104 protein-coding genes, 2 tRNA genes and 1 pseudogene (2 of these 107 only partly in view) are annotated in these 114,095 nt (G+C 69.2%); 46 read left to right on the forward strand and 61 right to left on the reverse strand.

Annotated features, from left to right (window positions below):
* From AC3ERS_RS07175 to AC3ERS_RS07185, 3 genes and pseudogenes are all read right to left on the reverse strand, one after another.
* Positions 1-11 carry the 5' end (the start) of a DsbA family oxidoreductase gene (locus AC3ERS_RS07175; protein WP_431964752.1) on the reverse strand. Its footprint begins 703 nt before the window's first position, so only the first 11 of its 714 coding nucleotides appear in the window; its start codon is at positions 9-11; its stop codon lies off the left edge, out of view.
* A gap of 189 nt (positions 12-200) precedes the next feature.
* Positions 201-1,355, reverse strand: coding sequence for a serine hydrolase domain-containing protein (locus AC3ERS_RS07180; protein WP_431964754.1), 1,155 nt, complete (start codon positions 1,353-1,355; stop codon positions 201-203).
* Between the two features lie 328 nt (positions 1,356-1,683).
* Positions 1,684-2,226 (reverse strand): annotated as a pseudogene (locus AC3ERS_RS07185) (alpha/beta hydrolase); the annotation flags it as partial.
* 241 nt (positions 2,227-2,467) lie between these two features.
* Here AC3ERS_RS07185 and AC3ERS_RS07190 point away from each other — a divergent pair.
* Positions 2,468-2,698 carry a ribbon-helix-helix domain-containing protein gene (locus tag AC3ERS_RS07190; protein WP_431964756.1) on the forward strand — a complete coding sequence of 77 codons (231 nt, stop codon included), beginning with the start codon at positions 2,468-2,470 and terminating at the stop codon, positions 2,696-2,698.
* On the forward strand, positions 2,686-3,111 hold the full coding sequence (locus AC3ERS_RS07195) for a type II toxin-antitoxin system VapC family toxin (RefSeq protein WP_431964758.1): 426 nt from the start codon (positions 2,686-2,688) through the stop codon (positions 3,109-3,111). The genes AC3ERS_RS07190 and AC3ERS_RS07195 overlap by 13 nt, the downstream gene beginning before the upstream one ends.
* A 280-nt stretch (positions 3,112-3,391) precedes the next feature.
* Here AC3ERS_RS07195 and AC3ERS_RS07200 read toward each other — a convergent pair.
* The 3 genes from AC3ERS_RS07200 to AC3ERS_RS07210 form a co-directional block, all read right to left on the reverse strand.
* Positions 3,392-3,465 (reverse strand) — tRNA-Leu (locus tag AC3ERS_RS07200).
* Between the two features lie 129 nt (positions 3,466-3,594).
* A complete protein-coding gene (locus AC3ERS_RS07205; protein WP_431964760.1) occupies positions 3,595-5,073 on the reverse strand; it encodes an amino acid permease in 1,479 nt (492 codons plus the stop codon).
* Between the two features lie 58 nt (positions 5,074-5,131).
* Complete coding sequence (locus AC3ERS_RS07210; RefSeq protein ID WP_431964762.1) at positions 5,132-6,598, reverse strand: peptide MFS transporter; 1,467 nt, start codon at positions 6,596-6,598, stop codon at positions 5,132-5,134.
* Between the two features lie 194 nt (positions 6,599-6,792).
* Here AC3ERS_RS07210 and AC3ERS_RS07215 point away from each other — a divergent pair, with 194 nt between their 5' ends.
* Complete coding sequence (locus AC3ERS_RS07215) at positions 6,793-7,260, forward strand: SRPBCC family protein (protein ID WP_431964764.1); 468 nt, start codon at positions 6,793-6,795, stop codon at positions 7,258-7,260.
* On the opposite strand, the gene AC3ERS_RS07220 is transcribed toward AC3ERS_RS07215, so the two are convergent.
* The gene (locus AC3ERS_RS07220; RefSeq protein ID WP_431964766.1) at positions 7,236-8,162 is read right to left on the reverse strand and encodes an esterase/lipase family protein; all 927 of its coding nucleotides are present in this window, start codon (positions 8,160-8,162) and stop codon (positions 7,236-7,238) included. The two genes, AC3ERS_RS07215 and AC3ERS_RS07220, sit on opposite strands and share 25 nt — an antisense overlap.
* A gap of 105 nt (positions 8,163-8,267) precedes the next feature.
* Between AC3ERS_RS07220 and AC3ERS_RS07225 the strand changes: the two genes are divergently transcribed.
* The gene (locus tag AC3ERS_RS07225) at positions 8,268-8,816 is read left to right on the forward strand and encodes a TetR/AcrR family transcriptional regulator (protein WP_431964768.1); all 549 of its coding nucleotides are present in this window, start codon (positions 8,268-8,270) and stop codon (positions 8,814-8,816) included.
* A 65-nt stretch (positions 8,817-8,881) separates the two neighbouring features.
* Here AC3ERS_RS07225 and AC3ERS_RS07230 read toward each other — a convergent pair whose 3' ends face one another.
* The 8 genes from AC3ERS_RS07230 to AC3ERS_RS07265 form a co-directional block, all read right to left on the reverse strand.
* Positions 8,882-9,829 (reverse strand): Ppx/GppA phosphatase family protein, encoded by a 948-nt coding sequence (locus AC3ERS_RS07230; protein ID WP_431964770.1) that lies wholly within the window; start codon positions 9,827-9,829, stop codon positions 8,882-8,884.
* Complete coding sequence (locus tag AC3ERS_RS07235; RefSeq protein WP_431964772.1) at positions 9,822-10,349, reverse strand: DUF501 domain-containing protein; 528 nt, start codon at positions 10,347-10,349, stop codon at positions 9,822-9,824. The genes AC3ERS_RS07230 and AC3ERS_RS07235 overlap by 8 nt, the downstream gene beginning before the upstream one ends.
* Positions 10,346-11,002, reverse strand: a complete 657-nt coding sequence (locus AC3ERS_RS07240) for an FtsB family cell division protein (protein ID WP_431964774.1) — start codon at positions 11,000-11,002, stop codon at positions 10,346-10,348. The genes AC3ERS_RS07235 and AC3ERS_RS07240 overlap by 4 nt, the downstream gene beginning before the upstream one ends.
* A 91-nt stretch (positions 11,003-11,093) precedes the next feature.
* A complete protein-coding gene (eno, locus tag AC3ERS_RS07245) occupies positions 11,094-12,380 on the reverse strand; it encodes a phosphopyruvate hydratase (protein WP_357452379.1) in 1,287 nt (428 codons plus the stop codon).
* Positions 12,381-12,503: 123 nt separating this feature from the next.
* The gene (locus tag AC3ERS_RS07250; RefSeq protein WP_431964777.1) at positions 12,504-13,232 is read right to left on the reverse strand and encodes a lytic transglycosylase domain-containing protein; all 729 of its coding nucleotides are present in this window, start codon (positions 13,230-13,232) and stop codon (positions 12,504-12,506) included.
* A 70-nt stretch (positions 13,233-13,302) separates the two neighbouring features.
* Entirely contained in the window at positions 13,303-16,320 is a 3,018-nt protein-coding gene (locus AC3ERS_RS07255) for an ATP-binding cassette domain-containing protein (protein ID WP_431964779.1), read from the reverse strand.
* A gap of 82 nt (positions 16,321-16,402) precedes the next feature.
* The gene (locus AC3ERS_RS07260; protein ID WP_431964781.1) at positions 16,403-17,332 is read right to left on the reverse strand and encodes an ABC transporter permease; all 930 of its coding nucleotides are present in this window, start codon (positions 17,330-17,332) and stop codon (positions 16,403-16,405) included.
* The gene (locus AC3ERS_RS07265) at positions 17,329-18,858 is read right to left on the reverse strand and encodes an ABC transporter substrate-binding protein (RefSeq protein WP_431964783.1); all 1,530 of its coding nucleotides are present in this window, start codon (positions 18,856-18,858) and stop codon (positions 17,329-17,331) included. The genes AC3ERS_RS07260 and AC3ERS_RS07265 overlap by 4 nt, the downstream gene beginning before the upstream one ends.
* A 309-nt stretch (positions 18,859-19,167) precedes the next feature.
* On the opposite strand from AC3ERS_RS07265, the gene AC3ERS_RS07270 reads away from it, so the two are divergent.
* The 5 genes from AC3ERS_RS07270 (at position 19,168) to AC3ERS_RS07290 (ending at position 25,987) form a co-directional block, all read left to right on the forward strand.
* The gene (locus AC3ERS_RS07270) at positions 19,168-20,322 is read left to right on the forward strand and encodes a TauD/TfdA family dioxygenase (protein WP_431964785.1); all 1,155 of its coding nucleotides are present in this window, start codon (positions 19,168-19,170) and stop codon (positions 20,320-20,322) included.
* Positions 20,294-21,304: an ornithine cyclodeaminase family protein gene (locus tag AC3ERS_RS07275; RefSeq protein ID WP_431964787.1), complete on the forward strand. Its 1,011-nt coding sequence runs from the start codon at positions 20,294-20,296 to the stop codon at positions 21,302-21,304. The genes AC3ERS_RS07270 and AC3ERS_RS07275 overlap by 29 nt, the downstream gene beginning before the upstream one ends.
* Positions 21,295-23,454, forward strand: coding sequence for a type III PLP-dependent enzyme domain-containing protein (locus AC3ERS_RS07280; protein WP_431964789.1), 2,160 nt, complete (start codon positions 21,295-21,297; stop codon positions 23,452-23,454). The genes AC3ERS_RS07275 and AC3ERS_RS07280 overlap by 10 nt, the downstream gene beginning before the upstream one ends.
* Before the next feature lie 101 nt (positions 23,455-23,555).
* Positions 23,556-24,587 (forward strand): PLP-dependent cysteine synthase family protein, encoded by a 1,032-nt coding sequence (locus AC3ERS_RS07285; protein WP_431964791.1) that lies wholly within the window; start codon positions 23,556-23,558, stop codon positions 24,585-24,587.
* Positions 24,584-25,987, forward strand: a complete 1,404-nt coding sequence (locus AC3ERS_RS07290; RefSeq protein WP_431964793.1) for an MATE family efflux transporter — start codon at positions 24,584-24,586, stop codon at positions 25,985-25,987. Before AC3ERS_RS07285 ends, AC3ERS_RS07290 begins: the two co-directional genes overlap by 4 nt.
* An 18-nt stretch (positions 25,988-26,005) precedes the next feature.
* Here the strand turns inward: AC3ERS_RS07290 and AC3ERS_RS07295 are convergent, their stop codons facing one another.
* From AC3ERS_RS07295 to AC3ERS_RS07305, 3 genes are all read right to left on the reverse strand, one after another.
* Positions 26,006-26,581 carry a TerD family protein gene (locus tag AC3ERS_RS07295; RefSeq protein WP_431964795.1) on the reverse strand — a complete coding sequence of 192 codons (576 nt, stop codon included), beginning with the start codon at positions 26,579-26,581 and terminating at the stop codon, positions 26,006-26,008.
* A gap of 49 nt (positions 26,582-26,630) precedes the next feature.
* On the reverse strand, positions 26,631-27,113 hold the full coding sequence (locus AC3ERS_RS07300) for a hypothetical protein (RefSeq protein ID WP_431964797.1): 483 nt from the start codon (positions 27,111-27,113) through the stop codon (positions 26,631-26,633).
* Positions 27,114-27,296: 183 nt separating this feature from the next.
* Positions 27,297-27,752, reverse strand: coding sequence for a flavodoxin domain-containing protein (locus AC3ERS_RS07305; protein WP_431964799.1), 456 nt, complete (start codon positions 27,750-27,752; stop codon positions 27,297-27,299).
* A 561-nt stretch (positions 27,753-28,313) separates the two neighbouring features.
* Here AC3ERS_RS07305 and AC3ERS_RS07310 point away from each other — a divergent pair.
* The gene (locus tag AC3ERS_RS07310) at positions 28,314-29,747 is read left to right on the forward strand and encodes a stealth family protein (RefSeq protein WP_431965379.1); all 1,434 of its coding nucleotides are present in this window, start codon (positions 28,314-28,316) and stop codon (positions 29,745-29,747) included.
* On the opposite strand, the gene AC3ERS_RS07315 is transcribed toward AC3ERS_RS07310, so the two are convergent.
* The 7 genes from AC3ERS_RS07315 to AC3ERS_RS07345 all read right to left on the reverse strand — a co-directional run bounded on the left by AC3ERS_RS07315 (position 29,695) and on the right by AC3ERS_RS07345 (position 39,760).
* Positions 29,695-30,648: a phosphodiesterase gene (locus tag AC3ERS_RS07315; protein WP_431964801.1), complete on the reverse strand. Its 954-nt coding sequence runs from the start codon at positions 30,646-30,648 to the stop codon at positions 29,695-29,697. The genes AC3ERS_RS07310 and AC3ERS_RS07315 overlap by 53 nt on opposite strands.
* A gap of 767 nt (positions 30,649-31,415) precedes the next feature.
* Positions 31,416-32,507, reverse strand: a complete 1,092-nt coding sequence (locus AC3ERS_RS07320) for a glycerol dehydrogenase (RefSeq protein ID WP_431964803.1) — start codon at positions 32,505-32,507, stop codon at positions 31,416-31,418.
* 172 nt (positions 32,508-32,679) lie between these two features.
* The gene (locus AC3ERS_RS07325) at positions 32,680-33,231 is read right to left on the reverse strand and encodes a Uma2 family endonuclease (protein ID WP_431964805.1); all 552 of its coding nucleotides are present in this window, start codon (positions 33,229-33,231) and stop codon (positions 32,680-32,682) included.
* Positions 33,232-33,370: 139 nt separating this feature from the next.
* Complete coding sequence (locus AC3ERS_RS07330) at positions 33,371-34,144, reverse strand: nucleoside triphosphate pyrophosphohydrolase (protein WP_431964807.1); 774 nt, start codon at positions 34,142-34,144, stop codon at positions 33,371-33,373.
* Entirely contained in the window at positions 34,141-37,809 is a 3,669-nt protein-coding gene (mfd, locus tag AC3ERS_RS07335) for a transcription-repair coupling factor (RefSeq protein WP_431964809.1), read from the reverse strand. Before mfd ends, AC3ERS_RS07330 begins: the two co-directional genes overlap by 4 nt.
* A gap of 507 nt (positions 37,810-38,316) precedes the next feature.
* Complete coding sequence (locus AC3ERS_RS07340; RefSeq protein ID WP_431964811.1) at positions 38,317-38,964, reverse strand: TetR family transcriptional regulator; 648 nt, start codon at positions 38,962-38,964, stop codon at positions 38,317-38,319.
* Positions 38,965-39,145: 181 nt separating this feature from the next.
* A complete protein-coding gene (locus AC3ERS_RS07345; protein ID WP_431964813.1) occupies positions 39,146-39,760 on the reverse strand; it encodes a TetR/AcrR family transcriptional regulator in 615 nt (204 codons plus the stop codon).
* A gap of 367 nt (positions 39,761-40,127) precedes the next feature.
* Here AC3ERS_RS07345 and AC3ERS_RS07350 point away from each other — a divergent pair.
* From AC3ERS_RS07350 to AC3ERS_RS07380, 7 genes are all read left to right on the forward strand, one after another.
* A tRNA-Gln gene (locus AC3ERS_RS07350) sits at positions 40,128-40,198 on the forward strand.
* Between the two features lie 89 nt (positions 40,199-40,287).
* Positions 40,288-41,778: a bifunctional UDP-N-acetylglucosamine diphosphorylase/glucosamine-1-phosphate N-acetyltransferase GlmU gene (gene glmU, locus AC3ERS_RS07355; RefSeq protein ID WP_431964815.1), complete on the forward strand. Its 1,491-nt coding sequence runs from the start codon at positions 40,288-40,290 to the stop codon at positions 41,776-41,778.
* On the forward strand, positions 41,775-42,755 hold the full coding sequence (locus AC3ERS_RS07360) for a ribose-phosphate diphosphokinase (RefSeq protein ID WP_431964817.1): 981 nt from the start codon (positions 41,775-41,777) through the stop codon (positions 42,753-42,755). The genes glmU and AC3ERS_RS07360 overlap by 4 nt, the downstream gene beginning before the upstream one ends.
* Before the next feature lie 138 nt (positions 42,756-42,893).
* Positions 42,894-43,694 (forward strand): hypothetical protein, encoded by an 801-nt coding sequence (locus tag AC3ERS_RS07365; RefSeq protein ID WP_431964819.1) that lies wholly within the window; start codon positions 42,894-42,896, stop codon positions 43,692-43,694.
* Positions 43,695-43,770: 76 nt separating this feature from the next.
* Positions 43,771-44,055, forward strand: a complete 285-nt coding sequence (locus AC3ERS_RS07370) for a hypothetical protein (protein WP_431964821.1) — start codon at positions 43,771-43,773, stop codon at positions 44,053-44,055.
* A 136-nt stretch (positions 44,056-44,191) separates the two neighbouring features.
* Positions 44,192-44,974: a hypothetical protein gene (locus AC3ERS_RS07375; RefSeq protein ID WP_431964823.1), complete on the forward strand. Its 783-nt coding sequence runs from the start codon at positions 44,192-44,194 to the stop codon at positions 44,972-44,974.
* 28 nt (positions 44,975-45,002) lie between these two features.
* Entirely contained in the window at positions 45,003-45,647 is a 645-nt protein-coding gene (locus AC3ERS_RS07380) for a DUF2461 domain-containing protein (protein WP_431964825.1), read from the forward strand.
* A 3-nt stretch (positions 45,648-45,650) separates the two neighbouring features.
* On the opposite strand, the gene egtD is transcribed toward AC3ERS_RS07380, so the two are convergent.
* The 4 genes from egtD to egtA all read right to left on the reverse strand — a co-directional run bounded on the left by egtD (position 45,651) and on the right by egtA (position 50,283).
* Entirely contained in the window at positions 45,651-46,622 is a 972-nt protein-coding gene (gene egtD / locus AC3ERS_RS07385) for an L-histidine N(alpha)-methyltransferase (protein ID WP_431964827.1), read from the reverse strand.
* An 82-nt stretch (positions 46,623-46,704) separates the two neighbouring features.
* A complete protein-coding gene (gene egtC / locus AC3ERS_RS07390) occupies positions 46,705-47,532 on the reverse strand; it encodes an ergothioneine biosynthesis protein EgtC (protein WP_431964829.1) in 828 nt (275 codons plus the stop codon).
* Positions 47,532-48,872, reverse strand: a complete 1,341-nt coding sequence (egtB, locus tag AC3ERS_RS07395; RefSeq protein ID WP_431964831.1) for an ergothioneine biosynthesis protein EgtB — start codon at positions 48,870-48,872, stop codon at positions 47,532-47,534. The genes egtC and egtB overlap by 1 nt, the downstream gene beginning before the upstream one ends.
* A 100-nt stretch (positions 48,873-48,972) precedes the next feature.
* Entirely contained in the window at positions 48,973-50,283 is a 1,311-nt protein-coding gene (gene egtA, locus AC3ERS_RS07400; protein ID WP_431964833.1) for an ergothioneine biosynthesis glutamate--cysteine ligase EgtA, read from the reverse strand.
* 240 nt (positions 50,284-50,523) lie between these two features.
* Between egtA and AC3ERS_RS07405 the strand changes: the two genes are divergently transcribed.
* Positions 50,524-51,702: an aminotransferase class V-fold PLP-dependent enzyme gene (locus AC3ERS_RS07405; RefSeq protein ID WP_431964835.1), complete on the forward strand. Its 1,179-nt coding sequence runs from the start codon at positions 50,524-50,526 to the stop codon at positions 51,700-51,702.
* Positions 51,702-52,619, forward strand: coding sequence for a ribonuclease Z (locus AC3ERS_RS07410; protein WP_431964837.1), 918 nt, complete (start codon positions 51,702-51,704; stop codon positions 52,617-52,619). The genes AC3ERS_RS07405 and AC3ERS_RS07410 overlap by 1 nt, the downstream gene beginning before the upstream one ends.
* Here the strand turns inward: AC3ERS_RS07410 and AC3ERS_RS07415 are convergent.
* From AC3ERS_RS07415 to AC3ERS_RS07425, 3 genes are all read right to left on the reverse strand, one after another.
* Positions 52,616-52,879, reverse strand: a complete 264-nt coding sequence (locus AC3ERS_RS07415) for a hypothetical protein (RefSeq protein ID WP_431964839.1) — start codon at positions 52,877-52,879, stop codon at positions 52,616-52,618. The two genes, AC3ERS_RS07410 and AC3ERS_RS07415, sit on opposite strands and share 4 nt — an antisense overlap.
* A gap of 96 nt (positions 52,880-52,975) precedes the next feature.
* Positions 52,976-53,857, reverse strand: a complete 882-nt coding sequence (locus AC3ERS_RS07420; protein WP_431964841.1) for a hypothetical protein — start codon at positions 53,855-53,857, stop codon at positions 52,976-52,978.
* 85 nt (positions 53,858-53,942) lie between these two features.
* Positions 53,943-54,506 (reverse strand): TetR/AcrR family transcriptional regulator, encoded by a 564-nt coding sequence (locus AC3ERS_RS07425; protein ID WP_431964843.1) that lies wholly within the window; start codon positions 54,504-54,506, stop codon positions 53,943-53,945.
* A 98-nt stretch (positions 54,507-54,604) separates the two neighbouring features.
* Between AC3ERS_RS07425 and AC3ERS_RS07430 the strand changes: the two genes are divergently transcribed.
* From AC3ERS_RS07430 to AC3ERS_RS07440, 3 genes are all read left to right on the forward strand, one after another.
* Positions 54,605-55,309: a lysophospholipid acyltransferase family protein gene (locus AC3ERS_RS07430; RefSeq protein ID WP_431964845.1), complete on the forward strand. Its 705-nt coding sequence runs from the start codon at positions 54,605-54,607 to the stop codon at positions 55,307-55,309.
* A gap of 135 nt (positions 55,310-55,444) precedes the next feature.
* Complete coding sequence (locus AC3ERS_RS07435; protein ID WP_431964847.1) at positions 55,445-57,091, forward strand: fatty acyl-AMP ligase; 1,647 nt, start codon at positions 55,445-55,447, stop codon at positions 57,089-57,091.
* 99 nt (positions 57,092-57,190) lie between these two features.
* On the forward strand, positions 57,191-57,697 hold the full coding sequence (locus tag AC3ERS_RS07440) for a pyridoxamine 5'-phosphate oxidase family protein (protein ID WP_431964849.1): 507 nt from the start codon (positions 57,191-57,193) through the stop codon (positions 57,695-57,697).
* Positions 57,698-57,751: 54 nt separating this feature from the next.
* On the opposite strand, the gene pth is transcribed toward AC3ERS_RS07440, so the two are convergent.
* Both pth and AC3ERS_RS07450 read right to left on the reverse strand, forming a co-directional pair.
* The gene (gene pth / locus AC3ERS_RS07445) at positions 57,752-58,333 is read right to left on the reverse strand and encodes an aminoacyl-tRNA hydrolase (protein WP_431964851.1); all 582 of its coding nucleotides are present in this window, start codon (positions 58,331-58,333) and stop codon (positions 57,752-57,754) included.
* 22 nt (positions 58,334-58,355) lie between these two features.
* Positions 58,356-58,946 (reverse strand): 50S ribosomal protein L25/general stress protein Ctc, encoded by a 591-nt coding sequence (locus AC3ERS_RS07450; protein WP_431964853.1) that lies wholly within the window; start codon positions 58,944-58,946, stop codon positions 58,356-58,358.
* Positions 58,947-59,255: 309 nt separating this feature from the next.
* Here AC3ERS_RS07450 and AC3ERS_RS07455 point away from each other — a divergent pair, with 309 nt between their 5' ends.
* A complete protein-coding gene (locus tag AC3ERS_RS07455; protein WP_431964855.1) occupies positions 59,256-60,899 on the forward strand; it encodes a peptide chain release factor 3 in 1,644 nt (547 codons plus the stop codon).
* Positions 60,900-60,963: 64 nt separating this feature from the next.
* Here the strand turns inward: AC3ERS_RS07455 and AC3ERS_RS07460 are convergent, their stop codons facing one another.
* The 4 genes from AC3ERS_RS07460 to AC3ERS_RS07475 form a co-directional block, all read right to left on the reverse strand.
* The gene (locus AC3ERS_RS07460; RefSeq protein ID WP_431965381.1) at positions 60,964-61,407 is read right to left on the reverse strand and encodes a YybH family protein; all 444 of its coding nucleotides are present in this window, start codon (positions 61,405-61,407) and stop codon (positions 60,964-60,966) included.
* 122 nt (positions 61,408-61,529) lie between these two features.
* A complete protein-coding gene (locus AC3ERS_RS07465) occupies positions 61,530-62,489 on the reverse strand; it encodes a sigma-70 family RNA polymerase sigma factor (RefSeq protein ID WP_431964857.1) in 960 nt (319 codons plus the stop codon).
* On the reverse strand, positions 62,486-63,013 hold the full coding sequence (locus AC3ERS_RS07470) for a nuclear transport factor 2 family protein (protein WP_431965383.1): 528 nt from the start codon (positions 63,011-63,013) through the stop codon (positions 62,486-62,488). Before AC3ERS_RS07470 ends, AC3ERS_RS07465 begins: the two co-directional genes overlap by 4 nt.
* A gap of 313 nt (positions 63,014-63,326) precedes the next feature.
* Positions 63,327-64,202, reverse strand: a complete 876-nt coding sequence (locus AC3ERS_RS07475; protein WP_431964859.1) for an Abi-alpha family protein — start codon at positions 64,200-64,202, stop codon at positions 63,327-63,329.
* Between the two features lie 417 nt (positions 64,203-64,619).
* Between AC3ERS_RS07475 and AC3ERS_RS07480 the strand changes: the two genes are divergently transcribed.
* Together AC3ERS_RS07480 and AC3ERS_RS07485 are read left to right on the forward strand one after the other, a co-directional pair.
* The gene (locus AC3ERS_RS07480) at positions 64,620-65,894 is read left to right on the forward strand and encodes a DUF445 domain-containing protein (protein WP_431964861.1); all 1,275 of its coding nucleotides are present in this window, start codon (positions 64,620-64,622) and stop codon (positions 65,892-65,894) included.
* A complete protein-coding gene (locus AC3ERS_RS07485) occupies positions 65,885-66,805 on the forward strand; it encodes an Abi-alpha family protein (protein WP_431964863.1) in 921 nt (306 codons plus the stop codon). The genes AC3ERS_RS07480 and AC3ERS_RS07485 overlap by 10 nt, the downstream gene beginning before the upstream one ends.
* A 143-nt stretch (positions 66,806-66,948) precedes the next feature.
* On the opposite strand, the gene AC3ERS_RS07490 is transcribed toward AC3ERS_RS07485, so the two are convergent.
* From AC3ERS_RS07490 to AC3ERS_RS07500, 3 genes are all read right to left on the reverse strand, one after another.
* Positions 66,949-68,739 carry an ABC-F family ATP-binding cassette domain-containing protein gene (locus AC3ERS_RS07490; RefSeq protein WP_431964865.1) on the reverse strand — a complete coding sequence of 597 codons (1,791 nt, stop codon included), beginning with the start codon at positions 68,737-68,739 and terminating at the stop codon, positions 66,949-66,951.
* Between the two features lie 95 nt (positions 68,740-68,834).
* Positions 68,835-69,770, reverse strand: coding sequence for a 4-(cytidine 5'-diphospho)-2-C-methyl-D-erythritol kinase (locus AC3ERS_RS07495; protein ID WP_431964867.1), 936 nt, complete (start codon positions 69,768-69,770; stop codon positions 68,835-68,837).
* A gap of 76 nt (positions 69,771-69,846) precedes the next feature.
* Entirely contained in the window at positions 69,847-70,599 is a 753-nt protein-coding gene (locus tag AC3ERS_RS07500) for an SDR family oxidoreductase (RefSeq protein ID WP_431964869.1), read from the reverse strand.
* A 79-nt stretch (positions 70,600-70,678) separates the two neighbouring features.
* On the opposite strand from AC3ERS_RS07500, the gene AC3ERS_RS07505 reads away from it, so the two are divergent.
* The 4 genes from AC3ERS_RS07505 to AC3ERS_RS07520 all read left to right on the forward strand — a co-directional run bounded on the left by AC3ERS_RS07505 (position 70,679) and on the right by AC3ERS_RS07520 (position 74,742).
* Positions 70,679-71,275: a TetR/AcrR family transcriptional regulator gene (locus AC3ERS_RS07505; protein WP_431964871.1), complete on the forward strand. Its 597-nt coding sequence runs from the start codon at positions 70,679-70,681 to the stop codon at positions 71,273-71,275.
* A 106-nt stretch (positions 71,276-71,381) separates the two neighbouring features.
* Positions 71,382-71,588 (forward strand): heavy-metal-associated domain-containing protein, encoded by a 207-nt coding sequence (locus AC3ERS_RS07510; RefSeq protein WP_431964873.1) that lies wholly within the window; start codon positions 71,382-71,384, stop codon positions 71,586-71,588.
* Entirely contained in the window at positions 71,588-72,484 is an 897-nt protein-coding gene (locus tag AC3ERS_RS07515) for a hypothetical protein (RefSeq protein ID WP_431964875.1), read from the forward strand. The genes AC3ERS_RS07510 and AC3ERS_RS07515 overlap by 1 nt, the downstream gene beginning before the upstream one ends.
* On the forward strand, positions 72,481-74,742 hold the full coding sequence (locus tag AC3ERS_RS07520) for a heavy metal translocating P-type ATPase (RefSeq protein ID WP_431964877.1): 2,262 nt from the start codon (positions 72,481-72,483) through the stop codon (positions 74,740-74,742). The genes AC3ERS_RS07515 and AC3ERS_RS07520 overlap by 4 nt, the downstream gene beginning before the upstream one ends.
* A gap of 179 nt (positions 74,743-74,921) precedes the next feature.
* Here the strand turns inward: AC3ERS_RS07520 and rsmA are convergent, their stop codons facing one another.
* The 4 genes from rsmA to AC3ERS_RS07540 form a co-directional block, all read right to left on the reverse strand.
* A complete protein-coding gene (gene rsmA, locus AC3ERS_RS07525) occupies positions 74,922-75,803 on the reverse strand; it encodes a 16S rRNA (adenine(1518)-N(6)/adenine(1519)-N(6))-dimethyltransferase RsmA (RefSeq protein ID WP_431964879.1) in 882 nt (293 codons plus the stop codon).
* 189 nt (positions 75,804-75,992) lie between these two features.
* Complete coding sequence (locus AC3ERS_RS07530) at positions 75,993-77,159, reverse strand: alpha/beta fold hydrolase (RefSeq protein ID WP_431964881.1); 1,167 nt, start codon at positions 77,157-77,159, stop codon at positions 75,993-75,995.
* Between the two features lie 145 nt (positions 77,160-77,304).
* The gene (locus tag AC3ERS_RS07535) at positions 77,305-78,432 is read right to left on the reverse strand and encodes a resuscitation-promoting factor (RefSeq protein WP_431964883.1); all 1,128 of its coding nucleotides are present in this window, start codon (positions 78,430-78,432) and stop codon (positions 77,305-77,307) included.
* 181 nt (positions 78,433-78,613) lie between these two features.
* A complete protein-coding gene (locus AC3ERS_RS07540) occupies positions 78,614-79,444 on the reverse strand; it encodes a TatD family hydrolase (protein WP_431964885.1) in 831 nt (276 codons plus the stop codon).
* Positions 79,445-79,506: 62 nt separating this feature from the next.
* Between AC3ERS_RS07540 and metG the strand changes: the two genes are divergently transcribed.
* A complete protein-coding gene (metG, locus tag AC3ERS_RS07545; protein ID WP_431964887.1) occupies positions 79,507-81,105 on the forward strand; it encodes a methionine--tRNA ligase in 1,599 nt (532 codons plus the stop codon).
* Positions 81,106-81,310: 205 nt separating this feature from the next.
* Here metG and AC3ERS_RS07550 read toward each other — a convergent pair whose 3' ends face one another.
* Positions 81,311-82,063 carry an isocitrate lyase/PEP mutase family protein gene (locus AC3ERS_RS07550; RefSeq protein ID WP_431964889.1) on the reverse strand — a complete coding sequence of 251 codons (753 nt, stop codon included), beginning with the start codon at positions 82,061-82,063 and terminating at the stop codon, positions 81,311-81,313.
* Between the two features lie 151 nt (positions 82,064-82,214).
* Here AC3ERS_RS07550 and AC3ERS_RS07555 point away from each other — a divergent pair, with 151 nt between their 5' ends.
* A complete protein-coding gene (locus AC3ERS_RS07555; protein ID WP_431964891.1) occupies positions 82,215-83,105 on the forward strand; it encodes an SDR family oxidoreductase in 891 nt (296 codons plus the stop codon).
* Here the strand turns inward: AC3ERS_RS07555 and soxR are convergent.
* Positions 83,074-83,559: a redox-sensitive transcriptional activator SoxR gene (soxR, locus tag AC3ERS_RS07560; RefSeq protein ID WP_431964893.1), complete on the reverse strand. Its 486-nt coding sequence runs from the start codon at positions 83,557-83,559 to the stop codon at positions 83,074-83,076. The two genes, AC3ERS_RS07555 and soxR, sit on opposite strands and share 32 nt — an antisense overlap.
* Before the next feature lie 125 nt (positions 83,560-83,684).
* Between soxR and arcA the strand changes: the two genes are divergently transcribed.
* Both arcA and AC3ERS_RS07570 read left to right on the forward strand, forming a co-directional pair.
* A complete protein-coding gene (gene arcA, locus AC3ERS_RS07565) occupies positions 83,685-84,980 on the forward strand; it encodes an arginine deiminase (protein ID WP_431964895.1) in 1,296 nt (431 codons plus the stop codon).
* A gap of 7 nt (positions 84,981-84,987) precedes the next feature.
* Positions 84,988-85,353, forward strand: a complete 366-nt coding sequence (locus AC3ERS_RS07570; protein ID WP_431964897.1) for a GntR family transcriptional regulator — start codon at positions 84,988-84,990, stop codon at positions 85,351-85,353.
* 40 nt (positions 85,354-85,393) lie between these two features.
* Here AC3ERS_RS07570 and AC3ERS_RS07575 read toward each other — a convergent pair whose 3' ends face one another.
* Positions 85,394-86,992 carry a dolichyl-phosphate-mannose--protein mannosyltransferase gene (locus AC3ERS_RS07575; RefSeq protein ID WP_431964899.1) on the reverse strand — a complete coding sequence of 533 codons (1,599 nt, stop codon included), beginning with the start codon at positions 86,990-86,992 and terminating at the stop codon, positions 85,394-85,396.
* Positions 86,993-87,560: 568 nt separating this feature from the next.
* Between AC3ERS_RS07575 and rsmI the strand changes: the two genes are divergently transcribed.
* Complete coding sequence (gene rsmI, locus AC3ERS_RS07580) at positions 87,561-88,391, forward strand: 16S rRNA (cytidine(1402)-2'-O)-methyltransferase (protein ID WP_431965385.1); 831 nt, start codon at positions 87,561-87,563, stop codon at positions 88,389-88,391.
* 280 nt (positions 88,392-88,671) lie between these two features.
* Here rsmI and AC3ERS_RS07585 read toward each other — a convergent pair whose 3' ends face one another.
* From AC3ERS_RS07585 to AC3ERS_RS07620, 8 genes are all read right to left on the reverse strand, one after another.
* The gene (locus AC3ERS_RS07585; RefSeq protein WP_431964901.1) at positions 88,672-89,796 is read right to left on the reverse strand and encodes a glycosyltransferase; all 1,125 of its coding nucleotides are present in this window, start codon (positions 89,794-89,796) and stop codon (positions 88,672-88,674) included.
* An 81-nt stretch (positions 89,797-89,877) separates the two neighbouring features.
* Positions 89,878-91,719 carry a putative bifunctional diguanylate cyclase/phosphodiesterase gene (locus AC3ERS_RS07590; protein WP_431964903.1) on the reverse strand — a complete coding sequence of 614 codons (1,842 nt, stop codon included), beginning with the start codon at positions 91,717-91,719 and terminating at the stop codon, positions 89,878-89,880.
* 43 nt (positions 91,720-91,762) lie between these two features.
* Positions 91,763-93,910, reverse strand: a complete 2,148-nt coding sequence (locus tag AC3ERS_RS07595; RefSeq protein ID WP_431964905.1) for an Rv1355c family protein — start codon at positions 93,908-93,910, stop codon at positions 91,763-91,765.
* Positions 93,907-94,677 (reverse strand): hypothetical protein, encoded by a 771-nt coding sequence (locus AC3ERS_RS07600; protein WP_431964907.1) that lies wholly within the window; start codon positions 94,675-94,677, stop codon positions 93,907-93,909. Before AC3ERS_RS07600 ends, AC3ERS_RS07595 begins: the two co-directional genes overlap by 4 nt.
* 253 nt (positions 94,678-94,930) lie before the next feature.
* Complete coding sequence (locus AC3ERS_RS07605) at positions 94,931-95,365, reverse strand: effector binding domain-containing protein (protein WP_431964909.1); 435 nt, start codon at positions 95,363-95,365, stop codon at positions 94,931-94,933.
* Complete coding sequence (locus AC3ERS_RS07610; protein WP_431964911.1) at positions 95,362-95,805, reverse strand: GyrI-like domain-containing protein; 444 nt, start codon at positions 95,803-95,805, stop codon at positions 95,362-95,364. Before AC3ERS_RS07610 ends, AC3ERS_RS07605 begins: the two co-directional genes overlap by 4 nt.
* Before the next feature lie 338 nt (positions 95,806-96,143).
* Positions 96,144-97,160, reverse strand: coding sequence for a GAF domain-containing protein (locus tag AC3ERS_RS07615; protein ID WP_431964913.1), 1,017 nt, complete (start codon positions 97,158-97,160; stop codon positions 96,144-96,146).
* Between the two features lie 161 nt (positions 97,161-97,321).
* The gene (locus tag AC3ERS_RS07620) at positions 97,322-97,696 is read right to left on the reverse strand and encodes a DoxX family protein (protein ID WP_431964915.1); all 375 of its coding nucleotides are present in this window, start codon (positions 97,694-97,696) and stop codon (positions 97,322-97,324) included.
* A 173-nt stretch (positions 97,697-97,869) separates the two neighbouring features.
* On the opposite strand from AC3ERS_RS07620, the gene AC3ERS_RS07625 reads away from it, so the two are divergent.
* From AC3ERS_RS07625 to AC3ERS_RS07640, 4 genes are all read left to right on the forward strand, one after another.
* Positions 97,870-98,871: a poly(ethylene terephthalate) hydrolase family protein gene (locus AC3ERS_RS07625; protein WP_431964917.1), complete on the forward strand. Its 1,002-nt coding sequence runs from the start codon at positions 97,870-97,872 to the stop codon at positions 98,869-98,871.
* 34 nt (positions 98,872-98,905) lie between these two features.
* Entirely contained in the window at positions 98,906-100,300 is a 1,395-nt protein-coding gene (locus AC3ERS_RS07630) for a serine hydrolase domain-containing protein (protein WP_431964919.1), read from the forward strand.
* A 301-nt stretch (positions 100,301-100,601) separates the two neighbouring features.
* Positions 100,602-100,985: an RNHCP domain-containing protein gene (locus AC3ERS_RS07635; RefSeq protein WP_431964921.1), complete on the forward strand. Its 384-nt coding sequence runs from the start codon at positions 100,602-100,604 to the stop codon at positions 100,983-100,985.
* Between the two features lie 11 nt (positions 100,986-100,996).
* Positions 100,997-101,407, forward strand: coding sequence for an RNHCP domain-containing protein (locus AC3ERS_RS07640; RefSeq protein ID WP_431964923.1), 411 nt, complete (start codon positions 100,997-100,999; stop codon positions 101,405-101,407).
* A 29-nt stretch (positions 101,408-101,436) separates the two neighbouring features.
* Here the strand turns inward: AC3ERS_RS07640 and AC3ERS_RS07645 are convergent, their stop codons facing one another.
* A complete protein-coding gene (locus AC3ERS_RS07645) occupies positions 101,437-103,809 on the reverse strand; it encodes an acyltransferase family protein (RefSeq protein WP_431964925.1) in 2,373 nt (790 codons plus the stop codon).
* 208 nt (positions 103,810-104,017) lie between these two features.
* On the opposite strand from AC3ERS_RS07645, the gene AC3ERS_RS07650 reads away from it, so the two are divergent.
* Both AC3ERS_RS07650 and AC3ERS_RS07655 read left to right on the forward strand, forming a co-directional pair.
* Positions 104,018-106,234 (forward strand): hypothetical protein, encoded by a 2,217-nt coding sequence (locus AC3ERS_RS07650; protein WP_431965387.1) that lies wholly within the window; start codon positions 104,018-104,020, stop codon positions 106,232-106,234.
* A gap of 130 nt (positions 106,235-106,364) precedes the next feature.
* Complete coding sequence (locus AC3ERS_RS07655; RefSeq protein ID WP_431964927.1) at positions 106,365-107,156, forward strand: hypothetical protein; 792 nt, start codon at positions 106,365-106,367, stop codon at positions 107,154-107,156.
* Positions 107,157-107,312: 156 nt separating this feature from the next.
* On the opposite strand, the gene AC3ERS_RS07660 is transcribed toward AC3ERS_RS07655, so the two are convergent.
* The 3 genes from AC3ERS_RS07660 to AC3ERS_RS07670 all read right to left on the reverse strand — a co-directional run bounded on the left by AC3ERS_RS07660 (position 107,313) and on the right by AC3ERS_RS07670 (position 108,738).
* Positions 107,313-107,615 (reverse strand): hypothetical protein, encoded by a 303-nt coding sequence (locus AC3ERS_RS07660; RefSeq protein WP_431964929.1) that lies wholly within the window; start codon positions 107,613-107,615, stop codon positions 107,313-107,315.
* Positions 107,616-107,738: 123 nt separating this feature from the next.
* On the reverse strand, positions 107,739-108,188 hold the full coding sequence (locus AC3ERS_RS07665) for a hypothetical protein (RefSeq protein WP_431964931.1): 450 nt from the start codon (positions 108,186-108,188) through the stop codon (positions 107,739-107,741).
* Positions 108,189-108,288: 100 nt separating this feature from the next.
* Positions 108,289-108,738, reverse strand: a complete 450-nt coding sequence (locus tag AC3ERS_RS07670; RefSeq protein WP_431964933.1) for a MarR family winged helix-turn-helix transcriptional regulator — start codon at positions 108,736-108,738, stop codon at positions 108,289-108,291.
* Between the two features lie 106 nt (positions 108,739-108,844).
* On the opposite strand from AC3ERS_RS07670, the gene AC3ERS_RS07675 reads away from it, so the two are divergent.
* From AC3ERS_RS07675 to AC3ERS_RS07695, 5 genes are all read left to right on the forward strand, one after another.
* Positions 108,845-110,155 carry a Dyp-type peroxidase gene (locus AC3ERS_RS07675; protein ID WP_431964935.1) on the forward strand — a complete coding sequence of 437 codons (1,311 nt, stop codon included), beginning with the start codon at positions 108,845-108,847 and terminating at the stop codon, positions 110,153-110,155.
* A 187-nt stretch (positions 110,156-110,342) separates the two neighbouring features.
* The gene (locus AC3ERS_RS07680) at positions 110,343-110,768 is read left to right on the forward strand and encodes a hypothetical protein (protein ID WP_431964937.1); all 426 of its coding nucleotides are present in this window, start codon (positions 110,343-110,345) and stop codon (positions 110,766-110,768) included.
* A complete protein-coding gene (locus AC3ERS_RS07685) occupies positions 110,765-111,067 on the forward strand; it encodes an SH3-like domain-containing protein (protein ID WP_357401260.1) in 303 nt (100 codons plus the stop codon). Before AC3ERS_RS07680 ends, AC3ERS_RS07685 begins: the two co-directional genes overlap by 4 nt.
* Positions 111,064-111,774: a thiocyanate hydrolase subunit gamma gene (scnC, locus tag AC3ERS_RS07690; protein WP_431964940.1), complete on the forward strand. Its 711-nt coding sequence runs from the start codon at positions 111,064-111,066 to the stop codon at positions 111,772-111,774. The genes AC3ERS_RS07685 and scnC overlap by 4 nt, the downstream gene beginning before the upstream one ends.
* Positions 111,771-112,100: a ScnB gene (locus AC3ERS_RS07695; protein WP_431964942.1), complete on the forward strand. Its 330-nt coding sequence runs from the start codon at positions 111,771-111,773 to the stop codon at positions 112,098-112,100. The genes scnC and AC3ERS_RS07695 overlap by 4 nt, the downstream gene beginning before the upstream one ends.
* Before the next feature lie 70 nt (positions 112,101-112,170).
* On the opposite strand, the gene AC3ERS_RS07700 is transcribed toward AC3ERS_RS07695, so the two are convergent.
* Positions 112,171-112,617: a hypothetical protein gene (locus AC3ERS_RS07700; protein WP_431964944.1), complete on the reverse strand. Its 447-nt coding sequence runs from the start codon at positions 112,615-112,617 to the stop codon at positions 112,171-112,173.
* 415 nt (positions 112,618-113,032) lie between these two features.
* On the opposite strand from AC3ERS_RS07700, the gene AC3ERS_RS07705 reads away from it, so the two are divergent.
* Positions 113,033-114,095, forward strand: partial view of an MFS transporter gene (locus AC3ERS_RS07705; RefSeq protein WP_431964946.1) — the 5' portion only. It continues 125 nt past the right edge of the window; the window shows 1,063 of its 1,188 coding nt (coding positions 1-1,063); it begins with the start codon at positions 113,033-113,035; its stop codon lies beyond the right edge, outside the window.

The following is a 114,095-nucleotide window of genomic DNA, read 5'->3' on the forward strand; positions in this document are numbered from 1 at the left end:
TCGACCCGCACGGTCGTCCTCGCTTTCGTCTTCGCCCCGGTTGGTGGCAACGTCGCGGCAATCGAGGGTGTTCCCCGGCGGCCGAGTGCCGATGATCACGACACGGCTCGCCCGCCGCTACGCCTCGATTCGACATCGGTACCGACCTCGGTAGTGGCGGACTCGAAGCTGCGTCGACCCGACAGCGACAGCGACAGCACCTACCGCCGCCCGGGCGTAGGCGTCGAGCATCCCACGACAAAGCAACCCACCGGCCAGTCCGCGAACGGCGGCGGCAACGGCTTGCCGAGGCAGGTGATCGGATCGCAGCCCGGATAGGCGAAGGGCCCGAGTCCGAGCGCGGCGAGAGTGGCGTCGGGGTTGGTCATCATCGGGTCGGTGATGCTGACGTCGGGCAGCGGGACGAACGGCCCCGGGTCCGGCAGCGCCGGTTCGCGGAACGCGCCGACGAGGGGGCGCAGCACCTGGTACGCGAAGCCGACATCACCGGGCACGGTGAACCCGGTCCAGCTGACCAGCAGGTTCAGGCTCGGGACGATGTAGTTGTCCTGGCGCATCATGCCGCTCATCTTCAGCGCGTCGGCGGGTAGACCGTGAAATTCCGGACCGCAACCGGGACCGTTGACCACGAACAGGAAGCCGTAGCACTCGTTTCCGGGCGAGGATTCGGCGGCGTGCGTCAGGTACTCCGCGGAAATGACCTGAGCCTCTCCCCAGAGTCCTCGATTGGCCACCAGCAGACCGAGCTTCGCGAAATCGTCCGGCGCCATCACCAGATGCGCGTAGCCATAGGTGTTTCCGCTGCGATCACGCGCCCAGTAGTAGTGGTCGGCCCGGATACCCAACGGATCGAACAACTTTCGCTGCGCATAATCCTGAAAATCCTCGCCGACCGCCTGCTGCACCACATAGGCGATGAGATCCACGGCGCGCTGGCTGTACCGAAACGTCGTGCCTTGCGGATACTCGATCGGCATCGCCAAAGCCTGGGCGACCACATTGGGATCGAGCTGCCCCAACCCGGTCACCCCTTCGGACACCACCGCGACCTCGATACCGGAGGACTCGGTGAGCAGATTGCGCACGCGAATCGCCCGGTGCTCCGCGTCGCCGAGGCCGGTCGGCAGATAGTCGCCGATCGGATCGTCGAGCCCGAGCAACCCTTCGTCGACCGCGATACCGGCCACCAGCGAGACCACGCTCTTGGTCGCGCTCCACAGATTCCACGGCAATCCGCCGGTCCGCTCGTTCTGCGGCCCCGCGGCGATCAGGCAATTGTTGCGAAACACCTTGAAGTTCAGCCGGGTCGGCGACGCAGCCGCCGCGATCGCGTCGCGCAGCGCCGCCGAATCCACCCCGACCTCCTCGGGAGTCGCCGTCGGAAACTGCCGCCCCTGCCGCACTTCACAGTGCTTCAGCCCGCCGGGTTCCGCCACCGCAGTGCCACCCAAACCACCGGCTATCGTCCACAAACCAAATGTGATAACCAGCGCCACAACACTTTTCAGGGAAATCCGCATGGCCCGCCTTCCGTTTCCCGAGATTCGGTTGTGAAATCGGCGGACGCGACCCCCTGTTACGAAAAAACGCCCGTGACCAGCGCCCCGAATTCCTTGGGCGCAAATTTCACGGGCGGTCCTCGCCGCTTCGACGGCAGCCTGCTGGTATCGGATAGGTCGGGCCTTACTCGGGAAGCCCGAGCCCTTCGGCCAACATAGGCCACGAGCGATGAAAAGCGTCCTGCCAGTAACCCCACGAGTGGGTACCGGTGGGCTCGAAGTCGAACGTGGCGGGGATCTGCAGATGACTCAGCCGATCCTGCAGATTATGGGTGCACCAGTTCGTCGCGGCCTCGATGACGCCGCCGATGAGGAGTTGATTGGCCAAACCGTAGGGCGTCTTGTTCAGCGTGAACTGGCTGTCCATCGTGTCGTGCGGTCCCGGCAGGCCGCTGCCGGTCGAAATGAACAGTTGCGTTCCACGCAGACGTTCGGCGTTGACCACAGGGTCGTTTTCGACCCATGCCGGATCGTCGTCGGGGCCATACATGTTCACCGTGTCGCCCCCGCCGTAGGTCTCGACGACCAGCTTGACGAACCGCTGACCCGTCGGATCGGAGATCTGAGCGCAACCGCTGTAGCTGGCCACGGTCGTGAAGAGTCCCGGCTTCATCTCCACCATCTGCAATGCCGCGGTGGCGGTCATGGAGTTCGCGGCGATTGCGTTGACACCGTTCGGTGTTCTTCTTCATCGCGACCGAGAACACCTGCAGAGTGATATTGCGGCCCTCGATCGTTCCGGAGACGATCTTCGAGCCGTCCGACGAAACCAGTTCGGCGAGCAGTGTTTTGGAGTCGATGACCGGTTCGGCCGGAACGTCTTCCGCAACCGCGTTACCGGCACCGGGCGGAGTGGAAAAACGACAGAGATCACACGCTGCCGAAGCAGCAGGGTATGCTGGCATACCATGAAGCGTACTACCGTGAAGCTACCCGACGAACTCGACGAGCGCCTACGCCACGAGGCGCAGCGGCGAGGCATCACTGTCGCCGAGGTGACTCGCGAAGCGATCACGCAGTACCTGTCCATGCCGAGCGGCGGGCGGCGACAGTTCGGCGCCGCAAGCGCGGGGCACAGCGGGCATTCGGACGTGTCCAGCCGGATCGATGAGATCCTGAGCCAGGAGTGGGACCGATAAGCGCCCTCGTCATCGACGCCGGGCCGCTGTACGCCTACGTCGACGCAGACGATGCCCACCACCAAGCCTGCCTGGAACTCCTGCAGACTCACCGCGGACCACTCGTCATACCGACCCTGGTCATCACCGAGGCCGTCTACCTCATCGGCACCCGCCTCGGCACCGATGCCGAAGTGCGCTTCCTCGGCGACCTGGCCGAGGGCCTGTTCAGTATCGAGCCCGTGCATGCAGCAGACTGGCTTCGCATCGCCGAGCTTGTCGCCAAGTATCGCGACCTACCATTGGGGACCGCCGATGCTTCGGTGATCGCCACAGCCGAGCGGCGAAATCTGACGCAGATCGCCACCACGGATCGACGTCACTTCTCCATAGTTCGCCCTCTGCATACGAGCAATTTCACGCTGCTGCCGTAGGTCGCCGACATCACCGAGCTGTGTGGAACAGGCCTCGCAAATCGCGCTTATGGCAAGAAGTCATGTGCCTCCTCGGCAGAGAAGAGTCCGACGAACGGCATCTGTGGTACGACTTCGGACTCCAGCAGGAGGAAACCGTTGCGGCGGTTCGCATTCCCACGCGCTGTCGGTTCGAGCCCGGAGCCGCCGCAACTCAACCGCCGACATCGAGACATAGAGCCCGCAGTACATCACTCCGGCGCGCAATCGTTGGCGCGCCTGCTCCTCGCCGTTCGTCTCGTGCCCCCAGTCGGACTCGAACCGACACTGAATGGATTTTAAGTCCACTGCCTCTGCCAATTGGGCTATAGGGGCCGTTCGGTCAGCCTACCGACTCGTACGGCTGTACCGGAATTGTGGCGCGGCCGGTCTCGGGTTGTGGGATGGACGGGTTGTTCAGGATACGCCGTGCCCCGCTCGTGGGCAGGGCACGGCGAGCAGCGGCTATTCGGCGAGCGCCTTGCCGAGCAGCGAGTTCCTGCGGCTGTAGGCGAAGTAGACCACCATGCCGATGAGCATCCAGACGAGGAATCGCAACCAGGTCTCGACCGAGAGGTTGAGCATCAACCACAGGCAGGACAGGACGCCCAGGATCGGGATGAGCGGGACCAGCGGGACGCGGAAGCCGCGCGGCAGGTCGGGCCGGGTGCGGCGCAGCACGAGCACGCCGAGCGAGACCAGCACGAAGGCGAACAGGGTGCCGATGTTGACCATTTCCTCCAGGGTGCCGAAGTCGACGAAACCGGCGAGCAACGCGCAGCCCACGCCGACGATGACGGTGAGACGGACGGGCGTTCCTTTGGCGCCGGTGTGCGCGAGACGCTTGGGCAGCAGTCCGTCGCGCGCCATGGCGAACAGCACGCGGGTCTGCCCCAGGTACATCACCATGACCACGGTGGTGAGACCTGCTAGCGCGCCGATGGAGATGATGTTCTTTGCCCAGTCCGCGCCGTGCAGCGCGAAAGCCGTTGCGAGCGTGGCGTCGTCGCCGGACAGCTCGGTGTAGGAGACCATGCCGGTGAGCACGAGGGAGACGGCGACGTAGAGCACCGTGACGATCAGCAGCGAGCCGAGGATGCCGCGCGGCACGTTGCGCTGCGGGTCCTTGGTCTCCTCCGCGGTGGTGGCCACGACGTCGAATCCGATGAACGCGAAGAACACCAGGCTGGCCGCGGCGAGCAGGCCGTACCAGCCGAAGTTGCTGTTCCCGGCGCCGGTGAGGAAGGAGAACAGCGACTGGTGGATGCCCTGACCGCCCTCGCCCGCCTCGGAAGGCGGGATGTAGGGCGAGAGGTTCGACTTGTCGAAGTACGTCGCGCCGACGACGAGCACCACCGCGATCACGGCGAGCTTGATCGCGACCGCGATCGCCGACACCCGGGACGAGAGCTTGGTGCCGACGGCGAGCAGCACACCGAGCACCGTGATGAGCGTGACCGCGCCCCAGTCGAAGGTGACCGGCCCGAGGTCGACGACTGCGGCCCCGGTGCCCATCACCTGCCCGAGGTACTGCGACCAGCCCTTGGCCACCACCGACACGGCGAGCGCGAATTCGAGGATCAGGTCCCAGCCGATGATCCACGCGGCCAGCTCACCGAAGGTGGCGTAGGAGTAGGTGTAGGCGCTGCCCGCCACCGGCACGGTGGAGGCGAACTCCGCGTAGCACAGCGCGGTCAGGCCACAGGCGACGGCGGCGAACACGAAGGCCAGCGAAACCGACGGTCCGGCAACGTTTCCCGCGGTGCGGGCGGTGAGTGTGAAGATACCGGCGCCGACCACGACGGCGACGCCGAAGACGGTCAGATCCCAGGCGGTCAGATCTTTGCGTAGTTTCGAGTCGGGCTCGTCGGTATCGCGAATCGATTGCTCGACGGATTTGGTGCGGAACAAGCCATTTCGCCGAGAGGAGCTCGAAATCGCCACGTGTTCTCCTTAAACATGCTCAGGCAGGACGCCGGGATTGCCGGGTGCCGCCGGTTTGCTAGTGGACGCCGGCCATGTAGCGACTGATCCACGGTCCCAGTGCCGCGACGATCAGTCCCACCGCGATCGCCACGGCACCGGTGATGCCAAAGTAGGCGACTTCATGCCCAGGGGCGTAAAAACGAGCAAGAACGCCCGACATCGACGTACCAATACCGACGGAAAAGAAGTACAACGCCATCATTTGCGCTCGAAACGCTTCCGGGGCGAGCTGGGTGGTCACCGCCAGCCCGATCGGGGAGAGCAGCAGTTCCGAGACCGCGAACCCGGCCATGATCATCAGCACCGCCAGCGCGGGCACGGACTTGTCGTCGAATCCGGCGAGCGGCACGAACAGCAGGAACGCCGCGCCCATGCCGATGACGCCGAGCGCGAACTTGTGCGGCGTGCTCGGCGCGCGGTTGCCGAGCTTGGTCCACAGCAGCGCAAACAGCGGCGAGAGCGTGATGATCCAGACGGGCTCCACCGAGCCGATCCAGCTGGCGGGCGCGGTCCAACCGAAGATGCTCCAGTTCATCCGCTCGTCGGAGTACACGGCCAGCACGGTGAAGATCTGCTGGAACAGCGACCAGAACACCGCGTTGGCGAGGAACAACGGGATGAACGCCCGCACCCTGCTGCGTTCGATCGGCGCGACCTTCGCGCTGGTGAGCATGACCGCGAAATACCCGAGCGAGGCCAGGGCAATCACGACCGTCGTCGCCTCGGGCAGATTGTCCAGCGTGACCAACCGGGTCGCGAAAGCCACCGCGACCGCCGCCGCGGCGCCGAGCGCCACACCGGCCATCCGCCCGATCGCGCTGCGCGGCAACGGGTTCGGCACCTCGCGACCGGCGGTGCCGAGGTTGCGCCGGAAGATCACGTACTGGGTGAGGCCGAGCGCCATGCCGATGGCGGCGGCGCCGAAGCCGTAGTGGAAGCCCAGGCGAGTCTGGAGCAGGCCGGTGAGCAGCGGGCCCGTGAACGCGCCGATGTTGATGCCCAGGTAGAAGAGCGTGAAACCACCGTCGATGCGCGCGTCGTCCTTCGGATAGAGCGTGCCGAGCAGCGAGGAGGCGTTCGCCTTCAGCGCCCCGCTGCCGAGCGCCACCAAGACCAAGCCTGCCGCGACGCCTGCCAGTCCCGGCACCACGGCGAGGGCGATGTGCCCGGCCATGACCACCACGCCGCCGTAGAAAACGGTCCGCTCCATCCCGAGCAGCCGGTCGGCGATCCAACCGCCCAGCACGGTGGACAGGTACACCAAACCGCCGTAGGCCCCGACGATGCCGACCGCGGTGCTCTGCGGCAGACCGAGACCCCCGTCCGCCACCGAGTAGTACAGGTAGTACCCGAGGATCGTGACCATGCCGTAGAAGGAGAACCGCTCCCACAGCTCCACGCCGAACAGGTTGGCCAATCCGATCGGATGGCCGAACAGAGTCCGAGCCGGGATCGGCAGCTCGGATTCCACTACTTGGGACATGCCCAGCACCTTGTCACAAACCGCAACTGTGCAGCAACTCACCTCACCTTCGGCGTTGGGGCCGCGTTTACGCACGGCAGGGATAGCACGCACGCATTGTCGGGCGGCCCGAGCGGTTCGCACCTACGCTAAAGAGGCGGACGAGCGAGAACCCAGCAACGTGACAATCGGAGCCGGAAGGAAGTGAGGCGCATATGTTGGATGCCGAACTGACCGTGCCGGTCGACCCCGAACAGGCATTCGCGACCCTGGCCGACGGCTGGTTGTATTCCAGCTGGGTGGTCGGAGCATCGCACATCCGGCAAGTCGATCCCGGCTGGCCCGATGTGGGCACCCGAATCCACCACAGCGTCGGCCTGTGGCCGCTGAACGCGCGGGACGTGACCACCGTCCGCGATGTCGATCCGCCGCGGATGATCGAGCTGGAGGCCCGGCTGTGGCCGTTCGGCTCGGCCCGAATCATGCTGGAGCTCACCGAGATCCAGCCCCACACCACACACATCAGGATGACCGAGTACGCCAGGAGCGGGCCCGCGACGCTGCTGCCGAGTCAATTGCAGCGGGTGGCGCTGAAACCGCGCAACCACGAATCGCTGTCCCGTTTGGCCGCCCTCATCATGGGGCGCGCCGACGAGCGCTATCGACCCAAGGGCCCGACGTAGGGCAGCACCACCGCGCAGTCGGCGGGCCCGGCGTTGGCCGGGTCGAGGGCGTTCAGGACTTCGCGCACGGTCACCGGGTCGGCCGTGAGTTCGTAGTGTTCGGTGTAGTCCGTCGGGCACAGGTCCTGGAGGACGATGTTGCGCACGTTGGGGCCGTCGAGCAGGCCGGTGGTGTAGGGCGTCGCGATCTGGTCGTATCTGCTGACGATGGTCGTGAAGTCGATCTCGGGCGCGATCGCGGGGTCCGGGTTGATGATGCCGAGCATCGGCGATCCCGGCGACACCTGACAGGGGCCGCACCGCTCGGCGACCGCGTCGCGCACCCCGAGCGCGTCCAGCACCGAGGAGAACAGCGCGTCGGTGCCGCTGAGCGTCGATCCGTGCAGCGGCGCGGCCAGCGCGATGTAGTCGTCGACATTCGGCACGCCGCCGAGGTGGTTGAGGTAGTAGAACGGGATCGCGCCGCCCATCGAATGGCCGACGAGATCGACCTTCGCGACGCCGGTCGCGGCGCGTACCCGATCGATGAAGTCCGCGATCTGCCGCGCGCTCTCCGGTACGGGCGCGATGGCGCCGATCGGGCCGAGCGGGCCGGTGCCGTAGGTCGTGGAGAACACACAGTAGCCCGCGGCGGAGAGCACGGGCGAGAGAGTGTTCCAGGTGATGGTGTCGTTACTAAGGCCGTGCAGCAGCACCACCGGATTCGGGTGCGCCTCGGTCGGACGGCAGGACCAGTCGTTGGCGCCCGGCGGCGGTTGACTCGGACCGGTGAGCTGGGCGGCGAGCCCGGACAGATAGCTGTAGGTCGGCGATTCCTCGGCCGTGGCAGAACCGGCGGGCCAGCAGGCCGCCATGGCCACGGCGGTCGCCAGTGCCGCGATCCACCGTCGGGATATTCGCATGGTCGATCTCCTCGTGGGGTACCGTCGATCCGTCGTGACCGACCGGTCGGTCACACCGTAGCGGGTCGGTAGGATCTGCGAAAGAGGCAACAGGAAGGATCCCCCATGCCACGTCCGGCCGAGCCAGGTCGCACCGCCCTGCTGACCGCGGGGGCGCGCGTCGCCGAGGACAAGGGACTGCGGGGGCTATCGATCAACGCGGTGGTCGAGCTCGCCGGAATGGCGAAAGGCACCTTCTACCACCATTTTTCGGATCGGCGCAGTTACGTCGTCGCACTGCACCGCCGCTACCACGACGAGCTGGCGCAGACCGTCGCCGCCGCGATCGCCGACCTGCCGCCCGGGCCGGAGCGGCTGCGCGCGGGCGTTGCCGCCTATCTGGACGCGTGCCTTGCCACCCGGGGCACGAAAGCCTTTCTCGCCCAGTCGCGCACCGACACCGACCTGCTCGACGAGGTGCACGCCCGCAACCAGCTCGCCGCGGCGGCGATCGAGCCCGACCTCGGCGCCCTCGGCTGGCCGGACCCCGCGGCGATCGCCCACCTGCTGGTCGCGATGATCGCCGAGATCGCCCTCACCGAGTTGTACGGCGAAGGGCCGCGCGCCGACCTGCGGGCGGCCGCGCTGCTGATGATCGAGTCACCGCCCGCCTGATCGAGCGGCATCGCACGTCACCGATATCGCTTCCGCCGAACACCTTTCGCGCCGTGCGCGGGCGCTCAGGCGATGGACAGTGCGATGCCGTCCAGGATGTCGTGCTCGCTGACGATCAGTTCGGTGATGTTCGCGCGACGGGCGAGTTCGTAGGCGAGCACCTCGGTGATGACGGCGCCGCCGCCGATCACGTCGACCCGGCCGGGGTGCATCGGGCCGAGCGCGGCGCGTTCGTCGTGGTTCATTCCGATCAGCCGGTCGCAGACCTCGCGGACCTGGTCCAGCGTGAGCGCGGTCAGATGTACCCGGTCCGAGTCGTATTCGGGCAGGTCGAGGGCGACCGCGGCCAGCGTGGTCATGGTGCCCGCGACGCCGACCCAGGTGTGCGCGTTCTCGACGGGCACCTTGGCGAAGGCCTCGTCGAGTCGCTCGGCGGCGAATTCGCGGGCCGCGGCGACCTGATCGGCGGTGGGCGGGTCGCCGGGCAGGCAGCGCTCGGTGATGCGCACGCAGCCGATGTCGGCGGAGAACGCGGCGTGCACGCCGTCGCTGTCGCCGAAGACCAGCTCGGTGGAGCCGCCGCCGAGATCGACGACGACGAACGGACCTGCCGCGCTGGACAATTCGCCGATAGCGCCGGTGAACGAGAGGCGTGCCTCTTCGTCGCCGGTGATCACCTCGGCCTCCGCGCCCGGCACCACGGTGCCGAGTTCGGCGCGGGCCATGGCGAAGAAGTCCTCGCGGTTGGACGCGTCACGGGTCGCCGAGGTGGCGACCATCCGCACCCGCGAGACGCCGGCCTCGCGCATGAGCCCGGTGTACTCGGCGAGCGCGACCCTGGTGCGCTCGATCGCCTCGGGCGCCAGCGAGCCCGTGGCGTCGACGCCCTGGCCGAGCCGCACGATCCGCATCTCGCGGTGCACGTCGGCGAGGCGACCGTCCTCGAGCACGTCGGCGACCAATAGTCGGATGGAGTTCGTTCCGCAATCGACTGCGGCGACCCGGTCACTCATGCTGTGCTCCGTCCTTCGGCGGGTACTTCGGCCAATCGGCCGGGATGGCGGTGCCGCGCAGTCCGTGCTCGGCGGCCAGCGCCACGGCTTCGTCGCCGAACGGGTTGACGCCCGGCCCCTTGGCCAGACTGTGCGCGATGAGCACGTGCAGGCACTTCACCCGCTCGGGCATCCCGCCGCCGGTGAAATCGGTGCCGAGGGATTCGATGGCGTTCCGCTCGGCCAGGTAGCTCTCGTGCGCGGCGCGGTAGGCCGCGGCCAGTTCCGGATCGGCGGCGAGGCGCTCGGTCATCTCGCGCATCACGCCCGCCGACTCCTGCCTGCTCGCCTCGGCGGTCAGCCGGGGGTCGGTCAGGTAGTACAAGGTCGGGAAAGGGGTGCCGTCCGGCAGCCGCGGCGCGGTCTTGACCACCGCGGGCAGCCCGTCCGGGGTGCGGTAGGCGACGGCGAGCACGCCGCGCGGCGCACGGCCGAGCTGTTCGGCGATGATCTCGAGATCGCGGTCTGTCGGTGCGGTCACCTGGGTCCTTCCTGGTGCGGGACGGCGGGCGGCAAGCCCGCGGCCGGCGGCTCGAGGCCGGGCGTCGGCTGCGGTTCGGAGAGAGTGCGCCACAGATCCGTGTACCACGGGTCGGGCGCCTTGGATCGCGGCGGCGCGGCGGGGCGCGGCGGGGCTTCGATGCCCGGCACCTGCACGATGTAGGGCGTCTCCCCCGGCATCACCAGCCGCAACCGATCCCTGGCCTCCGACCGAATGTAGGCCGGATCCTGTTGCTGCGCACGGCGATCCCGCAACCTGGCCACATCGGCCTCCAGCTGCCTGCGCTCCTGCGCCAGCTGCGCGGCCTCGGCGCGCTGGCTGAAGTAGGTGCGCATCGGCACGGACAGCGTCAGCGCCAACGCGCACACCACGCCGGCCAGAATCACGGCCTTGCCGGTGGACAGGCCGAGAATGGTGCGCTCGTGCTTGTCCACGCCGCCCGCGCGCGGGGCTATCTTGCGCGGTTGCGCCTTCTCGGCGGTCTCGCTGCGTCTGCGCGTGCGTTTGGCCGCGGCGGGACGGGCAGCGGTCTCGGTGTCCGCGCCCGCCCTCGGGCGCGATCGAGCGGCACGCGACGTGCGGCGGTCCCCGCGTCCGGCCGGACTGGTCCCGCGCGCACGTCGCTCCGTCATCTCGTCCCCTGTATCTAATTTGCGGTGCTCTCGGGGCCCTTCGTGGTTACGCCGGCTGCCGCCTCCGGGCCCGTCGTTCGCACCGCGGCTATCAGCCCTCGAACGCGAAGCGCGGGAACGCCACGTCACCCGCGTAGCGGGCGGAGTCGCCCAGCGCGTCCTCGATGCGCAGCAGCTGGTTGTACTTGGCGACCCGCTCGCTGCGCGCGGGGGCGCCGGTCTTGATCTGGCCGCTGCCGACCGCGACGGCGAGGTCGGCGATGGTGGTGTCCTCGGTCTCGCCGGACCGGTGCGACATCATCGTCTTGTAGCCGTTGCGGTGCGCCAGCTCGACCGCGTCCAGGGTCTCGGTCAGGGTGCCGATCTGGTTGACCTTCACCAGCAGCGCGTTGGCCGCGCCCTTGGCGATGCCCTCTTCCAGACGCTCCGGGTTGGTGACGAACAGGTCGTCGCCGACCAGCTGGATCTTGTCGCCGATCTGGTCGGTCAGCGCGACCCAGCCGTCCCAGTCGTCCTCCGACAGCGGGTCCTCGATGGAGACCAGCGGGTAGGCGGTGAGCAGCTCGGCGTAGAACTGCGCCATCTCGGCGGCGGTGCGGTCGGAGCCCTCGAACTTGTAACCGGTACCCGCGGTGTAGAACTCGGTGGCCGCGACGTCCAGCGCCAGCGCCACGTCGGTGCCGAGCTTCAGGCCGGTCTTCGCGATCGCGACGCTGATCAGGTCGAGCGCCTCACGGGTGCCCGCCACGTCGGGGGCGAAGCCGCCCTCGTCACCGAGGCCGGTGGACAGGCCCTTGGACTTCAGCACCGACTTCAGCGCGTGGTAGACCTCCGCGCCCCAGCGCAGCGACTCCTTGAAGGTCGGCGCGCCGATCGGGGCGACCATGAACTCCTGGACGTCGACGCCGGTGTCGGCGTGCGCGCCACCGTTGAGGATGTTCATCATCGGCACGGGAAGCACATGCGCGTTCGGCCCGCCCAGGTAGCGGAACAGCTCCAGGCCCGAGGACTCGGCGGCGGCGCGGGCCACCGCGAGCGAGACGCCGAGCAGCGCGTTCGCGCCGAGGCGGGACTTGTCCGGGGTGCCGTCCAGATCCAGCAGCGTCTGGTCGACGGTGCGCTGCTCGACCGCGTCCAAGCCGATGACGGCCGGCGCGATCTCGTCGAGGACGCCCTCGACGGCCTTCTGCACGCCCTTGCCGAGGTAGCGGTCGCCGCCGTCACGCAGCTCGACGGCTTCGTGCTCACCGGTGGAGGCGCCGGAGGGCACCGCGGCGCGGGTCAGCGTGCCGTCGTCGAGGGCGATCTCGACCTCGACGGTGGGGTTTCCGCGCGAATCCAGGATCTCGCGAGCTCCGACCTGTTCGATGATGGCCACGAAAACGACACTCCTTCGGCTGCGGGCACGGTAGGTCTCACGGATGGGCCCGTGCGCTGCCGAGCCTAGCGTCCTCACCGCCTCCGAGGTAACCGGCACTCCGAGCGATGGCTCGCGCGACGCTCAGACGCGGCGGCCGACGCTGTAGGCGGCGGCGCGATCGCGGACGGTGAGCAGGTAGCGGGTGGACTGGTTGTAGGTCATCAGCGCCTGTTGCCAGCCGCGTTCGGAGGTGAGGTCGCCGCCGCTGGCGCACAGGTAGCGCGCCGCGGTGAGGGCGGCGTCGTCGATGTTCTGCGGGTCGATCACGCCGTCGCCGTTGGCGTCCACGCCCCAGCGCTTCCAGGTTTCCGGAATGAACTGCAACGGGCCGACGGCACGGTCGTATACCGAGTCGCCGTCGAGTCTTCCGCCGTCGGTGTCGCGGATCAGCGCGACGCCGGGCGCGCCGTCCAGCGGGATGCCGATGATCGGCGGAACGACGGTGCCGTGGTCGTCGACGCCGGAACCGCGGTGGGTGCCGTGCTTGCTCTCGACGCTGGCGATGCCTGCGAGCGTGGTCCATGCGATGCCGCAACCGGGCCGCGAACTGGCCATCACCGCGGCGGCGTAGCCGTACGCCTCCAGCGCGACCGGCGGGATGCCGAGCGTGCCTGCCTGCTCACCGGCCCAGCCGCGCAGTTGCAGCGCGGTGCGTCCCGGTCCGTCGACATCGATCAGCGGCAGCGGGGCGCCGGGGCCTGGCGGGATGCCTTCCGGGATGGGCGGCAGGTCGGGGCCGATGCCGCAACCGGCGAGCGCCAGGACCACCAAGGCGACGGCCATGATGCCGGTCTTCTTCGGGAGCACCATTCCATCATCCAGATCCGGCGGAGTCCTCCCCGGCGGTTGCGCGCCGCCGCGTGTCGGACGTCACTGTCGTCTAGACCAGCAGATCGTGGGTGGCCTGTTCGGCGGGATTCGCAAGAACCTCGGCGGTGCGACCGGATTCGACGATCCGGCCGTGATCCAGCACGACGAGTTCGGCGCAGTGCCCGGCGACCAGCGCCATGTCGTGCGTGATCACCAGCACTGCGGTGCCGCGTTCGGCGCGAATCCGGTCCAGCAGGGCCATGATCGAGGCCGCTGTCGCGTGATCGAGGGCCGAGGTGATCTCGTCGCAGATCAGGACCGAGGGCTCGGCTGCCAGGGCGCGGGCCAGCGCCACCCGCTGGCGTTGGCCGCCGGACAGTTCGTGCGGGTACCTGGCCGCCAGCGCTGTCGGCAGTTCCACGGCGTCGAGTAGCTCGGTGATCCGCTGCGGTGCCGCGCTTTTCGAGACCCGCGCGATACGGCGCAGTGGTCTGTCGAGAGCCTGAGCGACCGTTCGGCGCGGGTTGAGCGCCGACATCGGGTTCTGCGGAACGAGCTGAATCCCGTCGCCGCCGCGCCCGATCCGGCGTTTCCCGCCGAGTTCGATCGATGTGCCTGCGAGCGCCAGCGCGCCGCCCTCGGCCGCGCGGAGACCGGCGATCACCCTGGCGAGGGTGGTCTTGCCTGCCCCGGAGGCGCCGACGACGGCGAGCGCGGAGCCCGCGGTGAGCGCGAGGTCGATGTCGGTGAGGGCGCGATGCCTGCCGATGGTCGCGCTGATGCCGCTGGCGCGCAGGGCGATCTGGGGTTGTGGATTGTCGATGGCGGGGCTGACAGGGCGCTCGGATACCCGATGTTCGCCGTCCGCGGCGGCGCGGACGGCGTACCCGAAAGCGCCCCCACCGTGGTCGTCGCGGTCCGCAGCAGCGCCAACGTCGCGAGCCGAGGAGTCGGCGTGGTTCCCTTTCTCGGCAACATCCTCGCGCGGCGCACCGTCGGGTGACTGCGGTGTGCCCGTGGCCGACCCTCCGTCTGTGGGGCCCACGACGGCGCGTGCGGACCGCCCACCGTCGCCGGTGTCGTGGCCAGGAGCCTCGGGCGTGCGTTCGCCCGCCGACGGGAACACGGCAGCCGCGTTCGGGCCTGGTGCGGTGGAGGCCAGCGACGAGCGAGACGCTGCCGGATGCGTGCCGACCTCGATCACCTGATCGGCGATGGCGTGGATGGCGGCGGTGTCATGGCCGGACAGCAGGATGGTGGTCCCGCGGTTCGCGAGATCGACCAGCAGACTGCCGATTTCGGTGCGCAGCGCGCCGTGCAGACCGGCCAGCGGCTCGTCGAGCACCAGGACGTCGGTGCCACGGACCAAGGCTCTGGCCAAGGCGACCCGGCGTTGCTGACCACCCGAGAGTTCGCCGGGGCGGCGGCGCAGGTGCTCGACGGAGAGACCGACCGCGTGCACGGCTTCGAGGAGAGCGGGCTCGGAGCGGTCGCGTGCGACTTCGGCGAGCAGGGTCCGCACCCGCATGAGCGGGTTCAGTGCGGAGCCGGGGTCCTGGCCGACGTAGGTGATGTCCGTCCGCCGAAAACGCCGCAGCGCACCGGAATCCAGTGTGAACACCTCGTGTCCTGCCACCGTGACCGTGCCCGCCGCGCGAATCGCCCCGGACGGCAACTGTCCGAGCAGCGCTCGCATCACGGTCGTCTTCCCCGAACCCGACGGGCCGGTGAGCGCCGTGATCGTGCCCGGCGGCATCCGAAACGAGAGGGCCCCGACCAACTCTTGTCCGGTCGGTCCCCGGACGAGCAGTCCGTCCACGACCACGATGGGGTGCGGCTCTCGGATACCGGCACCCCGCGCCGGCCGCGCACCGTTGCTCGAGGCAGGGATGACAGGCGGTTCGACTCCACCGCGGGGTGTCATGGACAGCCGAGCCGCTACCGCAGCCGACGAATTCGCGTCAGTGCCGACGCCGCCCAGCACCGACGATTCGGCCGCCGACAGCGACGCCGCGGAACCCGCCTCGCAACCAACATCACCGGGATGGGCTGCGACCGCCGCGGATTCGGAGCTCGAACTCGTATCCCATGCCGGATGTGCGCCGTTGCCGTCGCCTCCATCGCCGGGTGCCGCGGTCAGCCGAGCCGACGCCGTGGTCAACCGAGCCGATGCTTCGGACGACGAATTCGCCACAGCACCAACGCTGCCCGGCATCGAGCTCGGTGCCGGGCCGGAGCCTGTATCAGGGCCGCCCTCGAGATCCGTGCCCGATCGAACGCTCACCGCGTACACCGGCGCCGATCCCCGTGTGCCCCGGCCGAATTCGGTGACCGCCAGGTTCACGCTGACCGCCACGATGGCGATGGCGAGGCTGGGAGCCAACACCGACCACGGGTTGAGTAACATGCCAGAGGCGTTGTCGCGGACCATGACCGCCCAGTTGCTTGCGCCGAGGGTGGTGGGCAGGTGCAGGAAGGACGCGGTGCTGACCAGGTAGACGGCGGCGACGAAACGCAGTCCGAGTTGGGCGGCGAGCACCTCGCGCAGGTTCGGCAGGACCTCGCGGAATACCAGGTGGGCCAGGGTTTCTCCGCTCGCTCGCGCAGCCTCGACGTAGCCGCTCGCCGCGACGCCCGCCGCGCCTGCGGCGAAAACCCGTGCGCAGTAGGGCACTCCGAACAGGACGGCCACCACGATCAGCCCGTACATGCCCGCGTCCGGCCAGGTCGTGAGAACGAGCAGGATGCCGAGCACCGCGGGAACAAGCATCGCGAAATCGGTCGCGGTTTCTATCATCGCGCCGACCCGGGGCCGCAGCGCCGCGATCGCGCCGAGCACGCTCGACACCGCGGTCACCAGCACCGCGATCACGGCGGCGAGCAGCAGCAGACCCCAACCGCCGTACAGCAGATGACTCAGCACGTCACGACCGAGCCGATCGGTGCCGAGCCAGGCGTCGGCGCTCGGGTCGGCGAACGGTATGCCCACCGCTTGCTCGGCGGGCCGCGGCGCGAGGGCCGGCCCCAGTGCCGCGGACACGATCACGGACAGCGCGGGCAGCAGAGTCAGCAGCCGTAATTGCCTCATCGCGACCCCTCTCTCCACGCAGAATCGCCGATCGCGAACGTCGCGCCGTCGGCGATCCGATCACTCGGCGGAAGCGGCGACTTCATCGTCGCCCCTGCAGCGACCATGCCCGAATGCCGTCCGCCACGGCGAGCATCAGCATGATGACCACCCCGGACAGCGCCACCACCGCCGCGACCACCGACGTGTCACGGTCGGCCACCGATCCGGCCAGCACCGCGCCGAGGCCCGGGTAGTTGAAGATGGTCTCGACCACCAGCGCACCCCCGAGCAGCATGCCGACGGTGGTGGCGAGGCTGGCCACGATGGTTGGCGCGGCGAACGGCACCAGATAGCGGGTCAGCACGTGCGGCGTCGAAAGTCCATCCAGCAGCGCGCTGTCCACATGCGGCGCGCGAGCCGCGTCGGCCAGCGCCGCCCGCACGACCCGGGTGTTCCAGCCGATCTGCGGAATGGCCAGCGCGAGGACGGGCAGCACGAGCATGTCCGCGCGCACCGGGAAACCGGAGCGACCGGTGATGGTGACCGCGGGCAACCAGCCCGTCGCCAGCGAGAACACCATGATCAGCAGCGTCGCCAGTACGAACTCGGGAATGGCCGCGGCGACGGTGCTGCCCGGTTGCAACACCCGCGCCGCCGCGCCGCGCGGACGCGTCGCCCACCAAGCGCCGAGCAGCACCGAGACCAGCACCGTCAGCGCGAGCGCGAGACCGCCGAGTAGCAACGTCGGCGGAAACTTGTCCGCGAGTAGCTCGTTGATCGACCTGCCGCGCGCGGTGCGGCCGAAATCGCCGGTCGCCACGCCCGAGATCCAGTCCACGAACCGCACGACGAGCGGGCGATCGAGTCCGAGCTCGCGTTCCTTCGCCGCCACCTGCTCCGGCGTGGCCTCGCGGCCGAGCACCGCACGGGCGGTGTTGCCCGGCAACAGATCCACGGCCACGAAGACCGCCGCCAGCAGCGCGATCAGCAGGGCGACGCGCCGGAGCAGGAGCCGGGCGAAGGTCGTCACGCCAACCAGGCCCGCTCGAGCTGCACCCGTCCGAAACCGCCGAGGGCCGGCAGGTCACGCACCGAGGCGGTGGCGATGTCGACGCCGTCTGCCATGCCCCACACCAGGTAACCGCCGCGCTCGTGCTGAATCGATTGCACACGGCGGCTTGCCTTTTCGACTTCAGCCGGATCGGAGGCGGCCAGAGCCGCGGCCGTTGCGGAATCGAATTCGGCGTCGTGGAAGGCGGTTTCGTTGCGGTTTGAGCCGCTCGCCATGAGTCTGCTCGCGTAGAACATCGTCGAATCGTTGGTGCCCCAGGAGACGGTGTAGAGCGGGGCCTGCAACCAGGTCCGGTCGTAGAAGGCGTTCGATTCCTGCTCGACGACGTCGAGCCGGATGCCGATGTCCGCGAGCTGAGTGGCGATCACCTTCGCCGACTCCACCTCACCGGGCGCCTCCGGCTTCGTCACCAGCGGGTAGCTGCGCCCCGTATCGAAACCCGCGTCGCGCAGCAGGGTTTTCGCGCGTTCGACATCACGGGTGCGCTGCGGAATGCTCGCGTCGTAGCGCGGGTCGGCGGTGCCGAGGATGTCGTTGGCGACGGTGCCGTAGCCCGAATGCACCTGATCCACAAGCGACTTGCGGTCAACGCCGAGCCGCACCGCGGCGCGCACCCTGGGATCGGCGAACGGCCCGTCGGCGGTGCGCATCGCCACGCCGAGCATCGTGTCGTTCGCGCGCCGCACCACCCGCAGGTCGCCGCGCCCCTCCGCGGTGCGCCCCGCGATCGCGCCGACATTGGACGCCAGATCGATCTGCCCGCTCAGCACCGCATTGCCCAGTGCCGTCACGCTTTCGAACATCGTGACCTCGATGGCGTCGAGCAACGGCAGTCGCGGATCCGATCCCGCGCCGTACCAGTTGTCGTTGCGCACCAGCCTGGCATTGCCGCCCTGATAGGACTCGAGCCGAAACGGTCCGGTGCCGATGGCCGAGGCGAAGTCCGTAGTGTCTTTTCTCACAGTGAACGTCATCAGCCGAACCAGCAGCGGCAGTTGGGTATTCGGCTCCGGGACGGTGAGCACGACGCGGTTCGCACCGTCGGCGGCGATGTCCTCGGCCGCGGCGGGCATCTTCGACGCGCCGCCCACCGAGCGCAGTCTGCGCAGCGACCACACCACATCGTCGGCGGTCACCGGGGCGCCGTCGTGGAAGGTGGCGCCCTCGGCGATCGTGAACGTCCAGCGCCGCTGCGTCGGATCCGACTCCCACGAACTCGCAATGCGCGCAGCGGTATTCGGCTCCACGCCCGGTACCGTCAGCGCGTCGTAGACCAGCGACGTGACGAGGAAATCGCTCTCGTTGGTCAGGTTCGCGTGCGGGTCGCGCTCGATGCGCGCCGCGGTGCCGAGCGCGCCGACCCGCAGGGTGCCGCCGCGTCGCGCGGGGCCGCCGGGATCGGCGCCGTCGGTACACGCGGCCGCGACCAGAATCGCGCCGACTCCGACGCTCGAACGCAGAAGCTGCCGTCGGTTGAACCCCATCGGTGCCGCCTTCCCTCATCGTTCGCTGCGGGCCCGAGACCCGACACTACAAGGCTAGGACAGGCTAGCCTAAATATGCTGTCTACCTGTGCGAATCCGCCGAACGGCGAATCCACGCGGCCCCACCGGGAGTCGTTGCCGACGAATGCACACCGCCCGGTCCGAACGAGACTTAGGCTTTTGATGCGTCTCAGCTCTTTTTCGCGACTCGCTTAGGTAAGCCTTGCTTAACCGCGCCCGAGGCACTAGCTTCGCAGATCGAATCGTCCCCACCCGCTTTTCGACCCGATGCGAAGAAGGGAATCTCCGGTGAAAAGCGTTCTCCCCGAACGTAAGACGCTTCACCCGCAGGACATCGAACGACGCGAGCTGCCCCCGGACGCCGGGCGAGCGGTGCGTGAGCTCGCGCGCGAGATTTGTACCACAGTCCATCGCAGCCCCCGTGGCGCCGCTCCCGTGACGATGACGCTGACCGACCCGGCGCTCATCGCGTCGATCGAGGAACGCGCTCGCGAACTCCCCGAGGAGGTGCGGCTGGCCATGCGCCCGCCCGCGGGACCCACGGGCGCGACCATCGTGAGCAGGCTGCCGTTGACCGACGACGAGTTCGGGCCGACGCCGCCGAGCTGGCGCGAAGCCGCCCGCTGGAGCGGCGATCCCCAGCGCGGCAACTCTTTTCAGCTCGATGTCGTCATGCTGCTGCTTGCGCGCTGCGCGGGTGAGCCGTTCGGCTGGTACGGCCAACAGGATGGGCGCTTGGTGAACAACATCGTGCCGACGCCGGGCCACGAACACGAGCAGTCGGGAGCGAGCAGCAAGACGTTGCTCAGCCCGCACACCGAAGACGCCTTCCACCCGGACCGCGCGAACCTGCTGATGCTGGCCTGCCTGCGCAATCCGGATCTGGTGGGCACCACGGTGTCCTCGGTCCGGCAGGTCGAGCTGACCGAGGACGAGCACCGGCTGCTGAGCACGCCGACATTGCCGATCCTGCCCGACGTCTCCTACGGCGACGGCCACGAGCGCTTCACCCCGCCCCCGCTGCCGACGATCTGGGACGCGGCCGAATCACCCTCCGGCGCAATGAATCCGACCCTGCGCTACGACCCCGCCTACACGCCCCTCGAGCTAGCCGACGACGAGTTTCGACGCGCCTACGCCCGGCTCGCCACGGAACTGGAGCGGGTGTGCCACACCGCCGCGCTGGCGCCCGGCGAGTTGTTGCTGGTCGACAATGACGTCGCCGTGCACGGTCGGGTACCGTTCACCGCGCGTTACGACGGCACCGATCGCTGGCTCAAGCGGGTCAACATCCGCCTGCCCGAACGTCGGCGCCGAACCGCTGAGGCCGACGAGAATGGTTACGGGCAGCGAACAGTCGCCCCGTTCCGAATGGGAACTGGCCGAGCGGATGCAGAGCGGGACACAACACCAGATGAACGAGGAACCGTTGAACACTCGTGATCGGAGCACGCCGCTGCGCGTGCTGAGCCGTAGCGACCTCGCCGACGTCCCCATCACGCCGGGCGACGTGGTGCGTGCGGTCGAAGACGCGTATCTGGCGTTCGCGGCGGGAGATTCGGACAATCCGCGCAAGCTGAGCGTCGCCAATCCGGACGGCTGGTCGGTGGCCTACGCCATGCTCGGCCGCGACGGCAGACGTCGCGTCGTCGCCATGAAGACCTCGTACAAGTTCGATCCGGGGCACGATCGCAGCACCAAGCGCTACTACACGACCATCACGCTCTACGACGACGCCACGGGCGCGCCCATCGCCATGATGGATTGCGCACGGGTCGGCGCGCTGCGCACGCCGGCCGTGTCCGCGCTGCTCGTGCGCGAGACGATGCGCCGCGGCGCGGAGAGCGTGCTGCTGATCGGCACCGGCACCCAGGGCCGTCACGCGCTGCCGCACTTGCTCGCCGCGAATCCGCAGTTGCGCAAGCTGATGGTGTACGGCACCCACCCCGACGGCCTCGCCGCGGTGCACCAGCACCTGGCCGAGCACCATCCGCAGGCCCTGCTGGAGACCGTCGCCGACCCGCGCGCCGCCGCGGCCGCCGCCGACGTGGTGCTGGCGACCGCGGGCCCGGGCACCGAAGTCGCCTTGGAGGCAGAGGATCTCGCGCCCGGCTCGACCGCGGTGCTGGTCGGCTACGGCCTCGCGCCGTCGACGCTGGTACAGGCCGACCGGGTGGTGGCGACGAGCGCCGAACAGATGCAGCTCACCGGCACCGACATGGTCGGCCCGGACGGCACGCTGCGCACCGTCGACGCCGAACTGCCGCAGATCCTCAACCGCAGGGCCGTGGCACGTCGCTCGGACGACGAGAAGATCTTCGTCTACAACAGCGGCCTGGTGCTCACCGACGTCGCCGTCGCGCACGCGCTCGCCGAACGCGCCATCGCCGAGGGCCGCGGCACGGAGGTGCCCCTGTGGGATTAGAGGCCGCCGTCGAGCCCGAACCGGAGCTCGTCGATCCGGAAGCCATGGTGCTGTTCGACATCGCCGCGCCCCGGAAGTCGAGAGCCGGTGCACGCGCGAGCCGAACAGGGCGCGAACGTCCCGCATCCGAACCCGCGGCCGCCGCCTCGTCGGCGCGCGAGACCGGGACACCGCTCGACACCGGCGCGGAGACGTTCGAGCCGAGCACGTCGTCGTTCGATACCGAACCGATGGCGTTCGCTGCGAATACAGTTGCCCACCAGACGAACCGGATACAGCTCGACGCCGAACTGCCGACGCTCGACCCAGCGTCGCTCGAGCCCGGCGCGACGCCATCGGCTCCCGCCGCATCGTCGCACCCAGCGGCGATGCCCTCATCCGAAGATGTTGGCGCGCTGGCGACTTCCGACGCCGTCGAACCGGCCGCGGAAGGCAGCCCATGGGTGGACCTCCCCGAGGACTCCGAGCCGGCGGCGTTCGAGGCCGACCACGCCGTTCTACAGCGCGTCGCCCTGGCGACGGAGGGCAGACCGTGGGCGGAGCTCCCAGGGGAAACCGAGGCGGAGGCGCCCGAGGCCGTCCACGTGCTTCTTCAGGACGTCGAACCGGTCCCTGCCTCGGAGCCGGACATCGACGCGACCGATGGGTACGTCACGAACCAGAACGACGTGGACGACTACTCCGAATCCGGCTGGGACGAGATCGATTCCGACGAGGTCCTCCTCGAGATGCTCGTCGAGGAAGTCGCCGAACTGCTCGTCGAAGAAATCGCCGACGACCCGGCGGGCCTGACCGCCGGGATCACCGCCCCCGCCATGCCCGCGCACACCGACGAGTGGGAGCGGAGGGTGCTGGCCGACCCGCAGCTGCTCGCCGATATCGCGTTCGCGATCGGCGGGCCGTTCCACCTGATGTATCCCGCTCGGGTGGCGCAGAACATCCGCGGATTCCGCGACGTGTTCCTGCGGGCAGGGGTCGACGGGGTCGTCTACTACGGCAAGAAGGCGAACAAGGCGGCGTGTGTGGCGCGGGCCTGCGCGGAGAACGGTGCGGGCATCGACGTCTCCAGCGTCGGCGAGCTGACGGCCGCGCTCGCCGCCGGGGTGCGCGGCGGTGAACTGATGGTCACCGGTCCGGCGAAATCCGACGACCTGCTGTGGCTCGCCGTGCGCCACAGTGCGTTGATCGCGGTGGACAGCCTCGACGAGCTCGACCGCCTCGGCACGATCGCCTCCGCGGCCACCCCGGCCAGGGCGCTGCTGCGGGTGTTGCCCGCGGGCTCGGCCAGCCGGTTCGGGATGACCGACGACGAGCTCGACCGGGCGCTGTCGGTGATCGCCGCGTCCGGACCGCGCGGACTGGAGCCGGTTCAGTTGGAGGGCTTCAGCTTTCACCTCCCCGGCTACGACGCGATCGCCCGCGCCGAGCAAGCCGCCGACCTGATCGCCCGCTGCACGGCGGCGCGCGAGCTCGGGCATCCGGCCTGCACCATCTCGATCGGCGGCGGATTCGGCGTCGACTACGTCCCCGAAGGCGCGTGGCGCGAGTTCACCGAGGGCGTCGACCGTTCCTGGTTCCACGCCGGGAAATCGTTCGACTCCTACTACCCGTACCACTTCCCGGTTCCTGGACCGGCCATGCTGTCGGAGATCCTCGCCCACCGCGAACTGGCAAGGCGCCTGCGCGACAACGACATCCGCTTGGCCGTCGAACCGGGCCGCGCCCTGCTCGATCGCGCGGGCAGCACCGTCTTCCGCGTACAGGGCAGCAAGAGCAGGTACGCGGACGGACAGCCGTACCGACTGCTCACCGTCGACGGCACCAGCCTCAGCCTGTCCGAGCAGTGGTTCGACAGCGAGTACCTGCCCGACCCGGTGCTGTGGCCCGTGCGCGAATCGACGCAGCCTTTGCCGGAACCGACGCCGACCAGCGTCGGCGCGGCCAGTTGTCTGGAATCCGACATGCTCAGCTGGCGGCGCGTCCCGCTGCCGAGGCGGGCCGAGCCGGGTGATCTGCTCGTCTACCCGAACACCGCCGGATACCAGATGGATTCGAACGAATCGGCCTTCCACGAATTGCCGATACCACCGAAGGTCGTGCTCTTCGGCGGGCACGGAGATCGACTGCGCTGGACGCTCGACGCCGGGTAATCAACCACGACGACCACAACTCAGCATCGCCCCCGCTTGCGACCAGCAGCGCGGGGCAGGCGACACCCCGAGCCGGGATCGCCCATGGATAGGAGACTCGTATGCCTGTCGTCACACGCGTGACGGACCTGATCGGTCGCACCCCGCTCTTCGAACTGGCCACCACCGCGACCGGAACCCGGCTGCTGCTGAAGCTCGAGCAGTTCAATCCGACGGGCGCGGCCAAGATCCGGATGGCGCGCGAGATGGTGCTCGACGCCGAGCGGCGCGGTTTGCTGCCGAGTGGCGGGCATATCATCGAATCCACGTCCGGTAACACCGGGCTCGGCCTCGCGGTGGTTGCCGCCGAACGCGGGTACCGCTTCACCGCCGTGGTCGACCACCACGCATGTAAGGACAAGCTGCGCGCGATGCGAGCGATGGGTGCGGAGTTGGTGTACGTGGCCGACGAGGGCGACGACAACCTGGCCACCTCGGCGCGAGAAGACCTCGCCGAGGCGATGGCCGCGGCGCAGGACGACGCCTACTTCACCGAACAGCACAACAACGACGCCAACGCGGTCGGCTACTACGCGGTGGCCGAGGAATTGCTGGAGGACGTCGATCGGGTCGACATCCTGCTCTCGTCGGTCGGCACCGGCGGTTCGCTGTTCGGCACGGCGACCCGGCTGCGTCAGCTGGGCTGCCCGCCCTACGTGATCGGTGTGGAGCCGGTCGGTTCCATCGCCTTCGGCGGGCCCGGCGGTCCGTACTGGCAATCCGGCACCGGCACACCGCCGGGCGCCACCATCGGCACCGCCGTCGACTACTCGCTGCTCGACGAGGGAGTGAAGGTGTCCGACGTGGCGGCCTTCGCCACCGCCCGCGCCGTCGCGGCGAAGCTCGGCTTGATGCTCGGGGGCTCGGCGGGCGGCTCGGTGTACGCGGGGCTGACCCGGCTCGAGGAGTTCCCCGCGGGTTCGACCGTGGTCACCATCGTCTGCGACGGCGGCGAGAAGTACCTGGACACCGTCTTCGACGACGACTGGATGAACGACCGCGACCTGCTCGACGGCGACACGGAGCGCGAGGTGCTCGGTCTGCTCGACCGCTACTCGCCCGCCCGCCGAAAGCAGCTGGTGGAGGCGCGGTGAACCTGGGCGAGTTCCGCGCCGACGGACGTCGGCTCGCCGCATTGGCGACGCCGATCGCGCTGACCCAGCTGGCTCAGATCGCGGTGTCCACGACCAATATCGCGCTGATGGGCACGCTCGGCGTGCGACAGGTCGCGGCGGGCGGCCTGGCCATCGTGCTGTTCAACCAGATCCGCACCATGTGCGTCGGGTTGATCACCGGCACCGGCAACCAGATCGCCTCGGCGGTCAGCGCCGCGGGCAAGCGGGGTGATTCCGCCGACCGCGAGGTGCGCGAGGTGGTGCGGTCGAGTTTCCTCATCGCGACGATCTCCGGCCTGCTCGGTGGCGCGGTGCTGATCGGACTCGGCTGGTCGTTGCAGTGGCTCGGCCAGGACGCCGGCGTGCTCGCCGACGCGCGCCCGCTCATGGTCGCGCTGGCTCCCGGGCTGCTGCCCTGCCTGTGGTTCCAAGTGCTGCGGCAGTACACCGTCGGCATGCAGCGTCCACAGGCTTTGCTGCTGGTGACGCTCGGCTCGGTCGCGCTGAATCTCGCGCTGGCCCTGGCGTTCATCCACGGCTGGGCCGGGCTCCCAGCGCTCGGCCTCACCGGCATCGGCGTGGCCACCTCGCTGGTCTTCTTGATCACCTTCGGCGTGTTCTGGGCGATGGTGCGACACGATCCGCGACTGGGTCCCCACCTGTCGATCCGGCCGTGGCCGGTGCACCGGTCGATGGTCGTCTCCGAACTGAAGCTCGGCACCCCGATCGCGCTCACCTACGGGTCGGAAGCGGGCATGTTCTCGGTGCTGGCGCTCGTCATGGGCAGCTTCGGTCCCGCCGCGCTGGCCGCGCACAACGTCGTCTACCAGATCATCTACATCGTGTTCCAGGTGGCGATCGGGCTGTCGCACGGCGCGTCCATCCTGGTCAGTCACGCGACCGCTCGCGATGAATACCAGCACGCCAAGGCCCTTGCCTGGCTGGCGCTGCGCTACGCGGCGATCGTCGCCGCGATCACCGGCGCGGTGTACGTGCTCGCGCCGAACGCGGTGCTGCGGCCGTTCCTGGAGCCCGGCGACACCGCGACCATCGAGATCGCACGCACCCTGCTGCTGATCGGCATCGTGCTGCAATTCTTCGATGCCGCGCAGAACATCGGCACTGGGCTGCTGCGCGGGCTGAAGGAGACCAACGCGGGCTTCCGGCTGTCGTTGATCGGCTATTGGCTCGTCGGCCTGCCCACCGCCCTGCTGCTGGCTTATCCGCTCCACCTCGGCGCCGCGGGCGTCTGGTGGGGACTGACGGCAGGGCTGGCCACCACCGCGGTCCTGATGGTGCGGCGCTACTTCGGTTTGCTCGACGGCATGGCGCACGCGTACCCGCGGCGCCTGCCCGAGACGTTGTCGAGCCCCGGCTGATCGCCGGGGCCGACCGATTCAGATGTTGACGCCGTAATCGCGGGCGATGCCCGCGAGACCGGACGCGTAGCCCTGCCCGATGGCGCGGAACTTCCACTCGCCGCTGTGCCGGTACAGCTCACCGAACACCATGGCGGTCTCGGTGGACGCGTCCTCGGTGAGGTCGTAACGGGCCAGTTCGGCGCCGGTGTTGGCGTCGACGACGCGGATGAACGCGTTGCGGATCTGGCCGAACGACTGCCCGCGGGCGTCGGCGTCGTGAATGGACACGGGGAAGAAGATGTTGGTGATCGTCGGCGGCGTCGCCGCGAGATCGACGTTGATCACCTCGTCGTCGCCCTCGCCCTCACCGGTGAGGTTGTCACCGGTGTGCTCGATGGTGCCCTCCGGCGAACGCAGATTGTTGTAGAACACGAAGTGCTGATCGGAGAGCACCTTCAGGTTCGGGCCGGTGGCCAGTGCGCTCGCGTCGAGGTCGTAATCCGCACCGGTGGTGGTGCGCACGTCCCAGCCGAGTCCCACCGCGACCTTGGTCAGGTTCGGCGCCTGCTTGGACAGCGAAACGTTTCCGCCCTTGGCGAGTGTGACGCTCATGATCCCTTCCCGTACGGCGCGCGGGCGCCGCCTTTCTCGTTGTACCGGTTCAGTTCTGGTCGTCGGACCAGCCGCGCAGGGTCGCCACGCGGCCCTGCAACGCGTGCAATTCGCTCGCATCGAGCACGTCGCGCTGAATGCCCTTGTCCACCGCGAACGCGGACTGGCGGTGGTCGTCGATCACCGCGACGTCGATCTGCACCGCGGCGTAATCCTCGGCGTCGGGCATCTGTTCGGCGATCACTTTGGCGGTGCCACGCGCGCACAGCGCGACGTTGCCGCCGCCGAGAATCAGCAGCGCGATCTCGGGACGTTCCCGCAGCCGGGCCAGCGAACCTCGGTCGAACTTCAGGCTGATCAGGATGCGCCGATCACCGGCGCGCACCGGCCAGGACACCGGAATCGCATGCGGCGCTGGGTCTGTGGTCACCAGCACGGCGATCGTGTCCTGCGGCCATTCCGGTAGCACGTCCAGTTCGGGATGATCGGTCGAGTGGTCGCGATGTTGCGCGGGGCTCGCTCCGGCTGCCATCTTCGTCACCTCATGCATCGTCGCGCGCGACGGGCTGTGCCGCGCTGATAGCAGTCTAAGGTGCTGGGACACTTGCGCGCTGGCGCTGTGCCACTTGTCTGCTGGCACTGTGGAACTTGTCCGTTACGTCCGCACGGCTCGTCGACCACCGAGCTCGGCGGGTTGCCAGGCCGGAGGGTTCGTTCAGGCCGAAGCGAATTCGGGAATCGGCAGCGACCGCGCCCATTCGCGCGCCATGTCGCGCACCCGGACCTCGGCGGACGCATCGTGGCGCGCGTGCTCGCCGACCTGGACCGCACCGCGCGCGGTCAGCTTCTCGGCCGCGATCTCGCCGCCGCGGTTGAACGTGTCGCCGTAGACGGAATCGCCGAGCCCGAACACCGCGAATCGCAGTCCGGTGAGATCGGGCGCGCGGGCGTCGAGTGCGTCGAAGAAGAACTCGGCGCCGGTCGGCAGGTCGCCGTCGCCGTAGGTCGAGCAGACGACGACGTGAAAGTCCGCGACGTCCAGATCATCGACATCGAAGTCGGTCATGTCGTAGACCGAGACATCGTGCACGCCGGCCAGGGAGTCCGCGACGCAGTCGGCCGCGATTTCCGAAGTACCCATCTCCGACCCGAACAGAATGACTACGCGCACCGCGCCCGCTCCTTCCCGTCGCCGCTTCGGCATGCACCGAAGTTTTCCCTTTACTTTGGCGAGGCTACCCTAATTTTTCGAGCGAAGGTTGTGACGTTCCCCGTGTCCGGGACACTTGCGCGGCTTCCGATTGACGGACGGTCGCCGCGGATGCATCATTCAGTAACGACCCTGTTCAACAGGGGTTCTCCGATCAGCCGGCCGATGTCTGTCCGGCCGTGCGTGCTGCTCCCGGCCACGCCCGGTTCACCTTCGCCGTGGGTCCGGTCAGCACTTCCCCAATGACGCTTCTCGCGTCCGTGCCGTGAGTGAGGTGAGAACGATGGTGTACCGATCGTCAGGACTTCCGCGGATCACCGCGTTCCTGCACTACGGCAGCACACCCCATTTCTGAATCCGCACCGCATCGGGCGGGTCCCGCGGCGGCGCCTCCGGCGTCTCCGGGACCGGCTGATTCCCGGTGCGGTGCACGCGCGGGCGATAGCCGGAACGACGAAATGGGAGGCGAACATGGACATGGGGGCAGTGAATCCTGGGGGCTGGGAGACGGGCACGGCCCGGATGGGATACGACACCGCCGCGATCGCGGCGGGCAATCTGGCGGTCTCGGCGGCGATGATCGACGACCTCGGCTACCTGCGCGGCCAGCTCGCCGCGGCGGAGGTGCCGTTTCTCCTGGTCAGAGACAGCGGGCACCGCTTGATCCTGGCCGCCGACGCCGCGCACCGCGCGATGGTGCGACGCGTGACGGACGGCGCGCTCGCCGCGGGCTTCGCCGTCGCGGAAGCCGGGGATCACATCCTCCGGTTGGGCCGCGACGCCGATCCCGCGCACCACGTCGAGCTGGAGCTGTGGGAGTACCACGGCGACACCGTCGAATGTCCGCGCCCGAACGCGCTGACCCGCGCGGTCTTCGATCTGGCCGACGTGGAATTCACCCAGGTCGGACTGTTCGACCGCAGCTGGCCGACCCTGACCGACATGTTCGCGCCGCACGTCACCGATGTCGATTTCGACATCGACATCGTCTTCTCCTGGGTGGACGGCACGGATCCGGAATTCCGCGCGCGGCGCGCGGGCCTGATGGCGCAGGTCGTCGTCGGAGAGGGCGACGACGCGGACGCGAGAATCCGCCAGATCGACGAACTCAGGTACGCCCTGCGCTCGGTGCACAAGAACGCGCCGTGGATCCGCCGCATCTTCGTCGCCACCGATTCCGCGGTCCCCGAGTGGCTCGACGAGCACCCGAAGGTCACGGTGGTGCGGGCGGGCGACCACTTCAGCGACCCGGCGGCGCTGCCCACCTTCAACTCGCACGCGGTGGAATCGCAGTTGCAGCACATCGAGGGGCTCAGCGAGCACTTCCTGTATTCCAACGACGACATGTTCTTCGCCAGGCCGGTGCGTCCCTCGATGTTCTTCACCCCCGGCGGCATCAGCCGGTTCATCGAGGCGGACACACGCATCGGGCCGGGCCGGAACAACGAGCGCCGCAGCGGATTCGAGAACGCGGCGCGGGTCAACCGGGCGCTGCTCGCCGATCACTTCGGGCACGTCATCACCCGGCACTTGGAGCACACGCCCACGCCGCTGCGGCGCAGCGTGCTGCTGGAGATGGAGGCGGAGTTCGGCGGCGACTTCGCCCGCACCATGGCGAGCCGATTCCGTTCGGCCACCGACATTTCCGTCACCAACTCGCTGTACCACTACTACGCGCTGCTCACCGGGTGCGCGGTGCCGCAGGAGACCGGGCGAATGCGCTACGTCGACACCACGAGTCGCGCCGGGCTCACGCTGCTCGACGAGCTGTCCGCGCGGCGGGACGTCGACTTCTTCTGCCTGAACGACGGCAGCTTCCCGGAGGTGCCGGAATCCGAACGGGTGCAGCGAGTTTCGGATTTCCTCACGGACTGGTTCCCGGACCCGGCGCCGTGGGAGCGGTTCAGCGAACCGCCTCGTCGTCCGCTTCCGGAGTCGGCTCCCGGCGCTGCATGACGTGCGGGATACGACCGGCGGGCGGGATGACGATGCCCGCCTCGGCAAGCTTCGCCGCCGCCTCCTCCGGGGTGGCCGGCTCGCCGACGGTCGCGCCCGCATCGATGGGTACCACCGAATGCACCACCGTGTCCGGGTAGATGTGCACGAAGTTGAAGGCCTGCGCACCGTCGCGGCCGCGCAGGCCGCCCGTCGCGGTGGCCAGATCCTGGGTGTAGCAGGTGGACGAGGCGACCGAGACCGGGATGCCTGCGAACGTCGCGTAGGTGGAGAAGTGCACGTGGCCAGCGAGGATCGCGCGCACGTCGGTGCCGTCCAGCACGTCGGCGAGTTTGCGCTGGTCACGCAGCTCGACGGTGACGGCCAGATCCACCACGCACGGCACCGGCGGGTGGTGCATGGCCAGGATGGTGCCGAACGGCGCGGGCTCGGCCAGCACGCCGCGCAGCCAGGCCAGCTGCTCATCGGAGATCTCGCCGTGGTGATGGCCGGGCACCGAGGTGTCGAGGGCGATGATGCGCAGTCCGTCGATCATGTGCACGCGGTCGAACGGCTTGGTCGACGGCGGCTCGTCGAGCAGGGTGTCACGCAGGACACCGCGATCGTCGTGGTTGCCCATCACCCACACCACCGGCGCTCCGATGTGCCGCGCGAACGGCTCGACCAGCGCGCGCAGCTTCTCGTACGCCTCGGACTCGCCGCGGTCGGCGAGGTCGCCGGTGAACACCAGCGCCGTCGGGCGGATGCGACTGGCCGCGGCGTGCCCGAGCAGCTTGCGTAACCGCTGCTCGGCGTCGACATCCCCGTACAACTCGCCGTCACCGGCGATGAGGTGGGTGTCACTGAAATGGAACAACACGTGATCCGGTCGCGGATGCTCCGCGACTCTGCTGATGCGCACCGGACCGAACGTCCCTCCCGGCGGGTGGCCCGCCCTAGGCTTCGGGTTCCAGCCAGAATAGCGAACCCCTACTGACAGTTTTCCCGCCGTGCTGTGACGACAAGCTTGCGGGAAGATGAGGGTTCGGTGTACGCGAAGGCTGTTCGAGCGGCTGCCGGAGGAGCTGCGGACCAGTGGTGTGCACCGGTATTCCAGCTGGATTTCGACTGGTTTCGACCCGTGCTCGGGTGGGTGCGATCGGTGCCCGAGGTGGTGCGTCCGACGTGGGACGATGCGACCCGCGCCGAGCGGTACGTCCACCGCGAAGGCGATTCATCCGACGCCGAGCGATGCTGCACCGAACGGCGCATTCCGCGCGATGCGACCCGCACCGCGCGACACGTCCGACACGACGCGATGCGTCCCAACGGGCAGAGTACGTCCCGCGCGGAGCGATGCATCCGACGCGGGGCGATCCGTCCAGCACGGCGCGCAGTACGTTCCGCATCTAGCGATGCGACCCCCACCGAGCGGTGCCCACGCTCGTCGGCCTGCCTCCGCTTCTGCGGGCGCACTGGGTGAGCACTGCCGAGGGCGCGAGCACGGCATCGACCGGAGGCTCTCAGCTTCGAGGGCGTTGAAGGCGGCGGGCGGTCCGAGACTTATTCGGGACTCGGCGACCCGCACGCCGGAGCCCCGAGCACTCGCCGGGATCGGCGGTCGGACCGCTGGAAGGTCGCGGGGTTCGGGGCGCTCACGGTGGAGTGCGCGGACCGCCGCCGCCCAGGTCAGCGGCCGCCGAGTGAGTCGGCGGCGAGCAAAGCGTCGTGGAGCAGCGCGGCGTCCACCGCGAACGGTTCGTTGTGGATCGTCTCGCCGGGGGCGGTGGCGCGAGTCGCTATGGCGGACAACGTTTCCTGGTCCGCGTCGGCGAGTCCGAGGTCGGCCAGCGAGGTCGGCAGGCCGACGCGGTCGCAGAAGTCGAGAACGGTGCCGATCTCGTCGTCGGACGCGCCTTCGAGCACCAGTTGGGTGAGCACGCCGAAGGCGACCTTCTCGCCGTGCAGGTACGGGCGGGTCTGCGGCACCGCGGTGAGGCCGTTGTGCACCGCGTGCGCGGCCGCTAGGCCGGAGGATTCGAATCCGAGCCCGGACAGCAGGGTGTTGGCCTCGACGATGCGTTCGAGCGCGGGGGTGACGGTCTGGGTGTGGACCGCCGCCAGCGCCTGCGGACCGTCGGACAGCAAAGTGCGGTAACACAATTCGGCGAGTGCTCCGGCGCTGCGGGTGGACGCGCCGCCGCGCATGTTGCGCACGTGCCCGGCGAGGCAGGTGCGCGCCTCGAACCAGGTGGCGAGCGCGTCGCCCATGCCCGACGTGAGCAGCCGCGCGGGGGCTTGCGCGATGGCCGAGGTGTCCACCAGCACCAGCGCGGGATTGCGGCGCACCAGCTGGTACGCCTCGAATTCGCCTTCCTCCGTGTAGATCACCGAGAGCGCACTGCACGGCGCATCGCTGGACGCGGTGGTCGGACAGCTGATCATCGGCAGCCCGAGATCGTCGGCCACCGCGCGCGCCGAGTCGATCACCTTCCCGCCGCCCGCGCCGAGCACCGCGGCGCTCCCGCTCGCCCGCACGGCCTCGGTGATCCGCGCGAGTTCGGCCCTGCTGCACTCCCCGCCCGACGGATGCACCGAATAGTCGATACTCGACGCCCCGAACGACCGCTCCCACATCTTGGCGAGCAGCCGCCGCGCACTCTTCCCCGCCACGATCAACACCGGCCCGGCGATCCCCAGCCGGCGCAGTTCCTGCCCCAACGCCGCCGTAGCATCGCGCCCCTGCACATAGTGCCCCGGCGAGGAGAACACACTCAGCATCATCCGGCACCTCCCGACTCGAGGGGCGCCGATTCCCCAGCGCACCCGCTGTCCGCCATCGACTCGCCATCAACGCTACGCGCCTGCCCCCGCGCCGCACCGTGGATTCACACCCCTGCCTGGAGATGCCAGGCATAGAAGGAACCTGATGGCCCTTGGACCGGATGCGGGCTCAGAACCCGGTGGTGTCCAGACTCAGATCGAACGGCGCGGGCAACGCGATGGCGGTGCCGAACGAGTAGGGGCCGTGCACGTCGCCGTAGCCGAGATCGTGCGGGTCGGAGAAGAGCGTGCACTCCTTGCGCTGTCGGTCGACCAGCAGATACAGCGGTGCGCCGTACTGGGCGTAGCGCTTGCGCTTGATGATCCGATCGGTGTCCGCGTTCGAATCCGATGTCACCTCGACCACCAGCAGCGTCTGCTTGGGCAAGAGAGCGCCTGCCCCTTCGGCTAGCGCCGTCGGAATAACGGCCAGGTCCGGCATATACCAGTTCACCGAGCCGGGCAGATCCAGATTTCCAGAGCCCATGAGGCAGTCGAGTTCATCTACACGGGCATCGAGCTGCCGACGAATCTGGGCGACGACCTTCTCGTGATCCCACATCGGTGACACCAGTACGATCCGCCCCTCGATGACCTGAGCCCACCGGTGGTCGATGAGCTGCACCGCGTACTTCAGGGCCGCCTCGTGGTTCACTTCGCCATACGCGATCGGCTGCGCCATGGCACTCCACCACCCTTCGCCTCGGCCCGGTCACAACTGCCTGCCAAGCTAAGAATAACCACTGCATCGGACAGGCTCGGCGACGACGCTACCCATCGGATTCGCGCGACCCGCCGGGTTCCAGCGATTCGCGCGTTCGTCAGCGTGGCCAGTAGTGGCGCCAATCCGCAGGGTCGAGTGGGTCGCGGGAGCCGCGGGCGGACTCGGCGGCGTCTTCGGCCGCGCGGATGGCGGCGGCGAAGGACAGGGTGGCCTTGCGGAGGCGTTCTTCGGCGCTGTCGGGGCCGCCGAGGTGGACGACGCGCAGGTCGGGCGGGATCAGGTCGTCGGGGAGGCCTGCTTTGGTGCTGCGGGCGATGATCTTCTCGGCGAGGGCGAGGGCGGGCTGAGCCATGGCGATGCCATCGAGGCAGGAGCGCCGGGACTTCTCGGCGGACTTGCGTTCTTCCCAGGCCCGCTCCTGTGCGGCGATCTTCTCCTCGACGGTGGCGTCGGGGGCGATACCGGAGTCGATCAGGTGCGGGCTGCGGTTGACGAGCTTGGCGACCAGCGCGGCGGCGACGTCGTCGACGGTGAATTCGCCTGCGGCTTCCGCGATTCGGGAGTGGAAGAGCACCTGGAGCAGCAGATCGCCGAGTTCTTCCTTGATGGTCTCGGCATCCGCGTGCTGAATGGCGTCGAGGAGTTCGTAGGTCTCCTCGAGCAGGTAGGGGCGCAGGGAGTCGTGGGTCTGGGTGACCTCCCAGCCACCGAAGTTCCAGAGCCGGTCCATGACCTCGACGGCCCCCGCCAACCCCGCGGCCACCAGTGCTACGTCGCCCGCGGACCGCGACGAATCTCGGCTCTCCGCTGCGCCGTTGCCCGACGCGGAGGGCCCGGGGCCCACCCCGGCGGCGCCGTCCGGAGTACTCATCGAGCCGCCGTCGCCTCGGTGTCCACCGTGAGATCCACTGCCCCCTGCGCCTTTCCGTCCAGCGCGAGCAGCAGGTCGGCGACGAACTGCAACAGCTGCACATCGCGGACCCGATCGGCGCCGACGCTGTCCTCGACCCTGGGCAGCGGCAGTTGCACGACGCCGCTGGCCGCCTTGTAGCCCGCGCTGGGGTAGAGCCGCTTCAACCGCAACTGCTTGGAGTCGGGCAGATTCAGCAGCGGCGAGACCTTCAAAGTCGTTCCGGTGACGGCGATCTCGGTGACGCCGTACTCCCGCGCCACCAGCCGCAGCTTCGCCACCGACACCAGGCGACCCACCTCGACAGGCAGCGGACCGTAGCGGTCGACCAGTTCCTCTATCACCGCGGCGAGGGCCGGATCATCCTGGGCGGCGGCGAGTTTGCGGTACGCCTCCAGGCGGAGCCGATCGCTGGCGATGTAATCGGGCGGGATGTGCGCGTCGACCGGGAGGTCTATGCGGACCTCCTTGACCTCTTCGGTGGTGATCGGCTTGCCGTCCGCCGCGGCGCGATACGCCTCGACGGCCTCGCCGACCAGGCGCACGTACAGGTCGAAGCCGACGCCGGCGACGTGACCGGACTGCTCGGCGCCGAGCACGTTGCCCGCGCCGCGGATCTCCAAGTCCTTCATGGCCACCGCCATGCCCGCACCGAGGTCGGAGTTCTGCGCGATGGTGGCGAGCCGGTCGTAGGCGGTCTCGGTGAGCGGCTTCTCCGGCGGATACAGGAAGTAGGCGTAGCCGCGCTCCCGGCTGCGCCCGACCCGGCCGCGCAGCTGGTGCAGCTGCGAAAGGCCGAGCGCGTCGGCGCGTTCCACGAGCAGGGTGTTGGCATTCGAGATGTCCAGGCCGGTCTCGATGATGGTGGTGCACACCAGCACATCGAACTCGCGCTGCCAGAAGCCCTGCACGGTCTGCTCGAGCATGTCCTCGTTCATCTGGCCGTGCGCGACCACCACCCGCGCCTCCGGCACCAGATCGCGAATCCGCTTGGCCGCCTTGTCGATCGAAGACACCCGGTTGTGCACGTAGAACACCTGGCCGTCGCGCAGCAGCTCGCGGCGGATGGCGGCGGTGACCTGCTTGTCGTTGTACCCGCCGACGTAGGTGAGCACCGGGTGCCGTTCCTCCGGCGGAGTGAGGATGGTCGACATCTCGCGGATGCCCGCCAGGCTCATCTCCAGGGTGCGCGGGATCGGGGTCGCCGACATCGTCAGCACGTCGACGTGCGTGCGCAGCGCCTTGATGTGCTCCTTGTGCTCGACACCGAAGCGCTGCTCCTCGTCGACGATCACCAGGCCGAGGTCCTTCCACCGCACGCCCGTCTGGAGCAGGCGGTGGGTGCCGACCACGATGTCGACCGCGCCGTCGGCCATGCCCTCCAGCACCGCCCGCGATTCGGCGGGATCGGTGAACCGGGACAGACCCTTCACGGTGACCGGGAACCCGGCGACGCGCTCGGTGAACGTCTGCAAATGCTGCTGGGCCAGCAGCGTCGTCGGCACCAGCACGACCACCTGCTTGCCGTCCTGCACCGCCTTGAACGCCGCGCGCACCGCGATCTCGGTCTTGCCGTAGCCGACGTCGCCGCAGACCACGCGGTCCATCGGGACCGGCTTCTCCATATCCGACTTGACCTCGGCGATGGCGGTCATCTGATCGACCGTCTCGGTGAACGCGAACGCGTCCTCCATCTCCTGCTGCCACGGCGTGTCCGCGCCGAACGCGTGCCCCGGTGCCGCCTGCCTGGCTGCGTAGAGCTGCACCAGCTCGCCCGCGATCTCGCGAACGGCCTTGCGCGCCTTGCGTTTCGTGTTCGCCCAGTCGGAGCCGCCCAGCTTGGACAGGCTCGGCATCTCGCCGCCGACATAGCGCGAGAGCTGGTCGAGCGACTCCATCGGCACGAACAACCGGTCGCCGGGCTGGCCACGCTTGCTCGGCGCGTACTCGATGACCAGGTATTCGCGCCGCGCGCCGCCCACGGTGCGCTCGATCATCTCCACGAACCGGCCGATGCCGTGCTGGTCGTGCACCACCATGTCGCCCGCGTTGAGGGCGAGCGGGTCCACCTGATTGCGCCGCTTGGCGGGTAGCCGCTTGCCCTCGGCGGGCGCGGTGACCCGGTTACCGGTCAGATCGGACTCGGCGACCACGACCAGCCCGGCGTCCTCGAACACCAAGCCGTCGTGCAGGGAACCGCACAGCACGCCGACGACGCCCGCGGTCGGCTCCGCGCCCGCGTCCAATGCCGCCGCCGCCACGTCCGCGTCGGCCAACCGCTCCAGCACGCGCTGCGCGGTACCGTGACCGGCCACGACCACCACCGCGCGCCCGCCGGTGGCCACATGCGCGCGTAGCGAGGCGAAGATCGTCGCCACCAATTCGTCGGAGCCACGGGCCGCGGGACCCGCCAGTACCGGAAGCACGACCTCCGCGGGATCGCCCGACTCCAGCGGGCTCAGGCTCCACCACGGCAGGCCGTTCCGGTCGGCACTCTCGTGGATCTCCGGAAGCGCGCGGTAGGAGGAAGCCGCCAGATCGAGCCCGTTCCCGCCGAGCGGCGCGGCGCCGCCGAACGAGGCCGCGGTCCAGGACGCCTCCAGGAACTCCTCCCCGGTGCGCACCAGGTCGGCGGCGCGGGTGCGGATCTTCTCCGGATCGCACAGCAGCACGTGCGTGCCCTCGGCCAGCTGCTCGGTCAGCAACCGCAGCTCACCGGGCTGCAGCACCGGAAGCAGCGCCTCCATGCCGTCCACCGGGATGCCCTCGGCCAGCTTCTCCAGCATCTCGACCAGCGCCGCGTCGGCGGCGTTCGCCTCGGCCACCTCCGCCGCCCGCGCCCGCACCTCGGGGGTGAGCAGCAGCTCCCGGCACGGCGGCGCGACCACCACGTCGACCGGGAGATCGCCGAGCGAGCGCTGGTCGGCGACCGCGAAGGGCCGCAGCTCGGTCACCTCGTCGCCCCAGAACTCGACGCGCACCGGATGGTCGGCCGTCGGCGGGAACAGGTCGAGGATGCCACCGCGCACCGCGAACTCGCCGCGCTTACCCACCATGTCCACCCGGGTGTAAGCGAATTCGACCAGGCGAAGGAGCAATTCGTCGAAATCGAACTCCGCGCCGACCCGCAGCACGATCGGCTCGATGTCGCCGAGCCCGGCCGCCATCGGTTGCATCAGCGAACGCACCGTGGTCACCACCACGCGCAACGGCTCGGGGAACACCGGGTCCGCCCGCCCGTCGCCCGACCACCGCCCCTCATCGAATCGCTCCGCGATGCCGTAGTCCAGGGCGAGCCTGCGCAACACCTCCAGCCTGCGCCCGACCGTGTCCGCGCCCGGCGACAGCCGCTCGTGCGGCAGGGTCTCCCACGACGGGAACTGCGCGACCGTCTCGCCGAGAATCTCCTGCAACTCGACCGTCAGATCGTCGGCCTCCCGGCCCGTCGCCGTCACCACCACCAGCGGCCGCTTGGCCGCCACCGTCGCGGCCACGAACGGGCGCACCGCCGAAGGCGCCACCAACTCGACCGACGACTTCCCGATCAGCTCGGCGACCGTCCGCAGCGCGGCATCCGCTCCGGCCGCCGCGACCAGTCCTTCGAGTGGTGGACGGTGGGTGGACATCGACAACTCCTGAGCTCAAGCGGGTGTTTCGAGCGAACTGAGTCTATTGGCGCGCTGGCGCGCGCGTGTTCGCGGGGCTGTGTTTTCGGCGCGCTGGCGCGCGCGGGGTTCGCGGCCCTTCTTGTCTCGCATCCGAGCGGTCGAGACTCGCGACTACGTCGCATGCGCTTCGACCGCTCGGAAGCGAGACGGCCGCGAACGGGCTCGTAAGACTCGCCCTCGGGGTGGTTGAGAGGGAGAGGAGCGCGCGTTCCGGTCGAAGCGGAAGCTGCGCTCGAGCAGACTTCGGTGTGAACGACCACCGCTGGAGTCGGTGGTTGTGAACCGACTCGGAGCGGGCATCGAGACCGGCGATCGCGGCTTGTCGAGCGCGACGAGCTTCGCGCCGGTAGGGACCCGCTGGTCTGCGCGCGGCGCGGTGGACGGTTCTCCTCATCACACCCGTTGGCACACGCGATCATTGAATTCCCGGCGCGCCTAACGCATTGCGCACCTGCGCTTCCGGCGTTACGGCACGTAGCGGCGCAGGCGGCGGGCGGCGAATTCGCGGAAGTACGAAAGCTTTTCCGGCGGCACGATGGACGGGAGCAGGAAGTACCAAGCCCGCTCCATGCGGGTGGCCATCTGGTCCATCGACTCGGTGCCGACCGCGACGATGTGCACGCCCGCGGTGACCTCTTGCAGTAGCAGGCCGACGACCTCGGGATCGAGGTCGGATTCCAGATCGCCTTGGGCGATGGCACGTTCGGCCAGAAGGCGATACGTGTCACCCCAGGTCTTGGCGATGTTGTCGCCCTGGGCGCCGCGGTAGTCGCCGATCTGGTGGGTGAGCTTGAGCATCGCGCCGACCATCGGATCGTTCATCGACAGGTCGGCCACCACGTACGTGATGCCGATACACGCTTCCAGCGCAGGCACTCTGGGATCGAAGAAGCCCTGGCACGAACTGATCAGTCGCTCGTTGCCCTGATCGACGACGGCGCGCGCCAGTTCTTCCTTCGAACCGAAGTGAAAGTACAAGGCGCCCTTGGTCACGTTGGACTGCGCGATGATCTCGCTCAGGCTCGCATTCGCATATCCCAAGCGCAGAAAGACATCGGCAGCGCCCGCAAGGACGGAATCGCGGGTGATCTCCGCGCGCGCTTGCCTAGCCATCAGATCCGCCTGTCATCCCTAAAACCAGCCATCCTGAAGTAGACCGACATCCCGAAGTAAGACCGACATACCGCCCGAACAGCACCCAGAGGATGGGTGAACCGTACCACCAGGTGGGCGCACGACAGTCAATTCGAGCATTCGGCCGAGCCTCCATCGCAATTCGCTGGTTAACAATCGGTCAGTCCGGCGCGCCCGCGGGCCATTCCGAGCTCAGCTGCGGATCGGCCTCCAGGTGGCTCAGACCGTTCCAACAGAGATTCACCAAATGCGCTGCCACAACCTCTTTGGATGGCTCGCGCACGTCCAGCCACCACGTCGCGGCCGTGGAGACCATACCCACCAAACCCTGTGCGTACAGCGTAGCCAGGCTGGTGTCGAGCTGCCGCCGCTCGAAATCGCCCGCCAAGATGTGCGCGACCTGGTTCACGGCCTCGTTGAGCAGGCTGGAGAAGCGGCCGTCGTCGGTGGTCGCGACCTGGTCGCGCACCAGAATCCGGAAGCCGTCGGTGCGTTCCTCGATATAGGTGAGCAGCGCGAGCGCGACCTGCTCCAGCCGCACCCGCGAACGATTCTGGGTGAGCGAGGAGGTGATCATGTCCAACAGCATCGACATCTCGCGATCGACGACCACCGCGTAGAGGCCCTCTTTGCCGCCGAAGTGTTCGTACACCACGGGTTTGGAGACCTGGGCGCGCTGCGCGATCTCCTCGATCGAGGTCGCGTCGTAACCGCGTTCGGCGAACAGCGCCCTGCCGATCTCGATCAACTGCTGGCGCCGTTGAGTTCCCGTCATCCGCGGACGAGACACGCTGTTCCGCCTCTCCGTGTCAGGTCGCCGGTCGTGAGCGGCTCGCCGGTTCCGCGCCTGGCCACCGAGCTGGCCGTGCCGGGTTCCTGGCGTTCCGGGCGAATTGTCCATATGTTTGCGAAATCAGTCGTTTGCCTGGGGCGTCTGCGGGGTACCACGCCCTCGCGCAAAACCTTACCGCGCGACGCCAACTGTTCCAGACAGCGAGTGCCCCCGAAGTCGTCGGCCGCCCGGCGACCCGCGCCACGCGCGCAGAGGGTGGGTATCGGTTCGACGTGAGCCGGGTCTTCGTGCGAGGATTCAACCCGTGCCGAGGCACAGCGGCGGTTCATCTGGTCCGCCGGTGTGGCGATCCGCCGTAGTGTAATGGCAGCACCTCTGATTTTGGTTCAGATAGTTCAGGTTCGAGTCCTGGCGGCGGAGCACACCGGCACGGTGACTATCGTTGGCCCCGCACATCGCTGACCAAGCAGGTTACAGCCAGCACGATGACAGGCAGCCGAGGGAGATCCATGCCACAGCAGACCGCCGTCGTCGTTCTCGCCGCCGGAGCCGGGACGCGAATGCGGTCGAAGACCCCCAAAGTTCTGCATTCGCTGGCCGGCCGAAGCATGCTCGCGCACGCGCTGCATGCGGCGAACGAGATCGACCCCGCGCACCTCATCACGGTGGTGGGCCACGACAGAGAACAAGTCGGCGCCGCGGTCGCCGCGGTGGCCGCCGAACTCGGCCGCGACATCACCTCCGCCCTGCAGGAGGAGCAGCTCGGCACCGGCCACGCCGTCCAGTGCGCGCTGCGCTCGCTGCCCGACGACTTCACCGGTGACCTGCTCGTCACCTCCGCTGACGTGCCGCTGCTGGACGGGCACACGCTGTCCGCGCTGCTCGACGAGCACCGCAGCTACCCGGAACGTCCCGGCGTCACCGTGCTGACGTTCGTGCCCGAGGACCCGAACGGCTACGGCCGGATCATCCGCGACGCGGACGGTCAGGTCGTCGAGATCGTCGAGCACGCCGACGCCACCCCCGAGCAGGCCGCGATCCACGAGGTCAACTCCGGCGTGTACGCGTTCGACGCCGCGGTGCTGCGCACCATGATCGGCAGGCTGTCCACCGCCAACGCCCAGCACGAGCTGTACCTCACCGACGTGCTGCGGCTGGCCCGCGAGGCCGGGCACCCGGTGCACGGCGCCCGCCTGGTGGACGCGGCCAAGGTCACCGGAGTCAACGACCGGGTGCAGCTCTCGATGGCCGCGCGCACGCTGAACCGCTACATCCTGGAACGCCACATGCGGGCGGGCGTCACCATTCTGGATCCGGCTACCACCTGGGTGGACGCGAGCGTGCGGATCGGCAGGGACGCCGTGCTCCGCCCCGGCGTCCAATTGCTCGGCGCGACGGTGATCGGCGAGGACGCCGAGATCGGACCCGACAGCACGCTCACCGACGTGGTGGTCGGCGACGGCGCGACAGTGGTGCGCACGCACGGCGAGCAGTCCACCGTCGGGCCGGGCGCGGCCATCGGACCGTTCAGCTACCTGCGGCCGGGCACCGTGGTCGGCGACTCCGGCAAGCTCGGCGCCTTCGTGGAGACCAAGAACGCCACCATCGGCGCGCACTCCAAGGTGCCGCACCTCACCTACGTCGGGGACGCGACGATCGGCGAGCACAGCAACATCGGCGCTTCCAGCGTCTTCGTCAACTACGACGGCGTGCGCAAGCATCACACCGTGGTCGGTTCGCACGTGCGCACCGGCAGCGACACCATGTTCGTCGCGCCGGTGACCGTGGGTGACGGCGCTTATACGGCGGCGGGTACTGTACTGCGCAGAAACGTTCCACCGGGTGCGCTCGCGGTATCGGGTGGAGCACAGCGCAATATTGAGAACTGGGTGCAGCGGTACCGGCCGGGGACCGCGGCGGCGATCGCGGCGGCGGCAGCCATCGCGGCCGACGAGATGTCGGGTCAGGCAATCGAGCAAAAGGATGGCAAACAGCAGTGACCGCGTCATGGATCGATAACCAGAAGAACCTGATGCTCTTCGCGGGACGCTCCCATCCTGAGCTGGCCGAGCAGGTCGCCAAGGAACTCGACGTCCACGTCACGCCCCAGATCGCCCGCGATTTCGCCAACGGCGAGACCTTCGTTCGCTTCGAGGAATCCGTCCGCGGTTCGGACGCCTTCGTGCTGCAGAGCTTCCCGGCGCCGGTGAACCAGTGGCTGATGGAACAGCTCATCATGATCGACGCGCTCAAGCGCGGTTCGGCCAAGCGGATCACCGCGGTGCTGCCGTTCTACCCGTACGCGCGCCAGGACAAGAAGCACCGCGGCCGCGAGCCGATCTCGGCCCGCCTGGTCGCCGACATGCTGAAGACCGCGGGCGCGGACCGCATCATCACCGTCGACCTGCACACCGACCAGATCCAGGGCTTCTTCGACGGCCCGGTCGACCACATGCACGCGCTGTTCCAGCTCTCCGAGCACGTGCGCGCCAACTACAGCCTGGACAACATCACCGTGGTCTCGCCCGACGCGGGCCGCGTGAAGGTCGCCGAGAAGTGGGCCGACGCCCTCGGCGGCGCGCCGGTGGCGTTCATCCACAAGACCCGCGACCCGCTGGTCCCCAACCAGGTGAAGTCGCACCGTCCGGTCGGTGACGTGGACGGCCGCACCTGCATCCTGATCGACGACATGATCGACACCGGTGGCACCATCGCCGAGGCCGTGCGCGTGCTGCGCGAGGCGGGCGCGGGCGACGTCGTCATCGCGGCGACGCACGGCGTGCTCTCCTCCCCCGCCGCCGAGCGCCTCACCGCGTGCGGTGCGCGCGAGGTCGTGGTGACCAACACCCTGCCGATCACCGAAGACAAGAAGTTCCCGCAGCTGACGGTGCTGTCCATTGCGCCGCTGCTGGCCCGCACCATCCGCGAGGTCTTCGAGAACGGTTCGGTCACCGGCCTGTTCAACGGCAACGCGTGACGATCTTCTAGCCAACCGACGACGGCCCGGGCTTTGCGCCCGGGCCGTCGTCGTCTCGTCGGCAGGGTGAACGCGCTGGAGATGGTCGGCCGAACGTGATACCCATGTGGGGCAATCGAATACCTAGAGGGGGGCACCGTGACCACGCCGCAGGAACCGCGACCCGGCATCGACTTCGGTAAGGCAGGGGCGCAGGACGACGCCCGTTCGGCGGAGACCCAGGTGTATCAGCCGGGCACGGCGCCGGAGACCCAGGTCTACCAGCCGGGGCAGGGATACGGTGCGGGCACCGCCCCGGAAACGCAGGTGTACCAGCCGGGGCAGGGATACGGTTCCAGCACCGCGCCGGAAACCCAGGTGTACCAACCCGGTTCGGCGAGCGCACCTGAGGTGCCGGCCTATCAGCCGCCGGAACCGCCCGCCTATCAGCCGCCCGCGCCTCCGCAGTATCCGGCCGGTGGCGTCTACGGTTATCCCCCCGTCGACGGCCTTCCCACGGGCACCCCGCCCACGGGCTATCCGCAGCAGCCGAGCCCGTACGACGCACCACCCGCCTACCCCGCCGCTCCCGCGTATCCCCCGGCGCCCGCTTACCCTGCCCCGCCCGCCTATCCGGCCGCACCGGGTTATCCGGCGGCTCCGGCGTACCCGGCCGCTCCGCAGTCCGGCGGCTACGCGCCATATGGGCCTTACGCGCCGACTCAGACGCAGACGCTGTCGATCATCAGCTTCGTCTGCCTCGGCCTGAGTCTGATCGGAACCGCGCTCTGCTTCTTCCCCATCCTGCTCACCGGACCCGCGGGCATCATTCTCGGCTTCGTCGGTCACTCGAAGGGTGAATCGCTCGGCAAATGGGCGGCCATCGCGAACGCCGTCGTGCTGGTGCTGGCGATCCTGCTGGTCGTGTTCGTGATCGGAATCGCGAGCGTCTCGTCCTGACGCGCGCTCGCCGCTCCGCGAATTCCTGGCGTCGAGTTGGCCCCGCCCCGGGACCGGCGGGACGATACTGGGACCCATGAACCGCGACCCGCTGGACATGGGAGACGACGAACAGGAAGACGAGATCCGCGCATACGAGCGCTATATCGAGAACCCGCCCGAGAACCTCACCATCCGCGACCGGGAGAGCGAGGACGACGGCAGGCTCGGCATCGGTGAGGACCTCGACCAGCGCTGGACCAGCCGCCGTCAGCGCGCCGAAGACGCGGCCGAATCCACGCTGCCCGCCGAGGAGGCGGCGATGGGGATCATCGAGGATTCCGATTTGGAGAATTCCGATCTGGAGGATTCCGATTCCTGAGTCACTGCTCGGCCGTGCGCGCGGGGCAGAGGACGGACTACACCCGCCCGTCAGGCGTACCTGCGCCTTTCGGTGATAGAACTCGATCACGTGGTACCCGGGGGTTGGCGAGGCGAACACGACCAGGAGGCCGCTGATGACCACACCGAAGAATCCCGACGAGTCGTCCGAGACACCGCCGACCGGCAGCGCACCGCAGTCGGGGCAGGAATCCGCGACCCCGCCCTCGCTGTCGAAGAAGGCGGAGGAACCCCAGCCGACGGGCACCGAATGGGCGACGCCCGCATCGTCCGAGCAGTTCCCCGGCGAGACGACCCAGCCGTCGAAGCGGTCCCCGGGCGGCGGGGAGTCCTCGTCGTCCGGTAGCGCGGCGGAACCGCCCGTGACGGGCGCGGCACCGCAGTCGACCGGGCCGGAGGGCTGGAATCAGCCGGGAGCGGGTCAGCCCGAGTACCCGTCCGGCGGACAGCCCGGCTATCCCTCAGGCGAACAGCCTCCCTATCCCGGTTCCGGCCAGTACCCCGGCGCCGGTCAGTCCGGCTATCCACCCGGCGGCCAAGCCGATTACCCCGCGGCGCAGCCCCAGCCCCCGTACGGGCAGCAGCCCCCGTACGGCGGCGGCTACCCGCAGGGCGGCTACCCTTCCTACCCGCAGCAGGGCCAGCCCTACGACACCGGGCAGCCGCGCAAACCCGGCACCCAGACCATGTCGATCATCGGCTTCGTCTGCGCCGCGCTGGCGCTGTTCCTGTGCCCGATCCTGTTCGGCCCGGCCGGGATCGTGTTCGGCATCCTCGGCCACAACAAGGGCGAGCCGCTGGGCCGCTGGGCCGCCATCGCCTCCGGTGTCGCGCTGGTCGCCGGACTCATCCTGAGCTTCGTCGTGCTGAACACCGAGATGGTCCCCGACCAGAATTGAGTCGGTGTCCCGTCGTAAGTTCTCGGCTATGAGTGGTTTCGGTGGGTTTCCGTTGGTCGGGCTGGATTTCTACGAGGACCTGGAGGCCGACAACTCCAAGACGTTCTGGAACGCGCACAAGGCCGTGTACGAGGAGTCGGTGCGCGCGCCGATGGTCGCGCTCACCGCGGAGCTGGAAGCCGATTTCGGATCCGCGAAGATCTTCCGCCCCTACCGCGACGTGCGCTTCGCCAAGGACAAGTCCCCGTACAAGACCGCGCAGGGCGCGGTGGTCGGCACCGCGCCGGGCGTCGGCTGGTACGTGCAGATCAGCGCCGCCGGGCTCTTCGTCGGCGGCGGTTTCTACTCCGGGTCGCCCGCGCAGGTCGCGCAGTTGCGCACGTCGATCGACGACGACGTGCGCGGCCCCGAGCTCGAGAAGATCCTCGCCAAGCTGACCAAGGCGGGCTTCACCATCGGTGGGGAGAAGCTCAAGACCAAGCCCAAGGGCTACGACGCGGACCACCCGCGCCTCGATCTGCTGCGCCACAAGTCCCTGACCAGCAGCCGCCAGTTCGGCGCCCCCGAATGGCTGGAGACGCCACGCGCGGCGACGGAAGTGCGCAAGGCCTGGGAGACGATGCGGCCGTTCATCGATCGGCTGACCGCGATCGTCGGCCCGGCGAACGCGTAGGGGTCAGATCCGCGCCGCGAGCACCAAGGCGAAGCGGTCGTCGGGATCGGTCCACACCCGCTCGGTGCGGAAACCCGCGGCCGCGAGTTCGGCGTCGAGTCCGTCGACCCGGAACTTCGCGGAGATCTCCGTGCGCAGCTGCTCGCCGCGCGCGAAGTGCACCGTGAGGTCGAGGTCGGCGACGGTGACGGTCATGTCCTCGGTCGCCGCCAGCCGCATCTCGATCCACTCGCGCTCGGCGTCCCACAGCGCGACGTGCGTGAACTTCTCGGGCTCGAAGTCCGCGCGCAGCCGCTGGTTGAGCACGTGCAGGACGTTCCGATTGAACTCGGCGGTGACCCCGGCGGCATCGTCGTAGGCGGGTACGAGCACCTCGGGTTCGATGACCAGCCCGGCGCCGAGCAGCAGCTGCTCACCCGGCTCGAGCACCTCCCGTATGCCCGCGAGGAATTCGGCGCGCTCGTCGGGGACCAGATTGCCGATGGTGCCGCCGAGGAAGGCGATCATGCGGCGACCGCCGCCAGGCAGGTTGTGCAGCGTGTCGGTGAAATCGCTGACCACGCCGTGTACGGCCAGCCTGGGGAACTCCGCGGCGACCTGTTCGGCCGCCGCCCGCAGCGCCGCTGACGAGACATCCTGCGGCACATAGGTCTTCAACGGTCCCTCGGCGCTCAACGCGGAGAGCAACAGGCGGGTCTTGGCCGCCGAGCCCGCGCCCAGTTCGACGAGGACCTCGGCTTGCGCTGTCCGCGCGATGTCGTCGACGACCCGTTCCAGCAGCGCGCGTTCGGTGCGCGTCGGATAGTACTCGGGCAGCTCGGTGATGCGTTCGAACAGTTCGCTGCCGCGGGCGTCGTAGAACCATTTGGGCGGCAGCCACTTCGGATCGGCGGTCAGTCCGCTTCTGGCGTCGGATCGCAGTGCTGCGGTCAGATCGTCGTCGGATAGGTAGACATCCAGCGTCGGTGCGGTCATTGTGTAGGCCTTTCGGTATCGCTGGTTCGGGGGTCGGAAGGCGCGGGCCGGATGGGAAGGGCTTTCGCGGCTTCGCGATCGGTCAGACGGAGTCGTCGGGCGGGGTCAGTTCTTCGATCGAGAGCACGCCGGGCCTGGCGTACACCAGTTTCCGGTCGGGGATCGGCTGCCAGCGCGGGTCGTCGTCGTACGGTTCGGAGGAAAGGATCGCCACGTCGTCGGTGACCAGCGCGGACAGCGCGTGGTGCACCGTGGTGGCCCACACCTGCTCGCCGTCGCCGATCAGCAGGTTGAGCCGGGCCGTCGGCATATGCCGCAGCACGGCGGCGACCAGCAGGCGCAGCGCGGTCGCCGGAGAACTCGCGTAGCCGCCGGATTCCGCGGAGCGCAACAGGTCTCGCAGCAGCACCCACAGCGCCGCGGCATCGGTGATCGATTCGACCTCGAGCAGCCGCGCCGTTTCGAACAGGCGGGTCGCACCGGCGCGGGTCGCGGCCACGTCCAGATCCGACATGACCGCGGTCAGCACCCGCCGCCATTCCGGGACCGCGCCGTTGTGGCTGAACGCCCAGCGTCCGTCGGTGAATGGCGCGCACGCGGCCCGTTCGATGGGCATACCCACCGTGGCCGATCTGATCGAACCGAGCACCGCGCCCGACACCAATTGGGGCAGTACCTCTTCCACGGCCGGATCGGTCCAGATGGGGTCGGCGTTGCGGTAGCGGCTCGCCTCCGGCGCGCCCCCCGCGCCGTCGCGCCACCACGCGACACCGAAGCCGTCGGCGTTGATGGCGCCGCCTTCGCGCATGTCCTTCGGCGCCCACGCCTGGGTGCGCAGGGAATGCGTACCGCGAGTGAGCAATTCGCCCACGGACGTCGGCGGGCCGACATAGCCCAGGTGACGGCACATCAGATCTCGTCCCGGCCCAGGTCGCGCGCGAGGCGGAAGCCGGAGAAGATCTGGCGGCGGATCGGGTGATCCCAGTTGCGGAAGGTGCCGCGGCAGGCCACCGGGTCGGTGCCGAACGAACCGCCGCGCAGCACGCGGTAGTCACCGCCGAAGAACACCTCGGAATACTCCCGGTACGGGAACGCGCGGAAGCCGGGGTAGGGCTCGAAGCCCGAAGAGGTCCACTCCCAGACATCGCCGATCAGCTGGTGCACGCCCGCGGGCGAGGCGCCCGCCGGGTACGCGCCGACCTCGGCCGGTTCGAGATGGCGTTGTCCGAGATTGGCTGTGGCGGAGTCGGGTTCGGCGTCGCCCCAGGGGTAGCGGCGGGTGGCGCCGGTGTCCGGGTCGTACCGCGCGGCCTTCTCCCACTCGGCCTCGGTGGGCAGCCGCTTGCCCGCCCACTGGGCGTATGCCTCGGCCTCGAACCAGCAGACGTGCAGCACCGGCTGGTGCGGCCGCAGCGGGGCCATCACGCCGAAAACCCTTCGCCACCAGTGCCCGGCCGGATCGCGATCCCAGAACTGGGGCGCGACCAGTCCGGCCTCGACGCGGTGCGCCCAGCCGCGCTCGGACCACAGCTCGGGGCGCTCGTAGCCGCCGTCCTCGACGAAAGCCAGGTACTGCTCGTTGGTGACCGGCGCGGCGTCGATCGCGAAGGCGGGCAGCCGCACCGGGTGCGCGGGGCGTTCGTTGTCCAGCGCCCACGGATCGGTGGAGGTGCCCATGGTGAACTCGCCCGCCGGAATGATCACCTCGCCCGAGACCCGGACGGCCGCCGCCGGAGCGCTCGGCGCGGTGAGCACCGCGGGCCCCGTCCGCAGCTGATGGGTGGCCAGCATGGTCTCGTCGTGCTGCTGCTCGTGCTGGGCGATCATGCCGAACGCGAAACCGCCGTCCACCAACTGGTTTCCACGCAACGCGCTGGTGTCGAGCACGTCGAGCACCTTGTCGCGGACGGTGCCGACGTAGCCGCGGGCCTCGGTCGGATTCAGCAGCGGCAGTTCGGGGCGATTGACCCGCTTGTGTTTGAAGGCGTCGTAGAGCTCGTCGATATCGGCGCGGACGGGGTCGCGCCCGCCCACGTCGCGCACCAGCCACAGCTCTTCCTGGTTGCCGATGTGCGCGAGATCCCAGACCAGCGGACTCATCAGCCGGGAATGCTGGGCGACGAGTTCGGCCTCGTCGACGACGTCGGTCAGGCCGAGGGTCCTGGCGCGTGCGGTGGTGAGCACCTCGGCGATCCGGTCGCGGAGTCGCTCGGTGCCCGAATGGTCGGTGGGGGCAGAAGAAGTGGTCACGGTAACGCTCTCCGGGCGGTAGTGCGGCAGGACGGACCGGACACGCCGCGGCCTCGTCGAATGATGCTGTGCGCGTGGTCGTTACACGCTGCTGGTTGATTCACGACGCGGCCTCCACCCGAGCATCGGTCGGAGTGCGGCCGCGACGACATCGTTGCGAGGCGTCGTCGAGTTCACGAGCCGCCGACCGCGTGCGGGCGTGCGCGGCGGCGAGGGCGAGCAGGTCGACGGCCACCTTCCCGATCTCGGCGTCGGCCAGACCGTAGCGGGCCGCCTGCAACCACCGGCCCGCAACGGGCGCGGCCAGCGCCGTCGCCTCGGCGACCACCGCGGGTGCGGACAGCAGCGCGTCGATGGCGTGAACCGGCACCGTCCAGGTGTCGCCCGGCTGCGCGTCCAGGTAGCGGACCTCCAGGTGCCCCGAGGCGCGGACCGGCGGGAACAAGGTGGTCAGGTGGTAGTCGAGGTCGGCGATGTCGGGGCGGCGGCCGATCTCGTCGTCCAGCGCGCCGGACAGCCAGTCGCCGAAGGTCGCGCCCGGTGGGGCCGCCCATCCGAGACCGTCGCCGTTCGCGGCCGCGTCGGGTCTGCGCACGCACAACAGCGGCACGTCGAGCGCCCAGCGGCCGTAGGCGGCCACGGGGTCGGACCACTCCTGCACCGGCGGGCGGGTCCTGGCGTTGTCGAGGCGGAGCCAGGCGCGCATCCGCTGCGAGGCCCAGGCACCGTCGGGTGCGCCGTGGAGCGAAGGGGAACAGGCGAAGGCGGCGACAAGGGCCGGGCCCATGGCATACAGCGCGGTCCACCGGGCGGTGACCTCGGCGCGGTCGGCGCCCGCGTCGACGCTGACCTGGGCGGCCGCGGTGTTGCACATCATCAGCTTGCCGAAGGGGCCGATGCCGCCGAATGACTGCTCCATGGCGCGGTAGCGGGGCAATTGCAACACCCGCTTCGGGCGGCGGTCCGCGTCGGCGGCGAGCGAAAGGATTCGGATGCACTGGGTTTCGAGCAACTCGCGCAGGTAGCGGGCATCGTCGACAAGGCGCTCGCACAGTTCGGCGGCGGCGGCATACGGTGCGCTGGAGAGTTCGATCTGACCGCCGGGTTCGAGAGTGACCCGGCTTCCCCCCGGCAGCGGTAGCGCGGGCGAATCGGGGGTGATGGACCGCGGAGCGTACGGTCCGAGGGCGGCTGCGAAGGCAGACAGCTGCGGGCGTGGCCCTGCCGCGGGCCCGGACGCCGAACACTCACCCTGCACGGTGAGCCATTCGAGCTCGGCGCCGATCAGCGTCGGTGGCCCCAACTTGAAGCAGACGCCGCCCACATAGGCCTCGGCGGCCGCACGCGTGGACAGATCGCCGGGCTCGATGGCTTGCCTGGCTGATTCCGGATGTTCGAGCATGGCCGCCATGCCAACCTCCACCTGAGTTCGTGCGCGGGCCGGACATCCGTCCGAGCGCCATGATCGTGGTTCGTGTCGCTGTCGTCCGCGCTCGAACACTCATCCGAACGCGCTCTCATCGTGGTTCCGTTCCAACCAGGGTAGCCACGGATACCGACAAAAATCCGTCCAGCAACCGAACAGATGGTCCTACCTGGGGCACTGCGCGAGCGCCTGCGCCGGGACTTCCGTACCGATAAGGTCGTCGACATGCTGGACGAGACACGGGTACGCGAGGACACGCCGGGCTGCCGGTCCGATTCCGGGCTGGTTTTCCTCGACAGCGCGGGCTCCTCGCTCCCGCCCAGGATCGTCCTGGACACCGTCGTCGACCACCTGCGCAGGGAGGCCGAGATCGGTGGCTACCGCGCCGCCAACGAACGCCTCGACGACCTCGCCGCGGTCAAGACCGCGATCGGCGGACTGATCAACGCCGATCCCGGCGCCATCGCCCTCAGTGACAGCGCGACGCGGTCCTGGGCCGACTTCTTCTACTCCGTCCCGCTCGGGCCCGGTGACCGCGTGCTGATCTCCGGATCGGACTACGCCAGCAACGCCATCGCGGCCATTCAGCGGGCCCGCGCGACCGGCGCGACGGTCGAGCGGATCCCGGACGACGGCAGTGGGCAGCTCGACCTGGACGCCATGGCCGAGCTGGTCGACGAACGCGTCAGACTGGTGTCGCTGCTGCACGCGCCGACCAACGGCGGACTGGTGAACCCGGCCGCCGAGGCGACCAGAATCGCCCACTCGGTGGGCGCGCTCGTGCTGCTCGACGCCTGCCAGTCGGCGGGACAGATCCCGATCGACGTGGTCGAACTCGGCGTCGACGCGCTCTCGGTCACCGGGCGCAAGTGGCTCCGCGGGCCGCGCGGCACCGGATTCCTCTATGTGCGACCGGAATTGGCCGCTTCGATGGAGCCGCAGCGGCTCGACTTGCACAGCGCGGAGTGGACCGGTCTCGACGAGTACCGGCTCGCGCCGGACGCCAGTCGCTTCGAATTCTGGGAATGCGATGTGGCGGCCCGGCTCGGGCTCGGCGCGGCCGTTCGATACCTGCTCGACCTCGGGCCGGAGGACGTCTACGCCGCGATCGGCGCGCGGGCGGAGTACCTGCGCAAGGCGCTGCCCGAGATCGGCGGAGTCACCGTGCGCGACAACGGCGTCCGGCACAGCGGCATCGTCTCGTTCACGGTGGACGGGCGCGCCGCCACCGAGGTGCGCGACCGGCTCGCCGCCCAGAACATCACGGTCACGGTCAGTTTCGCCAGTTCCACACTGCTGGACATGACGGCGCGGGGTCTGGACTCGGTGGTCCGCGCGTCCCCGCACTGCTTCGTCTCCTTCGAGGAACTGGACCGATTCGTGGCCGCCGTCGCCGCGCTCTGATGTCGCAGCGCGAACTCGTCGTGCTCGGCACCGCAAGCCAGGTGCCGACCAAGCAGCGCAACCACAACGGCTATCTGCTGCGTTGGGGCGCCGAGGGTGTGCTGTTCGATCCCGGCGAGGGCACCCAGCGTCAGATGGCGTTCGCGGGGCTGGCGGCGGGCGACATCACGCGGATCGCGGTGACGCACTTCCACGGTGACCACTGCCTCGGATTGCCCGGCATCGTGCAGCGGATCAACTTGGATCGGGTCGCCCATCCGGTGGACGTGTACTACCCGGCTTCCGGCGAGGCGTATTTCGAGCGGCTGTGCAATGCCACGGCGTTCTACCGGACGGTCGAGCTGCGGGCGCGGCCGATCGCCGGGCCCGGTGCGTTGCCCGCGCCGGACGCGCCTTTCGGTATCGAGGCAGTGCCGCTGTCGCATCCGGTCGAGGCGTTCGGCTATCGACTGACCGAGCCCGCCGGGCATCGGATGCTGCCGGACCTGCTGCGCGCCCGCGGTGTTCGCGGACCCGACATCGGCCGCCTGCAACGCGAAGGCGTTCTCGAAATCGACGGCGGCGCCGTCACTCTGGCCGAGGTCAGCGAGCCGAGACCGGGGCAGAGTTTCGCCTTCGTCATGGACACCCGCCTGTGCCAAGGCGTGTACGAATTGTCTTCCGGCGTAGACGTTCTGGTCATCGAAGCGACCTTCCTCGACGCCGACGCCCACCTCGCCGAGGAATACGGCCACCTCACCGCAGGCCAAGCGGCGCGCGTCGCCGCCGAAGCAGGCGCCCACACCCTCGTCCTCACCCACTTCTCCCAGCGCTACCGCACCCTCGACGGCCACCGCGCCGAAGCGGAGAAGTACTTCACCGGCGACCTGGTCATCGCCGAAGACCTGACGCGAATCCCGTTCCCCCCGCGCCGCTAATCGCGGAACAGATCGTCCGCGTCCTCGACCACCGCCGCGCGCCGCAGCCATGCCGACAGCTGTTCGGTCTCGGCACAAGCCGAGATGCGATCGCGGACATCGTCCGGCACCGGGATCGCCCGCACGTTCAGCACGACGAACACCGAGTCTCTGATCGCATCCCGCTTGCCCTGTCGTATGCCCGCCTTCTCGCCGTCGGCGAAGTATCGCCGAGCGAACTCGCTCTCATATACGTATGGGCGCCCGCCGATACGCATCATCAGCGTCTCCCCACACCGTCGTCACACATGGAAGAGCAATGACCTTGTAAACCAGCGGAGCCAAAGTGCACCGGCGCCCGCTCCAATGGCTCGGCGCTACTCCGCGAACAGCTCCTCAGCCGTCGCAACCGTTACCGCACTGCGCACCCACTGGGTCAGCCGCTCGATGTCGGTACACGCCGTGATGCGATCGCGGGCCTCGTCGGATACCGGAATGCCACGCGCCTCCAGCACCGTGAGCAGGGCACGGACTTCGCCCTCCGCTTCCCCCTTCTGCTGCCCATCCGCGAAATACCGGCGGGCGAAGTCACTCTGATATTCGTAATTGCGGAGCGTGGAGGTCATCAGCGTCTCCCAAACGGATCGGGCGGCTCTGGGCAGCCTCTCGAGGATGAAGTCATAGTACAGCTTGGACCGGTCTGCCTCGAAAGTCGCGAGTGCCGCCACGGCGGCCGCGAACACCTTCGCGTTGTCCGGGTGCGTGTGGTGCGACGCAGCCGACAGCACCGCGAGTTCCGGCAGCGTATTGGCGGTTTCCAGGTCGGTGACCACCGGGACGGCGGACGGATCGAGTACCAGCGGCACCAGCCGGGCATACGGGTGGCCATACCCGAAATCGATCGGCTTCGCCGCCCAACGCGCGGTCCGCTTGTCAGGGCACAGCACCAGCAGCACCGTCGGGCACTTCCACCGCGCTCGCAGTGCGGCGACGTAAACCGGCCACGACCACCGCTTGTCCGGATCAGGACGTAGCTGGACCTCGACCACCACCGCCAGCACCGGCCCTGCCGCGGCATGCAGCACCGCCACCGAATCCGCGTGGTACTCGGTCGGCGCCAGAATCGGCAGGTCACCGGACAGGTTCTCGATTTTGTCGAACTCGGGCAGCTGCCAGCCGAGCGCTGCCAGCAACGGCGGGATCAAGTCCGGTCGGCTCCGGAACATGTCGATGATCAGCTCATGCTGGTGCGATGGCATGCGCGGCACAGTACCGGCGCGCACCGACGGAACCGATCGCCGTCGGCGTGCCGCTCCGCGACGCGCCGTACCAGCGGAAAGTTGTTCAGCTGAGGTGTAATTCGAGGATTTCGTCGACCAGTGTCGAGTCGTCTGCGCTGGGCGCGACGAGGGTGAGGCTGCGGTTCGCGCGGAGGGTGGCCAGGCCGTGTAGTGCGGTCCAGAGGAGGAGGGCGCGGTCGGGGGTGGCGGGGCAGGTCCGGCGGACGAGATCGGCGAAGCGGTCGAAGAGCGGGAGGGTGGTGGCGCGCAGGTTCGCGCCGGAACCTTCGAGGAGGTCGTGCCGGAACATGAGGGTGAACATCTGCGGGCGGGCGGCCGCGAAGCCGACGTAGTCGACGGCCATGCGGCGCAACCGCTCTCGCGCCGGAGCGTCCACGGCGTCGGACGTGGTGAAGCGCTCGGCGAGGTCGGCGAAGCCCCGCGCCGCGATGGCCGCCAGCAGCGCCTTGTGGGTCGGGAAGTGGCGGCGGGGCGCGCCGTGCGAGACGCCCGCCGCGCGGGTGATGGCGCGCAGCCCGAGCCGGTCCGCACCTTCCTGTTCCAGCAGATCGACGCCGACGGCGATCAGTCGTTCGCTCAGCGGTTCGTTCCCTGCCACGCGAAACATTGTGCCCCTTCGGTGAGGCGCCCGCGCCCAGTGGGGTAGACAATGTCTACGCGCGCCGTGTAGACATTGTCTACGTTTTCGCCGATGGAGAGGTTCCCGTGTGGTATCACCTGTTCAAGCACGTCCTGCTCGGTCCGCTGCTGCGGATCCTCGGCCGGCCGGAGGTGGTCGGCCTCGAGCACGTGCCGCGTAGCGGGCCGGTGATCATCGCCGCCAACCATCTGGCGGTGATCGACTCGCTGTACCTGGCGCTGGTGCTGCCCCGCCGGGTCACCTTCCTGGCCAAGCAGGAGTACTTCACGGGCACGGGGTGGAAGGGCCGGTTCAATCGCTGGTTCTACACCGTCTCCGGCCAGGTGCCCGTCGACCGGACCGGCGGCACCGCCGCGGCGGACGCGCTCGCGGCCGCGACCAGGATCCTGGAAGAGGACGGCATCTGGGCCATTCATCCGGAGGGCACCCGCTCACCGGACGGACGCGTCTACCGCGGCCGGACCGGGGCGCTGCGGGTGGCCATCGCGACCGGCGCACCGGTGGTGCCGGTCGTGCTGTCCGGCACCGACCGGGTCAATCCGCCCGGCAGCCGCATGTGGCGATTCGCCAAGGTGCGCATTCACTTCGGCGCGCCACGCCATTACCCGCCCGCCGGGGCGCGCACGGACGCGCGGACCAAAACCGACGCGCTGATGCGCGAGCTGGCACGGCGATCGGGCCGCCAATACGTAGACACCTACGCCGCCACCTTCTCGTCCCGCGGCACGAGCACGCAGAGGCATAGGCGTCGCCCGTATGGGCACAACTGAGGGAGAACCGCAGCTACAGCCCGCGCAGGAACCGCGCACATATCGGATGCGGTGAGGGGTTAACGTCGCGGCTTTCCCGCGGGATAGTGGGAAGAGGCCGGGTGCTCGGTCCATCGTGTGACGAGGAGTCCGACAGTGAGCAGGTTCACCGACGAGATGTACGCGACGGCGCGGTCGACCAGCCGTGGGCTGGTGACCGGGGAGCCGGACGCGCCGCTGCGACAGTCCTGGGGCGAGATCCACCGGACGGCGCGCCGCATGGCGGGCGGACTCGCGGCCGCGGGGATCGACCACGGCCACGCGGTCGGCGTGCTCGCCGGCATGCCGGTCGACATCGCGCCCGCCTGCCAAGCGATCTGGATGCGCGGCGCGTCCATCACGATGCTGCACCAACCGACCCCGCGCACCGACCTTGCGGTGTGGGCCCGCGACACCGAAACCGTGCTCGGCATGATCGAGGCGCACGCGGTGGTCCTCGGCGCGCCGTTCGAGGCGGCGGAACCGCTGCTGCGCGAACGCGGCATCACCGTGGTGCGGATCGACCAGCTGGCGGAGGGCCCCGACACCGATCCCGTGCCGACCACCGAATCCGATGTCGCCCTGCTGCAATTGACCTCCGGCTCCACCGGATCGCCGAAGGCGGTGCAGATCACGCACGGCAACTTCTACGTCAACGCCTACGCGATGTTCGACCGGGTGAAATTCCAGCTCGACCACGACGTGATGATCAGCTGGCTCCCGCTCTTCCACGACATGGGCATGGTCGGATTCCTCAGCGTCCCGATGCAATTCGGCGCCACGGTGGTGTGCGTGACGCCACTGGACTTCCTGACACGGCCGGTGCTGTGGGCCCAGCTGATCGACAAGTACCGCGGAACCGTCACGGCGGCCCCGAATTTCGCCTACTCCCTGCTGGCCCGCAGGCTGAAGCAGGCCGAGGACGGCACGCTCGACCTGAGCAGCGTCCGCTACATGTGGAACGGCGCCGAACCGGTGGACCCCGACACCATGGAGGCACTCGCCGAGGCCGGAAAACGCTTCGGGCTCAATCCGATGGCGCTCACCCCGGTGTACGGGATGGCCGAGACGACGCTGGCCGTGTCCGTCCCCGACGCGGGCCACGGACAGGTGCTCGACATCATCGACGCCGATCTGCTGGAGGCGCTCGGCAAGGCGGTGCCGGTGCCGGATCAGCACATCGGCCACGCCAACGTGCGCCGCCTGCCGACGCTCGGCTACCTGGTCGACCAGTTGGAGGGCCGCGTCGTCGACTCCGAACGCCAACCACTGCCGACCCGTTCCGTCGGCGTCATCGAATTGCGCGGGCCCGCAGTGACTTCCGGCTATGTGACGGTCGACGGATTCCGCCCGGCCCAGGACGAGGACGGCTGGCTCGACACCGGCGACATCGGCTACTTCACCGACGAGGGCCTGGTGGTGGTCTGCGGCCGCATCAAGGACGTGATCATCATGGGCGGGCGCAACATCTTCCCGACCGATATCGAGCGGGCCGCCATGCGCGTGTCCGGCGTGCGGCCCGGCAACGCGGTCGCGGTCCGGCTGGACGCGGGACAGAAGCGCGAAAGCTTCGCCGTGGTGGTGGAATCGAACGACCATCAGAACCACGACGAGGTCAAGCGCATCGAGCGCGAGATCGTGCACGCCGTCTTCTCCGAGGTCGGCGTCCGTCCCCGCACGGTGGCCGTGCTCGGCCCCGGCGCACTGCCGAAGACCTCGTCGGGCAAGCTGCGCCGCTCCGCCACCGCCGTCCACCTGCACTGACGCGCACCGATGAATTCCGCGGGGTCGCGTCGTCCAGACAGGTGAGCGCGCGGGGTAGCCACCCGCGCACCGGACGACCCCCGACCCCGAGGAGACATCGTGTCCGAGCCCACCATCGAACTCGATCAGCGCTTCAGCAGCCCGGAGGCCACGCCCCGGCCGTGGGCGGAGGTGGACGGCGTGCTGGCCGCCGCGCGGATGTTCTGGATCGCCACCGTGCGCCGCACCGGCGCGCCGCACGTCACCCCGCTGCATGCGGTGTGGCACGACGGTGGCCTGTACTTCTGCACGGGCGCGACGGAGCAGAAAGCGAAAAACCTTGCGGCCGAACCGCGCTGCACGCTGACCACCGGCACCGACGACGCGGACAGCGGCCTGGACGTGGTGCTGGAGGGCAGGGCGGCGCGGGTCACCGACGAGTCGACGCTGCTGCGGCTCGCACAGCTCTGGAAGGAGCGACTGGACTGGGATTTCGGCGTCCGCGACGGTGGTTTCGACAACGGCGAGGGCACTACCGCGCTGGTCTTCGGAGTCGCCCCGGACAAGGTCCTGGCGTTCGGGAAGGGCGAGTCGTTCAGCCAGACCCGCTACCGGTTCCCGGCCTGAGCACCGATTCTCGCCCGCGTCCAGTGCCGTCGACGGCTCGGTGCGTTCGATCGGTCAGTGCAGTTGATTCTGCGCGGTTTCCAGCCCGACGCGCAGCAGCAGTTCCACGGCGTCGGCGGCCTGCTCGACGATCACCGGAACTTCCTTGCGCTCCGGCGTCGAGAACGGCTTGAGCACGAAATCGGCCGGGTCCTGCCTGCCGGGCGGACGACCGATGCCGATCCGAGTGCGCACGTACTCCTTGGTGGTCAGCGCGCTGGAGATGGACCGGAGCCCGTTGTGGCCGCCTTCCCCGCCGCCGCGCTTGAGCTTGACCGCGCCGAAGGGCAGATCGAGTTCGTCGTGCACGACGATCACCTCGGTGGGCGGCACGGAGAAGAACCTGGCGAGCGCGGCCACCGACCTGCCGGAGAGATTCATGTAGGACCGCGGCTTGGCGATCAGGACCTGGCGGCCGTCGAGGCGGGCCTGCAACAGGTCGGCGCCGGACTTCTTGTGCACGGCAAAACGGCCGCCGACGCGCTCGGCGAGCACGTCGGCGACCAGAAAACCGACATTGTGCCGGGTGCGCTCGTACTCCGGACCTGGGTTACCAAGTCCGACGACGAGCGCGGGCCCGGTCGTTGATTCGGTCATCGACGAACCGGTTCCGGCGTCCTTATTCGGCGCTCTCGGCCTCAGCCTCGGCGGCCTCCGGCTCGGCGGCCGGCGCGGCGATGACGTTGACGACCAGGGTCTCGGCATCGGCGGCCAGGGCGACGCCGGACGGCAGCTGCAGCTCGCCCGCGGTGATCTGGGTGCCCGCCTCGACGCCCTCGACGGAGACCTCGATGGCCTCGGGGAGGTTCAGCGCCTCGGCCTCGATGGAGATGGTGGTGGCTTCCTGGGTGACCAGGGTGCCCCCGGCGGCGTCACCGGTGACGGTGACGGGGACATCGGCAGTGACCTTCTCGCCACGCTTCACGATGAGCAGGTCGGCGTGCTCGATGTAGCGGCGAATCGGGTGCACCACAACGGATTTGGTCAGCGCCAGCTGCTGCTTGCCGTCGATGACGAGGTTCAGCACCGCGTTGGTGCCGTGCTCGCGCAGGATGGCGGCGAAGGCCTGGGCGTTGAGAGCGAGGTGCTGCGGGTCGGCCTGGTGGCCGTACAGCACGGCGGGGACGTTGCCGTCGCGACGGGTGCGACGCGCGGCTCCCTTGCCGAACTCGGTGCGTACGGCGGCTTCGAGAAGGTTGACGTCGGACATGACTGGATCTACTCCTACGGCTCTTCCGGGCTTGTCTAAGGTGCCCGCCAGGGAGGGTGGCGCCCTGGGCTGGGTTCTGGTCTACTCGTCGGGGCGAAGACCGAACGAGGACGGCCGGAAGCCGAGCCGCGTCGATCACGGTGTCGCAAAAACGTCTGCGGACACCCTCGCCGAGACAACCCGAACACCATACCCCAGCCCTTACGCGGCATATGAATCGGGTGGTCAGACGCGGTTCGGCGGTGCGCAACCCCGGTCGCGTAATCTGGACAGGTTGTTCGTTCGCTCGCCTGTGAAAGGTTGCTCACGTTGACCGCCCCTGAGGACGTCGTCGCGCCGACCCCGCGCGGACTGCCCGCCGAGGTCGCCCGGCGCCGCACCTTCGCAGTGATCTCGCACCCGGACGCAGGCAAGTCGACGCTCACCGAGGCGCTGGCGCTGCACGCCAGGATGATCTCCGAGGCGGGCGCGATCCACGGCAAGGCGGGCCGCAAGTCGACAGTCTCCGACTGGATGGAGATGGAGAAGGCCCGCGGCATCTCGGTCAGCTCCACCGCACTGCAGTTCAACTACCGCGCCGCGGGCTCCGAGGTCGACAACGTCATCAACCTGGTCGACACCCCCGGTCACTCCGATTTCTCCGAGGACACCTACCGGGTGCTCACCGCGGTGGACGCGGCCGTGATGCTCATCGACGCCGCGAAGGGCTTGGAGCCGCAGACGCTGAAGCTTTTCCAAGTCTGCCGCCACCGCGGCATCCCCGTGATCACCGTGATCAACAAGTGGGACCGCCCTGGCCGCGCGCCGCTGGAGCTGCTCGACGAGATCGAGGAGCGAATCGGCCTCACCCCGACGCCGCTGTTCCTTCCGGTCGGCATCGCGGGCGACTTCCGCGGTCTGCTGCGCCGAGGCACGGACGGCGAGGCGCTCGAATACATCCACTTCACCCGCACCGCGGGCGGCGCGACGATCGCGCCGGAGGAATCGATCACCCCCCAGTCCGCCGAGGTGCGCGAGGGCGAGGCGTGGATCACCGCCGTCGAGGAGAGCGAACTGCTCTCGGCCACCGGGCAGGACCACGACCAGGAGCTGTTTCTCGCGGGACAGACCTCGCCGGTCATCTATGCCTCCGCGATGCTGAACTTCGGTGTGCGCCAGCTGCTGGAGACGCTGGTGGCGCTGGCTCCCGCGCCCGGCGCGCGCAAGGCCGTCGACGGCACGCCGCGCAACACCACCGATCCGTTCAGCGCGGTGGTGTTCAAGGTGCAGGCGGGCATGGACACCGCGCATCGCGACCGGCTGGCCTTCATGCGGATCGTGTCCGGCGAGTTCGAGCGCGGCATGGTGGTGACGCACGCGCAGACCGGGCGACCGTTCGCGACCAAGTACGCGCTGACCGTGTTCGGCCGGGAACGCGCCACCGTCGACACCGCCTACCCGGGCGATGTGGTCGGCCTGGTGAACGCGACCGCGCTGGCGCCCGGCCACACGCTGTTCGTGGACAAGAAGGTGGAGTACCCGCCGATCCCGTCCTTCGCGCCGGAGCACTTCGCGGTGCTGCGCGCGCGGACCGCGGGCAAGTACAAGCAGTTCCGCAAGGCCATCGACCAGCTCGATTCCGAGGGCGTGGTGCAGGTGCTGCGCAACGACGTCCGCGGCGACGCCTCCCCCGTGCTCGCGGCCGTCGGCCCGATGCAGTTCGAGGTGGTCACCGCGCGCATGATGGCCGAGTTCAACGTCGAGACCACCATGGAACACCTCGGCTACTCGCTGGCCAGGCGCACCGACGCCGCGTCGGCGGAGGAACTCGGCCGCCAGCGCGGCGTCGAGGTGTTCACCCGCAGCGACGGCGCGCTGCTCGCGCTGTTCAGCGACAAGTGGCGGTTGCAGTACATCGAGAAGGAACACCCGAAGCTGACGCTCGAACCGCTGGTCGCCGCCGCCGACAACTGACGGCGACGGCGTCACGGCCTGAAGTCGAACCGCCCGGGCCCGGCTTCCTCATCAGGGCGTCGTATCAATCCTGGTGTAGCGCAGGGAGTTCCGCCTCGGCTGCGGCCGGATCGGCGGTCGGTAGCGGGAACGAGTGGTGTTCGTGAACGACCACCCAGCGGCCGTCGTCCTTGCGCAGCCCGATGGTCAGCCGCAATCGGTTGTCCGGATCGGCCAGGAACTCCTCGGGCGTCCCGCAGCGCAGCAGCGCGTGCGCGAACGCGACGTCTTCGCCCGCGGTGACATCGAGCGCGACGATCTCGAACACCGCGCCCGCGGCCAGCCAGGCGAAGAACGGCGGCCAGGTCTCCCGGTAGGCGTCGATGCCGCGGACGCCGTCGTTTGGCGGCGGCACGTCGTACATCACGATGCCAGCCGCGTGGTCAGCGAGTACCGCGTCGAGATCTGCCGCGCGCACGGCGGCGGCCCATCGTTCGATCAGCTCGCGGATCTGCGCTTCGTCGGTCATGGTGGCATTCCCTTCGGTGCGGCCGCCGGTCGCGGCGGCGTGCGGGTCCGTCCCGTCGGCCGTATAACCCGCGCCGCGCGCCGAACTCATCGGTGCTGCGGATATTTTCGGGCGGGTAGCTGTCAGGCGGGCAGTTCCGCGGGCAGGCCGAAGGCCGGGAAGAGTCCGGGATCCAGGAACGAGACCACCTCGGCGATGCGCCCGTCGCGCATCGCGACCACGTCCAACGCCATCGCGGCGAAGACTTCGCGCTCCTCGTCCCAGAGGTAGGTGCCGAAGGCGGGCTGACCGTTGGCCGAGGCGAGCAGGAAGCGCCAGCGATAGCGCAGCGGACCGTCGAGCAGGAACTCGCGGATGGCGGACCGACCGGCGTACCACTCGGGCAGCGGCGGCATCGAGTACTTCGCGTCCGCGCTGAGCAAGGCGACGATCGCCGACACGTCGCCCGCCTCCCACGCGTCCGCGTACTGCCTCGCCAGATCGCGGATCTCGGCGTCGGCCATGCTGCGCGACGCGCGCTGGGATCGCGCGGGCAGCCGCGACTCGACCCCGGCGCGCCCGCGCTGCAACGCGCTGTTGGCCGAGGCCACGCTGATCTCCAGCAGTTCCGCGGTCTCGCGGGCCGAGAAACCGAGCACGTCACGCAGCACCAACGCGGCGCGCTGCAATCCGGGCAGATATTGCAGCGCGGCGACGAACGCCAGCTCCACCGCCTCGCGCGCCTCGTATCCGGCCTCCGGAGCCGTGCCGCGCACCTCGGCGTCGGGATAGGGCTCCAGCCAGGCAATATCGGTCAGCGGCGCGCCGGGGCTCAGGTCCACCGGCAGTTCGCGGCGGCGGCGGGTCTCGAGCAGGGTCAGGCAGCGGTTGGTCGCGATCCGGTAGAGCCAGGGCCGCAGTCCGGCGCGATCGGTCAGTTTGTCGAGGTTGCGCCAGGCTCGCACCAGCGATTCCTGCACCGCGTCGTCGGCATCGTGCACCGAACCCAGCATCCGATAGCAGTGCACATGCAGTTCCGCGCGCAGCGGGGCGACCATGCGTTCGAACTCCGGTTCGGTCACCCGCGCCGGCTCCACGGTCATTCGGCCTCGGGCTCCTGGTGCACCGGCGCGGCTCCCGGTTCGCGCTCGACCGGCGCGATGCCGTCCTCCCTGGCGATCAGACCCCAGCGGCTGGAGGTCAAGCGCAGGCTCGGCAGGTCGCTGAGCGAGAGCACCACCTCGTAGGTGCGCTCGTATCCGGTGTGTGCGATCCGCCACTGGCCGTCCTCGCAGCGCGCGTAGCGGTCGGTGTAGAAGGCCGCGCCGCGCAGCAGCATGTTGTGCGCCGGGATGAGCACGGTGTCGGCAAGATACCAAGTGCCCGTTGCCGTGTCGCCTTCCACGTCGATCTCGGGGTGATCGCAGCGGTGCTCGGTGATGACGTGCGGACCGAGCGTGTTGCGCATGAAGGCGAGGAAGGCGTCACGCGATTCGAACTGCAGGTACTCGCTGTAGGTCGCGGTGGCCTCGGGAATCATAGTGTCGGCGAATTCTTCCCAGGACTTGGTGTCCAGTGCGCGCAGGTAGCGGAACTTGAGGCGGCTGATGGCCGCGACGTCGTCCATACCCGGCCGGTCGGCGGGCGGCTGGACGACAGCTCGGGGATCCCGGATGTCGGCTTCCTCCGACTGGGCAGCGGCCTCCGGCTGAGCAGCTTCCTCCGGCGCAGCGCCGTTGCGCGGTTCGGAGCCCGCGCGTTCGGCGGTCTCTTCCGCACGCTCGGCGGTATCCTCGGCCGCTTCCACGGTCGAGTCGCCGCGCCCCTGCTCGCCGCTTCCCTGATCCATACCTCAACAATCCCATCCGAAGCCGCCGAGCTTCACGGTTTGGGAGATCTGTATCAGATTGCTATCAACGCCGGACCGGAGCCCGGGAAGATCAACTACCGATGGTAAAGCAGGTGCGGCAGAAATCCTCGCCGAATTCGGTCAGCCGCAGACTCTTGCGCACGATCTTCGGCGCGCGCCCCGCCTTCTTCAGCGCGGCCTCCACCACCGGCTGCACCTCGAGCACCATGTAGCGGCTGAGGACCACCGGATCCTCGGAGGTCAGCGTGAGGCCGAGCCGGTTGAGGTTGATCAGGTAGGACCGGGCGCGGTCCGGGTACCGCACGCCCGCCTGCTCCGGCACCGAGGTCAGGTCGCCCTGGACGAGTTCGGATCCGATGCCGAGCGGACGGTTGGTCCGCACGTCCACCGCGGGCTGCGGACCGTTCAGCGACATGAAGCGCAGGATGCGCGCCTCGTCGGGGGCGATCTCGTCGAGGATGCGGTCGTAGGCCGGGTGCACGTCCTCGGTGAAGTAGACGTCGGCCGACCGCGCCAGCAGCGCGTCGCCGCGTCGGCGCAGCTCCTCGGTGGTGGCCGAGCGCAGGTACGAGCCCATCGCGATGGCCTGCTGGGCCGCGCCGGTGGGAGTCGGTACGTAACTGACGATTTCGCGCACCGAGCCCTCGGTCACGCCGAGCGCACTGCGCGCGATCGAGCGCAGCGCGTTGCCGGTCCGCTCGGCGATCTCCGCCGAGGATTCGCCGTCCAGCGCGGCCTGAGCGATCTCCTTGGTCACCTCGTACGAGGTGTTCACCGCCCACTGCCCGCCGCGCACGGCTGTACCCGCGGCCAGCCCCGCGGCCCGGAACACCCCGCGGATCAGCCTCGCCTCGTTGCTGATCTGCCGTTGTTCGACATCCGAGCTGCGCTCTACCGCGCGGGAACCGGCCCGGGTCACGTCCTGTCCGGTCCTGTCGTCTGCCACGTGCTACTCCGAAGTGTCGCCAAGTGAACGAATCCGCCCACAGATTATTGCCCGACCGTCTTCCAGGCACAGCGAACCCCAACTGTTCGCGCGTCCCGGCCGACCCACCCGTCGGACCCGATCGCCAGCACCCCAGCATGTTTCATTCGCGAATAAGGATGTGGCGGACGTCATTCTCTCGTCCCGACCGAGACAATGCGGCATTCGAGACAGATACTGTGACTGATGTCTCAGACACTACTCTCTGGTCTGTCTCTGCGGGTTGTGGACGAAGCGCCGCAACTCACAATAGGGTCCAGCTGCCGACAGGGTGCTAGTTTGGGGTGCCGGTGAGGCGGCGATCACCGGTTTTTCGGCAGGAGGGTGTCGTTGTTAGAGAGTGTTTTCGGAGTTCACCCCACGATCCTCCTCGAGCTTTTGACCATTCCGCTTTTCACAGGAGTGATCGGCTACATCACCAACTGGACCGGCGTGCTCATGCTGTTCCAGCCCATCGCCTTTCACGGCGTCCGGGTGCCCGGCCTGCGGGCGCTCTATCCTTTCCTGCCCAAGCGAATCCAGGTGCTGCCGCTGCTCAGTTACGACGGCAGAATGGGCTGGCAGGGCATCGTTCCCTCACGTGCCGACAAAATGGCCAGCATCGCCGTCGACAAAGGACTCGCCAAGCTCGGTAGCGTCTCCGACTTCTATCGCGAACTGGAACCCGACAAGCTGGCCGAGCATCTGGCCAGCATCGCCGACGCGCAGATCACCGACATCGTCGAAGAAATCCTGCGCCGTGAGCACCCGCAGCTCTGGTACAACCTGCCCGGTCAGGTGCGCGAGATGGTGCACGCGCGGGTGCGCCAGCAGCTGCCCGAGATCCTGCGCGAGCTGACCGAGGAACTCGGCGCCAACATCGATCAGCTGATCGACGTCAAGCAAATGGTGATCCGCTACTTCCAGGCGCGACCGCAGCTGCTCAACACGCTGTTCCAGGTGCTCGGCGCCAAAGAGCTGCGGTTCATGCAGAACTTCGGTTTCTACTTCGGCGCGCCGATGGGTGCGCTGCTCGTGCTCATCCTGCACGTCACCGGATGGTCGACGTGGGTGGTGCTGCCGATCGGCGGTGTGATCATCGGGTGGGTGGTCAACTGGATCGGCATCAACATGATCTTCGCCCCGGCCTACCCGAAGTGGTGGTGCCCGTGGCGGCAGGGTCTGCTGATCAAGCGCCAGTCCGAGATCACCGACGGCTACGCCGAACTGGTGTCGAGTCAGGTGATGACGGTCGCCAACATCGGCGACGAACTGCTCAACGGTCCGCGCTCGGATCGCACCATGCAGATGCTGGAGGACACCCTCCGCCCGGCCGCCGACCGCGCGCTCGGTCCGGCGCGGCCCGCGGTGAAATTCATGCTCGGCAGCCGCGAATACGACTCGCTGCAGGCGACGCTGACCACCGAGGCGATGTCCATCGCGCCGATCGCGTTCGCCGATCCGGACTTCAATGTCCAGCAGGGCAAGCAGATCAACGATTACATCGCCAAACAGATGTCCGCCCTACAGCCGCCCGACTTCGTGGAAATGCTGCGCTCGGCCATCAAACAGGATGAATGGTTGCTTTTCGTCCATGGCGGCGCGCTGGGCCTCTTCGCCGGATACGCTCACATTCTGATCTTCGGAATGGGAGTGGCGACGACATGGCTATGACGGGCTCGGGCGAGAACAACGCGGGATCGGACGCCGACGCGGTCGGCGACGATATCCAGGCCGCCGAGCATTCCGCACCCGTCGCGCCGTCGACGGAGCTCGCCCGGTGGCCGCTCTCCGATATCGAACCGGCGGCGAAGCCGCCCGCCAAACGCCGCGTGCCGTCGCCGCGCGAGACTGTACGCGCCGCGAGCGGGGTGGCCAAGGTCGCCTTCACGGCCGCCTCCGAAGTCACCGCGTGGACCGTCGACACCGCGCTCGGCGTCACCGGGACCGTGGTGAAGGGCAGCATCGCGGGCGTGCCGCCGCGCGAAGTGCTCGCCGAGGCCGAAGCCGAGGTCCGCGACGCCGTGCGCCGGGCGCTCGGTCTGCCCGCCGCGACGCCCGAGCGCACCGATCCGGCCGTGCCCACCCTGCGCGAACAGGGCGCCGCGCTGCTGCGCCTCTCGGCGAGCACACACGCCGAGGCGTCCGAAATCCACCCCGCCTTCGCCGGAATGCTCGCGGAGCTGACACCCGACGAGGCGCGCATCCTGCGCTTCCTGCACGTGGACGGCCCACAGCCCTCGATCGACATCCGCGTCGGACGGCCGAGGGCGCTCGGCGCGGAGCGCTACCTGTCCGGGCTCACGCTGATCGGCGAACAGGCCGGGCTGCGCTTCCCGAACCGGGTGCCCCAGTACCTCACCAACCTGCGCAGACTCGGGCTGATCGAGTTCGCCAAGGAACCGGTCGACAATCCGAACCGCTACCAGCTGCTGGAAGCGCAGTCGCCGGTGCGAGAGCTGTTGAAGCGCTCCGGATTCGGCACCAAGGTGCACTACCGCAGCATCGTGCTCACGACCTTCGGCGCGGACTTCGTGCAGACGTGCCTACCGGTGGTGACCGAAGGCCGCGCCGAGTCCAGCTGAGCGGACCCCGCCGTGCCTTCGCGCGCGAGCTGGGTTGCCACACACCACACGCACGCTTCACGCAGGCGTGGCTTGTGTGAAGCGTGCGGACGGTATGCGGGACCACGTCGACGGGCTGCGAACGGGTGGCCCGCCACGGGTCCTCAGACGCCGTCGGCGAGTTCGAGCCAGCGTTCTTCGGCGGTTTCCTTCTCGGCGAGTACCTGTTTGAGTTCGGCGCCGAGGGTGACGAGCTTGTCCGGTTCGGTGGCGGCGTCGGCGAGGGCGGCGTGCAGGCGCTCTTCGCGTTCGGACAGCTTGTCGATGGCGCGCTCCAGCCGGGTGAGTTCCTTGCGGGCCGCCCGGTAGGCCGCGGAATCGGTGGCCGTCGCGGCGGGCTTGTCGGCAGAGGCGCGGGCGGGCGCGGGTGCGCCCTGCGCGGCCCGCTTGTTCAGGTATTCCTCGATGCCGCCGGGCAGGTTGGTGAGTTTCCCGTCGCCGAACAGCGCCCAATTGGAGTCGCAGATGCGCTCGATCAGGTAGCGATCGTGGCTGATGACCACCAGGGTGCCCGCCCAGTTGTCGAGCAGATCCTCCAGCTGCTGCAGGGTGTCGATGTCCAGGTCGTTGGTCGGCTCGTCGAGCAGCAGCACGTTGGGCTCGGCCATCAGGATGCGAGTGAGCTGCAGCCTGCGCCGCTCACCGCCGGACAGATCGCCGACCGGCGTGCGCTGGCGGGCCGGGGTGAAACCGAGCCGCTCGGCCAGCTGACCTGCCGAGATCTCCTTGTCTCCCAGCATTATTCGCTGCGCGACCTGCTGCACCGCCTCGAGCACGCGCATATCGGTCGGCAGATCGTCGAGTTCCTGTCGCAGCCAGCCGATCTGCACGGTCTGGCCCTGGATGCGCTTGCCCGCGGCGGGCGCGGCGTCACCGGCCAGCGCGCGCAGCAGGGTGGTCTTGCCCGAGCCGTTGACGCCGACCAGGCCGACTCGCTCTCCCGGCGCGAGCCGCCAGGTCAGGTCGCGCACGAGCTCGCGGCCGTCCGGCGTGGCGAGTGTGGTGTCCTCGAGCTCGATGACGACCCGCCCCAGGCGCTTTCGGGCGAACGCGGCCAGCGAGACGCTGTCGCGCGGCGGCGGCACGTCGGCGATCAGCGCCTCGGCGGCCTCCACCCGGTAGCGCGGTTTGGAGGTGCGCGCCTGCGGACCGCGCCGCAGCCAGGCCAGCTCCTTGCGGGCCAGATTGCGCCGCCGCGCCTCGCTCGCGTCGGCCTGCCTCGCTCGTTCGGCGCGCGCGAAGATCCAGTCGCCGTAACCGCCTTCGTAGCTTTCGACCTTGCCGCCGACGACCTCCCAGGTGTTGGTGGCGACGGTGTCGAGGAACCAGCGGTCGTGGGTGACGACCACCAGGGCGGAGCGGCGGCTCAGCAGGTGCGCGGCCAGCCACTGCACGCCCTCGACATCGAGGTGGTTGGTCGGCTCGTCCAGCACGAGCAGGTCGAGCTCGCGCACCAGCGCGGCGGCCAGCGCGACGCGGCGGCGCTCACCGCCGGACAGGTTGGCGACCGGGGTTTCCATGCCGAGGCCCTGGATGCCGATGCCGTCGAGGACGGTCCGGATCCGCGGGTTCGCGGCCCATTCGTGTTCGGCGACGCCGTCGGTCATCTGATCGTCCGCGAGGCCGGCCAGCACCACCTCACCGACGGTGGCGCCCTCGGGCAGCGTGCCGCGCTGCGTGACCACGGCAATCCGCAGCCCGCCTAGCCTGCTCACCCGGCCGCTGTCCGGTTCCTCGATGCCGGTGAGCACCTCGAGCAGTGTGGTCTTGCCGCCGCCGTTGAGGCCGACCACGCCGATGCGTTCCCCCGCGTGCACGCCGAGCGAGACGTTGTCCAGGAGGGGCTTGATCCCGAAGCTCTTGGAGACCTGCTCCAGGTTGATCAGGTTGGACATGAACGCTGCTAGCCCGCCTCTCCGGGTGATTTGCCGACCGTACGAGCCTACTCACCCGGCCACGGGCGCCCGCGCGCGGTCGATGCGCGGCGGGATCAGCGCTTGGCCGACGTGTCCGTGTCGATGATCCGCGCGCCCGGCACCGGCCCGCTCGCGGTGCGGATGCTGCGGGCGACGCCCGCGCCCGCGAGTTCCGCGGCCACCGCGACGGCGGCGTCCTCGCTCTCGCAGAGGAAGGCGCAGGTGGGCCCGGAGCCGGAGACCAGGCCCGCGAGCGCGCCCGCGCCGACGCCGGCGCGCAGCGTGCGCCGCAGCTCCGGCTTCAGCGAGACCGCGGCCGCCTGGAGGTCGTTGCCGAGCAGCGGAGCGAGCTGGTCCGGATCGCCGGAGGCCAGCGCCTGCATCAGCTGCTGGGGTTCGCCGAGCCGCGGTGGTTCGCCCAGTTCGCGCAGCCGGTCCAGCTCGGCGAAGACCGACGGCGTCGACAGCCCGCCCTTGGCCAGCGCGAGCACCCAGTGAAAGGTGTTGCGGGACAAGACGGGAAGCAGGCGTTCGCCGCGGCCGGTGCCGAGCGCGGTACCGCCGTGCAGCGCGAACGGGACGTCGCTGCCGAGTTCGGCGGCGACCGAGGCCAATTCGTCGCGGGAAAGGCCGATGTCCCAGAGCTCGTTCAGGCCGACCAGCGCGGCGGCCGCGTCGGCGCTGCCGCCCGCCATGCCGCCCGCGACCGGAATGCCTTTGCTGATGGTGATTTCCACCAGCGGGGCCCTGCCCGCGAGGTGCGCGAGGCGCACAGCGGCCTTCCACACCAGATTGTTGCGGTCGGTGGGCACCTCGGCCGCGCCCTCGCCGGTCACCCGGACGGTCAGCGCCGACGAGGGCGCGAGTTCGAGATCGTCGCTGAGCGAGAGCGCCTGGAACACCGTGGTCAGGTCGTGGTACCCGTCCGCGCGCAGGTCGCCGACGCCGAGGTGGAGATTCACCTTCGACGGCGCGCGCACGGTGACGGGGCTGGGCACTACTGACAGCACGGTGTTCAAGCCTAGTGGGTGGGTCCGACAACTGCCGGGCTCGATATCCGTCATTCACCCGCCGTGATCCGTTTGGTCACAACAGCGCACCGCCGGTCGCGTCGATCCACTGACCGGTCACCCAGCGGGCGTCCGCGGAAGCGAGGAAGCCGACGATATCGGCGACCTCGGCGGGCTGCGCCACCCGGCGCAGCGGCGAGAACGCCGCGACCGCCGCCTCGGCCTCGGGATTGCGCAGCCACCCCGCGTTCATGTCGGTGTCGATCACGCCGGGGGCGACCGCGTTCACCGTGATGCCGCGGGCCCCGACCTCTTTGGCAAGCACCGCGGTGAACGAGTCGATAGCCGCCTTCGTCATCGTGTACGCGATCAGCTCGGGCATGCCGAGCCCGTGGGTCAGTCCGGTGGAGACGTTGACGACGCGCCCGCCGTCGCGGAGCCGGTCCAGCCCGAGTTTGGTCACGAAGAACGGCGCCTTGGTGTTGATCGCGAAGACCCGGTCGAAGGCCGCCTCGTCGGTGCCGCCGATCGGCTCGCGGATGCCGTCGGTGCCCGCGTTGTTCACCAGGATGTCCAGGCCGTCGGCGTGTGCGTCGAAGGCCGCCCACAGCGCGGCCGCGTCGCCTGGCACGCCGAGTTCGGCGCGGAGCGCGAAGGCGGCGCCGCCCGCCGCTTCGATCGCGGCGACGGTGTCCTTCGCGGCCTGCTCGTTTCCGTTGTAGTGCACGGCGACTCGCGCGCCGTCGCGTCCCAGTCGTTCCGCGACGGCGCGCCCGATGCCGCGGCTGCCGCCGGTCACCAGTGCCGTCTTACCCGTCAGTGCGCCCATGACCGGGCTCCTTTCTCTAGCGATCACTACAGAAGGGGACAGTAGCAGATTATCTAGTGATCGCTATAAAATCGGGGTCATGAGCACAGCGACCAGGGGCCGACCTCGTTCCTTCGACCGAGAAGCGGCGCTGGACAAGGCGCTGCGCCTGTTCTGGGAACGCGGCTACGAGGCCACCTCGATCGGAGACCTGACCAAGGAACTCGGCATCGGCCCACCGAGCCTGTACGCGGCGTTCGGCGACAAAGCGAAGCTCTTCGCCGAGGCCGTGGCGAACTACGGCGACAACTACGGCGGCTTCACCGCCCGCGCCATCGCCGAGGAGCCGACGGCGACCGCGATGACCCGCCGGATCCTGCGCGAGGCGGCCGCCGAATACACCGCACCCGGCAGGCCCGCGGGATGCCTGGTGATCAGCGCGGCCGTCAACACCACGAACGCGGAGGTCGCCGAATTCCTTCGCGGACTACGCAATCGCAACGTCGCCACGTTCGCCGCGCGCATTCAGGCCGACATCGACACGGGCGAGCTGCCCGCCGACACCGACGCCGCGACCCTGGCGCGCTTCGTGGCGACGGTCCTGCAAGGGATGTCGCAGGCGGCGCGGGACGGAGCGAGCCGGGACGAGCTGGAGCGGGTGGCCGAGCTGGCGATGCTGGCGTGGCCTGCCGACTGAACGAGCCGGGCCGAATCACTTGCGGACACATACCCACAGGGGGTATGTTCTCCTTCGTCGGAGATACCCCGGCACCGTATGATTGCAGCGAGCGAAGGAGTTGGAGATGGCCACCACCACTTACACCGTCAAGGGAATGACCTGCGGGCACTGCGCCGGCTCGGTCAAGACGGAGATCGGCAAGATCGATGGCGTCACCAGCGTCGACGTCGACCTCGCGACCGGGGCCGTGCGCGTGGCCAGCGCCGCGCCGCTGGCCGATGCCGACGTGGCCGCCGCGGTCGACGAGGCGGGGTACGAGGTCGCCGTCTGATGCGGGATCGGCTGCGGTTCGCCGCGTTCGGTGGCGGGCTCGTCGTGTTGCTCGGCGCCGCGCTCGGAATCGGCGTCCTGGTGGGCGATCCGTCCGACCGGGGCGTCGAGCACAGCGGCGTCGTCCTCGACGGGTCGTACCGGTCGACCGGGTTGTCGGACTCCGAATCCGGCTACACCCTCGCCGACCTGAGCGCCCCCGCGTCGCCGAACCGCGCCGGTCCCCTGCACTTCCGCATCACCGGTCCCGACGGCGCGCCGGTCACCCGGTTCGCCGTCCGGCACGAGAAGCCACTGCATCTCGTGGTCGCCCGGTCGGACGGCGCCGAGTTTCGGCACGCGCATCCGACGATGGCGGCCGACGGCACCTGGTCGGTCGAATGGACTTGGGCCACACCGGGGACGTACCGGGTGTTCGCCGACTTCGCGCCGGAGCTGGGCGACGGGGCCGGGCTTGTGCTGAGCCGCACCGTCACGGTCACCGGGGACGCGGCCGCGCGGCCGCTGCCGCCCGCCGCCGAGACCGCTTCGGTGGACGGCTACCAGGTCCGGTTGCAGCGCGACTCGGGCGACCTGCGGTTCACCGTGACCCGCGACGGCAGGCCCGTCACCGATCTCGAGCCGTACCTCGGCGCCTACGCGCACCTGGTCGGCCTGCACGCGCCGTCCCTCGCCTACCTGCACGCGCATCCGCAGGGCGAGGTCGGCCGGACGAGCCCCGGCCCGGAGGCGGCGTTCCACGTCGAGCCGCCCGTGCCTGGCCCCTATCGGCTGTATTTCGAATTCGCGCACGGTGGTTCGGTGCACACCGCCGAATTCACCCTCGAATTCGCGCCGCTCTCCACAGCGCCATCCACATCCGGCGCCGGACATCATCCGGGTGGCGAACACCGATGACCGCGACCGCGGGCCATGCCGCTCTCGAACTCGAGATCGGCGGCATGACCTGCGCGTCCTGCGCCGCGCGCATCGAAAAGAAACTGAGCAGGCTCGACGGCGTCACAGCCACCGTGAATTTCGCGACAGCGAAGGCAAAAATTCGCTATCCACAGTCTGTTTCAGCGGAACAGCTGATCACCACGATCGAAAACGCGGGCTACACCGCGCACCTGCCCGAGCCGCCCTCGACCGAAGCCGACGAGTCCCACGACGCGGCACTCGCCACACTGCGCCACCGCCTGCTCGTCAGCCTGGCGCTGGCCGTTCCGGTGATCGCCATGGCGATGATCCCCGCGCTGCAATTCGAGAACTGGCAATGGCTTTCGCTGACCCTGGCCGCGCCCGTGGTGTGCTGGGGCGGGTACGAATTCCATCGCGCCGCCCTGATCAACGCCAGGCACGGCACCGCGACGATGGACACGCTGATCTCGGTCGGCACCCTCGCCGCGTTCGGCTGGTCGGTGTACGCGCTGTTCTTCGGGCACGCCGGGATGGCCGGTATGAAGCACTCGTTCAGCCTCGGCATCGCCCGCGCCGACGCCGCGTCCAATGTGTACTTCGAGGTGGCCGCAGGCGTGATCGTGTTCATCCTGGCCGGTCGCTACGCCGAGACGCGGGCCAAGGACCGCGCCGGTTCCGCGTTGCGCGCCCTGATCGAACTCGGCGCCAAGGAGGTCTCGGTGCTGCGCGGCGACACCGAGGTGCTCGTGCCCATCGATGCACTGCGCGTCGGCGACCGGTTCCTGGTACGGCCCGGCGCGAAGATCGCCACCGATGGCGTTGTGGTGGAGGGCGATTCGGCCGTCGATCAGAGCCTGCTGACCGGAGAGTCGCTGCCGGTGGACGTCGGCCCCGGCGACACGGTGATCGGCGCGACCGTGAACACCGGCGGCCTGCTCACCGTGCGCGCCACCCGGGTGGGCTCCGATACCCAGCTGGCCCAGATGGCGGCGCTGGTCGAGGAGGCGCAGAACGGAAAGGCGCCGGTGCAGCGGCTCGCCGACCGCGTGGCGGGGGTGTTCGTACCGATCGTCTTCGTGATCGCGGGCCTGACGCTGGTCTATTGGCTGATCACCGGCGCGCCGACGGCGGTGGCGTGCGGCGCCGCGGTCGCGGTGCTGATCATCGCGTGCCCGTGTGCGCTCGGCCTGGCAACGCCCACCGCGCTGCTCGTCGGCACCGGGCGCGGGGCGCAACTGGGAATCCTGATCAAGGGCCCGCAGGTGCTGGAGTCGACGCGGCGCATCGACACGGTGGTGCTGGACAAGACCGGGACGGTCACGACCGGGCGGATGGCGTTGGTCGAGGTGATCACGGACGAGCGCGCCGACGAACCGCACGCGCCCGTCAGTGAAGTGCGAACATCCGCCGACGAATTGCTCGCTACGGCGGCGGCAGTGGAGCACGGCTCCGAGCATCCCGTTGCCCGCGCGGTGGTCGCGGGCGCGCGTGAACGCGGGTTACGGCTGGCACCGGTGCAGCGGTTCACGAGTCATGGCGGTATGGGCGTGTGCGGGGTGGTCGACGGGTGGGACGTGGTGATCGGCCGCACGGAACTGCTGGCCGAACGCGGCATCGTCCTCCCCGAGCGCCTTGCCGCGGCGAAGGAGAACGCCGAACGCGAGGGCGCGACCGCGATCGCCGTCGCGTGGGACGGCATGGCGCGCGGTGTCCTGGTGCTGGCCGACGCGATGAAACCGACGAGCGCCGAGGCGGTCGCCGACCTGCGCGCCCTCGGGCTGACGCCGGTGCTGCTCACCGGTGACAATGCGACGACTGCCCGTTCGGTCGCCGCCCGGGTCGACATCGACGAGGTCATCGCCGAGGTGCTGCCCGACGACAAACTGCGCGTGGTCCGCGAATTCCAGGACCGAGGCCGAGTGGTCGCCATGGTCGGCGACGGCGTGAACGACGCCCCCGCACTGGCCGCCGCCGACCTGGGCTTGGCCATGGGCGGCGGCACGGACGTCGCGGCGGAAGCGGGCGATATCGTGCTGGTGCGCGACGATCTACGCGCCGTCGCCACCGCGATCCGCCTGTCCCGCGCCACCTTGCGCACCATCCAGGGCAACCTGTTCTGGGCCTTCGGCTACAACGTCGCGGCCATCCCGCTGGCCGCCGCGGGCCTGCTGAACCCGATGCTCGCCGGGGCGGCGATGGCCCTGTCCAGCGTCTTCGTCGTCACGAACAGCCTGCGGCTGCGCCGTTTCCGCTGACCGCCTCGGGACGCGCTCCGCCTATCGCCCGAAGCAGCGCATTCCACGACCCGCCGGTCGTGTGCGGCTGCGAAGGCGATCGCTCCTTCTGCGCGGCGAGCCGGACGATGGCCGCGGTAACCAGCGTTTCCCGCGCCCCTCTAAGCCACACCCCGCCGTAGTGCCGCGGGAAGCGGTCGCTACTTTTGCGCGGCCAGCCTGACGAAGGCGGCAGTATCCAGGGTTTCTCCGCGCGCGGTCGGATCGATTCCGGCGGCGACCAATCGACGTTCGGCCTCGGCGGGCGATCCGGCCCAACCGGACAGCGCCGCGCGCAAGGTCTTCCTGCGTTGCGCGAACGCCGCGTCGACCACCTCGAAGACGCGGCGGCGGTGCTCGTCGTCCATCGGCCAGGGCGGCTCGGCGAAGCGCTGCACGCGCACCAGGCCCGATTCCACTCGCGGCACGGGCCAGAACACCTGGGTGCCGACCGCGCCCGCGCGGCTCACCTTGCCGAAGAACCCGGCCTTCACGCTGGGCACCCCGTAGATCCGGCTGCCCGGTTCGGCCGCGAGGCGGTCGGCCACCTCGGCCTGCACCATCACCAGAGAGGTTGTGATGCTGGGCAATTCGGCGAGCAGGTGCAGCAGCACCGGCACCGCGACGTTGTACGGCAGGTTCGCCACCAGTGCGGTCGGGGCGGCGGGCAGGTCGGCGGCGGCGACCCGCAGCGCGTCGGCGTGCACCACCCGCAGCCGGTCGGCCAGTTCGGGAGCCCGGTCGGCGACCGTGACCGGCAGATGCTCGGCAAGCACCGGATCGATCTCGACCGCGATCACCGAATCCACCACGTCCAGCAGCGCGAGCGTCAGCGAGCCGAGTCCGGGCCCCACCTCGAGCACGGTGTCGGCGCGCCCGACTCCCGCCGCCGCGACGATCCGCCGCACGGTATTCGCGTCGTGCACGAAGTTCTGCCCCAGCTGTTTGGTCGGCCGCACCCCGAACTGCTCGGCGAGCACCCGCACCTCGGCGGGCCCCAGCAGCGCAGCACTCCCCCTCGCGGAAACATCGGCATCGGACACCCGAAGAACCTACCAACCCGACGCCCTACCCCCGCCCACCCGGCAGCACTACGCAGGTCCACCACCTGCCTCGCCGCGACCACAGGGTCTGTGGAGACCAACAGCGCGAGGGGCGGAAGCGCGGGTTGGCGTGGGCTGGGTGTACGCGGCCGGAACCGAATCGCCCCGTGCGAACCGGCAGCGCCAGGCTCAGCGCTCGGCGGGCGTCTCGCGGATGCGGGCGAGGAAGGCTTCGACGGCGGTCCACATGGCGGGATTCAGCTGGGTGTGTTGACCCGTACCGAAGACGGTCTCGGAGTCGACGTCGTTGGCGGCGAACTGAGCGATCAGGGCCGCGTGCAGCGGGGAGGGCACCACGGTGTCGGTCGCGTTGACCAGCAACAGGATCGGGGCGTCGTAGCCGCGCACCGGAACGGTCAGGTAGTCGGTGTACGCGGCGCGGATCGGCTCGGAGGACAGCGGCCTGGCCAGCAGCTGGCCGATGCCGAGACCCGCGACGCGCTCGATGATCCGGTCCAGGCACAGGCCACCGACCTCGTCGAGCACGGTTCGGCCCAGCGGCGTCAGGTACTGGTCGACGTGCACCTCGGGCCGCGCCGCCCGCACGCCGGCCAGGATGCTGACGAAGAAGCTCATCGGCGCCGCGGTGTCCGACATCGTCGGGATCACCGGGCCCGCCAGCGGAAGCACCTTCTCCACGTCGGACTCCGGGTCGACCGCGATGGTGCCGCGGAAATCGAGGTCCGGCGCGTAGGTCGCCTGAAGCTGCGCGGTACCGAGCGCGGCCTGCCCGCCCTGCGAGGCGCCGAACACCGCCCAGGTGCGCGACAACTCCGGGTGCGCTGCGCGGGCGGCCTGCACCAGATCGATGGTGGCGGTCGCCTCGGTGCGCAGTTCGAGGTACGGGTGCGGCCCGGTGTCGAAGCGCCCGAGACCGAGGTAATCGGGCGCTACGACAGCGAAGCCCTGCGAAACCAGACGTCGAAGCAGCTGGTCCTGCCTGCCCTGCATGGCGGGGAACGGCGCGCGCTCGGGTTGCGACATACCGCCGCAGCCGGGTCCGAGCCCGCTACTGCCGTGGTCGTAGGCGAGGATCGGCCAGCCGTCGGGCGGCGGTGTGCCCTCGGGCAGGAACAGCGCGCCGCTCGCGCGGTGCGGGGCGCCGTCGGATCCGGTCATCCAGTAGTCGACCACCGAGCCGCCGGACATGCCGTGCCAGCCGTCGGGTTGCGCGGTCACCGAGATCACCGAGCCCGGCGTCGCCGCCGCGGCGGGCGCGCTCGTTCCGGACAGCACGGCTCCGACGGCGAGCGCGGCGGCGAGCGCCGAACGCCGCGCGGTGTGTAGCAATCCCATCGCGGATTTCCCTCTCGCCCTGACCGCACCGTCACGAATCCGGCCGAGTGTACAACCGAGTCGGGGGATGGCGAGGCGGGATCGACCGCGAAAACGACTGCGGCGCCGCCCCACCCGGGGACGGCGCCCCGCGACGACGCGTGGGTCAGCTCAGGCCGAGCCTGCTGGTGCAGGCGGGCCAGGCGCCCCAGCCCTGGCGAGCCCTGGTCACCTCGGCGATGGCGATCTGCTCCTCGCGGGTCGCCATGTCGGCGCGCGGGGCGTAGCGCAGGCCGCCCTGCCGTTCCCAGGTGCTCTGGTCGAACTGGATGCCGCCGAAGTAGCCGTTGCCGGTGTTGATGGCCCAGTTGCCGTTGGACTCGCAGCGGGCCAGCGCGTCCCAGATCTGGCCGTCGCGCACCGCGGGCACCTCGGTGCCCGGCTTGGTGCCCTTGCGCACGGTCTTGGGCTGGGCGGGAACGGAGACCTTCGACTCGACCGCCTTGCGATCGACTTCCTGACCGTTGACCATCGTCACCGCGAAAGTCACGTCGTGCACGCCGGGCACGCCGGGGTTCTCCACGATGGTGCGGCTCATGTTCATGGTCTCGTCTTCGATGACGGTCTCCGCGGGATCGAGCGGCAACGTCTCGGTGTGGCGCTCGATGCGCTTGCGGGTCACCACGATTCGCAGGCCGTCGGCCAGCGGGGTGCTCGGCGCGGGCTCGACGGTGTCCTGCTCGATGAGCGGAATGCCCGCGACGGCGAGGAATTCACCCACGGTCGGCGCCGCGAGCCGCACGTCGACCGGCGCGCCGATGCCGTCGAGCAGCGACACCGAGCGCGGGCTCGCGATCCGCAGCGTCGCGCCGTCCAGCGGCAGCCGCTCGTCGCGTGCGGGCCAGACGTAGCTGTCGCCGGGGAGCTTCAGCTGAGCGAGCGCCTCGCCCGCGGTGAGGCCGGTGGTCCACACCGTCTCGGACTTGCCGTCCACGGTCAGCGCCACCGCGCGCGCCCGGTTCAGCACGATCGTCGCGCCGTCCGTCACGGCGGAGCCGCGGCCGGGACGGACCTGGTCGCGATCGGTCAGGTCGAATCCGGCCGCCCGCAGCACGCCGTCGACGTTGCGGGACATGGTCGTCAGGATCGACTGCTGGCCGTCCACGACGATCGTCACCGTCTTGCGGTTCACGATCGCCATCGAGGCGCCGACGATGAGCGTCAGCAACAGCGCCGCGACGGCCGCGTACAGCAGCGGCGAGCGGGACTGGTTGATCCTCGTCAAAGGCGACATGGTCACAGTACGATAACGAAGAGACTGGCCCCAAACAACCGTTTCTTCGCCGCCTGGGCCGTCGCAGATCACGAAACGATATCGACACCGCAGGTAGATAACAGCCTTCGTGACCCGGAGTGACGTGGGCCACAGGCAGGGTTTCCAGTCCCCTTACCCGGGTACGCGCAGGCCCGCGTCCTCAGATGCCGTAGACGCGCCGGGCGTTCGCCGTGGTGATCTCGGCCAGTTCGCGCGGATCCTGCTCGCGCAGTTCGGCGAGCGCGCGCACCGTGTACGGCAGGCAGTACGACTCGTTCGGCGCGCCGCGGAACGGGTGCGGCGTCAGATACGGCGCGTCGGTCTCCACCAGAATCTGCTCGTCCGGCACCACCTTGGCGGCCTCGCGCAACTCGTGGGCGTTCTTGAAGCTGACCGTGCCGGAGAAGCTCAGCACGTATCCCTCCGCGACGCAGGACAGCGCCATGTTGGCGTCCGAGGAGAAGCAGTGGAAGATCACCGTCGACGGCGCGCCCTCGTCCAGCAGGACGGTCAGCAGATCGTGGTCGGCCTCGCGGTTGTGGATCATCAGCGGCTTGCGCACCCGCTTGGCCAACTCGATGTGCCAGCGGAAACCCTCGACCTGGGTCTCGATATCGGCGCAGCCGTCGAGCTTGCCCGGCCAGTAGTAGTCGAGGCCGGTCTCGCCGATCGCGACGACCCTCGGGTCCACCGCCAGCCGCTCCAGCTCCGCCTTCGCGGCGTCGTCCAATGCGTTGGCCCTGGTGGGGTGCAACGCGACAGCGGCGTAGACGCGCGCATCCCAGTGCGCGGCCCGCACGGCCCACTGCGCGGCGGCCAGATCGTCGGCGACCGTGACCACCTTGCCGACGCCGACCGACGCGGCGCGGTCCACGATGGCGGCGGTCGACTCGGGGTCGGTGGCGCCGCAGGCGTCCAGATGGGTGTGCGCGTCCACCAGCGGCGCAAGCGGCTCGGGCAGATCCGGCGCGGGGCGACGTCCTCCGTTCACGACTCCGCCTCGCCTGCGCTCGACCGACCCGGGCGGCCGCCGGGTCCTGCGGGGATATTCACGTGAGCGACGGAAAGCACGCGCATTACAGTAGACACACCATGAGCGCAGCTGAACGCCCCGCCTTCTACATCACAACGGCCATCGCCTACCCGAACGGTGCGCCGCACATCGGGCATGCCTACGAGTACATCTCGGCGGACGCCATCGCCCGGTTCAAGCGACTCGACGGCTACGACGTGTTCTTCATGACCGGCACCGACGAGCACGGTCAGAAGATGCAGCAGGCCGCCACCGCCGAGGGCATCCCGGTGGAAGAGCTCGCCGCGCGCAACTCCGATGTCTTCGAGCAACTCGACAAGACGCTCGACGTCTCCTACGACCGGTTCATCCGGACCACCGACGCCGACCACCAGGTGGCCAGCATCGCGATCTGGGAGCGGATGCTCGCCAACGGCGACATCTACCTGGACAACTACTCGGGCTGGTACTCGGTGCGTGACGAGGCGTTCTACACCGAGGCGGAGACCACGCTGCTCGACGACGGCAGCCGCGTCTCCACCGACACCAACACGCCGGTGGAGTGGACCGAGGAGTCCAACTTCTTCTTCCGGCTGTCGAAGTACCAGGACCGGCTGCTCGCGCTCTACGAGGAGCACCCCGAATTCATCGCGCCCGCAACGCGTCGCAACGAGATCGTCAGCTACGTGAAAGAGGGCCTGAAGGACCTGTCCATCTCGCGCACCACCTTCGACTGGGGTGTGCCGGTGCCCGAGCACCCCGACCACGTGATGTACGTCTGGGTGGACGCGCTCACCAACTACATCACCGGCGTCGGCTTCCCGGACACGGAATCGGCTGCGTTCCAGAAGTTCTGGCCCGCCGACGTGCACATCATCGGCAAGGACATCACCCGCTTCCACACGGTGTACTGGCCCGCCTTCCTGATGTCGGCAGGCGTGGAGTTGCCGAAACGCGTTTTCGTGCACGGCTTCCTGTACAACAAGGGCGAGAAGATGTCGAAGTCGGTCGGCAACGTTGTCGACCCGCTCGAGCTCGTCGACGAATACGGCGTCGACGCGGTGCGCTTCTTCCTGCTGCGCGAGATCTCCTACGGGCAGGACGGCAGCTACAGCCACGACGCCATCGTCGGCCGGATCAACAGCGACCTGGCCAACGAGTTCGGCAACCTGGTGCAGCGCAGCCTGACGATGGTGAACAAGAACTGCGACGCCGCCGTGCCGGCGCCGGGCGAGTTCACCGCGGAGGATCGCGCGCTGCTCGACCGCGCGAACGGTCTGCTGGAACGCTGCCGCGCCGAATACGACGCCCAGCAGATGCATCTCGCGCTCGAGGCGATCTGGCTGACCCTCGGCGAGACCAACAAGTACTTCTCGGCCCAGGCGCCGTGGGCGCTGCGCAAGTCGGGCACCGAGGAAGATCTCGCCCGCATGGCGACGGTGCTGTACGTGACGCTCGAGGTGGTCCGCATCGTCGCGATCCTGGTGCAGCCGGTGCTGCCAGGGTCCGCCGCCAAGATCCTCGACCTGCTCGCCCAGCAGGGCCGCACCTTCGCCGACCTCGCGACGCCGCTCACACCGGGCGTCCCGCTGCCCGCTCCGGAGCCGGTGTACCCGCGCTACTTGGAGAAGAAGGACTGACCTACCAGCGTCGGCACGGCGCTCGGTGACCGACCTGCGTCGACACGGCGCTGGCTGACCGACCTGCGTCGACACGGTGCCAGCTGACCGACCTGCGCCGACACGGTGCCAGCTGACCGACCTGCGTCGGTACGGTGCTAGCTGACGTCCCGCGTCGGCACGGTGATCCGCGAATGAATCACCGTGCCACGCATGGATTTCCGCGTCACTTCCAGCGTTCGAGCAGCCGGTTGGCCTCGGCCGCGAGCGCGAACTGGAGGTAGGGACCGAAGCTGATCCGCGCCACGCCCTGCGCGGCGAGTTCCGCGCGGTCCGACTTGTCCGGCAGACCGATCGCGTTGACCGGCAGCGGCAGTTCCGAGGTCAGCCTGCGCATGTCCGCGTCGGAATGCCGCCCGACCGGATACAGCACGTCGGCGCCCGCGGAGGCGGCCAGCGTCAGCCGGGCGATGGCCCGGTCCATGCGGTCGGCTTCGTCGCCGACCTGCCGGAGGAACAGATCGGTGCGGGCGTTGACCACGACGTGCACCCCTGCCGCGTTGGCGAACTCGCGCAGACCGTGCACGAAGTCGGCGTGCTCTTGATCGCCGCGCAGCCGCCCGCCCTCGCTGTGCACGGTGTCCTCGATGTTCAGGCCGACCGCGCCCGCGTCGAGCAGGCCCTCGATCAGCTGAGCGGGCTCGTGGCCGTATCCGGCTTCGATGTCGACGGAGATCGGCACGTCCACCGCCTCGGTGATCTGGCGGACCCGAGTCAGCAGTTCGGCGAAGGTCATGCCCTCGTTGTCGCTGCGCCCGATCGAGTCGGCGACCGGGTGACTACCCAGGGTGAGCGCCGAAAAGCCTGCGGCGACAGCTAGATTCGCCGACCATGCGTCCCACACGGTGGGCAGCACGACCGGATTGCCCGGACGGTGCAGCGCGAGCAGTTCCTTGGCCTTGCTTTCCAAAGTGGTCATACACCGATCATGGACCCCGCCCCGGCCCGCCGCAGCGTGACACACCCCATTCCAGCGGCGGCCCGGTCACGCGGCACACGGAGAATCGGCAAGCTGCCGCTGCGTCCGGCGCGGGCGCAGTACCCTGCTTGGGCCGAGTCGGGCTAGCGAGATGGGATCCGAAGTGCGAGGAGTGGGGCGAGGAAGCGTCGGCCGCAAGACGGTGCGCGGCGCGAAGGTCTTGGTGACGGGCGCGGCCAGCGGCATCGGCAAGGCGACCGCGATCGCCGCGGCGGGGCAGGGCGGCGAACTGGTGCTCACCGACATCAACACCGAGGGCTTGGCGGCGACCGTCGAGGAGATCCGCGGCACGGGCGGGACGGTGCTGGACTCGCAGGCCTTCGACATCACCGACTACGACGCCGTGGCCGCCTTCGCCGCGGACGTGCACGATCGGCACGGCCCCATGGACGTGGTCATGAACGTCGCGGGCACCTCCGCGTGGGGCACCGTGGAGAACCTCGAGCACCGGCACTGGCGGCGCATGGTCGACATCAACCTGATGGGGCCGATCCACGTCATCGAGAGCTTCGTGCCGACCATGGTGCGCGCGGGCCGCGGCGGCGCCTTGGTGAACGTGTCCTCGGCGGCGGGGCTGCTCGCGCTGCCGTGGCACGCCGCCTACAGCGCGGGCAAGTACGGCCTGCGCGGCGTCTCCGAGGTGCTGCGCTTCGACCTGGAACGCCACGGCATCTCGGTGCACCTGGTGGCGCCGGGCGCGGTGAACACCCCGCTCGTGCACAGCTTCGAGCTGGTCGGGGTGGACAAGGACGATCCCAAGGTGCGCAGGCTGACCAAGGCGTTCACCAAGCACGCGGTGCCGCCCGAGCGGGTGGCCGCCGCGATCCTGCGCGGCGTCGAACGCAACCGGTTCCTGATCTACAGCTCGTTCGACATCCGCTTCGGCTACTGGTGGGCGCGCAAATTCGCCCTCCCGTACGAGTTCGTCATCCGCCGGGCCAGCGCCCAGTTCAGCACGCTGCCGGTTTCGACGGGCAGTTGAGATGCGTGTCGAGCACCCTGGCGCCGGGACCGTCGTCGCCGAGCCGGTCGCGCTCGTTGACGAGCTTGCAGCTGCCGAGTGAGAGGCAGCCGCAGCCGATACAGCCGGTGAGGTTGTCGCGCAGGCGGATCAGCTGACTGATGCGATCGTCGAGATCCTCCCGCCACGCCGTGGAGAGGGTCTCCCAGTCGCGCCGGGTCGGAGTGCGGCTCTCGGGCAGTTTGTCCAGCGCCTCCCGTATTTCGCTGAGCGGTATGCCGACCCGCTGCGAGATGCGAATGAACGCGACCCGGCGCAACGTCTCGCGGGTGTATCTGCGCTGATTCCCGGACGTGCGGCGGCTGGTGATCAGCCCCTCGCGCTCGTAGAAATGCAACGCGGAGACGGCTACTCCGCTACGCTCGGACAGCTGCCCGGGGGTCAGTTCCTTTGCTCGCCAATCGGCTGTCGACATCACACTCCTCCATTCACCTGAACAATACTTCAGGTTAGGATGTCCTGGGGACGAATTCGGACACCTCACGGCATTGGGGTGCCGATTTCCGTACCGCTGCGCCGATCGCGAACTACGGTCGGAGGATGGGAGCAGACGCTGTGCCCGTCGACCACGAAAAGGACAGGCGCGGGGGCGGGCCCGACCGCGCCGGCGAACCGCGTTACGGAGTGACTTCCGAGGTAGGAGCCCTACGTACGGTCTTGTTGCATCGGCCCGGCGCCGAACTGCGCAGGCTCACCCCGCGCAACAACGATCAATTGCTGTTCGACGGCATCCCCTGGGTGGAGCGAGCCCAGCAGGAGCACGACACCTTCGCGGACGTGTTGCTCAGCCGTGGCGTCGAGGTGCTGTTGCTCTCGGATCTGCTCGCCGAAACCATCGCGGCCAGCGGCGCGGCGCGGATCCAGGGCATCTCCGCCGCGGTCGACGCCCGCAGGCTCGGCCACGCCTTGGCCGACGAGCTGGCCGCCTATCTGCGCGGTGTGCCCGCCGCGGAACTGGCCGAGATCCTGATGGCGGGCATGACCTTCGACGAGCTGCCGTTCGGCCCCGACGCCGCTTCCCTGGTGCGGCGGATGCACCACGGCGCCGACTTCGTCATCGACCCGCTGCCCAACCTGTTGTTCACCAGGGACTCCTCGTTCTGGGTCGGCCCGCGCGTCGCGATCACCTCGCTCGCCCTGCCCGCCAGGATGCGGGAGACCTCGCTGACCGATCTCATCTACGCCTTCCACCCGCGCTTCCTCGGGGTGCGGCGGGCCTACGAATCGCACACCGCGCCGATCGAAGGCGGCGACGTGCTGCTGCTCGCGCCGGGCGTCGTCGCCGTCGGCGTCGGCGAGCGGACCTCGCCCGCCGGTGCGGAAGCATTGGCGCGCAGCCTGTTCGACGACGGTCTCGCGCACACGGTGCTGGTCCTCCCGATCGCGCAGACGCGCGCGACCATGCACCTGGACACGGTGTGCACCATGGTCGACACCGACGCCGTGGTGATGTACCCGGCGGTCCGAGACGAACTGCGCGCGTTCACGATTCACCGCGAGGACGACTACGCCGTCCGCGAGGGCGGCGGCGGGGTGACGATGCGCGGACCCGATCCGTTCCTGCCCGCCGCGGCCGAGGCGATGGGCATCGGCAAGCTCCGGGTGATCGACACCGGACTCGACGGCGTGACCGCCGAGCGCGAGCAGTGGGACGACGGCAACAACACCCTCGCCGTGGCCCCCGGCGTCGTGATCGCCTACGAACGCAACGAGATGACCAACGCGCGGCTGCTGGACGCGGGCATCGAGGTGTTGCCGATCCCCGGCTCGGAACTGGGCTCGGGACGCGGCGGCCCGCGATGCCTGTCGTGCCCGCTGGCCCGAGACGACGTGTGAGCCGCCTATGTTCACCGTCACGATCAGCCACGATTCGCCCGTCCCGCCGTACGAGCAGCTGCGGCTGGCGGTCATCGCGCAGGTGCGTTCCGGCGAGCTGACCGCGGGTACGAAGATTCCCACCGTGCGCGCCCTGGCCGCCCAGCTCGGCCTGGCGCCCAATACGGTCGCGCGCGCCTATCGCGAACTGGAGGCCGACGGCGTGCTGGAGACCAGGGGTAGGCAGGGGTCGTTCATCGCGTCCTCCGGCGACCCCACCCGCGACGCGGCCGGACGCGCCGCGACCGCGTACGTGTCGGCCATCAGGCGGCTCGGCCTGGACGACGAAACCGCCCTGCGCTACGTGAAATCCGCGCTGGAGACCCGATACTGATCGACGCCGGACGGGGTCCGCCGCGCGGGCGGGCCTCCGTCTAGCGCCAGCTCGGCAACCAGAGGTGGTCGTGCCAGTTGCCCGGCGTGATCGGCAGCGCGGTCAGGATCGGCCACAGCCAGATGAAGTTCGCGATCACCAGACCGAGATAGAGGCAGACGGCGAGCAGGCCGAGACCGTGCCGCTCGCTGGGGACGGCGGGCAGGAAGGTGCCCGACGGACTACGCGGTATCGGCACCAGGCGAGCCGGGCCCATGACGTCACCCAGCGCCAGCGCCAAGCCGATCATCAGGAACGGGGCGAGCGGCACGGCGTAGAAGTAGTACATCTGCCGGTCCAGGGTCAGGAACCAGGGCAGCAGCGCCGCGCCGTAGCCGGTGAGCACCGCGGCGTAGCGCCAGTCGCGCCGGACCACGCTGCGCCACAGCATCCAGGCGAGCGCCGGGAAGGCGACCCACCAGATCGCCGGGGTGCCGATCAGCATCACCGCCTTGACGCACTGCGCCTGCGCACAGCCGGTGACATTGGTGTCTGCGTAGTAGTACAGCATCGGCCGCAGACCCATCGGCCAGGTCCACGGCTTGGACTCCCACGGATGGTGGTTGCCCGCGGAATTGGTCAGGCCCTCGTGGAAGTGCAGCGACTCGCCGCTGTAGAACCACAGCGAGCGCAGCGCGTCGGGCAGGAACGACCACGGACCTCCCGACCCCACCTGATTGCCGACCGAGTACCGGTACACGCCGGTCTCGCTGGCGAACCAGGCCCAGTAGGTGGCCAGATACACCCCGAGCGGGATCAGCACGAGCGCGTAGAGCGCGGGGCCGGCATCGCGCAGCGCCGTGCCGAGCCAGGGCTTGCGCACCCCGTACGCGCGCCGCGCGGCGACGTCGAAGCAGACGCTCAGGATGCCGAACGCCACGATGAAATAGATGCCGGACCACTTGGTGCCGCACGCCAGCCCGAGCAGCACGCCTGCGCCGAAACGCCACCAGCGCACGCCGAGCCGCGGACCCCACGGTGTCGCACCGATACGTCCTTCGACGTCGACGCGCGCCATTCTGGCCCGCATCTCGTCGCGGTCCACCACCAGGCAGCCGAAGGCCGCTGTGACGAACAGCGCCATGAAGATGTCGAGCATGCCGATGCGGGAGGAGACGAAAAGGAGCCCGTCCGCGATCGCCAGGATGCCCGCGATCGCGCCGATCAGGGTCGACCTGGCCAGCCTGCGCGCGATCCTGACCACCAGCAGCACCAGCACGGTGCCCGCGAGCGCCGCGGTGAACCGCCAGCCCCAGCCGTTGTAGCCGAACAGGAACTCGCCGATGGCGATCATCTGCTTGCCGACCGGCGGATGCACCACCAGGCCGTAGCCGGGGTTGTCCTCCACCCCGCCGCCGGTGAGCATCTGCCAGGCCTGCGGAGCGTAGTGCTTCTCGTCGAAGACCGGCGTTCCCGCGTCGGTCGGATAGTTCAGCATGGTGAACCGAGTCACCGCCGCGAACGCGGTCAGGACAGCCGTGACCAGCCACCCCCGCAGCGTGTCGAGGGGGCCGAAATCGGGCGACGGCCGGAGCGGCGCTGGACTCGACCAGGTGGGCACTGCCCCGGGTACGGTCGCGCGGGAGGTCACCTGGGTCACGCCCCGATCGTATTAGGACCGGGGTACCCCGAAACTGATCGGTACGTACAACTCACACCCGCGCGTCGGGCTCCGGCCACGCGCAAACCGACGACGGATCACGTCCGACCGGCGTGCACCGGCGGTACCTGCGCCTCCGCCTCAGCCACGGACGGGTCAGCGACGAACTCCGCCCGGCAAGCACCCACCGGGCGAACGTCCACTTCGGCGGGTTGTCGACGAACTGCGTCCAGCAGCGCACCAGGCGTACCTCCGCCTTCGCTACCGCCGTGCGTGTGTCAGCGACGAACTCCGGCCAACTGCGCCCACTCGGTGTGCCTCCGTGCGCTCCAACCGCGCCCACCGGGCGTACCTCGGCCTCGCTCCGACGCGGGTCATCGATGAACTGTGTCCAGCTGCGCCCACTACTCGTACCGCCGCCTTCGCTTCGACCATCGCGGGTCAGCGACGAACTGGGTCCTGATGCGCCCACTAGGCTTCTGGTGTCCGGTGGTTGCCGGGTGTCGAGCGAGACGGGAGTGCGGTGGCAGACCAGTCGACAGCGGGGGACGGCGCGGCCCGGGGATCGGTGGGCGGGCGGCTGGTGCTGGCGGCGACGCCGATGGGCGATATCGGCGACGCGTCCCAGCGTCTGCGCGACGCCCTCGGGTCCGCCGACGTGGTCGCCGCCGAGGACACCCGGCGCACCCGCGCGCTGGCCAAGGCGCTGGGCGTCGAGATCACCGGCCGCGTGGTGAGCTTCTACGACCACGTCGAAACCGCCCGCGTTCCCGCGCTGCTCGGCGAGATCGAGGCAGGGCGCACGGTGCTGCTGGTCACCGACGCGGGCATGCCCTCGGTGAGCGACCCCGGCTATCGGATGGTCGCGGCCTGCGTCGAACGCGACCTGCCCGTCACCTGCCTGCCGGGCCCGTCGGCCGTCACCACCGCGCTCGCCCTGTCCGCGCTGCCCGTGGAGCGCTTCTGTTTCGACGGCTTCCCGCCGCGCAAGTCGGGCCCGCGCAAGGAATGGCTGCGCACGTTGCGCGAGGAACCGCGCGCCTGCGTCTTCTTCGAGGCGCCGCACCGGCTCGCCGAATGCCTCACCGACGCCGTCGAGGTGCTCGGACCCGACCGCCGCGCCGCCGTCTGCCGCGAACTCACCAAGACCTACGAGCAGGTCGTGCGCGGCACCCTGGCCGAACTCGCCGACTGGGCCGCCGACAGCGCCCGTGGCGAGATCACCGTCGTCCTGGAGGGCGCCCAGCCCAAGGCCACCGACCCCGCCGACCTCGTCGCCGAGGTCGAGACCCTCACCGCCCAAGGCCTGCGTCTGAAGGACGCCTGCGCCCACATCGCCACCGCCAACAACGTCTCCCGCCGCGCCCTCTACGACGCCGTCCTCGCCGCCCGTGACTAGCTCGCAGAGCCTCCGCACCCCTCGCAGCGGCTGCACCGCCTGCGAGGCGCACCCACCCTCTGCGACGGACCCGTGGCCCGGTACACGTGGCTGACGCACAGCCTGCGTAGGGCGCCACATAGCCACGGGCTGCACGCCCTGCGAGACATACCCACCCTCTGCGAGGGCCTCTTGATGCCAGTGCATCTGGCCTGCCACACAGCATTCGTACGTCCCGCATAGGAACCGGGCGTGTGCAGAGTGCCGAACCCGTGTGGGAGGCCCTGGTTCGGCGCGGCGGTCAGCGGGCGAGGACGGCGAGCATGCCTTCGACGGCGCGGGGCCAGGTGAATTGTTCGGCGCGGGTCCGGGCGGCGCGGCGGCGGGCGACGGCGGGAAGGGCGAGGACGTCGGTGACCGCCTCGGCGAACGCGATGGGGTGGTCGGCGGCGATGGCGCCGCAGTCGGCGGTGACGATGTCGGCCAGCGCCGAGGAGCGGCTCGCGACCACCGGCGTGCCCGCGGCCAGCGCCTCCAACGCGGCGAGGCCGAAGGTCTCGTGCGGGCCCGGCGCCAGCGAGACATCCGCGGTGGCAAGCAGTTTGGCGACCATCGCGCGGTCGGTGATGAAACCGGTGAAGTGCACCGCGGGCTGGCCGTTCGAGAGCGGCGGCAGCGCGCGGGCGCGCCGTTCCAGCGCGTCGCGGCGGGGGCCGTCGCCCGCGACGACGAGACGCGCCTCGGTCCCCGCCTTGCGCAGCTGCGCCACCGCCTCGATGCTGCGGTCGACGCGCTTCTCGACCGAGAGCCGCCCGCAGTGCACCAGCAGCGGATGCCCGGCCGCGAGATCGGCGCGCAGCCTGCGGTCGCGCCTGCGCGGGCTGAACAGGTCCAGATCCACTCCGAGCGGGACGAGCTCGACGTTCGGCGCGCCGATGCGCAGGAACTCGGCGCGCGCGAATTCCGTTGTGCAGACCACGATGTCGTATTCGGCCGCGGTGCGGCGGTTGGCGATGTCGGCGCAGCGGCGGGCCAGTCTGCCCGGCAGGACCTGACCGAGCAGCCGGTCGAGCCGTTCGTGCGAGATCATCACGCCTGCCATGTCGCGCTTGCGCGCCCAGCGGCCGAAACCGCGCAACGTCAGCCGGTCCGACACCTCGAGCACGTCGGGCCGCAGGCCGGTGAGCACGTCGGCGACCCGGCGCGGATCGGCGGCGCGGTAGCCGCCCGTCCAGGGAATGGCCAAGGCGGGCAAGGTGATCCGCAGCGCGCCACCGGGCAGCACCTCCTCGGCGCGGCGCGGTCCCGGCACGATCAGCACCACCTCGTGCCCCGCGGCCACATAGCCCGCGCCCAGATGGTGCAGTGCGGTGCGCAGCCCACCCGACCGCGGACCGTAGAAGTTCGCCAGCTGCACGATGCGCACCCGCCGATCGTCGCAGCGCAACCGGATACGGTAGGCATCGTCACGCTCGAGGAGCGGTGAACATCTAGAAAAGAGAACCCGTCAATGCTTGGCGACGCCGCGGGCGGCCCGGGGCAGGTCCAGATCCAGCGGAATCCGGCCGAGCGCCAGGTGCGACTCGACCTGGTCCGACGGCATCGGCCTCGCGATCAGAAAACCCTGTGCCCGGTAGCAACCGAGGCCGACCAGGGTTCGCGCGGCCACCGCCGTCTCCACACCCTCGCCCACCACGCCGAGTCCGAACGAACCGGCGAGGCCGATAATGGATTTCACGATGGCCAGGTCGTCGGTGCTCGCGCCGAGCCGCTGCACGAAGCCTCGGTCTATCTTCACCGCGTCGACCGGCAGCGCCTTCAGGTGCGAGAGCGAGCTGTAGCCCGTGCCGAAATCGTCGATGGCGATCTGCACGCCCATCCGCTTGAGCCCGCGCAACGTCACCTGGGTGCGCGCCAGATCCTGGACGACCACGTGTTCGGTGATCTCCAGGCAGACCGAACTGCCGTCGATGCCGAACAGCCGCAGGATGTCCTCGATGCGCTCCACGAAATCCAGGCTCACCAGCTGCACCGGCGAGACGTTGATGCGCATCACCACGTTGGCGGCCAACCCCCTGCGGCGCCATTCGGCGAACTGCGCGCAGGCCGAGCGGATCACCCACCGGCCGAGCTCGCCCGCCAGATTCGTCGCCTCGGCGACGGTGACGAACGCGCCGGGCGGCAGCAGTCCCCTGGTCGGATGCATCCAGCGCACCAGCGCCTCGAGCGCGACGATCCGTCCGGTGCGCAGATCCACCTCGGGCTGATAGTGCAACAGCAGCGAGCCGTCGGAGACCGCGCCGCGCAGGTTCAGCTCCACGTCGTCCTGTAGCTCGAACTGGGCGCGCATGGCGTCGGTGAACACCGCGACGCCGTTGCCGCCGCCCGATTTGGCGGACAGCAGCGCGTGGTCGGCGCGGCGCAGCACGTCGGCCACCGTGGTCTCGCCGGGAATGCCCACCGCCACACCGACGCTCGCGCCGCGGCTTACCGATTCGCCGCCGACGGTGACGCGGCGGCCGATGAGCTGCTGGATCCTGGTCGCCTCCAGCTCAGCGGTGACGGCGTCCATGGGCTTGGCGGGCACGATGACGAATTCGTCGCCGCCGAGGCGGGCGATCATGTCGTTGGCGTCCAGATTCTCGCGCAGCCGCGAGGAGAGCGTGCGGATGAAGTTGTCGCCCGCGGTGTGTCCGAGAAAGTCGTTGAGCGCCTTCAACCGGTCGAGGTCGAGGAAGAACGCGGCGACCGGGCCCGGGTTGCCGGGGCGTAATCGGTCCTCCATGTGCTCGAGCAACGCGCGCCGGTTCGCCAGACCCGTCAGATCGTCGTGCAGCGCGATGTAGCGCAGCCGCTCCTCGGCCACCACGCGCGCCTGCACCTGGGCGAACAACGCGGCGATCGCCTTGAGCACGTTGAGTTCCCTGGTGCTCCAATCCCGGTCGCCCTGTTTGATGAAGCCGAGCACGCCGGTGGATTCGCCGCGCGAGATGAGCGGCACGCAGGCCATCGCCACCTGCGGAATTCCGGAGGAGCGCCGAATCGTCTCCTGGTAGTCGGCGGACTTGACGTCGGGGCGCACGATGATCGGCTCGGTGGCGAACTCGAGCTCGCGGAACACCGAGTCGGCGTTCTCGAACTGCACCACCTTCAGCGGATCGGGGTCGGGAATGTCGCCGCGGTGCGGCCACTCCGCGACGAGCACGGTGGCGCGCCGTTCCCGGTCGGTATGGCGCAGGTAGCTGAAGTCGACGTCGAAATGCTCGACCAGTCTGGCCAGCACGCGTTCGCTCGCCGCCACCATGGTCGTGGCGTCGACGCCCATCAACTCGGCGGCGACTTGCGTCACCAGTGAGTCGAGCGTTCGCCGAGGCACCTTGTCTCCGATCGTGCTAGCTGCGGTCGCCCGCACCCGGCACTGGAAGCCGCCTGCTGCGGACCGTGGCTGCTGCCGCGTAGCTCAGGCGAAGCACCAATGCCATGATCTCATGTCCAGGCACTCCCAGCAGGTCCAGGAAACGGCCCTGAAGTGACGTTAGTGTATCCGCGAAATCCGGGGAAATCGCGATCAGCTCGTCGGGGTGCCGCGCGTAAAGGAACACCGGGGACACCGGTTGCACGGCCAGACCGCGTCGTCCGGCCTCCAGCCAGACCCGCTGCAAAGCCCCGCCCGCCGTGGCGTAATCGGCCAGACTCGCACCGTACGGCCCCGGTCGGCACGGCAGCGTCACCGCGACGAGGGCCGAGCTCGACAGCACCCGATCGCGGCTGTACTCGCCGAGCGCGGCGCCGCCGGACCACTCGTGCAATCTGGCCATCACATCGGCGCGTCCGCCGATCCGCAGCTTGGCCTGTTCGTCCGGCGCGAGTTCCATGCCGCGCACGTCGATGCCAGTGCGTAGATCCTCGCCGGGCCAGCGCAGTTCGCCGTACATCTCCTGATGCAGGCGCGGTGTGAGGTGGCGGATGCGATCGGATTCGCCGATCAGCACCGCCGCTTCGGACAGCTCGGGACGACTGATGATCGCGCGCACCGCGCCGCCCTCCGCCGCGGCGGCCGCAGCGAGACCGGCCAGCACGGCGTCGCCGAGCGGCGCGCCGGTGCCGAGCTTGCGATTGGTGTCGCGCGCCAGCGCCGCCGGGTAATCGCGGGCCAGCAGCGGGTCGGAGCCCGCACCGAATTCCAGCAGCGCGGTCAGCGCCGTGCTGTCGTCCTCGATCAGGTGGTGGTCGCCGAGGATGCCGTGCGCCGCGGCCGCCGCGCGGGCGTTGTGCAGTGCGGCGCCGATCGCGACCGCGCTGCCGCGATAGCCGATGTCCAGCGCCGAGGACCGGTTGCGCGCCAGATCGATGCGCATCGCGTGGTGGTCGAGCCGCAGCTGCCAGGGCTGGGTGTTGCCGCCCGACGGCGCGCGCTGCGCGCATTCGAGCACGTTCACCCGCGCAGGCCCGGACGGCTCCGCTGTCGGGTCGGGCTCCCGCTCGCAGACCACGTCCTCGGGCTCCGGCTCGGCGAGTCCGTCGAGGCCGCGTTCCAGATCGATCCTGGTGCGCCCGGAGGAGAGCTTGTAGCCGAGGCCGATGCGGCGCACCGCTGTGGCGACGATCGCCGCGCCCAGTTGCACGTCGCCTGCCAGCTGCGGCCAGGTGGTGACGGTCTCGTCGATCTCGACCAGGCTCGCGGCCATCCGCGCCGACAGTTCCCTCGGATCCAGGATCCGCATCACGTGCGGCGCCTTCTCCTTGGTGGACAACCCGCGGAGGTCGGCGGCGGTGGTCGGGCCGAGCAGGCCGTGGAAGGGCGGGCGCTCCGGTTCCAGGTCGTAGCGCTCGACGTCGAAGAGACCGCGGTCGCTGGTGTCCATCAGCAGTGGCAGCCGGTGCCTGCGCGCGCCCTGGCGGACGGCGAACTTCACGTCCAGCGAGTCGCATTCCTCGACGACGATCGACAGCCCGTACAGGAACTCGTCCACCGTGTGCTCGTCGACTCCCGCGGTGTACACCTCGACCGGCAGATACGGATCGAGCTCGGCGATCCGGCGGGCCGTCACGATCGACTTGTTCACGCCGATGTCGAAGACGTTGCCCGGCACCCGATTCAGGTTCGACAGCTCGATGTCGTCGAAGTCGGCCAGCCGCAGCAGCCCGCAGGAGCCCTCCATGGCGAGGGTGTGCGCGATGGCGTGACCGACGCTCTGCCCGACCACCCCGACGGCCAGCCCCGCGAGCCGCCGCTGTTCGGCGCGGGTCACCTTGTTGCGGTTGCGGTCGAGCCGGATCGCACGGTAGGTCCGCTCGCCGGGCAACCCGGTCAGCGTGCGCCGCCACGGGTAGTAGACCCAACGGTCTGTCTCCGGTCCGCCCAGGTCGCCGGGCGGATTGTTCAGCTTGCCGAGCTCGGCGCGCAGCACGTCGCGCAGGTCGACGATGCGGATCATCGGTGACTTTCGCAGTTGTGCGAGGACGGACGCTTCGTCCGGCACGGTCTCGTCGAGGATCAGCGGCCGATAGTCCGCACCGGGACCAGGGTCACCGTTCATGCTTGCGCCAGTCCCCCTATCCGGGCGTCGCCCGCGGTGGCCAGGCGACGCGCCCGGGTGAACCAGGCGCCGAGCGCCGCCCGTTCGAGGGCGAGCAGCGAGCCCTGCAATTTGGTGGCGCTGGTCCGGCACGCGTGGCTGTCCCACCAGAGCGGGACGGTGCGATACCGATCGTCCGGATACGGCACGGCGGGCACACCGACGGCGATCCGGCCGCCGCTGGATTCGTACAGGCGGGCGGTGTGCGCCGCGGCGGTGACGAAACCGAACCGCGCGCCGAGCAGCCAGGCCGCGTGCACCACGCAGCGGGAGAGCGCGGCGCCGAGTTGAGCGCGGTGCGCGACGCCCTCGCGAGTCACCCAGACCGCCTTGACCTCGACTATGCCCTGGTGAATCCGCTCGGCGATCATCGCGCGAAGGTCGGCCTCGCCGGGGCGTCCGGCCCATGCGCCGAGCCCGTGCACTTCGTCCTCGAGGAGATACGGACCCTGGGCGCGCAGACCGGCGACAACCTCGCCCGCTGGATCGACTGCCGCGAAGAACAGCGAGGTCGAGCGCCCGTCGGAGACTTTCTCGTATTCCAATGCAGGTTCGACTTCATAGTGCCGGTAAACCCGCAGCGCACCGCGCAGATAGCGCCGCCACAGATCCGGATGCGCGCCCGGTGGAGCCACGTGGATGACATAACCGGAATGCATGTCGCGAAACCGCAACACCTCGGCATCGCGCGCTCCGAAAGCGCCGACTGCGACTGTTTCGACAGCCATGGTGTTCCTACTCCGTTGCTACCGCGCCCGCGCGCGATCTTCGAGCCGGGGTGACAGACTCCCCCGCCGCCGAGCGCTCCGGGAGAGTTTGCCTAGGGCAGTATCCGTCATCCGGCAGGAATTGACCAGGCGTCTGGTTAATATCCCGAAAACTGATCGTGGTCCCCGAAATACTCGCAGGTCAAAGGCTGCAAGGTATTCCTAAGTTAGAAGATAGAGACCAGTCGGTTCACGCGTAGTTAACCTGCAGCTATCAGACAAGGATAGAGATGAACAACTCGACCGCCTCGGGCCCGCGCCACACCTCGATCTCCTCCCGATAGGCGCGGGTGATTTCGGCGGACGCGGTCGCGTCGTCCACTTGGGCCCATACGTCCTCTACCGGATCGTGATAGTCCCCGTTCGGTTCGAAACGAGCGTAGACGCCCTTCGGTACCCGTACGAGTAAATCGCCGACCGGCACCTCGGCGGGATCCGGATACTCGAAGCAGACCATCGCGTTGTAGTTTCCGGCCGGATCCGGCACATACACGGTGTACATGGGCTGGTCCGCGGCGCCGCGATCGCGTAATCGGTCCTTCAGGAACTCGATCAGATCGCTGTTGCTGACCTTGAAACTGGGTCGCACCCGCGGCACCACCAGTCCGCCGTAGAGCGCCTCGTTGCGGACGAGGATCGCATACGTCATCGGGGATCGACCGCCAGGTAGAGATCGATCTTGTACGCGTGCGGGTAACACTCGAAATCGCCGGTATAGGTCCGCTTGATCTGATTGTGTTCCTCGGCGTAAGCGATCTGCGTCCAGAGATCGGTCATCACCTGCGGAAAATTACCGACCGAAGAGAACTTCGCGTAACTGCCGCGCGGCAGACGGGCAACGAGATGGCCACGAGTCACCTCGGCGAAGGATCCGCACTGATATCCGACGATCTGGGTGTTGTACGTGCCCAGCTCCCCGGTGTAATCGGTGTAGGCGCTGGCCAGCGGCCCGCCGAGCTCCTGATGCAGCACGGCCGCCCACGCGGCCTCCAAGTCGTGGTCACGCAGTTTTCCGAGGGCACGCTTCGGGCTGCGCACCGGCAATCCGGCAACCCACGTCTCATCCCGCTCGATGATTTCAAACTGCATGGAAAGACTCTTTCGAGGTGCATCCGGGGGTCCGCCCGCATCCGGTCGGCTAGAAACGCCATGCTATCAACATGATCCGGGTGGGACCGATCACATGTCCTACCGGCGGCCCGGCCGGATGGGGCCGCTGAACTGGACAGATGTCCTGCAAGACGGGGGTTCACCGGGCGCGATACGACGACGTCATCCACCTCGACAACGCCTTGGAACACCCGCGGGCCCGCCACGACGACAACCCGGCAGCGAACCGATAGCAACGATCGAGCGACCCCGAGAGACGCGCGGCAATGCCGTGCCGCGCGCCTCGCCGACGCCCGACCGAACCGCACCCGGTTTCCCTACTCGGGCACGGGATCCGAGGCGACCGGCCGGATCAGGCAGATCAGGAATCGCGGCAGGCCGCGCGGCAGCCTTGCGGCGTACAGCTCGACAGGTTGCCAGTCCCGGCGCAACGTCAGCAGCCGCACCGCCACCCTGGTTCGCTCGCTGCGCCGCTCGGCCAGCTCGCGCAGTGCGCCGAGGTAGCCGTCCACGTCGTCGGGATGCACGAGATGGGTGGTGGCCAAGGTGAATTCGCGCCCGTCGTCCGGATCGAGGCCGCGCGAGGCCGGGTGGTGCCGCCAGGCGATGTCGCCGAGTGGCGGGGTCAGCCACTCGATGATCTGCATGGTGTCGGCGTCGATCAGCGCGGTGGTGCCGCCGAGCAGCGCGATGGCCGCGTCGTCGCGATAGGTCGCGGGCACCAGTCCGGGCGCGCGGTCGGCCGCCACTTCGAGCAACAGGCCGCGCAGCGCGCCCTCGGCGTGATAGCGCAGGAAACCGAACACCCTGGCGGTGCGATCGTCCGGGGTGCGCACCTGCATGGGCCCGCGCCAGGCGACGCCGGGCCGGGGATCCAGCGCCGCGGTCATCAGCCGATCCCGGTCCTCACATTCGATGACCCGCGACAGGAACCACGCGCCGTGCAGCAGCGGATGCCCCTCGGGCAGCACCGGCCCGCCGCCCCCGCCGTGATTGCGCAACATCCACTGGCGGCTGTCCCACACGAAGGCGTCGACCGCGGGCGGGTCGGGCGGATCGATGCGCGACGCGCCGGCCCACAGCCGCACGGCGAGCGGCACGCCGTCCGGTCCCGGCACCGGAATCGCCAGTACCCGATGCGCTTCGCCGCGCAGCAGCACCGCGCGTTCGGACCGCTGCGCACTCTCGATTGCCTGTGCGATGACCGTTCCGGCCGCCGTCGCCAGTCCCGCGGGCCGTATCGCTCGATGCAGCGAGCGCTCCCGCGCCATCCCCTCCTTCGGCACGTGCCGAATCACCTTGTCCGGCTCCGCCGTATCCACGAGAAACCACATACGTCCTCCCCCTCACGTACTTCGGTGGCGTGTACTCCTAGCTGTTTCGCTCTCACCAACGGGCCGGATCCCCACGGCCCATCGCCCGGACACCGACTCTAACTGTCACCCGCGCGACCGCAGGCATCCCGCGGCGCGCCGCGCCGAGCACGCCGCGCGGCTCAGCCCCACTCGGCGAATCGGCCGATGGCGACGAAGAGCGCGAGGAGCAGCAGCACCAGGTTGATCGGCAGGTTCTTGGTCTCGCCGCGGTGCGAGTGCACCACCATCGCACAGCCCTGGAGAACGGCGAGCCCGAGCGCGGCCAGCGGCGTCAGCACCTCGGCGATGCCGGTGGCGCGGGGCAGAATCAGGCCGGCGGCACCGAGCACCTCGACGGTCCCGATCAGGCGCACCATGCCGGGCGAAAAGTCCTTGGCCCAGCTCATATTCGGATTCGCGGTGAGCTTCTCGTACGGCTGCGCGAGCTTGGCCACTCCCGCGGCGAGATACACCACCGCCAGCAGCCCGGCGACTATCCACAGTGCGATATTCATGGCCCGTCCCTCGTTTGGAATGAAAATCCGTCACGTGGAGCCAAGTGCTTCCCAGAGCGTACTCGCCGAAGCGATTGTGTCGCGGAACACTCCTGCGCTACAGTCGCGATCTGAGACCGGCCAGTTCCACAGCTTGCTCGGTCGGTTGACTCGAGCACGCTAGGGGGACCTCGATGACGAGGACGAACGGCCCGCGCCGCGCGGCCGCCGCGCTGCTGATCGCCGCCGCGACGCTGGTGGCTTCGCAGGCCACCGGCCGGGCCGGGGACGCACCCACCGTGCAGGAGATCTACAACAAGCCGGGCCCGCATCCCGTAGCCACCGCCGTACGGACCGATCCGTGCCAGGAGTCGATCGCGGGCATGGTCGCCCACATCGCCGTGCACCTGTTCGGCAACGCCGCGGATCCCACCTGCACCCAAGCCTTTCCGTACGGATTGCAGTCGCCGATCGGCGTGAACACCTACTACCCCGCCGACATCGCCGAGCTCCCGAGCGCGCCGCTGCTGGTGTTCACACCGGGCATCAACGCCAACCCCGGCATGTACGACGCGCTCGCCAAGCGCTTCGCCGAACAGGGCTTCGTGGTGGTGATCCCGTACGACTTCTTCAACTCGCTGGCCTACGTACCCGCCCTCGGCGTCGCGGTGGCCGTGCTCGCGAACCGCGATCCGAACTCGCCGCTCTTCGGCCGGATCGATCTGGGCCGCACCGTATTCGGTGGCCACTCGGCGGGCGGCCAAGCCGCACTGCAAGCAGCCACCGTCTTCCCCGCCGCCGCGCCGTCGATCGATCCCGCGCTGCGCGTGGCCGGGGTGCTCGCCATCGAACCGGGGCCGCTCGCGCTCGGCGCGGCGATCACCGTGCCGACGCTGTTCCTCACCGGCTACAACGATTTCGTCGTTCCGGACTTCGCGTGGGTGCGCTGGTGGCAGTACGACCTGATGGCCGCGGCTCCCGCCTGGATCGCGAATGCCCGTGGCGTCACCCACTTCTCACCCGTGGACGGCATCGAGCACTACCGCTCGGCGGGCGCGGCCATCGCCTGGCTGCGGCATCTGGCACTCGGCGACGCCGAGGCGGCGAGCTGGTTCACCGGACCGAACTGGCGCCTGCCCGCCGACCAGACCTACTTCAGCGTCCACCGCAACGCCCGTGCCCACGCTCTGAACTGACACCCGAACATCGCACCACAGAGGGACATTCACCATGCTCTTCCGTCGCAACGCCTTGGTGGCTGGACTCGGCGCCACCGTGCTCGTCACGGCGGCGCTGCTCTCGCCCGCCGCCACGGCCGCGCCCCAGGCGGTCTGCGCCGAGCCCACGGCGGGTCAGGCTCCGGAACGACAGGACGCCGCCGACGTCGGGATGGACCCAGCCGCGGTGGCCGACGCGGTGGAACTGGGCGCGCGGACCGGGTCATACGCGGTGCAGATCTACCGGCACGGCTGCCTGGTCGCCGACCACACTCCGACGGGCAACATCCCGATGCCGCTGGCCAGCGGCAGCAAGGGCGTCGCGTCGGTGGCCGTCGGGCGCGCCGTGACCATGGGCTACTTCGGTCTCGACGACCCGCTCGGCACGTTCTTCCCACAGGCCGACGCCGCGCACGCGGACATCACGGTGCGCCAGGTGCTCAACCAGACCACCGGCATCCACTTCAGCTGGCCCGCCGACATCGCCGGTCTGTCCACCGACTCGGTGCGGCAAACACTCGCCGCTCCGGTCGATTACGAGCCGGGCAGCACCTTCCAGTACGCCCAGAACGGTCTCGCCCTGCTGCCGAAGATCATCGAGATCACCACGGGGGCCGATTTCCAGGACTTCGTGCAGCGAGAAGTCATGGGCCCGCTCGGCATCGACCGCGACAACTGGATCTGGCTGCGCGACCGCAGCGGAAACACCGCCGTCAACGGTGGCCTCGCGATGCGGCCCGCCGACCTGGCCCGGATCGGCAGGCTGCTGCTGCAAGAAGGCCGCTGGGAAGACCGGTCGCTCATCGATCCGGACTACATCCGCCAAGCCGCGACGCCGACGGAAGCCAACGGCGGCTACGGATTCCTGTGGTGGCTCAATGCCGGTGACACCTATCGCGGCGTGAACGTGCCTGTCGCCCAGCTGTATTCGCATCCGGTGTTCGTCGGCTCGCCGCGCGACACCTACGCCTTCTCCGGGGCGCTCGGCCAGTTCCTCACCGTGGTGCCGAGCCGCGACCTGGTGATCGTCCGCCTCGGCGTGCCCTCCCGGTTCGAGCCGGGCAACCCGACCGGCGTGCTCACCGGAACCAGCAACCCCGACAACAAGGAACTGTTCCGCAGGGTGAGCGCCGCGGTCGTCGATGGGCCCGACCTGGCCTACGAAGATCCCTACGCCGTCCAGGACCCGAACCAGCCGCTGGTGCGCACCCCCGAGGATCTCGGCAAACTCGTGGACCCGCTCACCGTCGCCGCCGTCCTGCTCGGCGTCGGGCCGTACGCGTCGACGGAATGCAATGTGCTGTGGTGCAACGGAAAACCGGTACCCGAGGACGTGTTCCGGCTGATTCTCGACATCGCCGGGCAGATCTCCGGCGCGGTCGCCGCCCTCGGGAACGCGCCACGCTGAGCACGGCGGTCCCATGTCGGCTCGCGACATCGAAGGACAGGGCCGCTCGACGATCGCCCGCGAATAATCGGTGGCCCCCGCCGCGAGCGCGGCGCTACAGTTCCCTCCGCGCCGAACCGGACTCGGCCGAACAGGTAGCCGCGAAGGAGGACGATGTATGACCCGGCTCGCGCCGAGGGCGCCTCGAGGCGTGGCTCGGAAGCCCGACCACGCCGATAAAGCCGACAGCAACTGACCTTTCGAGGCGCACTCGGCCTGCTCCCGCTGCTCTTCACACAGCCAAGGAGTAAGGAGAATCCGGGTGTCCGACCCCAACACCTCGACCCATCGCGGTCCGAGCCCCGCGCTACGGACCGGCACCTTCACCTGCGTGCGCTGCGGCCTCGTGGTGGCCACGCTCGCGCCGGACGACAGCCGACGCAACCATTGCCCGAGCTGTCTCGCGTCGCAGCACACCGTCGATCACGTCGACGGCGGCGCGTCCGACTGCCTGGGCCGGATGGCCCCGCTCTCGATCGCGGTGCAACGCAACGGTTCCTGGGCGGTGGTGCACCGCTGCACACGCTGCCAGGAGCTGTCGCTGTACCCGGTGTCCGGCGACGACAATCAGCTGATCCTGATGCGGCTGGCCGTGCGTCCGCTCGCCGAACCGCCCTTCCCGCTCGAAGTCTTCGGCGATATGTAGGCGGCTGCGAGATGCCGCGAAGAAAGTCGAAAACCACTCGCGCGCAACGCCGCAAGGACGTGCTGCACGGGCCGGGCGGCGAATCCGGCGACGTCTTCCGCTGCGTCGGCTGCCGCATGGCGGTGTCCGTCGTCGCACCGGGCACGGCGCATCGCAATCACTGCCCGCACTGCCTGTCCAGCCGCCACGTCGACGGCCGGATCCCCGGCGACCGGGCGTCGTCGTGCGGCGGGCGGATGACCGCGGTCAGCCTCACGGTGCGTGACGACGGCGAATGGCTGCTCGTGCACCAGTGCGCGGCCTGCGGCGCGTTGAAGGCGAACCGCATCGCGGGCGACGACAACGCGCTGGCCCTGATGCGCATCGCGGTGCGGCCGTTGGCCGATCCGCGATGGGGCAAGCGCGCGCTGCTGGCGCTGTGACAGCCGGGGCCGGACGGACCGGCCCCGGCTCACCACCAGCCGAGAATCGGCGCCAGCTGGCGACCCAGCTCGGGAGCCAGCGATCGCGAGTAGCTGGCGGTGAGGTGGTGCTCGTCGTGATAGACGAGGATGTTGCCCTCGATGACCGGACAGACCTCCGGCGTGCACACGGCGTCGGTCAGGTCCAGCGGGAACACATTCGGGAACGACGCGGCGGGCTCGGCGGCGGGATTCACCTCGTCGAGCGCCTCGACCCTGGGCATGCCGCAGGCCACGCCGTCGGCGTTCTGGGCCAGGCAGTCGATGGCCCGGTAGCGGATGCCGTCGCGGCGCAGCCACGGCGTGTCGCGGACGGCGAGCACGTTGAGTCCGTGTTCGGCCAGCCGGGACCAGACCTCGAGGTAATCCGTCGGGGTCTCGTCACCGGTGCGGTCGCGCGGGCGGGTCCCGGTGGTGAACACCCACTGCGGCCGGTCGACGCCGAGACGGTCGATCACCTCGGCCGACCAGTCGCGGCAGTCGGGAATCGCCTCGCCCTTGTACATCGGCTCGGCCGCCACCGTCAGCGGGCAGCCCATCTTCAGGTAGACCGTGATGCGAAAGCCGTGTTCGCGGGCGAGCACGTCCAGCGCGGGCACCCAGTGCTCGGCGTGCGAGCTGCCGACCACCGCGATGGTGTGTTCGGCGTCGGCATCGCCATAGGTGCAAGTGATCACGTCGCGGGTGTCCCAGTCCGCGATGCACTTTTCTCTCGAGGGGTAGGCGGCGTCGGCGGGCGCCTCGAAGACCGTCGGCCGCATCTTGGCCCGCGGAACCGCCGCGCCCGCCGCCAGCGCCTCGGCGCCGGGGTAGCGCACCGGATCCAGGTACGCGACCGGCTGCGGCGGCAGGATTCTGCTCACCACCTGTGCCCCGACCGCCACCGCGAGCACGGTCGCGCCGACGGCCGCGACGATCCGGCCCGCGCGGCGGCGATAGCCGGATCGGCTCGCGCCCGCGCCTGCCCGCAGCGGCTCCTCGACGAACCGGTGGGTCAGGTACGCCAGCGCGAACGAGATCGCGAGCACCGCGAGCCCGGCCTCGATGCCCGCCGTCGGGGTGCCGCGCTCGGCGAGCACGAAGATCAGGATCGGCCAGTGCCACAGGTACAGCGCGTAGGCGAGTTCGCCGAGCCGGACCATCGGCGCCGCCGCGAGCAGCCGATTGGGCAGCGGCTGTGCACCGGTCGGCAGGCCCGCGCCCGACAGGATCAGCGCCACGGCCGCGCCCACCGGAATCAAGGCCGCTGGACCGGGAAACTCGTTGGCGCCGTCGGTCAGCCAGCCGCAGCTCAGCACGACGATCGCGCCGATCACCGCGAACAGCACGCGAAACAGCCGCGGCACCATCAGTTTCGGCGCAAGCACCGCGAGCAGCGCGCCTGCCAGCAGCTCCCACCCCCGCGCCAGGCTGTCGTAGTAGTTCCAGCCCTGGTGCAGTTGCACGCCCCGCGCGGCGTACAGGAACGAGACCACCGCGAGCGCGCCGAGCACGACCGCCACGGTCGGCCGCAGCGCGGACGCGCGGCCGAACCGGCGAACTACGGCCACCAGCAACGCGATTCCGACCAGCGCGACCAGATAGAACTGCCCCTGCACCGACATCGACCACAGGTGTTGCAACGGGCTCACCGACGGGTCGGCGGCCAGGTAGTCCGACCAGGACAGCGCCAGATACCAGTTCTGGTAGTACAGCAGTGAAGCCAGCGTCTGCGCGGCCGCCTCCGTCCACTGCGTGTACGGGCGGATCAGCACCGTCGCGACCGCGACGACGGCCAGCACGAACACCAGCGCGGGCAACAGCCGCCTGCCGAGCCGTCGGGCCGTGGCGGCGAGCGCGACCGTGCCGGTCGACTCCGCGCGCCGCAACAGCGAGCCGGTGAAGAAGAAGCCCGACAGGACCAGGAACACGTCCACGCCCCCGGAAACCCGGCCGAGCCAGATATGGAACACCACGACCAGCGCGATCGCGATGCCGCGTAGGCCGTCGAGGTCGTGCCGGTAGCGCTCGGGCCGTGCGCTGGACTGCGGACGGACTTCGTCCGACTGCGCCCGCTCTCCGTACCTCCGGCCCGGCTCCGGCCATACGCCCGGCTGCTGACGGACTTCGTCCACCTGCGCCCCCTCTGCGTACCCCCGGCCCGGCTCCGGCCATACGCCCGGCTGCTGACGGACTTCGTCCACCTGCGCCCCCTCTGCGTACCCCCGGCCCGGCTCCGGCCATACGCCCGGCTGCTGACGGACGTTGTCCGGCTGCTCCGCTCGCGTGTACCACCGCTTCGGCTTCGCGGGGGCGGTGACCACACCGGCGCTCCGGCTTTCGGCGACGCCGGACTCTGGTGACTCCTCCTCCGGCGTCCTCATCGCACCATCGACCGACGCGGGACCCGCGCGCACCGACCCTTGGTGTCCGCGCGGTGGACAGACGGTGAACATGACATGACACCCCTCCTATCACGTGCGGAGAAGCAAAATCCAACCGGACATGACCGCCGAAGAAACGGACAAAAGTCACCAATCGGTTCTTGCTTCGTTCATCCGGTGCTAATACGCTCCGCCCCTTGTGAGCACAATCGCGGCGGCCGTATCGCGCCGGGCAGGACTGAAATGGGGGGCGGTTACCTCGCTCGGAGTGATCGCCGGATATCTGGCGGTGCTGCTGGCCGATCCGCGTCACTACTACACGGACGATACCGAGGCGCAGTACGCCCCGATGTGGGTGGCGCTCGGAAACCAGTTACGAGAGGGTCGACTACCGGTCCTCATCCCGCACGAATGGATGGCGGGCAACTACACGCTGGAGGAGGCCGGGCTCTACAACCCGCCCCAGCTGCTGGTCTTCTTGATCGCGCCCTCGATGGACGACCTCGCCCTCTACGCGACCCTGGTGAAGCTCGTCTTCTCGATCATCGCCGGCCTCGGCGTGTTCCGGATCTGCCTCGCCTACGGCGCCCGCGGACCGTGGGCCGCGGTCGCGGGCGTGGCGTTCCCGCTCAGCGGCTGGTTCCTGTTCTTCGACGAGGCGAGCTGGTTCACCCCGCACGTCGCGACCGCGTGGATGGTGCACGCCTGGGCCTCCGGTGTGAACTACGCGCGCGGGCGCAGCGGCCCGATCCCGGTGTTCGTCTTCCTCTACCTCACGCTCACTGTCCAATACGCCTTCCCCGCAGTGGAATCCGCGCTGGTGATCGCCGCGGTAGCAGCGGGCGAGATCGTCTACCAGCAGCGCTGGGCCCCGGCCCTGCGGCTGACGCTCGCCGCGGGCTTCGCGGCGCTGACCGCGGCGATCGCGAACCTGTCGGGAATCCTTTCCTCGCAGGTCACCTGGCGCGGCAGCGCGGAGATCCACAACGATCCCTTCCTGACCGTGCCCTGGTCGGAATCGCTCAACGCCAGCCTGCCGAGCACCACACCGGCGTTCACCGCGTGGTGGGGTCACGTGCAGCCGCTGCCGATGGTCTACATCGCGTGGTTCCTCATCCCCGCGCTCGCCTTCATCGACTGGAAGGCGGCGCGCCGCTCCGCGCGGGAGTTCAGCGGCATCGCGTTCTTCGCGACCGCCGTGCTGATGTGGACCGCGGGCCCCGGCGCGATCGGCCCGCTGCGCTGGCCCGCGCGCGTGCTGCCGATGGTGGCCATCGCGCTGCTGGTGCTGGTCTGCGTATTGCTCAGCCATTACGGCACTTTCGCGTCGTCGAAGCGGCGCGCGGTGGCCGCCGGAGTGCTGATCGGATTGCTGTTCATCCGATCGTTCTCGGCCGCACCCCAGCTGGTGCTGCGCCATCTGCTCGCGGTCGTCGTGGTGGCCGGTCTCGGCGCCGCGGTGGTGTGGCTGGCGCGCACGCGCGGCATCGTCCCGGCCTGCGCGCTGACCATCGCCGCCATGTTCCCGATCGCGTTCGCGCAGGTGGCGAGCGCACCGATGACGCCGCTGTCCTACAACTTCCCGGAACGGCGCTCCGAGATGCGGGCCGCCTTCCCCGATTTCGGCGGTCTCACACTGCAACTCGCCGACCGGGCGATTATCGCCCCCGAGGACCGCGACATCGCGCGGGCATACGGATCGCTGGCCATCGGCAACTACGCCAAGGCGCTCGAACTCGACTACGTGAACGCCTATACACCCATCGGCCACACCGGAATCGCCGGACTGCTCTGCATGGCCTGGGACGGCAGCACCTGCCCGGACGCGTTCCGCCGCGTCTTCGCCGACGAGCCGTCCACCGGCATACCGGTCGTCGATCTGATGAAGGTGGACCGGGTGGTGCTGCACCGCGCCCAGTACCCCGACGCGCGCGACCACCCGGCCCCGCCCGGTTGGCAGTGGGCGGATTACCGCGGACACGAACGCTTCATCTGGGTGCTGGAACGCCAAGGCGGTCCGGCCTCGACGCGCGACGGTGCCATCGCGCACACCTCCGGCGTCACCGCCACTTCGACCGGTTCCTACGACGACATCACCACCCGCGCGAAGGTCAGCTCCGCCACCGGCGGACGCGTGGTGTTCTCGCGCCTCACCTGGCCCGGACACCGCGTCACCCTGAACGGCCACGAACTTCCCACGCTCGCCGTAGCCGGCACGTTCCTCGCGGTCGACATCCCGCCCGGCACCCACAGCGCCGAACTGGTCGTCGACTGGCGTCCGCCGGGCTGGCAGATCGGGATCGGGACGACCATCGCCGGACTGGTGGGAATCGGCGTGCTCCAGTGGGCCTACCTGCGCGAGCGTCGTCGGCCGGAGGTCACACCGCCCGACGTCGAGGCGGCGCTCGCCGACGTGAAGGAGTGATCGATCGGGCGGCCTTTCCCGCAAAACCGACCGAGCGGAACGCACAGTGTGAAATTGGTTTCATCCGACTGAGAAGCGGCTCCGAATCAGATTCGTAGGAATCTCCGCCCTTCCAGATGAGGACGAACGCATGGCCACACACAAGTCGGTAGTCCCGTTCCACTCCTTCTCGCTGCGCACGGCGACACTGGTCGTCGGCGCACTCTCCGCGGCCGTGGTCACGGCCACACCCGCGGTGGCCGAGGCGCCCCCGCCGGGTGTGTCGGCGCCCGCCGGTGCCGTCACCGACCCGCTCCCGCTCGGGGCGAACGTCTTCGGCGCGCCGATCCAGCTCCCGATCCCTCTGCCGGTCGTCCCCGCGGTCGCTCCGGCGCCCGTCGCGGATCCGGCCGAACCCGCACCGGAGGCGGCTGCCGAAGGCGCACCCGACGCGGTCGTGCCCGCCGCCAACGTCGTGCCGACGCCGACGAACGTGCTCCGCGTCGGCAACGTCGAAGTCGGCAGGCCCGACTTCATCCCCCCCGAGATCGCCGCCATGATCAACGACGCCACGATGGGTGCGCAGAACAACCTGTCCGGCGCGATCCAAGGTTCCGGCGTCGATCGCGCGCGGTCCGACCTGATCGCGGCCGACGTCCTCGGCACCGCGGCACAGGGCGCGGTCGTCGGCGCTGTCGCCGCCGCCCCGATCGCGGCCATCGCCGCAGTGATGGGCGGAGCCGTCGGCCTCGTCGTCGCGCTCCCCTTCGCGCCCGCCGGGTTCATCTTCATGCCCATCATCGCCTCGACCCTGGCGATCAGCATGGTGACGCTCCCGTTCGCGGCCGCCGGAGCGGGCATCGGCGCGATCGTCGGCGCGGTGGAAGGCTCGATGGCTCCGCTGCCCGTTGCGCCGCCCCAGGGCGAGGTTCCCGCCTTGTAGCGTCGATTTCGTTAGCACACAACTCATTACGCACGGGGCGGGCCCGACGCACGTCGGACCCGCCCCGCGAGAACGCGTCGGCCTGGACGAGATCCGAAGCACCAGAATGCAGTCGAGAACCGCCTCCGGTCCCCGGCCGCACAGCCACGGCCCGAGTCAGGCCCGGCGATCCACCGTCGCCCACGCGGCCGCCGCGACCACGCCCGACACCACCGCCACCGACGGCCACGCGCCGATCTTCTTGGCCAGCGGGTGCGAGGCTCCCAGCGCGCCCACCGACAGCCCCGTCAACGCCGCGGCCCCACCCGTGCCGACCGCCTTGCGCCACCGAGGCAGCGCGGCCGCGGTCGCCGCCGCGAACACCACGCCGCCGAGTTCCCGCTTCTTCGTCGCCTGCGCCAGCGCGAAACCTCCGCCGAGTCCACCGGCCGCCAGCAGCGCCGTGGGAATCCGAGCCATCTCCAATTACCTCCTCGTAGTGATCACTTCCCCAAGCCATAGTGCCAACGCGCGCCGAGGAGGGTTTCCGCGCGCGACCGCGGCGGATGATCTCCGCAGGTCACAAGGGCTCGGGAGGCGGGTTCAGGCAGAGCCGGGCCGGACGATCATCAGCACGACGACCACCGTCCAGAGCAGGTTGTAGACGCCCGAGAGCATCCCGAGGGCACGCAGCCGCCCGCCGTCGTCGGGTTCGGCGAGCGCGTCGCGCTGCATGGGATGGATCTGAACCGCGAGCAACCCGCCCGCGACAGCGGTGAGCACCATGGCCAGCGTGATCCAGATTTCGCCCATCCTGCCCTGCACCGCGGCGAGCACGATGCCCGCGACCGGCACGACGATCCCGAGTGCCGCGTAGGTACCGGTGACGCGGTGCAGCACCCGCGCCACCGCGACGCTGCGTTCGGCTCGATTCCGCGTTGTCGCACCCGCCGTGACCGGCGCGTACCGAGGGAACAGACTCGCCGCCACGGCCGAGCCGCCGACGAACACGATGGCCGCCACCACATGCACCGATAGCAGGAAATGCTTCAACGATCGACTCCTTCGTCCTTCAGTTGGACTGAAGCCTAATCGGAGAGCTTCAGGCAGACTGAAGGACGTGCGCCGAATCACCCCCGCGGAACGCGAGAAGTCATCGCGAGGGGATTCCGTTCGCGAAGGCGGCGAGGATGGCCGCGCCGATCTGGTGTCGAATCGGATCGGCTTCTGCGCCGAACAGTCGCTCGTCGACCTCGGCGAGGACCCCCTCGGCCTTGCGCAGCAGACGAGAACCCTTGGGCGTCAATTCGATCGTCGACGCGGACCCGGCCCGCGCCGTGCGGTCGCGCACCAGCCCGGCGGCGACGAGCGTCTTCACCGCGGTGTGCACGCTCTGGACGCTGATGCCCGACATACGCGCCAGATCGCTGAACGACGCACCCGGCACACCGGAGATGTGACCGAGCAGCCCGAGCCTGCCGATGGTGAGATCCAGCGGGGCGAGGGCGGCGCCGAGTTCGGTTTCCACCGTGCGCGCGAGCGTCAGCACAATGACGGAGGCGCTGATCGCGGGCGGTCCGGGCCGGGCGTTCTCGGAGGTCACGACTTCAGTCTCGCGCACAGCAACCCCGGAGCGCGGCACGGGTGGAGAACCAGCAAAGCTTCAGCCATGTTGAAGGAAGGCGAGCGCGCCGCTACGCTGTCGCCTCATGAGCGAAAGTACTACAGCGAGTAGTAATTCCGAGTCACCGACCGGCCGCGTCACCCGCCGCGCCCTGTTCGGCGCGAGCCTCGCCACCGCAGGAGCGGCCACAGTCGGCGCCGTCGCGGGCCGCGCGACAGCGCCGGACCCCGCACCTCCCTCCGCAATCGAACCCTTCCACGGACCGAGGCAAGCCGGTATCGCCACTCCCGCCCAGTCGCACGCGCTGTTCCTTTCGGTCGACGTCGCGCGACCGGATCGCGCCACGCTCCGCGACCTGCTCTCCGGATGGACCGCGACGGCCGCGGCCTTGACCGCCGGTGAGCCGGTCCCGGAACGCCCCGGCACCGCACCGGGTTTCAGCGCGCACACCGATTTCGCCACCGACCTCGACCCCGCCCGCCTGACGCTCACCTTCGGGCTCGGCCCTTCGCTCTTCGACGAACGCTTCGGCCTCGCCGCCCAACGCCCTCGCCACCTGCACACACTGCCCGAATTCCCCGGCGACGCACTGAATCCCGCGTGGAGCGGCGGCGACGTGCTGGTGCAGATCTGCGCCGACGACGCCCAGATCGTCAGCCACGCCTTCCGCGCACTCCGGGCGCGCATGCCCGGCCTCGGCCGCCTGCGCTGGACCCAACACGGCTTCCTCACCCGCCCCGCCGACGGCGGAACGCCGCGAAACATGTTCGGCCACAAAGATGGAACGGCCAACCCGCGATCCGGAACGGAGACGTTCGAGCGTGCCGTGTGGATCGACTCCCCCGACGAACCCGCATGGCTGCGCGGCGGCACATACCTGGTCTTCCGCAAGATCCGCATGAAAACGGCCGACTGGGACCAACTTCCGTTGGCCGAACAGGACGCCATCATCGGCCGCCGTCGCAGCGACGGAGCGCCCCTGCACGGAAGCCGCGAATTCGACCCCGTCGACCTCGAAGCACGCACCGCCACCGGCGAACTCGCCATCCCGGCCGCCGCGCACGTCCGTCTCGTCCACGACATCCCCATGCTCCGCCGCGGCTACAACTACGACTACGGCACCCTCGTCGCCAACGCGGGCGGCGCCACCGAGGAACCACACCCCCACGCACCCGGCACCCCGGAACACACCCACGGCGGCCACAACCAGCTCGACGCGGGCCTGCTCTTCGCGGCCTACATGAACAACCCTCCCGCGCAGTTCATCGCGGCCCAGCGGGCCCTCGCCGCGAGCGACCGCCTGAACCCGCTCATCCAGCACACCGGCAGCGCCTTCTTCGCAATCCCTCCGGGCATCCCGCACGGCGGGTCTATCGCAGACGATTTGTTGAGATGAGAGCCTCGGAGTACGGGTGAGTCGCCCCTGGTCGGAGCGCGGCAGCTTCAGCTCGGCAAATGTGACGTGTATCGTTAGCAACCTGACAACGCGATTGTGATGGGAGTCACGCTCCCCAGTGCCTGCCCTCAGCCGGTGCGCGCCGCATCGCGTCGGGGGACATCGGAGCCGCAACAACGGAGCCATCATGAGTTCACCGAATCGGTTCGACCAGCTCCAACACCGGGTCGCGGACATCGCGCCGGTCTTCCGCAAGCCACTCGACTCACCGTACGACATATCGAACGAGCTGTTCGAGGCCCTGCGCCACGTGCTGCACGACGTGGGCGGCCAACCGGACGTCCCGATCGAGTACAAGGAAAAAGTCGAAGAACCGTGGGAGATGAGCACCTACGTCACCTGCGAATGCCTCGGCTGGCGTGGAGTGTGGAACTCCGAGGAACGCAGGCGGGCCGAGAACGACCTCGGCGCGACCCTCTACTTCGGGCTGCCCTACTACGCGCGCTGGGCGACGGTCGCCGCGAAGGTCCTCATCAACAAGGGCTTGATCACCCCCGACGAACTGTCGGCCAAGTTGGACGAGGTGCGCGCCCGGCTGAAGGAGCGAGCATGACCCGCAAGTACCGCATCGGCGACCGCGTGACGGTCCGCGACGCCACCTCGATGTTCCACACCCGCACCCAGAGCTACACCCGCGGCCGCACCGGCGTCGTCGTCGAATACCGGCCGGAATGGATCATCCCGGAAGACGAGGCGTGGGGGCGCGACGACGGCCGCGTCGAGCCGTTCTACGTGGTGCGGTTCCGCCAGAAAGATCTGTGGCCCAAATACACCGGCTTCGACGCCGACACCCTGGAGACGGAGGTCTCCGAGCGCTGGCTCGAGCCCGCAGAGGAGGAAGGTTCGCAGTGAGTCATACCCACGACCACGGGGCGCACGCGCCGATCCAGGCGAGCGAGGAGATCAGCGAGTTCGAGGTGCTGGAAACGGCGATTCGCGAACTCGCCATCGAGAAGGGCCTCTTCTCGCAGGAAGACCATCGGCGATTCTCCGAATGGGCCGAGGCGGTCGGACCGCACGGCGGATCGAAACTGGTCGCGAAGGCGTGGCTGGACCCGGACTTCAAGGCGCGACTGCTCGCCGACGGCACCGAGACCTGCAAAGAGATCGGCATCGACTGGCGCGACCCCACCGGTTCCGGCACGCCGAGCGACTACACCTACTTCTACGTCCTGGAGAACACCCCCGAAGTGCACAACGTCATCGTGTGCACCCTGTGCTCGTGCTACCCGCGCCCCGTGCTCGGCATGTCTCCCGACTGGTACCGAACCCCCAATTACCGTCGCCGCCTTGTCCGTTGGCCGCGCGAGGTACTCGCCGAATTCGGCCTGCACTTCCCGCCCGAGGTCGAGGTCCGAGTCCACGACTCGAACCAGAAATCCCGCTTCATGGTCATGCCGATGCGTCCCGAGGGCACCGAGGGCTGGACCGAGGAACAGCTCGCGGCCATCGTCACCCGCGACACGATGATCGGCGTCGCGCTGCCCCAGGTCGACTGGACCGCCCAGAAACCACCGAACCACGTCGAGGACGCCATGCGAGGGGAGGCGCACCCATGACGAGCGCACCCTACAACGTCCTGCTGGACACCCTCTCCCCCGGATCCTCTCGCGAGTCCAGCCTCCCCGAACTCGACCGCAAGCCCGACCCGTGGGAGTCGAGCATGCAGGCGACCTGCGAATGCCTCTCCTGGCGTGGAGCTTTCGACAACCTCGAACGCAGGCACGCCGAAGACGCGCTCGGCGAAACGATCTACCACGATTTCCCCGTGCGCGCCCGGTCTGCCGTGATCACGGCCCACACGTTGATGGACCGCGGAGTCATCAGCCCCGAAGAACTCAGGGCCCGAATGGATGTCATCCGCGAGCGATTCCACCAGGAGTAGCGCGAGGTTTGTCCACAAGGAAACGGCTCATGCTCTCCTGAGCGTGAGCCGCCTACGGATTGCGGTAGGGCTACCAGACTTCAGCGGTGCCGGAACAGGTGACCGTTTGGGGGACGAATCCGCTGTTGACGACCGTGAAGTCGGTGCGGATCGTGCCTGCGCCCGTGTACGGACTGAAGTACAGGGTGCTGCCATTGCCGATCACGAACCCGACAGAGCCGCCTTGCGTTTCCGAACCCGAAGCGCCGGTCGACAGGTTGGTCCAGTTGAGCGTGACCTGCGTTCCGTACCCACCCCAGACGCTCCCACCCGCGTGGATCGTGAAGTAGGCACGCCCCGGCGAGTTGTACTGCCCCACAACGACCTGACCGGAGTACGGGAAGTCGACGATGTTGGGACTGATGCCCCTGCACGTGGTGACGATCCCGCCTTCGGCGGCGGACGCCGTTCCAGCCCCCGACAACGCGGCCGCCGTCAACGCGGCAGCAGCCACCGCCACCCGCGCGAGCTTCCCCAACTTTCCAGACCTCTTTTGCGACAACATATCCCGGTCATCGGTTGATGGGACGACCGACGTTACAGACATGCGCCGCCGCGGGATTCAGGTGGAGGAGGAACTCTGGTCATCGATACCGGCTGACCTCGGCGGGTGATCTCGGCTACGACGCCGTAAGACCTTCGGACTGCATGTTGTGGAGCGGATCACCGGAACCCTTTCCGAGTGGTAGCTCGCCGTACCCCTTGGTAGGTTTCGGCTTGTTCGCGCAGCGTGGCGCGTCACGCTCAGTCTTCGACTCGCGGAACCTTCCACCGATCCACAGTTTGTGCGCCTCTTCCCTCGTGGAAGTAGGCGGGAATCGTCATACCCACCTGCAGCCGGTTTCGCGGTCGTTCTCGACGACGAAACCGGCGGCGGCACTGATGGAGCTTTCATGACACGCACCATCGCGCCGGCTTTGGAACGTGCGCGAGATATACCCGACGCCGTAGTGCGGAGTCGTGGTTTGTTGACGGGATACTTCGCCGGACTCGGCGTTGTGATGGCCATCTGGGGAACCAGGATTCCGGCCATCCAGGAGTCCGCCGGGCTGGACACCGCGGGGCTGGCCGCGGTCCTGCTCGCCGCCGCGGTCGGCATGGTCGCCGGCCTTCAGATAGGTGGTCGGCTCGCCGAACCCGCCCGACTTTCCCAGCTGTTGACCTGCGGCGCACTAGGTCTCGGGGTAAGCCTCGCATTGCTCGGCGCCTGCCGAAATCCGATCGCGCTCGCCGCTGCGGCGCTGCTTTTCGGCGCCACGCACGGCGTGCTGGACGTCGCGGCGAACGGCGCGGCGGTTCGGTGCCAGCAGGCATACGGTCGCCCGATCATGTCGGGCCTCCATGCGGCCTACAGTCTCGGCGCGCTGGGTGGAGCAGTGCTCGCCGCTGTCACCGCACATGATTCGCACACGTACGTCTTCGGCGTCACCGCGGGGGTGGCGATCGTGGCCACGGTCGCGGTGGCACCGGCTACCCGCTGCATCGGATCGCCTGCCGCGGACCTCGATTCGGTGGAGACCGTGGCGCGGGAACGTTTGCCCGCGCTGTCCCGATCCCGGCTCTGGCTGTTGGGCTTGCTGGCCGCCGCGTGCCTGCTGGGCGAAGGCGCTGCGGCCGATTGGTCGGCAGTCCATCTCAGCGGGTTGAACGCGTCCCCCGCGATCAGTGCCGCGGCGTACGCCGGATACAGCGCGGCCATGGCAGGCGGCCGTCTCGTCGGTGACCGACTCATCGCATCCTTCGGCGCGCCGAAAGTAGTTCGGACGGGCGCGATTCTGGCCTCCATCGGACTCATCGCGGGCCTGTCGGTGACCGACGTGCCGTTCGCGTTGGCAGGCTGGGCCGCTTTCGGTCTCGGCCTGTCCGTCACGATTCCCTCCCTGTTCACCGCGGCCGGAGCAGGTGGTCCTCGCGCGGTCGCCGCCGTGGCCGTGACCGGCTACCTCGGTCTCCTCG

The organism is Nocardia sp. bgisy134 (assembly GCF_057708325.1).

Excerpts from the sequence above, each read along its gene's own strand:
- AC3ERS_RS07190 (WP_431964756.1), top strand. The coding sequence starts at position 2,468 with ATGAAGCGTACTACCGTGAAGCTACCCGACGAACTCGACGAGCGCCTA.
- AC3ERS_RS07210 (WP_431964762.1), bottom strand. The coding sequence starts at position 6,598 with ATGTCCCAAGTAGTGGAATCCGAGCTGCCGATCCCGGCTCGGACTCTG.
- AC3ERS_RS07215 (WP_431964764.1), top strand. The coding sequence starts at position 6,793 with ATGTTGGATGCCGAACTGACCGTGCCGGTCGACCCCGAACAGGCATTC.
- AC3ERS_RS07220 (WP_431964766.1), bottom strand. The coding sequence starts at position 8,162 with ATGCGAATATCCCGACGGTGGATCGCGGCACTGGCGACCGCCGTGGCC.
- AC3ERS_RS07225 (WP_431964768.1), top strand. The coding sequence starts at position 8,268 with ATGCCACGTCCGGCCGAGCCAGGTCGCACCGCCCTGCTGACCGCGGGG.
- AC3ERS_RS07230 (WP_431964770.1), bottom strand. The coding sequence starts at position 9,829 with ATGAGTGACCGGGTCGCCGCAGTCGATTGCGGAACGAACTCCATCCGA.
- AC3ERS_RS07240 (WP_431964774.1), bottom strand. The coding sequence starts at position 11,002 with ATGACGGAGCGACGTGCGCGCGGGACCAGTCCGGCCGGACGCGGGGAC.
- AC3ERS_RS07250 (WP_431964777.1), bottom strand. The coding sequence starts at position 13,232 with ATGGTGCTCCCGAAGAAGACCGGCATCATGGCCGTCGCCTTGGTGGTC.
- AC3ERS_RS07255 (WP_431964779.1), bottom strand. The coding sequence starts at position 16,320 with ATGAGGCAATTACGGCTGCTGACTCTGCTGCCCGCGCTGTCCGTGATC.
- AC3ERS_RS07265 (WP_431964783.1), bottom strand. The coding sequence starts at position 18,858 with ATGGGGTTCAACCGACGGCAGCTTCTGCGTTCGAGCGTCGGAGTCGGC.
- AC3ERS_RS07275 (WP_431964787.1), top strand. The coding sequence starts at position 20,294 with ATGAACGAGGAACCGTTGAACACTCGTGATCGGAGCACGCCGCTGCGC.
- AC3ERS_RS07285 (WP_431964791.1), top strand. The coding sequence starts at position 23,556 with ATGCCTGTCGTCACACGCGTGACGGACCTGATCGGTCGCACCCCGCTC.
- AC3ERS_RS07295 (WP_431964795.1), bottom strand. The coding sequence starts at position 26,581 with ATGAGCGTCACACTCGCCAAGGGCGGAAACGTTTCGCTGTCCAAGCAG.
- AC3ERS_RS07300 (WP_431964797.1), bottom strand. The coding sequence starts at position 27,113 with ATGGCAGCCGGAGCGAGCCCCGCGCAACATCGCGACCACTCGACCGAT.
- AC3ERS_RS07310 (WP_431965379.1), top strand. The coding sequence starts at position 28,314 with ATGGGATACGACACCGCCGCGATCGCGGCGGGCAATCTGGCGGTCTCG.
- AC3ERS_RS07320 (WP_431964803.1), bottom strand. The coding sequence starts at position 32,507 with ATGCTGAGTGTGTTCTCCTCGCCGGGGCACTATGTGCAGGGGCGCGAT.
- AC3ERS_RS07325 (WP_431964805.1), bottom strand. The coding sequence starts at position 33,231 with ATGGCGCAGCCGATCGCGTATGGCGAAGTGAACCACGAGGCGGCCCTG.
- AC3ERS_RS07330 (WP_431964807.1), bottom strand. The coding sequence starts at position 34,144 with ATGAGTACTCCGGACGGCGCCGCCGGGGTGGGCCCCGGGCCCTCCGCG.
- mfd (WP_431964809.1), bottom strand. The coding sequence starts at position 37,809 with ATGTCCACCCACCGTCCACCACTCGAAGGACTGGTCGCGGCGGCCGGA.
- AC3ERS_RS07340 (WP_431964811.1), bottom strand. The coding sequence starts at position 38,964 with ATGGCTAGGCAAGCGCGCGCGGAGATCACCCGCGATTCCGTCCTTGCG.
- AC3ERS_RS07345 (WP_431964813.1), bottom strand. The coding sequence starts at position 39,760 with ATGACGGGAACTCAACGGCGCCAGCAGTTGATCGAGATCGGCAGGGCG.
- glmU (WP_431964815.1), top strand. The coding sequence starts at position 40,288 with ATGCCACAGCAGACCGCCGTCGTCGTTCTCGCCGCCGGAGCCGGGACG.
- AC3ERS_RS07370 (WP_431964821.1), top strand. The coding sequence starts at position 43,771 with ATGAACCGCGACCCGCTGGACATGGGAGACGACGAACAGGAAGACGAG.
- AC3ERS_RS07375 (WP_431964823.1), top strand. The coding sequence starts at position 44,192 with ATGACCACACCGAAGAATCCCGACGAGTCGTCCGAGACACCGCCGACC.
- AC3ERS_RS07380 (WP_431964825.1), top strand. The coding sequence starts at position 45,003 with ATGAGTGGTTTCGGTGGGTTTCCGTTGGTCGGGCTGGATTTCTACGAG.
- egtD (WP_431964827.1), bottom strand. The coding sequence starts at position 46,622 with ATGACCGCACCGACGCTGGATGTCTACCTATCCGACGACGATCTGACC.
- egtC (WP_431964829.1), bottom strand. The coding sequence starts at position 47,532 with ATGTGCCGTCACCTGGGCTATGTCGGCCCGCCGACGTCCGTGGGCGAA.
- egtA (WP_431964833.1), bottom strand. The coding sequence starts at position 50,283 with ATGGCGGCCATGCTCGAACATCCGGAATCAGCCAGGCAAGCCATCGAG.
- AC3ERS_RS07405 (WP_431964835.1), top strand. The coding sequence starts at position 50,524 with ATGCTGGACGAGACACGGGTACGCGAGGACACGCCGGGCTGCCGGTCC.
- AC3ERS_RS07410 (WP_431964837.1), top strand. The coding sequence starts at position 51,702 with ATGTCGCAGCGCGAACTCGTCGTGCTCGGCACCGCAAGCCAGGTGCCG.
- AC3ERS_RS07415 (WP_431964839.1), bottom strand. The coding sequence starts at position 52,879 with ATGATGCGTATCGGCGGGCGCCCATACGTATATGAGAGCGAGTTCGCT.
- AC3ERS_RS07420 (WP_431964841.1), bottom strand. The coding sequence starts at position 53,857 with ATGCCATCGCACCAGCATGAGCTGATCATCGACATGTTCCGGAGCCGA.
- AC3ERS_RS07425 (WP_431964843.1), bottom strand. The coding sequence starts at position 54,506 with ATGTTTCGCGTGGCAGGGAACGAACCGCTGAGCGAACGACTGATCGCC.
- pth (WP_431964851.1), bottom strand. The coding sequence starts at position 58,333 with ATGACCGAATCAACGACCGGGCCCGCGCTCGTCGTCGGACTTGGTAAC.
- AC3ERS_RS07450 (WP_431964853.1), bottom strand. The coding sequence starts at position 58,946 with ATGTCCGACGTCAACCTTCTCGAAGCCGCCGTACGCACCGAGTTCGGC.
- AC3ERS_RS07460 (WP_431965381.1), bottom strand. The coding sequence starts at position 61,407 with ATGACCGACGAAGCGCAGATCCGCGAGCTGATCGAACGATGGGCCGCC.
- AC3ERS_RS07465 (WP_431964857.1), bottom strand. The coding sequence starts at position 62,489 with ATGACCGTGGAGCCGGCGCGGGTGACCGAACCGGAGTTCGAACGCATG.
- AC3ERS_RS07470 (WP_431965383.1), bottom strand. The coding sequence starts at position 63,013 with ATGGACGACGTCGCGGCCATCAGCCGCCTCAAGTTCCGCTACCTGCGC.
- AC3ERS_RS07485 (WP_431964863.1), top strand. The coding sequence starts at position 65,885 with ATGGCTATGACGGGCTCGGGCGAGAACAACGCGGGATCGGACGCCGAC.
- AC3ERS_RS07490 (WP_431964865.1), bottom strand. The coding sequence starts at position 68,739 with ATGTCCAACCTGATCAACCTGGAGCAGGTCTCCAAGAGCTTCGGGATC.
- AC3ERS_RS07500 (WP_431964869.1), bottom strand. The coding sequence starts at position 70,599 with ATGGGCGCACTGACGGGTAAGACGGCACTGGTGACCGGCGGCAGCCGC.
- AC3ERS_RS07505 (WP_431964871.1), top strand. The coding sequence starts at position 70,679 with ATGAGCACAGCGACCAGGGGCCGACCTCGTTCCTTCGACCGAGAAGCG.
- AC3ERS_RS07510 (WP_431964873.1), top strand. The coding sequence starts at position 71,382 with ATGGCCACCACCACTTACACCGTCAAGGGAATGACCTGCGGGCACTGC.
- AC3ERS_RS07515 (WP_431964875.1), top strand. The coding sequence starts at position 71,588 with ATGCGGGATCGGCTGCGGTTCGCCGCGTTCGGTGGCGGGCTCGTCGTG.
- AC3ERS_RS07520 (WP_431964877.1), top strand. The coding sequence starts at position 72,481 with ATGACCGCGACCGCGGGCCATGCCGCTCTCGAACTCGAGATCGGCGGC.
- AC3ERS_RS07530 (WP_431964881.1), bottom strand. The coding sequence starts at position 77,159 with ATGGGATTGCTACACACCGCGCGGCGTTCGGCGCTCGCCGCCGCGCTC.
- AC3ERS_RS07535 (WP_431964883.1), bottom strand. The coding sequence starts at position 78,432 with ATGTCGCCTTTGACGAGGATCAACCAGTCCCGCTCGCCGCTGCTGTAC.
- AC3ERS_RS07550 (WP_431964889.1), bottom strand. The coding sequence starts at position 82,063 with ATGACCACTTTGGAAAGCAAGGCCAAGGAACTGCTCGCGCTGCACCGT.
- AC3ERS_RS07555 (WP_431964891.1), top strand. The coding sequence starts at position 82,215 with ATGGGATCCGAAGTGCGAGGAGTGGGGCGAGGAAGCGTCGGCCGCAAG.
- soxR (WP_431964893.1), bottom strand. The coding sequence starts at position 83,559 with ATGTCGACAGCCGATTGGCGAGCAAAGGAACTGACCCCCGGGCAGCTG.
- arcA (WP_431964895.1), top strand. The coding sequence starts at position 83,685 with ATGGGAGCAGACGCTGTGCCCGTCGACCACGAAAAGGACAGGCGCGGG.
- AC3ERS_RS07570 (WP_431964897.1), top strand. The coding sequence starts at position 84,988 with ATGTTCACCGTCACGATCAGCCACGATTCGCCCGTCCCGCCGTACGAG.
- AC3ERS_RS07595 (WP_431964905.1), bottom strand. The coding sequence starts at position 93,910 with ATGAACGGTGACCCTGGTCCCGGTGCGGACTATCGGCCGCTGATCCTC.
- AC3ERS_RS07600 (WP_431964907.1), bottom strand. The coding sequence starts at position 94,677 with ATGGCTGTCGAAACAGTCGCAGTCGGCGCTTTCGGAGCGCGCGATGCC.
- AC3ERS_RS07605 (WP_431964909.1), bottom strand. The coding sequence starts at position 95,365 with ATGACGTATGCGATCCTCGTCCGCAACGAGGCGCTCTACGGCGGACTG.
- AC3ERS_RS07610 (WP_431964911.1), bottom strand. The coding sequence starts at position 95,805 with ATGCAGTTTGAAATCATCGAGCGGGATGAGACGTGGGTTGCCGGATTG.
- AC3ERS_RS07615 (WP_431964913.1), bottom strand. The coding sequence starts at position 97,160 with ATGTGGTTTCTCGTGGATACGGCGGAGCCGGACAAGGTGATTCGGCAC.
- AC3ERS_RS07620 (WP_431964915.1), bottom strand. The coding sequence starts at position 97,696 with ATGAATATCGCACTGTGGATAGTCGCCGGGCTGCTGGCGGTGGTGTAT.
- AC3ERS_RS07625 (WP_431964917.1), top strand. The coding sequence starts at position 97,870 with ATGACGAGGACGAACGGCCCGCGCCGCGCGGCCGCCGCGCTGCTGATC.
- AC3ERS_RS07630 (WP_431964919.1), top strand. The coding sequence starts at position 98,906 with ATGCTCTTCCGTCGCAACGCCTTGGTGGCTGGACTCGGCGCCACCGTG.
- AC3ERS_RS07640 (WP_431964923.1), top strand. The coding sequence starts at position 100,997 with ATGCCGCGAAGAAAGTCGAAAACCACTCGCGCGCAACGCCGCAAGGAC.
- AC3ERS_RS07645 (WP_431964925.1), bottom strand. The coding sequence starts at position 103,809 with ATGAGGACGCCGGAGGAGGAGTCACCAGAGTCCGGCGTCGCCGAAAGC.
- AC3ERS_RS07655 (WP_431964927.1), top strand. The coding sequence starts at position 106,365 with ATGGCCACACACAAGTCGGTAGTCCCGTTCCACTCCTTCTCGCTGCGC.
- AC3ERS_RS07660 (WP_431964929.1), bottom strand. The coding sequence starts at position 107,615 with ATGGCTCGGATTCCCACGGCGCTGCTGGCGGCCGGTGGACTCGGCGGA.
- AC3ERS_RS07675 (WP_431964935.1), top strand. The coding sequence starts at position 108,845 with ATGAGCGAAAGTACTACAGCGAGTAGTAATTCCGAGTCACCGACCGGC.
- AC3ERS_RS07680 (WP_431964937.1), top strand. The coding sequence starts at position 110,343 with ATGAGTTCACCGAATCGGTTCGACCAGCTCCAACACCGGGTCGCGGAC.
- AC3ERS_RS07685 (WP_357401260.1), top strand. The coding sequence starts at position 110,765 with ATGACCCGCAAGTACCGCATCGGCGACCGCGTGACGGTCCGCGACGCC.
- AC3ERS_RS07695 (WP_431964942.1), top strand. The coding sequence starts at position 111,771 with ATGACGAGCGCACCCTACAACGTCCTGCTGGACACCCTCTCCCCCGGA.